The following is a 96,630-nucleotide window of genomic DNA, read 5'->3' as shown; positions in this document are numbered from 1 at the left end:
CCGGCCCCGCCGTGTCCCCTGCACCGGCCGGTCCCGGCAGGTTCCCCGCGCATGCCGGCCCCGCCGTGTCCCCTGCACCGGCCGGTCCCGGCAGGTTCCCCGCGCATGCCGGCCCCGCCGTGTCCCCTGCACCGGCCGGTCCCGGCAGGCCCCCCGCGTCACAAGCCCCCGCCCGCTCCCGCAGCTCGCCGACCCGGCCCGCGTCCCACAGATGTCGGTGCAGATCCAGCCGGAACCGCCGGTTGGGGCGTGGATGCGGATGGCGTACGGCGTCCGACGAGCGGGACCACAGGGCGAGGCTGATCCGCTGCCCGGAGTCCGCCCAGGCGGGCGCGGTCCGGGCCACGAGGTGCACAGCGCTGCCCTCGGCCTCGTAGCGGGCCAGTGTCAGGGTCAGTCCCGGCCGCAGCAGTCCGTCCGGAGCGATCCTCGGCATGTGCCAGCGCAGCAGGTCGGGGGCGAGCGCGCGGAGATCGGCCCGGACCCGGGACGCGAGCTCCCGGCCGTGAGCGCCCGCGACGGCACGGAGGTTGAGATCGACGTCGAAACCCGCGGCGGCGCACGCCCCCGCCCAGTCCCCGGCGAGGCGACGGGCGGTCGTGGTCTCGATCATGGTGGCCGGCACGGCGAACTCGCGCACGCGCGGCCAGAAGGAGGTACGGATGTCCTCGTGCGCGGTCGAAGTGAGCATCAGCACTCACCTTGCGCGGACGGGACCCCCAATCGTTCAGGAGTGTGAGTCGTCATCGTGGGGGAGCGTAAGGCCTCCCCGCGCTCATCCGCCACGTGTTTTCCCCCCGGGTTAGCCTGGGTCGTGATCGGATTCCCGCTCGGCGCCGCCACCACCCTGGCCCAACTCGCCCTTGACCCGCACCCGCGGCTGGCCGAACTCCGCGCGCACGAGCCGGTGTCCTGGCTGCCCGAACTGAACGGCTGGCTGGTGACCCGTCGCGATCTCGCGCTCGACGTGATGCGGGACGCCGACACCTTCACCGTCGACGACCCCCGTTTCTCGACCGCCCAGGTCGTCGGCCCGAGCATGCTCTCCCTGGACGGCGACGAACACACCCGCCACCGCGAGCCGTTCGCCGCGCCGTTCCGCCCGCGTGAAGTACGGGAGGGCTTCGCCGAGTTCATCGAGGGGGAGACCGACCGCCTCGTCACGCGCATCGAACCCGCGGGCACAGCCGAACTGCGCCGCGCCTTCGCCGGTCCGCTCGCCGTGGCGGTCGTGACCAAGGCACTCGGACTTGTGGGCGCCGGCACGGACACGGTGCTCTCCTGGTACGAGGCCATCGTGCGGACGGTTTCCGACATCACGGCGGGCCACATGGCGGGCCACATGGCGGGCGAGGCGGGCGAGGCGGCGTACGCACAGCTGCGGACCGCGGTGGAGACCACCGTCACCGCCGGTTCCGGCTCCTCGCTCCTCGTCTCCGCGGCAGACCGCCTGACGCTGCCGGAAGTCGCCTCCAACGCGGCGGTGTTGATGTTCGGCGGCATAGAGACCACCGAGGCGATGATCACCAACGCACTGCTGCATCTCCTCCGTCACCCCGCTCAACTCGCCGCCGTCCGGGCAGACCTCGCCCTCCTGGACGGCGCGATCGAGGAGTCCCTGCGCCTGGAACCCGGCGCGGCCGTCGTGGACCGCTACGCCACTCGCGACATCACCCTCGGCCCGGCCACGATCCGCAAGGGCGACCTCGTCAGCGTCTCCCTGGCGGGCGCCAACCGTGACCCGGCGGTCTTCCCCGACCCCGACCGCTTCGACGTCCGCCGCGCCAACACCCGCCTCCAACTGGCCTTCGCCCACGGCCCGCACCACTGCCTGGCCGCCCACCTGGCCCGCCTGGAGACCCGCATCGCCCTACGGCACCTCCTCGCCCGTCTCCCTGCCCTCCGCCTCGACCCGGAGCACCCCGCCGCCCCGCACGGCCTGGTCTTCCGCAAGCCGCCCACCCTGCACGTGCTCTGGGGCTGAGCCACCGCGGTGCCATCGCGGCCCACCCGTCCTCGGCGAGCGCGAGACAGCGGTCGGTCTCCGTGCGGTCTCCGCGCGCGGTGGCATGACGGCCATGTCGTCCAGGCCCGCACCGCGGCCGCGGCGACCGGATGCCCGAGCAGGTGCGGGACCGGACCGGGCGCCGCGGACGCCTCGACGGTGCTGGGCCGCAAGCCGTGACCGCGCCTCAGCCGGCCCGTGTCACCTCCAGGGACAGGTCGTTGTCGACGGTGTAGTACGGCCGCACGACGACACCCCCGAGCGCGGCGCCCGGGTACACGAAGACGTGCTTGCGGTCCGCCACGTCGTCCAGGAGACGGGCGAGCCGGATCGTCGGGGACCCGGCGGCGGGCCGTATGAACATGTCCCAGATGCCGATGTCCAGGGTCTCGTCGTCGACCGTGAAGGAGAAGCCGCGGCCGTCCTCACCGGCGAGCGGCATCAGCGTGCGTGTGATGCCGCCGCCCTTGCGCGGACGCAGCTCCACACAGGCCCCGTCCAGCAGCGAGGTGCCGTGCAGCCGGGCCGTGACCGTCAGTGCCCGGTCCATGACGTCGACGCGGTCGACCTCCGCGTGCGCGGACCGCAGCCAGGTCCGCACCGCGAGGTAGCCGTCCTTGGTGACATACGGAACCCGCACGGCCAGCGGCGCCGACCGCTCCCGCAGATGCCCGCCGACCAGGGCCCGCAGGTCGCGCGGACCGGGACGCAGGCGAGTGCGCTCGGCCCCCTGGAGCAGGTACACGTCCCACCGGCCCTCCGCGAGCTCGGGTTCCGCCCCCAGTACGGCACGCGCGCGCCCCTGGTCGGCGGCGTTGAGGTCGAGGACGTGCAAGGTCTCCTCGGACTGCCCCTTCTTCGGGCGGAGCCGCAGCAGCAACCGGCGGCCGTGGTCCTCCGGCACCTCGAAGGTGATCCGGCCCTCGGCGTCGACCGCGCATCCCGCGCGTGGTGTGGTCACGACCGCCCCTTCCGTACGATGCGCAGCGCACCGCTCGCCGCGGTCAGGGCGGAGTCGCGGGCGGCGAAGCCCCGGGCGGTCAGCGTCCCGCGCGGGCGTTCCCGTACGACGGGCCGCCCCGCCCTCCTCGCCGCAACGGCCTCCGCGAGGAGCCGCTCGGCCTGTTCGACGACGGGACCGGGAGCGAACCGCCGCGCGTTCTCCAGCGCCGCCCGGCTCATACGGCGGCGCAGCTCGTCGTCCCGTACCAGCTCCAGCAGGGCGGCGGCCAGCGCGTCCCGGTCCCCGACCGGCACCAGTCGGCCGTCGACGCCGTCCGCGATGATCTCGGCAGGGCCGTGGGGGCAGTCGGTGCTCACCACGGGCAGCCCGCAGCGCATCGCCTCGACGATGGTCATGCCGAACGGTTCGAAGTTGGCGGCGGCCGCCCCGATGGAGCCCTTGACCCACTCCGCTTCCATGGGGGCCGCGGCGCCCATCAGGAAGACGTTGTTCCACAGCCCGAGGTCGGCTATGAGCTGCCGCAGCCTGTCGTGTTCCTCCCCCTTGCCGTAGATGCGCAGCTGCCAGTCCCGGTGCTCGGCGGCGACCGCGGCGAAGGCCTCGACGAGAAGGTCGTACCGCTTCACCGGCACCAGACGTCCGGCCGCGACGATCACCTTGGCGGTACCGTCCGCGGCCGGCAGCACGGGATCCGGCACGCTGTTCGGCAGGGCCTCCACGCGGACACCGGGCAGCCGCATCCGGCGCCGGTAGGAGGCCGCATCCGCCTCGGTGACCGTGGTGAGCACGTCGAGCCTTCGGTAGGCCCGGCGCAGCGCGGTGCGCAGCCGGGGCGAATGGTTGTCCAGGGTGAGGTGCTCCTGCCCGACCCGGGCCACATGGGGTGGTGCCTGGCCGGCGAGATGCACGTTGAGCCCGGGCCGGGTGCCGATCACCGCGTCCGCGTCGGTCGTGGCGAGGGCCTCGGATATGCGTTGGTCGGTCAACTCGCTGTACTGGCCGTACCGGTATTCGGAGCGCGGGAACACCCGCGCCGGTCTCAGATGTAAGGGGTGCTCCTTCTCCTCTCTGAGATCGACCAGCGGGCGCAGTGAAACCCGGGGATCCAGGACGAAGTTGGGGAGCTCACGGTGCCGCAGCACGGAGATGATCTCCACCTCGTGCCGTTCGGCCAGGGCCTGGGCCAGATTGAACGTGGTGGTGATGGTGCCTCCGATCCCGTAGGCGTTGTGCAGCAGGAAAGAGATCTTCATGACGGGCTAGACCACGGGACATTGCCTTCGGTTGACGCTCGTTACCCATTCGTGGTGTCCCCGCCACCTCGACGTCATGCCGTGTACCGGTATGCGGGATATGGGGGCCGGCCGGGGCCTCGACGTGCCGATGGCCGCCGACCGGGCCCACCGTGAGAGCCCGCGGACGCCGTGACAGGCTGAGATCCCCGAACCGGTAGGACCGAGGAGCCCACGTGACGTACGACATCGCCGCCATCCGCTCCCACTTCCCGGCCCTGTCCGCCGGCATCGCCCACTTCGACGGCCCCGGCGGCACCCAGACCCCCGAGCCCGTCGTCCGGGCCATCGCCGACGCCCTCTCACGGCCCCTGTCGAACCGGGGGCAGGTGACCCTGGGGGAGCGCAACGCCGAGGCCCTCGTCACCGGGGCCCGCCGGGCCATGGCCGACCTTCTCGCGGCGAGCCCGTCGGGGATCGTCTTCGGCCGCAGCGCCACCCAGCTCGCCTACGAGTTCTCGCGCACCCTCGCCAAGGGCTGGTCGCCCGGCGACGAGGTGGTCGTCACCCGCCTCGACCACGACGCCAACATCCGGCCCTGGGTACAGGCCGCCGAACAGGCCGGGGCCACCGTCCGCTGGGCCGAATTCGACCCGGAGACAGGGGAGTTGACGGTCGACGCCATCCGGGCCGTACTGTCCCGGCGCACCCGGCTCGTCGCCGTCACCGCCGCCTCCAACCTGATCGGCACCCGCCCCGACATCCCCGCGATCGCCCGCGCGGCGCACGAATCCGGTGCGCTCGTCTACGTGGACGGCGTCCATCACGCCGCCCACACCCTCGTCGAACTGGACCGGCTCGGCGCGGACTTCTACGCCTGCTCCCCGTACAAGTTCCTCGGCCCGCACCACGGAGTCCTCGCCGCCCGCCCGGAGTTGCTGGAGACCCTGCGGCCCGACAAGCTCCTGCCCTCCACCGACGCGGTCCCGGAGCGCTTCGAACTGGGCACGCTGCCTTACGAGTTCCTCGCCGGCACGACAGCGGCGGTCGACTTCCTCGCGGAACACCTGGACTCCGAGGCCACCGGCACCCGACGCGAGCGCCTGACCGCCGGGTTCGCCGCGCTCGAAGCGCACGAACACGTCCTGCGCACCCGGATCGACAAGGGTCTCGCCGCCCTCGACGGCGTCACCGTCCATTCCAGGGCCGCCGACCGCACTCCGACCGTGCTGCTCACCTTCGAGAACCACAGCACGGTCGACGCCTACGCCTTCCTCGCGGAGCGCGGTGTCCAGGCTCCGTCGGGCTCCTTCTACGCCATCGAGGCCTCCCGTCACCTCGGCCTCGGCGACACCGGCGGCCTGCGGGTGGGCCTCGCCCCCTACAACGACGCGGAGGACGTGGACCGGCTCCTTACAGGACTGACAGACTTCCTGAAGAGGTGAAGGGAGAACCACCATGGCCACGTTCCCCACCGCACCGAACGTACGGACCACCCCGGAAGGCCTGCTGTGGGAGCCCAGCGAGCGCTGGGTGCGCGGCCGCAAGGCAGACGTCACCGTCGTCGACAGCCGGCACCCCGTCCTGGTCTGGGAGCCGGGCGTGCCCGTCCCGCTGTACGTCTTCCCGCGCGCCGACGTCCGCGAGGACCTGCTCCGGCCCGCCAAGAACCCGGCGACCGGCAGCCACACCGGATCGCAGATCTTCTACGACCTCGAAGTGAACGGCGAACTCGTCGAGAACGCCGCCTGGACCTTCCCGTCCGCCGACCTGGCCGACCACATCGCGTTCGCCTGGTTCCGGCGCTGGGGGACCGGCCTCGATCACTGGTACGAGGAGGCGGAAGAGATCTTCATCCACCCCCGTGACCCGCACAAACGCGTCGACGCCATGCCCAGCAGCCGTCATGTCCAGGTCGAGATCGACGGGACGCTCGTCGCCGACACCCGCCGACCCGTCCTGCTCTTCGAGACGAGCCTGCCCACGCGGTACTACATCCCCCGCGAGGACATCCGCCTCGACCTCCTCGAAGCCACCGACCACCACACCGGCTGCCCCTACAAGGGCACCGCCGAGTACTGGTCGACGGGCGACCACCCGAACCTCGTCTGGAGCTACCCGGACCCGCTCCCCGCCGTCGGGGCGGTCAAGGGGCTGCTCGCCTTCTACAACGAGGCCGTCGACATCACCGTCGACGGGGAACCCCAGGAGCGCCCGGTCACCCCCTTCACCGAGACGCTCAAATGACCGCGGGACGGGGTAGTCTCCCATACCCGCGCAGACCCTCGCGAACCGGCCGCGACACGTGACCTGACTCTCATGGTCAGCGGCAGTCTTTGCCGCGACCATGGGGGGCGTCACCGGCAGGTGGAAAGGAACGGGAATGCTCCGCAAGGTACTGGTCGCCAACCGTGGTGAGATCGCGATCCGCGCATTCCGCGCAGCATACGAGGTGGGCGCGAGGACGGTCGCCGTCTTCCCGCACGAGGACCGCAACTCACTGCACCGACTCAAAGCCGACGAGGCCTACGAGATCGGCGAACCGGGCCATCCCGTGCGTGCCTATCTCTCCGTCGACGAGATCATCCGCGCCGCCCGCCAGGCCGGTGCCGACGCCGTCTACCCCGGCTACGGCTTTCTCTCCGAGAACCCCGAGCTGGCCCGGGCCTGCGAGGAAGCGGGCATCACCTTCGTCGGCCCGAGCGCGGACATCCTCGAACTGACCGGCAACAAGGCCCGCGCGGTGGCCGCCGCCCGTGCCGCCGGCGTACCGGTGCTCGGCTCCTCGGCCCCCACCACCGACGTGGACGAGCTGGTCAGGGCCGCCGAAGACATCGGCTTCCCCATCTTCGTCAAGGCCGTCGCGGGCGGCGGCGGGCGCGGTATGCGCCGCGTCGAGGACCCCGCGCAGCTGCGCGAGTCCATCGAGGCGGCCGCGCGCGAGGCCGCCTCCGCCTTCGGCGACTCGACCGTCTTCCTGGAGAAGGCCGTCGTCGAGCCCCGCCACATCGAGGTGCAGATCCTCGCCGACGGACACGGCAACGTCATCCACCTCTACGAGCGCGACTGCTCGGTGCAGCGCCGCCACCAGAAGGTCATCGAGCTCGCCCCCGCACCCAACCTCGACCCCGACCTGCGGGACAGGATCTGCGCCGACGCCGTCCGCTTCGCCCGCGAGATCGGCTACCGCAACGCGGGCACCGTGGAGTTCCTCCTCGACCGCGAGGGCAACCACGTCTTCATCGAGATGAACCCGCGCATCCAGGTCGAGCACACGGTCACCGAGGAGGTCACCGACGTCGACCTCGTCCAGGCCCAGCTGCGCATCGCCGCCGGCGCCACCCTCGCTGACCTGGGCCTCTCCCAGGAGAGGGTGCAGCTGCACGGCGCCGCCCTCCAGTGCCGTATCACCACCGAGGACCCCGCCAACGGCTTCCGCCCCGACACCGGCCGCATCAGCGCCTACCGCTCGCCCGGCGGCTCCGGCATCCGCCTCGACGGCGGCACCACCCACGCCGGTACGGAGATCAGCGCCCACTTCGACTCGATGCTGGTCAAGCTCAGCTGCCGGGGCCGGGACTTCACCACCGCGGTCAACCGGGCCCGCCGTGCGGTCGCCGAGTTCCGCATCCGGGGTGTGGCCACCAACATCCCGTTCCTCCAGGCCGTCCTCGACGACCCGGACTTCCAGGCGGGCAACGTCACCACGTCGTTCATCGAGCAGCGCCCGCACCTGCTCACCGCCCGCCACTCGGCCGACCGCGGCACCAAGCTGCTGACCTACCTGGCCGACGTGACGGTGAACAAGCCGCACGGCGAGCGGCCCGAGCTGATCGACCCGGTCACCAAGCTGCCGCGCGTGGACACGGCGGGAGCGCCGCCCGCGGGCTCCAAGCAGAAGCTCACCGAGCTCGGCCCCGAGGGCTTCGCCCGCTGGCTGCGCGAGTCCCCGACCATCGGCGTCACCGACACCACCTTCCGCGACGCCCACCAGTCGCTGCTGGCCACCCGGGTCCGCACGAAGGACATGCTCGCCGTCGCCCCGGCCGTCGCCCGCACCCTCCCCGAGCTGCTCTCCCTGGAGTGCTGGGGCGGTGCCACCTACGACGTCGCCCTGCGCTTCCTGGCGGAGGACCCCTGGGAGCGTCTTGCAGCCCTGCGCGAGGCCGTCCCCAACATCTGCCTCCAGATGCTGCTGCGCGGCCGTAACACCGTCGGCTACACCCCGTACCCGACCGAGGTGACCGACGCCTTCGTACAGGAGGCCGCCGAAACCGGCATCGACATCTTCCGCATCTTCGACGCCCTCAACGACGTCAGCCAGATGCGCCCCGCCATCGACGCCGTACGCGCCACCGGCACCTCGATCGCCGAGGTGGCCCTCTGCTACACCTCGGACCTCTCCGACCCGAACGAGCGCCTCTACACCCTCGACTACTACCTGCGCCTCGCCGAGCAGATTGTGGACGCGGGCGCCCACGTCCTGGCCGTCAAGGACATGGCGGGCCTGCTGCGCGCACCCGCCGCCGCGAAGCTGGTGTCGGCCCTGCGCCGTGAGTTCGACCTGCCGGTGCACATCCACACCCACGACACCGGGGGCGGCCAGCTCGCCACGTACCTGGCCGCGATCCAGGCCGGTGCGGACGCCGTGGACGGGGCCGTCGCCTCCATGGCCGGTACGACCTCGCAGCCCTCCCTCTCGGCGATCGTCGCCGCGACCGACCACTCCGACCGGCCCACCGGCCTCGACCTGCGGGCCGTCGGCGACCTGGAGCCGTACTGGGAGAGTGTCCGACGCGTCTACGCACCCTTCGAGGCGGGCCTCGCCTCCCCGACCGGGCGTGTCTACGACCACGAGATCCCCGGCGGCCAGCTCTCCAACCTGCGCACCCAGGCCGTCGCTCTCGGCCTCGGCGACCGCTTCGAGGACATCGAGGCGATGTACGCGGCGGCCGACCGGATCCTCGGCCACCTGGTCAAGGTCACCCCGTCCTCCAAGGTCGTCGGTGACCTCGCCCTGCACCTCGTCGGCGCCGGTGTCATGCCGAAGGAGTTCGAGGAGACCCCGGACCGCTTCGACATCCCCGACTCGGTGATCGGCTTCCTGCGCGGCGAGCTCGGCACCCCGCCCGGCGGCTGGCCAGAGCCCTTCCGCACCAAGGCACTGCGGGGCCGCGCCGACGCCAAGCCCGTCCAGGAACTGAATGCCGAGGACCGCACAGGCCTGGAGAAGGACCGCCGCTCGACCCTCAACCGGCTCCTCTTCCCTGCCCCGACCCGCGAGTACGAGACCCACCGCCAGTCCTACGGCGACACCAGCCTCCTGGACAGCAAGGACTTCTTCTACGGCCTTCGTCCGGGGAAGGAGTACGCCGTCGACCTGGAGCCCGGTGTCCGTCTCCTCATCGCGCTTGAGGCGATCGGCGAGGCCGACGAGCGGGGCATGCGCACGGTGATGTCCACGCTCAACGGCCAGCTGCGGCCCATCCAGATCCGCGATGCCGCCGTCTCCTCGGACATCCCGACCACCGAGAAGGCCGACCGCTCCAACCCCGGCCATGTCGCCGCGCCGTTCGCAGGCGTGGTCACCCTAGCGGTCAGCGAGGGTGACGAGGTCGACGCCGGGGCGACCGTGGCCACCATCGAGGCCATGAAGATGGAGGCCTCGATCACCGCCGCGAAGGCCGGCCGGGTCTCCCGACTCGCCATCAACAAGATCCAGCAGGTGGAAGGCGGCGACCTGCTGGTCGAGATCGGCTGAGCCTGACCCGGAATGGTGATGCCCGCTTCCATATAGCTCATCACCATTGCGGACCGGTCCTCGCGGGCCAAGTCTGGACGCAGGTCCAGGGCGGCGAGGAGGACGGGCGATGACAACCGACAGCAGCACACCGGACGCCGAACGACAACGGCTGGCGGAGGCCGACGCGGGTACGGTGCCCTGGCGACGCTGGGGCCCGTACCTGAGCGAACGTCAGTGGGGCACCGTCCGGGAGGACTACAGCGAGAACGGCGACGCCTGGTCGTACTTCACCCACGACCAGGCACGCTCCCGCGCCTACCGCTGGGGCGAGGACGGCATCGCCGGCGTCAGTGACGACAAACAGCGGCTGTGTTTCGCGCTCGCCCTGTGGAACGGCCGCGACCCCATCCTCAAGGAGCGGATGTTCGGCCTGACCAACGCCGAGGGCAACCACGGCGAGGACGTCAAGGAGTACTGGTTCCACCTCGACAACACGCCCACCCACTCGTACATGAAGTACCTGTACAAGTACCCGCAGGGCGAGTTCCCCTACGGCGACCTCGTCGACACCAACCGGGCCCGTGGCCGCGAGGACTTCGAGTACGAGCTACTCGACACCGGGATCTTCGATGAGGACCGCTACTTCGACGTGTTCGTCGAGTACGCCAAGGCCGGCCCGGAAGACCTCCTCATCGAGATCACCGCGCACAACCGGGGCCCCGACGAGGCCGTACTGCACCTCCTGCCGACCCTGTGGTTCCGGCACACCTGGTCGTGGGCGGGCGGCACGACGGTCCCCGCGCTGCATGCGACGGAGGGGGCTGTGCGTGCCGACCACGAGGAACTCGGCGCTCGTTGGCTGTACCACCAGGGCATGGCGCTGTTCACCGACAACGAGACCAACAACGAGCGCATCTTCGGCAGTTCGAACAGCACGCCGTATGTGAAGGACGGCATCGACCGGTACGTCGTCCAGGGCTCGACGGAGGCCGTCAACCCAGCTCACACCGGCACCAAGGCTGCTCTCCACCACGTGCTGACAATCCCCGCCGGAGAGAGCGCCCGGATCCGGCTTCGCCTGACGGACAGTGAACTCGGCGATCCCTGGGGCGAGTTCGATGAGGTATTCAGCATCCGCCGCACCGAGGCCGACACCTTCTACGCGGCCATCACCCCGCCCGCCATAGAAGAGGAAGAGCGACGTCTCGTCCGCCAGGCCCTCGCCGGAATGCTCTGGAGCAAGCAGTACTACTACCTCGACGTCGAGCGCTGGCTCGCCGAACACGGTGTCGACCCGCTCTCCGCCGACCCCCGTATCCGCAACAGCGCCTGGTACCACATGGTCAACGACGAGATCATGTCGATGCCGGACACCTGGGAGTACCCCTGGTTCGCCGCTTGGGACCTCGCCTTCCACACCCTCCCCCTGGCCATGGTCGACGTCGGCTTCGCCAAATCCCAACTCGACCTGCTGCTGCACCGCCTGTACCTGCACCCCAACGGCCAGATCCCCGCGTACGAATGGAACTTCGGCGACGTCAACCCGCCCGTGCACGCCTGGGCGGTCCTCTTCGTGTACGAACTGGAGAAGCACCGCACCGGCCACGGTGACCGGGCCTTCCTGGAGAACGCCTTCCAGAAGCTGATGAAGAACTTCACCTGGTGGCTCAACCGCAAGGACGCCGACGGCAACAACGTCTTCCAGGGCGGTTTCCTCGGCCTCGACAACATCGGCGTCTTCGACCGCAGCGCGCCCCTGCCCACCGGCGGTCAGCTCGACCAGGCCGACGGCACCGCGTGGATGGCCCTCTACTGCCAGAACCTTCTCGACATCGCCATCGAACTCGCCGTCGACAACCCGGTCTACGTCGAACAGGCCCAGATGCTCTTCGAGCACTTCGCCTGGATCGCCGTCGCCATGAACCGCATCGGCAAGGACAACGCCAGCCTCTGGGACGAGGAGGACGGCTTCTTCTACGACGTCCTCCGCCTGCCCGACGGCACCGCGACCCGGTTGAAGGTGAGGTCCCTGGTCGGCTTGATACCGCTTGCGGCGACGAGCATCGTCGGCGGCCGTGCGGACCGCGCCTTCCCCGAACTGGTCGAAGGAGCAAGGGACTTCATCCGACGGCACCCGGCCGTGGAGGCCTTCGTCTCGCAGCACGCGGGCGCGGACCCGAACTCCGACGGCCGGTATCTCTTCGCGCTGTTCGGCGAGGAACGGCTGCGCCGCGTCCTGGCCCGCATGCTCGACGAGGACGAGTTCCTCGGCCCGCACGGCATCCGGTCCCTGTCGAGGCACCACGCGAAACACCCGTACACCTTCGATGTGCACGGCCAGACCTACGGCGTCGGCTATCTGCCCGCCGAGTCCGACTCCGGCATGTTCGGCGGGAACTCGAACTGGCGTGGCCCGGTGTGGTTCCCGATGAACATCCTGCTGATCCGCGCTCTGCTGAACCTCCACGGCTATCACGGCCCCGACTTCACCGTCGAGTGCCCGACCGGCTCGGGACGACAGCTCAACCTGTACGAGGTCGCCCGCGAGCTCTCCGAGCGTCTCACCGCCACCTTTCTGCCGGACACCGACGGCCACCGGCCGGTCCACGGCGGCCAGTCCGTGTTCGCCAAGGACCCGCACTGGAAGAACCTGATCCTCTTCTACGAGTACTTCCACGGCGACAACGGAGCCGGCCTGGGCGCCTCCCACCAGACCGGCTGGACAGGGCTGGTGGCGGCCACCACGACCCTGTTCCACGCGATCAGCGAGGAGGACTGGCACCGGGGCGGCCGGGAGTCGCTGCGGCCGACGGGAGAGAGGGAGGAACCGCTGTCATGACCGTGATCCACGAGATCAACACCCTCGTCTGGCTCGGTGAGTTGAGCCGCCGGTACGGCCGTCCCGTCACCCTCGGTGACGTGCCCGGCGAGGTCTGGGACTCCGTCGCGAGGCGCGGCATCGACACCGTCTGGCTGATGGGCGTGTGGGAACGCAGCCCGGCCGGACTGGAGATCGCCCTGCGTGAGGAAGGGCTCATGGCCTCCTTCCGCGAGGCCCTGCCCGACATCACCGAGGCCGACATTGCCGGATCGCCGTACTGCGTACGGAACTACGTCGTCGACGCCTCCCTCGGCGGACCGGAAGGGCTGGCCGCCGCCCGCGCCCAACTGGCCGCACGGGGAGTGCGGTTGATCCTCGACCACGTCCCCAACCACGTGGCCCCCGACCACCCCTGGCTCACCTCCGACCCCGACCGTCTCGTACGAGGCACCGCCGACGAACTGACCCGAGCACCGGCCGACTTCATCGAGGCCGGGGGACAGGTCTACGCCCGCGGTCGGGACCCCTACTTCCCGCCCTGGCCGGACGTGGTCCAGCTGAACGCCTTCAGTGACGCACTCCGCGAGGCGACCGTCGAGACCCTCGTGTCCATCGGCGACCAGGCCGACGGCGTGCGCTGCGACATGGCCATGCTGATGATGAACGACATCTTCGGGAAGACCTGGGGAGACCGCGCCGGAACGGCCCCCGCCGAGGACTTCTGGCCGTACGTCATCCCGCGCGTCCGGGCCCGCCACCCCGGCCTCCTCTTCATCGCCGAGGCCTACTGGGACCTCGAACACTCCCTCCAGCAACAAGGCTTCGACCACTGCTACGACAAGCGCCTCTACGACCGTCTCCTCCACGAGGACGCCGGCTCCGTCCGCGCCCACCTGAGCGCCGACCTCACCTACCAGCGTGGTCTCGTCCGCTTCCTGGAGAACCACGACGAGCCACGGGCTGCCGCGGTGATCCCGGGAGACCGGGAACGCGCCGCCGCCGTGACCGTCGCGACCCTGCCCGGTGCCACGCTCTGGCACGAGGGCCAGTTCGAGGGCCGTCGGGTCCGGCCACCCGTGTTCCTCAGGCGCGGGCCGCGGGAGCCCACCGACGAGCCCCTGCGCGAGTTCTACGGCCGTCTCCTTCCCGCAGCCGCCGAGGTGCGCCGGGGAGACTGGCGGCCGGTGACCGCGACGGGCTGGCCGGACAACGACACGCACCGCGACCTGCTCGCCTGGACCTGGACGCACGCCGACGCCCGCCACCTCGTCGTCGTGAACTACTCAAACCGCCCGGCCCAGGCCCGGCTGCCTCTGCCCTGGGACGACCTGCGCGGACGCGAGCACCGTCTGACCGACCTGCTGACGGCGCAGACGTTCGACCGTGACGGAGAGGAACTGGCCGACTCCGGACTGTTCGTGTCCCTGAACCCCTGGGGGTACCACATCCTCAAGTGGTGACGCGCACGGCACGGGCGTACGGTCGTACGGAGACCATGAGCACCGACCCGCAGGCGAGTTCTGCACCACGGACCACCACACCGCACTCCGGTGGCGGTGGGAACGTCATGGCCCTGCTGGTCATCGCGTCCTGCCAGCTGATGGTGGTGCTCGACATCACCATCGTGAACATCGCGCTGCCGGACATCCAGCGCTCCCTGGATTTCTCCACCACCAGCCTGGCCTGGGTGGTCAACGCGTACACCCTCACCTTCGGCGGCCTGCTGCTGCTCGGCGGCCGGGCCGGGGACATTCTCGGCAGACGGCGGGTGTTCATCTTCGGAGTACTGCTGTTCGTGCTCGCCTCCCTGCTCGGAGGGCTCGCGCAGAACGAAGGCCAACTCCTCGCAGCACGCGCCCTCCAGGGCGTCGGCGGCGCCATCGCCTCCCCGACCGCGCTCGCCCTGATCAGCACGACCTTCCGCGAAGGCCCCGAGCGGAACCGGGCGTTCGGCGTGTTCGCCGCGGTCTCGGCGGGCGGCGGCGCGATCGGCCTGCTGGCCGGCGGGGTCCTCGTCGAGTGGCTGAACTGGCGTTGGGTGCTCTTCGTCAACGTCCCGATCGGACTGCTCATCGCGCTGGCCACACCCCGCTGGATCAGGGAGTCCGAGCGCCATCCCGGCAACTTCGACATCACCGGCGCACTGACCGCCACCGCGGGCATGGTGCTCCTGGTGTACGGGTTCATACGGGCCGCCCAGGAGGGCTGGCGGGACGGGATCACGCTGGCCTCGTTCGCCGCCGCGGTCGTCCTCCTCGTGGTGTTCGTGCTGATCGAGAAGCGTTCCCGGCAGCCGATCACCCCACTGCACATGTTCGCCGACCGCAACCGTGCGGGCACCTACGGCATCATGCTCTGCCTCGCCGCCGCGATCTTCGGGATGTTCTTCTTCCTGACGCTCTTCACACAGAACGTGCTGGACTTCAGTCCACTGGCCACCGGGTTCGCGTTCCTGCCGGTCAGCGCGGTCATCGCGATCGGCGCCGGACTGGCCTCCCGCTTCCTGCCGACGTACGGGCCCAAGCCCTTCATGGTGCTGGGCGCGATCCTGGCCTCGGCCGGTCTCGGCTGGCTGACCCTGACCGACGTCCACTCCACCTACGCGGGCAGCGTCCTCGGACCGATGCTCGTCTTCAGCCTCGGCATGGGCATGGAGTTCGTGTCACTGACCCTGATGGCGCTCTCCAACGTGCCCAACGAGGAGACCGGCGCGGCCTCCGGGCTCCTCAACGCGACTCAGCAGGTGGGCGGTTCGCTCGGCCTGTCCATCCTGGTCACGATGTTCGGCACGGCGAGCACCAACGAGGCGGAGAAGCAGATCCCCCGCTTTCTCGCCGAGGCCACACCGGCCGAGCGCCGCGTCTTCGAGGGCACCGGTGAACTTCCGAGCCCCTGGTCGGACGAGGTCCTCACGGCGGGTGCCTCGGCCGCCTTCGTCATGGCCGCGATCTTCACCGTGCTCGCCGCGCTCATCGCCGTCGTGGTCATCCAGGTCCGCCCCTCCGACCTGGAACGCCTCAAGGGCGGGCCGCCGATGCCGTAGGGACGAGCCCGAGCCGCTGGGCGTGCAGCACTGTGCTGACGCGGTCGTGCGTGCCGAGCTTGCGGTAGATGTTCGCGATGTGCTTGTGGACCGTCCGCTCGGATATCCCGAGCCTGCGGCCGATGGACAGGGCGGTCAGGGCGTCGCCGAGCAGGAGCAGCACGGTCGTCTCCCGGGGCGTGAGTGCCACGTCGGCCGCCTCCTGTGAAGGGGTGTCGAGCCGCCGCAGGAGTTGTCGCTGCTGCTCGACGGCGGTCAGCAGTGGCTGCAGTTGCTCGGCGAGACGCAGCTCGTCGTCGGTGAAGTCCCGGCCGGAGCGGTAGACCATGCAGCCGGTGACCGGGGTGGTCGACCGCGGCAGCGGAATCCCCAGCACGTGGTCCACGTCCAGGAGGTCGTCGAGCAGTTGCGCGGTCCGGCTCTGCGACCAGGAACGACCGGCCACCCGGCGGGCGGTGACGGGCGCGCGGTCCGGTCCGCTCGCGTAGTGCGCGGCGAGGGGGTAGCCCGCGCGCAGCAGTCCCATGTCCTCGTCCCCGAGGGCGGTGAACTCCGCGGTGACACCGGGGGACAGCCCGAGCGTGCCCTCGCTCTCGTTCCAGTTGTCCAGCTTGTAGATCAGGGCGTCGCCGCCGCACAGGGCCGGCAGATCGGCCGCCAGCAGGGGCCACAGTTGCTCGGGGTCGCGTTCGTGGAGTGCGGCCACGGCGACCGACAGCACCCGCTCATACGCAGTTGTACCCATACCGGCGTAGTACCTCGCTGACCCACACTTCATCCGAGCAACATCGACGTTCTCGGACACAACTCCAGCACACCGGCGCTCCGGCAGCCGCAGCGGGGGAGAACAGGCACGGGTGGGGATGCCTGGGTCTCTCCTTTTTCGTGCGGGCCGCCGGCGCGGGGGACCGGCGGCCCGCACGGGAACCGGACCTACTGGTCCGGCGCCTCCAGACCCGGGCCGGTGGCGGGCTCGGGGTTGAACACCGGATGGAAGCTCTCCGGCGGCGCGAGATAGGTGGCGGGCAGTCCGCCGGTGTCGATCACGATCTGGTCCACCGCGATCGCGGGATCGACCATGAAGATCCTCAGCACATGCTCGCCCGCCTCGGCGACCGTCACCGTGGCGGTCAGCCTCTCGACGCCGTCCTCCACCTGCCGGGCCCAGGCATCCCCCCGGTTACCGGTCGCGACGGCCTGCCCGGACAGGACGGTCACCGGCCGGTCGTCGAGGCCGACGGCCACGCGCCGCTGTCCGCGCTCGTCCAGCGAGGGCAGCCGGAAGACGGTGACGGGGAAGGTCCCGGTGCTGCTGAAGCGCACCCGGTACCGCAACTCGGGCGCACGGGAGGCGAAGTCACCGGTGATCGGAGCCGCCGTGGACGGAACGGCCTCGACGGCTCCCGTACGACGTCCAAGGCCCCGCACGGTCCGCCAGCGGGAGCCGCCGCGTGTCACCCGCTGGTCGGCGTGCGTGGCGTCGATCGACACATAACCGTGGGCCTCGACGAATCCACGAGCCCTTCTGCGACCGTTGACCACCCGTAGCGGCACTTCGAAGCGCTGCCCGGCGCCGGTGAGGACGACCGTGGACTCCTGCGCCCCCTCGGGCGCACGCTCCCAGTCGATCTCCACCCACACCCGCCGCTGCTCGGTGAGCGAGCCGCCTGCCGTGCTCAGCACCACCCAGGGGTGACTGGCCTCGGCCGCCCAGTCCAGAGGCAGGAACCCGGTGTTGAAGACATCGACGAAGCGGCGGTCACGGGTGTACGAGGAGAAGGACAGCGGACGGGCCGCCCCGGTCTCGTTCCCCTCGGCCGCCACCCCGAGCCCGGAGGTCTCCTGCCGGGCCACCCGGGTGACGGCGGGGCGCCCCGGCGCCTTGGGGATCTGGGACGGGTACGGATTGACGATCCCGTCCCATTTCCCGCCCGCGACCTCGGTGTTGTAGCGGCTGGTGAGCGCGGCCTCCGCCGTGTGCGCGGCGAGCGCCAGGTCCGCGAAGCGGTTCGCGCCGATACCGCGGCCCTGCCGGACCGCGAGTGCGTTGCGGTCGGCCCAGTAGTACTTCAGGTTCATCAAGCAGGCGCCGTGCACCGGGTATTCGACCAACTCGTAGAAGGCGTCCCGGTAGGTCTCGGGGACTTCGGCGCTCACGGCCCGGACGCGGGCGAGCAGTTGGTCGTAGGCCGCCATCCGGCGCCCCGCCTCGTCGCCGTGGTGGACGACGGAGACGAGGCCCGCGGCGATGAACTCTGGTCGCAACTCCCCGGCGAGGCGGTAGTACTCCGTGCGGATCGCGGCGATCTCACGGGCGTGGCGCCGCCCGAACTGCTTCCCGGCCCACTCCGCGAGGAAGCCCTCGACCTCGTCGGCCTCCCAGCGGTCCACGTCCCAGGCCATGTCCATCGCGAACGACAGACCGGTCTCGATCGATTTGAGGTCACCCACATTGAAGATCCACATACGGTCGGTGCCGTGCTCGTACACCCGACGCAACTCCTGCCAGACCTTGGCCACCTGGGTGGTGTCCAGCCAGAGATAGCTCTTCGGGCGGCCCCAGTAGGAGAGGTGGTAGTAGATCCCGTTGCCGCCCGGCCGTGCGCGTTCCGTGACGTTCGGCAGCTGGCGCATGTTGCCGTGGTTGTCGTCCGGCCAGATGAGCGTGACGTCGTCGGGGACCTGGACGCCCGCGTTGTACAGGTCCAGGACCTCCTTGTACGGGATGAAGATCTGCGGCTCGGCCGCGGCACCGACCTCTTCGGTGAGGATCCGGCGCTGGTCGGCGATGATGTCGTTCATCACCACGACCTTCTCCGGGATCGTGGTCGCGTACTTCGTCTCCAGCGCGGTGTCGTGCAGACCGCGCATGCCGAGCGTCCAGCTGCTCTCGTACGCGGCGTTCTGTCTCGCCCGGGCTCTCCAGTAGTCGGAGATGACAGCGGGGTTGACCGTGTAGTCGTAGACCGGCGCGCTGCCGTCGGGGTTCGGATGCTCCGCGATCCACGGCTCCCACTCGTGGACGCCGTTGCGCAGCAGGGCCTCGGGGTGACTGGAGCCGACGACGATGCCGTAGCGGTCGGCGAGTTCGGGGTTCTCCCGGTACTTGTTGAAGAAGTCTGAGTACGGATGCATCGCCGGCCACAGGTAGTTGGCCTTGAGGCGGAGCAGCAGCTCGAAGACGCGCTGGTACGTCTCGGGGCCGATGTTCTTGTCGGTCTCCTGGGTACGGTTCGACCAAGTGGTCAGGTTCTGCTCGTCGTTGATGAAGATGCCGCGATACCGGACCGACGGCTCATGGCGCGTGAAGGGTCCGGCCGGGACCGTTACGGTGTCCCGGCGCTCCACGGGGACGTCGGCCCACCAGTACCAGGGCGAGACGCCGATGCGTTCCGAGGTGTCGTAGATCCCGTAGACCGTGCCGCGCCGGTCGCTGCCCGCGATGACAAGGGCACGGTCGACACCGGGGAGCGGGCGGTCGATCACCTGCGTCACGGACGCCTCCCAGCGGCCCTTCACCCGGGAGACGTCCAGGCGGCCCTGTGTGACGAGGCGGTCGATGACGGGGCTCGCGCCGAGGGTGCCCACCAGGACGAGCAGCGGCGCGCTCCGGGGGAGCGTGTGCAGCAGTTCGGGGCGGGTCCCGGAGACTCGTTCGACGTCCGCCTGGAGGTCGCCCGTGGCGCGGATGACGGCGGGGTCGTCCGCCGCGTCCACGAAGACGGCGACCGCCCTGCCGCCCGCCGCCAGCGGGAAGTCGGGGCCGCCCGACGAGGCCGCGTGGGCGCTTGCCGGGAGAAGGCCGGGGAGGAACGGGGCCGCTCCGACGGCGGCCATTCCCTGGAGAAAGGACTTGCGGGTCCACTGCCGATGCGGCACAGACGCTCCCCTGGTTGGCATGGTCAGGCCAGAAAGCGCTTTCTCGGGAACCCTAGGCGAGGTCTTCGCGGGGCGTCCAGGGGCGTGCGTGAAGGGAGTGCTGTGCCGTGGTCTCGGGGTGGGGCGGGTCAGACGGGCCGTATCGCGCCGCGGATGATCGACTCACCGGTCGGGTAGATCGACTCCTCGCGGATCGAGGCCCCCGGGCCCGGCGCGTGGATCATCATGCCGTTTCCGGTGCACAGGCCCACATGGCTGAAGTCGTCGTGGAAGAAGACCAGGTCGCCGGGTTGCATGGCGTACAGCGGAACCGCCGTGCCGGCGCTCGCCTGGCCGAGCGAGGTACGCGGGAGGGAGACACCGGCGACCTTCCAGGCGGCCTGGGTGAGACCGGAGTTGTCGTACGACCCCGGGCCCGCCGCGCCCCAGACACAGGGCTTGCCGATCTGGGAGCGGGCGAAGGCGAGCACCTGGATGACCTTCGAGTCGTAACCGGGGTCGGCGGTGGGGAGGGAGGGGGCCGGGTCCACGGGGGCCGCGCTCGGCAGGGGGGCCTGCCACTGCGGCTCGGGGGTTCGGGGGGCGGGGATGGCAGGGATGCTCTGGACGGCCTGGACGGCCTGGGGGACGTCCGGGACGGCCTGGGTGGTGTCGATCGGCGCGGGTGCGATCGCGGCGAGCGGGGCGCTGAGCTGCGGGGAGTACTCGGGGAAGCCGGTGGTGGGCTGTGCGGTGTAGCCGGGGAGCACCGTGCTGAACTGGCTGGTGGATTCGGGGAATCCGGTGCTGAATTGGCCGGTGTATTCGGGGAGCCCGGTGCTGAACTGGCCGGTGTATTCGGGGAGCCCGGTGCTGAATTGGCCGGTGTATTCGGGGAGCCCGGTGCTGAATTGGCCGGTGGATTGCGGGAATCCGGTGCTCGCCTCTGCCGTGTACTCGGGGAGACTCGTGCGGAGTTGTCCGGTGTACTGCGGGAGGCTGGTGTCGGCCTGCGTGGTGTAGTCGGGAAGGTCCGTGCCGAGTTCCCCGGTGTACTCGGGGAGGCTCGCGCGGAGTTGTCCCGTGTACTCCGGGAAGCTGGAGCCGACCTGGGTGGTGTACTCGGGGAAACCTGTGGCGAGTTGCCCGCTGGACTCCGGGAATCCCGTGCCCGGGGCGGCGGGCTGTGCGGTGTACTCCGGGTAGCCGGTGCCGAGTTGTGGGGTGCCCACGACGGCTATCTCGCCGGTGCCCGTGTCGTTCTGCGGGGCCGGTTCCAGGGCCGCCCACGCGGTCGGCTGGTCCGGCGTGGCGGCGGCCGGTTCCGGTGCGGCCGGCAGGGCGAGCATGGGCTTGGCGGTCAGTTCCGGCATGGCCCGTTCGGCCGGCTTCGGTTCGCGTGCCGTGGGAGCGTCCGCCGGACGTGGGCGCCGTGTCTCGGCGGGACGGGCCGGAACGCGGTCGGCCGGCAGGGTCGCCTCGACGAACGGGCCCAGTTTCGCGCGCCCCACGCCGTACCACTGCTTGGCGATGGTGTCGAGAGCGGGGTCGCTGTCCGCACTGCGGCCACCGCCGCTCGCCACACCGGGGGTACGGCCGCGGGTGCTCGACGCCCTCCGGGCCGCGCGGGTGGCGTTGTACGTGCCGGAGTCCGACTCGGCCCGGTCGTAGAGGTTGGTGACCCGCCGGCTCACCTCGTCGCGACTCGGTCCCTCGTCCGCGGCGGCGCTCCCGGACTGGGGGAGGAGGGCGGCGGAGGCCAACGCGGCCGTCGCGAGCGCGGAGTTGCGCTTGGCCGGGAGGCTCAACCCTCCATTGCGCGAAGTTCGATCCGGCGCCATGAAAGACATGCCCCTTCCGTCGTGCTGCTCGCCCGTCAACTTAGCCAACTTGTGAGGCTCACGTGAAGATTGAAGTGTGAAAAGTGTGAGATGTAACTGTGACCTTCGTCGCCTGCCGGATGGAGAGCCTGGTGAGCGTCAGCTCTTGCCCCGCTGCCGACGCCACGCCTCGTAGTGGTCGAGGACCGTCTCCTCGACAGGCCGATAGGTGATGCCCAGTTCGTTCACGCTGCGACTGTTGTCCACCCGGAAGCGGATGCCGAGGTGCTTGCGGATGTAGTCCTGGGTGAGACCGAAGGCGGGCCCCAGGATGCGCACGGGCCAGTGGGGGAGCGCGGTGCGCGGGATGCGCAGACCGCGCGGGTACCGGGTGCGGATGATGCGGGACATGTCATGGAACGACGTCATCGTCTCCGCGGCCAGGATGTAACGGCCCTTCGCGTCGGGCTTCTCCGCGGCCGCGATGTGCGCGTCGGCCACGTCACGGACGTCCACCGTGGTGAAGCTGAAGTCCGGGGCGCCGTAGAAGAAGTAGCCCTTGAACAGCTCCTCCAGCAGGAAGAGGCTGCCGGACTCGGAGGCGGGCGCGAGCGAAGGGCCCAGGACCAGGCCGGGGTTGACGGACACCATGCGCCAGCGGTCCTGCGCGGCCTCCGCGTCCCAGGCCGCGCGCTCGGCGACCGTCTTCGCGTAGTGGTACGGGTTGTTCTCCACCGTGCTGCTGGTGTTGAAGTACTTCTCCGACAGGATCTGCCCCTCCATGTCCCGCACGTCGGCGTAGTCGCCGAAGATCGCACCGACGGTGGAGGTGAACACCAGCCGCTCCACCGTCGGGGTCCGCTCGATGCTTGCCAGGACATTGCGGGTGCCGATCAGGGCCGGGTCGACCATGTCCCTCTGGCCGTCCTTGATCTTCTCCGGCATGAAGAAGGGCGAGGCGACGTGGAAGACGACACGGCGGCCCGCCATGGCTTCGTCGAAGGAGCCCTCCTTGAGCAGGTCCGCCTCGAACAGCATGAGCCTGCCGGGGAATTCGTCCTGCATGGCCCGCAGCGGCCCCACCTTCGCCGCGTTCGCGAGGCTGCGCACGGTGGCATGCACCTCGTAGCCCCGCTCCAGCAGCCGCCGTACCAGATGACTGCCGACGAAACCGCTGCCGCCGGTCACCAGGGCTCTGCCCGACTCCGCACCACCCATGCCGTCGCTCCTCCGCCCGGGGGTGACATTGAAGCACCGGTCCGGGCCGAGCGCCGCGGGCACACCCAACTGGTGACCGCCGGTGCCCTCAGCGGTCGCCGTTCAGGACGCGGTCCGCGTTCGCCGTCTGGGTGCGGATGCTGTTCTTCGCCCGTGCGAGTTCCCGGCTTTTCGAGCTCATCATCTGCCGCTGGTAGGCGGCGTCCACGGCGAACCAGACGCCGATCACGTTGGTGTCCCGCTTGCACGCCACATCGGCGCGCGCCAGCGCGATCTCCGTCCGGGTGGGTGTCGGGCCCGTGAACTGCGGGGCCTTTCCGGGGGCTTCGGTGGGTGCTGCGTAGGAGTAGCCGCGTTGGCGCATGCAGGCCGACCATGCGCGGAAGACCGACTTGACGCGGGCGTCGGCCTGGGACCGCTGGTAGCTGACTATGTTGATCTCGTTGACCAGTTGGTCGTTGCCCAAGCCCTGGGGATCGCCGGTGAGCCGTGCGGTCGCCTGGCCCTGGCAGCCCCCCTCCGGTATCGCCCGGCCGTGATAGCGAATCGGGGCCGGGGCGCCGTCGTCGGTACGTCCGGTCAGCACGGCCAGGGTGTCCGCGTCCGGCCGGCTGGAGGAGCCCTTGGCGGACTTCTGCCGGTTCCCGGAGGCGAGGTGGTATCCGTGGCGTGCCGCGTCGGCCGGATCCGTGATGCCGTAGCGGCGTGCGATGTTGGCCGCGTTCCTCATGCCGGGATCGGCGGCGGTACTGTCACCGGGCGTCCGGCCGGCGGGCCAGTCGATGCCGAACTGCCGCATGCACGGGGCCACCAGTGCTTGTCGGGCACGGAGGATGCCGGTCATCTGACGGTTGGTGAACAGATACGGCTCGATCGGCAGGACGAGCGTCCGCACATCGAGGATCACCGGTGTCTCGGCCACCGGAGGCGGTTCCTGGCCTGTGGTGCCCCCCTGATGTGTTGTAACGGATGCGGACTCCCGCGGCGAGGCGGCGCCCGCTCCGTCCGAACAACCGGTGAGCGCGACGAGACCGGCCAGGGCGCCGAGCGCCGCGATGGCCCGAACACCCCTGCAGCCGGAACCTGTTGACGGCGTGCGCATGTACGTCTCCCCTGTGCCGGGTGGCTGACGAGAGTGGGTCGGGCCGGTCGTGCCCGACGATGTGGTGCCGTCGCGGCGGGCCGGGAGAGAGTCTTCACGGCCCGCCGCCACGCACACCCGGTCAGCCCACGTAGGTCCAGTTCAGCGAGGCGTTGTCATTGCGCACCCCGACCTTCAGCTGGCGGGCCTCGCCGGGGTAGAAGGTGTCCACCGCGCCCTGGTAGTTCTCGTTGTACCAAATGTTCGCGGCGTTGTACCCGTCGTTGTTCCATGCCCGGTTGACGTTGTTCTTCACGCGCTGGCCCAGGCCGTCGACGCCGTTGGTGAAGGTGTATCCGGCGAAGTCCGGGACGGCGTAGTAGAACCTGCTCCAGGCACTGTTGGCGGCAGTGCTGTAGTACAGGTAGATGTAGCCGTCCCAGGTCGCGCCGGCCGGGGCCGCGGCGGGCGCGGCGGCCTTGCTGTGCTTGTCCGACTTGGCCGGGGCGGCCGCGGCCGTGCCGACACCGGTCAGCAGGAGTGCGGCGGTGGCCGACCCCGCCACAACGGCCGAAAGTGTACGGGTCCTCATGGTTCCCTCCCTGAAAGATCCTCTCCATGGGCCGGCTTGACGGCCGACCCGGACTCCGAGCTTTGGCCCAGGTCATGAGCATGTCGAGACGTTTCCCGTCGACCACCGACAACGGGAAACAGGGAAACACCCGCCTCTGATCGCCGCCGGGACCCCAACAGGCCCGGCTGTAGCGTGGACTTGGGGCGGCGGTGGGAGACGTGACCAACGGGGGGACACGGACCGCCGTGGGGAGGTGGCGTGGTTGAGAACCCGCACACGACCGGAGACACGGGGGACGGGCGAGCCGATGGACGAGGAACCGGTGGTACGCCGCCGGACTTTGCCTCCGAGCTGAGACGTCTCAGACGCCAAAGAGGACTGTCGCTCACCGCGCTCGCCCAGCGGGTGCACTACAGCAAGGGCTATCTGAGCAAGATCGAGAACGGTTCCAAACCGGCCACGCCGGATGTGGGACGACGCTGTGACGAGGCTCTGCTCGCGGGCGGCGCTCTCCTACGGCTGTTACGGGGGACCCCGACGGCCGAGCGAACCCGGCGGCCCGAGGAGCCGGATCGGGAATGCCCCTACCGAGGTCTGGCCGCCTTCACCACGCAGGACGCCCGCTGGTTCTTCGGTCGTGAGCGTACGACCGCCGCGCTGGTGGACCGGCTCTTCGAACGGGTGGGCAGCGGACCGCTGTTGCTCGTGGCGCCGTCCGGAGCGGGCAAGTCGTCACTGCTCAACGCCGGACTCGTCCCCGCGTTGCGGAACGGCGCGCTGCCGATGGCGGGGTCGCGCGAGTGGCCGGTCGTGGTCCTCACCCCGACGGCCCGCCCGCTCGAAGAACTGCTGTCCCGGACCTCCAAGGCGCTGGGCGAGGACCTGGGTGTCACGGCAGCGGAACTGCGCGAGGCCCCGTCCAAACTGACCGCCGCGGTCACACGGGCGAGGGGCCGTGCCCTGGCGGGGGACCGCTCAAGGCTCGGCCAGGACGACCGTGAACCGGTGGGGGACCGTGACCGGTCGGGGCGGGTCGACCGTGAGCGGGTGGGGGACCGTGACCGGTCGGGGCGGGTCGACCGTGAGCGGGTGGGGGACCGTGACCGGCCCGGGCGGGTCGACCGCGAGCCGGTGGGGGAGCGCACCTTTCCGGGGCGGGACGACCCTGAACCGGTGGGGGAGCGCACCTTTCCCGGGCAGGACGACCGCGAGCCAGCGGGGGAGCGTACCTTTCCCGGGCGGGATGACCGCGAACCGCCCCCGGCCCGCCTGGTGTTGTTGGTGGACCAGTTCGAGGAGGTCTTCACCCTCTGCTCGGACGAGGCCGAACGGCGCGCCTTCATCCGGGTGCTGTGCGCCCTGTCGACACCGGATCCGACGGAAGACGCCGAGTCCCGCGCAGCCCCGTCCGCGGTGGTCCTCGGCATGCGGGCCGACTTCACCGGCCGCTGCCTCGACCATCCCGAGCTCGCCGCGGTGTTCGCCGCGGGGCTGTTCGTGCTGCGGCCGATGACCGTACGGGAACTGCGCGAGTCGATCACCCGACCGGCCCGACAGGCCGGACTCGTGCTCGCACCAGGCCTGGTCCAACTGCTGTTGCGGGACGTGGGACTGCGCTCGGATCCGACCGCCGCACCGCACGGACCGCAGCCGGCGGACGGACCGGCCGACCGGGACGAGTCGGCGCCCGCGCCGCCCGGCGCCCTTCCTCTGCTCTCCCACGCGCTGATGGCCACTTGGCAGCGCGGGGACGGACGGACGCTGACCATCACGGACTACGAGCACAGCGGTGGTATCCAGGGCGCCGTCGCGAGGACGGCGGAGACCGGCTTCGCCCGCCTGTATCCCGCCGAACAGGCCATGATCCGCCAGGCCCTGGTCCGGCTCGTTCAGCTCGGTGACGGCAGCGAGGAGACCCGGCGCAGGCTGAACCGTGCGGTCCTGCTGGAGCAACTCCCCGACCCCACGGCAGCGGCCACGGCACTCGACGCCTTCGTACGGGCCCGGCTGATCACCGTGGACCGGGACACCGTCGAGATCACCCACGAGGCGCTGCTGCACGTCTGGCCCAGACTGCGTGGCTGGATCCACGCGGACCGGGCCGGACTGCTGATCCGGCAGCAACTCGCCGACGCGGCCGGCGAATGGGAGCGCGAAAGGCGCGACCCCTCCCTTCTCTACCGGGGGCCCCGGCTGTCCGCTGTCACCGAGTGGGCCCGGGATGTAGCGGACCGTGCCGAACTCGGGCCGCGGGAGGCGGAGTTCTTCGAGGCGAGCCGGGCCGAGGAGCTCCGGCGGCAGGAGTCCGATCGGCGTCAGGCGCGTCGGCAGCGCCGCCTTCTCGCCGTTCTCGCGGTCCTGTTGGGCCTGGCCGTCACCGCGGGCGGGCTCGCCTATCAGCAGCGTTCCGAGGCCTTGCGGCAGAGCCGTGTCACGCTGTCCCAGTCACTGGCCGTACGGTCGACCGCGATGGCGAGCGCGCAGCCGGAGGCCGCCCTGCTGCTCGCCGCCGAGGCCTACCGCACCGAACCGACCACGGAGGCCCGCGGTGCCCTGCTCAGCACCCAGGCGCAGTACTTCGCCGGCCGGCTGACCGGGCACTCGGGGCCGGTCAACGCCGTGGCCTTCGCGCCAGAGGACCAGCTGTTGGCGACCGGGAGCAGTGACGGCACGGTCAGGCTCTGGCGGACCGCCGGACGACGGCAGGACGCGGTCTTCGCCGTCGGCGGCAAAGTGCGCTCGGTGGCCTTCGGCCTCGACGGCCGCACGCTCGCCGCTGGTGTCTCGGGTGCGACGGGCGGCACCGTGCGGGTGTGGGACGTGGCCGCGCGACGGGTCGTCGCCACCCTCACCACCAACGCCCCGGTGCGAGCGGTCGCCTACACCCCGGACGGGCGGACGCTGGCGTCGGCGGGCTCCGACGGCACGATCACCCTGTGGCAGGCCACCGGTCGGCACCGGCCGATCGCCACCTTCGCCGGCCACGGGGACGGCGTCAACGCCCTGGCCTTCAGCCCCGACGGACGGACCCTGGCCTCGGGCGGCTCCGACCACACCGTGCGGCTGTGGGACGTGATCAGGCGCCGGTCCGTGGCCGTCCTCACCGGCCACACCGCCGAGGTCCTGGGCGTGGCGTTCGCTCCCGACGGTCGTACGGTCGCCTCGGGCGGCGCCGACCGCGTGGTGCGCCTGTGGGACACGGCGCGGCTTCGGTCCGCCGGCACCCTCACGGGCACCAGCGACGATGTGAACGCCGTCTCCTTCACCCCAGACTCCACCACGGTGATCGGCGCCGCCGGCGACGGCGCGGTACGCCTGTGGGACGTCCGCAGTCACCGGATCACCACCACCCTGTCGGGGCACACCGACTACGTTCTGGGGGTGGCGGTGGACCCCGGTGGCACGCTGCTGGCCACGGCGGGGTTCGACGAGTCCGTCGTGCTGTGGGACCTGAGCCGTTCGGCGCTGACGGCCCGCCCGTTCACGGAGGTCTGGCACGCCGCGTTCAGCCCGGACGGGCGGACCCTGGCCACCGCCGACGCGGATCACACGGTGCGGTTGTGGGACGTTGCCCGGCGTCGGTCGCTCGCGGTGCTGCGGGGGCACACGGGTGCGGTGTTCTCGGTGGCCTTCGCCCCGGACGGACGCACGCTGGCCTCGGCGGGCTCCGGCGGCGCTCTGCGGTTGTGGGACGTTGCCCGGCGTCGGTCGCTCGCGGTGCTGCGGGGGCACACGGGTGCGGTGTTCTCGGTGGCCTTCGCCCCCGACGGCCGGACGCTGGCGTCAGCCGGTCTGGACGGCACGGTCCGGTTGTGGGACGTGGCCGGGGGCAGGCTGCTGACCACCTTCACCGGACACACCGACTTCGTGAACGCGGTGGCGTTCAGCCGCGACGGCCGCGTCCTCGCGAGCGCGAGCGACGACCTGACCGTACGGCTGTGGGACGTTCCCCGGCGGCAGCCGCTCGCCACGCTCACCGGACACACCGGCGCGGTGCGCGCCGTGGCCTTCGCCCCGGACGGGCGGACGCTGGCCAGCAGCGGCAACGACGGCAGCGTGCGGCTGTGGGACTACGTCCGGCACCGGGCGCTGGTCACCCTCACCGGACACACCGGCTCGGCCCGTGGGCTCGCTTTCGCCCCGGACGGGCGGACCTTGGCCAGCAGCGGCAACGACCGCACCGTGCGGCTGTGGGACACCCGGAAGCAGGGTCTGCTGGCCACCCTCACCGGTCACACCAGCGCCGTGTGGGGCGTGGCGTTCGCCCCGGACGGGCGGACGCTGGCCAGCAGCGGCATCGACGGCAGCGTACGGCTGTGGAATCCCGACGTGCGCGCCCGCGAGGCCGATGTGTGCCGGCTGACCCGTGCATCCGACGGCCCCCGATGGCAACAGCTCATGGCGGACCTGCCCATGGCCCGCTGTCGGAAGAGCAGCTGAGCAGGACACTCGCGGCGCCCAGCGGGCCGGAAAGAGACAAGGCGCCCGGGTTCGCCGGGCGCCTTGTCTCATGGGGGTCCTGTCACCAACGGGGGAGCCTGAGTTTGTAGTCGGGCTGGAACCGCTGCATGTACCCGGTGTCGTCGCGGCTGCGTACCCCTGAGTCGACGTAGAGGCGGTGCAGCCGGTCCAGGGCCTCGTGGTCGAGTTCCACACCGAGGCCGGGCCCGGTCGGTACCTTGACCTCGCCGTCGCGGAACTCCAGCACACCCGGGCGGATCACGTCGTCGGCGTGGTTCCACGGGTAGTGCGTGTCGCAGGAGTGGTCGAGGTTCGGGATCGCCGCGGCCACATGGGTCATGGCGGCCAGGCTGATGCCCAGATGCGAGTTGGAGTGCATCGACAGGGCGAGCCCGAACGCCTCGCAGACCGCGGCCAGTTCACGGGTACGGCGCAGGCCGCCCCAGTAGTGGTGGTCGGTGAGCAGTACCTGGACGGCGTTCTGCTCGATCGCGGGCTTCAGATGCTCCCACGCGACCACGCACATGTTGGTGCCCAACGGCATCGGCGCGTCCTTCGCCACCTCCGCCATGCCCTCGATGCCCTTGGTCGGGTCCTCCAGGTACTCCAGGACTCCGTCGAGTTCACGGGCGACGTACTTCGACGTCCCCACCGTCCAGGCCGTGTTGGGGTCCAGGCGCAGCGGCTGGCCGGGGAAGGCCTCCGCGAGCGCCCTGATCGCGGCGATCTCCTCGTCGGGCGGGAAGACACCGCCCTTCAGCTTGAACGACCTGAACCCGTACCGCTGTTGCATCAGCCGGGCCTGCTCCACGATGCCGGCCGGGTCCAGGGCCTCGCCCCACTCGTCGCCCACGGCGGCGCGGCCGTCCAGGGCCGGGTGCTCGGCCCACTTGTAGAAGAGGTACGCGGCGAACGGCACCGAGTCCCGGACCGTGCCGCCCAGCAGGTCGCTGACCGGGCGGTCGAGCAGCTTGCCCTGCGCGTCGAGGCAGGCCACCTCCACGGCGGAGGTGGCCCAGCCGCGATCGTGGGAGCGGGACACGGCCGGCGCCAGGGCGGCGTCGATCGCGGCCGACACGGTGGTGGTGTCGAAGACGTCCATGCCGACGACCACCTCGGCGGCCGCTTCAAGTCGCTCCAGCCGGGCGACCCCGCCGGCGGACTCGCCGAGGCCCACCGTGCCGTCCTCCAGGACGAGTTGGAGGATGATCCGCAGGGCGAGGGGCTCGTGGACGCCGTTGGAGTTGAGCAGTGGCGGGTCGCGGAACGCGATCGGGGTGACGATCAGTTCCTTGATCCGAGTCGGGTCGCTCATGCGGCGACCACCTCCAGGCCGTGGTCGATGAGTTTCGAGAGGCGTGTGACATGCTCCGGCGTCGGGTCGATCAGGGGTGCCCGTACACCACCGACGTCCAGGCCACGCAGGGCCACTCCTGACTTGACGAGCGCCACGGCATACCCCGGGACCTCGTCGCGGAGCTGGACGAGGGGGCCGTAGAACTCGTCGAGGAGCGTGTCGACCAGCGGTCGGTCGCCCTCGGCGAGCGCCCGATGGAAGGCGAGGGCGATCTCCGGCGCGAAGGCGAACACGGCGGAGGAGTACAACGGGACGCCGATGCCCTGATAGCCGGGCGCGGTCATCTCCGCCGTCGGGAGGCCGTTGAAGAACTGGAAGTCCTCCGTGCCCGGCAGGGCCCGCACCGCGCGCACGATGCGGTGCATCCGCTCGATGTCCCCGAGGCCGTCCTTGAGGCCGACGACCTTGGGCAGTGCGGCGATCTCGGCGGCCGTGTCCGCGGTCAGGCGGGCGGTACCGCGCTGGTAGAACACGACGGGCAGGTCGCTCGCGGCGGTCACCTCCTCGACGTAGCGCACCAGGCCCTGCTGCGGGGCCGTCACCAGGTACGGCGGGAGCAGCAGGATTCCGTCGGCGCCGGCCCGCGCCACCCGGGCGGCCTGGTCGCGGGCGACCGGGGTGGGACCCCCGGCCGCGGCCAGGACGGGTACCCGGCCCGCGGTCGTCTCGACCGCGACCCGGGTGGCCCGCTCGATCTCGTCGGACGTCAGGGCGTGGAACTCGCCCGTGCCGCAGGCGACGAACACGCCTCCGGCACCGGCCGCGACGCCGTTCTCGATGTGCTGGGCGAGCCGTTCCTCGTCCAGCGAGCCGTCCGCGGCGAACGGCGTCACCGGGAAGAACAGCACTCCTTGGAACTTCATGTCTCCCTCAAACGTGGGGGTCGGGGTCAGCCCTTGGTGGCGTCGGCGGCGATGCCGGTGACCAGCGAGCGCTGGAGGAGCAGGTAGACGATCAGGCTGGGGATCAGGGCGATGACCGCACCGGCCAGGACGACACCGGAGCCGACCTCGGGGTCGGTGCGCAGGACGGAGAGGGCGGGTCGATCGGCTTGAGCAGCCCCTGGCTCTGGCAATTGCCCATCAGGGCCGTCGTTGATCACGACGTCCGGCAGGTCCTAGGTGGACGCCCTGCTCTGGAGCTGCTGGTCGAAGTTGATGGCGAACGCCCATGCGCACTCTCCGTTCATATCCGTGAACCCGCTTCACGAATCTAAATGATCGGCCAAGCTACGGATCGTTTCTTCCGTACGTCAAGACATGACGGGGAGATTTCATTGAGGCTGTGCACGAGCGCCTTCGGGAACGCTGGTGCGAAACAGTGTCGAAGGAGCAGGGAGGCCCAGGTGTACGACGACGGTGACGGACCGGGTGTGGCGGCGGCGCGGCTCACCGGCCGTACGGCGACCGCGGAGCGTCCGCTGTCCGGCGCGCTGGCCGAGGTCACCCTCGACGACGGCCGGGCGGTGATGGTCAAGCGTGCCGACACCCTTGAGGCGGCGAGAGCGGAGGCGGCGGGACTGCGCTGGCTGGCCGAGGCCGGGTCGGTCCGGGTGCCGACCGTGCACGGCCAGGACACCCACTGGCTGGTGACCGACCTGGTCCCACGGGGCCGCCCGAGCGGGAACGCGGCGGTCGAGCTGGGCCGCGGCCTGGCCGCGCTGCACGCCACCGGTGCGCCCGCGTTCGGTGCCGGGCCGCCCGGAGGTCCACGGGAGGCGTACATCGGTCGAGCGCCGATGCGGAACGTCGAGGGCGCCGACTGGGCGGAGTGGTACGCCGAGCACCGGGTGCTGCCGTATCTGCGGCTCGCGGTGGACGGCGGCACGATCGACGGGGGTGAGGCTCCCGTCATCGAGCGGCTCTGCGGGCGGCTGCCCGGCCTCGCGGGCCCCGCCGAACCGCCCTCGCGACTCCACGGAGACCTCTGGAACGGCAACATCCTCTGGGGCGCCGACGGTGACGCCTGGCTGATCGACCCGGCCGCGCACGGCGGCCATCGCGAGACCGACCTCGCGATGCTGCACCTCTTCGGCTGCCCGCACCTGGACGAGGTGCTGCGCGGCTACGAGCGCACGGCACCGCTCGCCGACGGCTGGGCCGACCGCATCGGCCTGCACCAGCTCTTCCCGCTGCTGGTGCACGCCGTGCTGTTCGGACGGGGGTACGCGGAACAGGCGCTCAGCACGGCGAAGGCGGCCCTGGAGCGGTGAGTGCACCGGTCCGGGGCCGCCTGGGCGCGTGACGTCGTGGGCGAGGAGAGCGAAGGGGCTGGAGCTTAGGAGGCCCGGTTTCGAAACCGGATAGAAGGAAGCCCCTTCATGGCCTCGCTGTCAGTGTCACGTCGTGGGCGAGGAGAGCGGAAAGGCTGGAGATCCGAGCCCCATGGGGGCTCATCGAATGGAGAAGGAAGCCCTTCCATGGCCTCGCCAGGACGAACGCTAGCAGTCACTCGGGGATCAGGTCGCGCAGATTTTCCGGGGTGATGACCACCGAGTCCGGGTGCAGCCCCTCGGGCCGCTCCAGACCGATGTAGGTCACGGGCCCGTCCGGGACCGACTCGGCGTCCCAAGTCGCCACGTCCGTACCGCTGTTCGCCATCAGCTCGGTCAGATACCCGACCGTGAGCTGCTCGCGCTCGACGATGCCGCGCAGCAGCGTGGCCACCGACACCTGGTTGCCCTCGACGCGGTTGTACGCCGGATGCCCCTTCAGATACAGGTGCAGCCACTTGGCGTGCCAACTCCCGTCCTCCGCACGCCGGAACGCCAGCGGCAGCGCCACCCGGCCGGGACCGCGCAGCTCCGACTTCATCCGCACGGTACGCGGTTCGAAGGGCCGCCCCTGCTGCTCCGCCTCGCGCAGCATGAACCCGAAGAACGACTCCTCGGCGTCCTCGAACTTCTCCCCGGAGTAGACGTTGACCTGCGGGACGATGTACGTGCCCCGCACCGCACCGAGCCGCAGGTTGATGAACTCCGAGGCCCCGTCGGGAGCGTTGGTGATGTCGCCGGAGTGCTCGCCCTCCACCTCGGTGAGATTGGTGTACGACAGCCACGACACCGTGTCGTACCGCGCGTCCAGCAGCAGCGCCGACAGGTCGTAGTCGGTGATGCGCTGCTTCTGCTTCCAGTACACGAAGAACCGCAGCAGCTCCCCTTCGACCGGCGAGACGGAGCCGCGGGGCAGCACACCGAGCCCGGCCGCGGTCGCCCGCCCGCTGAGCGGCAGCGCCACGTCGAGCATGTCCGGGTCGACCAACAGCCGCTCCGGGACCGGGAGTCGACGACCCACCTCCGCGTCCAGCGCGGCGATCAGCCGTTTGCGGTCCGCCTCCGGTACGACGGCACGCGTGTCGTCGGCGACATGCGCGCGGCCGGCCCGGTTGATGAACACCCGCTGCCTGCCCGTCTCTTCGGCCCGGTTGTGCAGGTACTCACGCACCGACAGCACGACCCGCCCGGAGACCTCCGGCGCGACCTCCTCTGCGGCGGCCACCACGGCGTCCCGCTCCTCCTGTGTGGCGGCGGAACGCAGCAGCCGGTCCAGCGCGCGGAAGAGCCTGCCGGGCGCGGACCTGAGCAGCTCCGCCGCCCCGGTCACGTCGTCCGCGCCGAGCAGCGCCTCGACCCGGGCGTCGAAGGTGTGCGCCTTCTTCTCGCCCCGGGCGACGGCGAACACCTCGGCGGCGTGCGGCCATTGCGGGTACTCATGCGGGTGGAGACGCTCGCCGAGCCGCTTGAACGCCTCACGGTGGGTGAGGACGTCGGCGAGCTTCGCCGGGGCCGCCGCGACGACCGAGTCGAGCCCCGCGAGCAGGGCCCGGCGTACCGGCCGCGACAGCGCCCGGAACCGTGTCCGCTCCTGAAGGGACACGTCCCCGCCCGACAACGCGCAGGCCAGCCGCAGCACATCGGTGACGGTGTCGAGGAGCAGGACCGAACCCGCCTTCAGCCGGGCCTCGTTGACCACCGCGCGGTTCTCCCGCACCGGGATCGTCTCCGGCTGGGGGCCGTCCGCGCAGTGCTCGGCGAGGACCTTGAGGTCGGCCAGGTGCTCCTCGCCGAGCGGCGTGGTGCTGCCGGCCAGCGCCAGGTAGAGGGCGGTTACCTCGTCGGCCGGCGTGCCGCCCAGGTGCAGGACGGTCAGCCGGTCGCCGAGCGCGGCGGTCAGCTCGTCATGGGCGGCGAGCATCTCGTCGTACGTGTGCCGGTAGTTGCCGTACGAAGGCAGCGTGAGCAGGTTGATCACGCCGTCGCGGAGCTGGGCGAGGACGCCCGGGCGGGCCTTGCGGTCCTCCAGCGCCTCGCGCACACAGCGCGTCCAGAACTCGAAGGTGTCCGGGACGTTCGCCGGGAAGTCCCTGAAGTAGACGTTGTGCTGCACATGGTCGCCGACCATCTCGCGCACGGTCTCCAGCGTGCGCACTGCGGTGTCAACGACCGTGCCCTCGGACAGCCCCGACAACCGCCTCAGCGCGTCCGCCGACAGCTTGAAGCCGACGGAGATCAGCGCGGCGTCGAACTGCCGCGCCGCGACGTCACCCTGCCCGACGGGGCCCGCGGGGGAGGGGAGGCGAAGGGTGTGCCGGATGACCAGGCGTTCCAGACGGTGGACCATGCCGGAATGGTCGCAGAGGTGTTCGACCCGGCGCACCGGAGTTTTCCGGCACGGGTCAGGACTACTGGCCCTGCTTCATCTCCTTGATGCGGGCCGACTCCTTGCGGACCTCCGCCTGTGTGGCGCGCTCCTTCTCCAGCCACTCGGGCTTGTCCTGCCGCAGCGCCTCGATCTGCTCGGTGGTCAGGGCCTCGGTGACTCCGCCGCGGGCGAGACCCGCGATGGAGACGCCCAGCCGGGCCGCGACGACCGGGCGGGGGTGCGGACCGTTCTGACGCAGGTCCTGCAGCCACTGGGGCGGGTTGGCCTGCAGTTCGTTCAGCTCGGCGCGCGAGACCACGCCCTCCTGGAACTCCGCGGGGGTGGCAGGGAGGTACACACCCAGCTTCTTCGCCGCGGTCGCGGGCTTCATCGTCTGGGCGGTCTGGTGCGACTTCATGGAGTCAAGACTATCGGCCGCGCACGAGACCTCCGACCACAGTGGGTAACCTTGCCGCGTGACAGACTCGCCAGAACCCCCCTCCTTCCGGCTCGCGTACGTCCCCGGGGTGACGCCCGCCAAGTGGGTGCGGATCTGGAACGAGCGTCTGCCGGACATCCCCCTGGAGCTGGTCCAGGTGTCCGCCGCCGAGGCCTCCGACGTGTTGCGTGACGGGGGCGCGGACGTGGGCTTCGTCCGGCTCCCGGTGGACCGTACGGTCTTCAGCGCGATCCCTCTCTACACCGAGACGACGGTCGTCGTGGTCCCCAAGGACCACGTGGTGACGGCGGCGGAGGAAGTGACCCTGGAGGACCTGGCCGACGAGGTCGTCCTGCACCCCCTCGACGACGTCATCGGCTGGGACCGGCCGCCCGGCGAACCGGCCTTCGAGCGCCCCGCCAGCACGGCGGACGCCGTCGAGCTCGTGGCGGCGAACATCGGCGTCCTGGTCGTCCCCCAGTCCCTGGCCCGCCTCCACCACCGCCGCGACCTCACCTACCGCCCGGTCACCGACGCCCCGGAATCCGGCGTGGCCCTCTCCTGGCGTGAGGACGCGACGACGGACATGGTCGAGGACTTCATCGGGATCGTCCGGGGACGGACGGTGAACAGCTCTCGGGGCCGCACCCAGCCGGAGCCCGAGCGCGGGCAACGGCCCGAGAAGGGCGGCGGCCGCAAGCCGGCGGGCGCCGGGAAGGGTGCGGCGCGGGGATCGTCCGGCGGGGCCAAGGGGTCCCGCGGCGGATCCGGCGGCTCCAAGGGCGCAGGTGTCCGACGGGGGAAGCCCAAGCGCAGGGGGTAGCTTCGCGATCGTCCGGGACGGACGGTGCGCCCCTCTCGGGGCCGCGCCCAGCCGGAGCCGGAGCGGGGGCTACGGCCCGAGAGGGGCGGCGGCGGGGATGGGCACGGCGTGGGGAACGTCCGGCGCGGTCAAGCGCAGGGGTAGCTTCACGGGAAGCCGCGCCACTACCTCAGTCGCTGGCGAACACCCCGTCGGCCCCGAAAGCCAGCCCCGCGAACCGTTGCCCCATCCGCCGATGCGTCGCGGCATCCGGGTGCAGGTCGTCCGGCAGCGGCAGCTCCTCCGCGTCGCCCTCGCCGTACAGCTCGCGGCCGTCCAGGTAGTGCAGGTTCGGGTCCTCGGCGGACCGCTGCCTCACGATCCGGGACAGCTCCTCGCGGATCACCTGAAGCGTCAGCTTCCCGCTTGTGCTCTCCGCCGGGTCGCCGAGTGTCCTGAACCGCAGCCTTCCCTCGCCGATCTCGCTGAAGTCGGGGAAGCAGGGCCCGGGAGTGTCCTCGTGGATGGGGCACAGGATCGGTGACACCACCAGCAGCGGCACATCCGGATGCCCTTCACGGACCGTGTCGAGGAAGCCGTGGACCGCAGGGCCGAACGCGCGCAGCCGCATCAGGTCGTGGTTGACGAGGTTGATGCCGATCTTGAGGCTGATCAGGTCGGCAGGTGTGTCCCGCATGGCCCGTGCGGTGAACGGATCGAGCAGCGCACCCCCGGCGAGCCCCAGGTTGATCAGCTCCACACCGCTCAGAGTCGCCGCGAACGCGGGCCAGATCGTCGTCGGGCTCGCCGCGTCGGAGCCGTGGCTGATGGAGCTCCCGTGATGCAGCCACACCCGGCGGTCACCGGAGGCCGCGGGCTCGACCGGCGCGTCGGTGCGCAGGGCGATCAGCTCGGTGGTCTCGTTGTGCGGCAGCCAGATCTCGACGTCCTTGGCCTCGCCGGACAGCCCGTCGAAACGGACGGTTCCGGGCGGCCCTGGCCGCACCTCGGATGTCCCCGCAGCCATGTCGATGGTGATGACACTGCCGCCGAACACACTGCCCTGCCCGGCCGGGCGCCCGTCCACGACCAGGTCGTACAGGCCGTCCGGCCGGGGCGGCGCACCCACGTAGGCACGCTTGGTCGGCAGTGTCTCCAGCTCCACCGCGGTGGCCCGGGTGCGGAAGACCAGCCGTACCCCGGAAGGCTGGGACTCGGCCATCGCCAACTGACTGTCGGTGTTCTGGGCGCGGGCCCGGGCGGGCAGCCGGTGCGGCAGCACCCCGTGCTCGGTGTGCTCCACGTCGAGGGCGCCGCGCAGCAGCTCGGCGGTGATGGCGGTGGTGATCCAGTCGGGCATGTCCTCAGCCTGTCGATCGAGCGGTGGGCCAGTTGCGCAGCAGTGTGTCGAGGGCGTCCAGGATCCGGTTCCAGGACTCCTCGGAGTCGGGGGAGCTGTGGCTGAACCCGCCTGCCCCCTCCAGGCTCGCGTAGCCGTGGAAGGTGCTGCCCAGCAGGCGTACGGCATGGGTCTGGTCCGGTTCGGGCAGGTCGTAGCCGCGCAGGATCGCCCGCATCATCTGCGCGTGCCGTACGCCCGCGCTGGCGGCCGCGGTCTCGGGGTCGAGCCTGAGCCGGGCCGCGGTGGCACGGCCGGGGTGTGTGTGGGCGTAGTCGCGGTAAGTGTTGGCGAAGGCGGTCAGGGCGTCCTTGCCGGCCCGTCCGGCCACCGCGTCCGCGGACAGATCGGCGAGCTCCTCCAGCGCGAACAGGGCGATACGGGTCCTGAGGTCCTGGGAGTTCTTCACGTGCGAGTACAGGCTCGCGACCTTGACGTCGAAGCGCCGGGCGAGCTCCGAGACGGTGACGTGCTCGAAGCCCACCTCGTCGGCCAGCTCCGCGCCCGCCCGAACCAGTCGTTCCGTGGTCAGCCCCACTCGTGCCATAACCGTCCTCCCGTATGCCAGAACCAATTATGCGTTTGCCTAAAGCTATTAGGCAAACTAGCGTGAGCTTATGGAACCGCTGACCGAACAAGAGATCCGTACCGCCTTCGTGAACTGCACCAAGGGCGAGGCCAAGCGGTTGTCCGTGCCCCGCGACCTGGCCGACCGGCCGTGGGAGGACCTGGACTACCTCGGCTGGCGCGACCCGCAGCCCCCGACCGCGCCTACCTCGTGACCGTTCTGGACGACCGCCCGACGGCCCTCGCGCTGCGCGCCTCCGCCGCCGGCTCCTCGCAGACCCGCAAGAGCATGTGCTCGATGTGCCTGACCACCCACACCGGCGGGGTCTCCCTGATGGTCGCGCGGAGGGCGGGCAAGGCCGGGCAGCAGGGCAACTCGGTCGGCGCCTACATGTGCGACGACCTCGCGTGCTCGCTGTATGTGCGGGGCAAGAGGGGCGCGGGCGCCGGTGCACGGCTGCACGAGACGCTCACCCTGGACGAGAAGATCCGGCGCACGGTGACGAACCTCGCCGCCTTCGTCGCCAAGGTGACGGGCGCCGTGTAAGGCGCCCGCGCCCTCGGGGAGTTCGCCCGATCTCAGGAGACGTACGTCGCCTGCTGTGCCGTGGCCACCACCGTCCGGCCGTCCGCCTGGCCGAGCAGCCCTGCCGCCACCCAGGAGCTCACCGTCGACCGCACCTTGGTGACGAGCGCGCTCTTCGTCGCGAAGGGCGCCCCCGCCCAGATCTCGTCGAGCAGCGAAGTGCCGCCGGACTTCACGGGGTTGACCACACCGGAGTCGAGCTTGCCGAAGACGACCTTGGGTTCCGAGCGCCGGAAGTAGGCGTGCGTCGGGTCCTCGGTCCCTTCGAAGAAGGGCGCGAACTCGGTGCCGTTCAGCGTGTGGTGGAGGGGCTTCCCGCTCACCGGGGTCAGCGTCGGCAGCAGATCGCCCGAGAGGGCCGCGTTGGCGTACAGCCCGAACGAGAGGTAACTGGTCGCCGAGTTGCGGGCGACCAGGTTCACCGGGCCGTAGAACAGGGTCTGCAACGTCGGGTCGTCCAAGGCCTTCTCGACCCGCAGCCGGAACGGTACGGAGACACGGACGACGTCTCCGGCCCGCCAGGTCCGCGACACCGTGAAGTACGACCCGGCGACCGGAGTCCCGCGCACCGTACTGCCGTTGACGGTCACCTTGAAGCCCGCGGTGGCCCACGACGGCACCCGCAGCTTCAGTCCGAAGGCCGCGGAGCGCCCGCCGAAGGTGAGCGTGGTGCCCTGCTCGCTCGGATAGCTCGTCGTCTGAGTGACCGTCACTCCCTTCTCGGCCCAGGTGAGTTGAGAGGGGCTGTAGAGATTGACGTACAGCGCGCTGCCATCGGCGGCCTTGAAGTACACCGAGTCCTGGTACTTGGTGGCGCTCTCCATGCCCGTGCCCTCGCAGCAGGTGGTGCCCTGCTTCGGCGTGTAGTCCCGGACATGACCGGGCGTCAGCCCGATGAAGTACGTGACGAGAGGCTTCTCCGCGTCGGCCTTGTCCTGCTTGGAACCGAGCACCTGGTTGTAGAGGGCCCGCTCGTAGTAGTCCATGTACTTCGGGGACTGCTCGTGGAAGAACAGTGTCCGGCTCAGCTTCAGCATGTTGTACGCGCAACACGTCTCCGCCGTCGCGTCGCCGATCGTGCCCGCGATCACCCCGGAGGCCTTCCAGAACTCCCCGGTGCTGGTGCCGCCGATGCCGTACATCCGGACCGGGACGACCATGCCCCAGAAGTTCTTCGCGGCGGAGAGGTACCGTGCCTCGCCCGTCGCGTCGTACAACCGCAGCAGACCGGTGAAGATCGGGATGTGCTGGTTGGCGTGCAGCCCGTTCAGCGTGTCGGTGTTCGCCGCGCACGCGTCGATCAGCTTGTCCAGGTCGAACAGGCGGGCCAGCGCGAGGTGTTCGGCCTTCCCGGTGTACGCGTGCAGGTCGACGATCGCCTCGACGATGCCGCCGAACTCCCCGCTGGAGAAGATGCCCCACATCCGCTGCAGCGTCGCCTCGGGGAGCACGGACAGCCGGGAGTACATCCAGTCGCCCATGCCCGACGCGAGATCCAGCGCCCGGGCGTCGTCCGTGGCCGCGTACGCGTCCAGCAGACCCCGGAGGATCTTGTGCGCGGTGTAGTAGGGCGCCCACACCCTGCTGTAGTCGCTGGAGGTCATCGACTCCAGCTGGATGAACTGCGTCTCCGGGTACGCGGCCAGGAACCCTGGGTGACTGGGGCCGCCCCAGGTCCGGCGCAGCGTCGCGGTGAGGCCGCGGCCGGAGGCGTCGGCGAAGGCGCCGCCGGTGGTCTCGGAGAAGTCGTACGACGCCAGGTCGCCGCGTCCGGCGGAGGTGCCGGAGGCAGAGTTGGACTGGAGGTCGGTGATCTCGGCGGAGGTCAGGGCCCGGGACCAGACGTTGAACTCGTCGTAGGCGCCCGCGAACACGGGATCGCCGGAGTAGTTGGAGCGGCCCAGCCAGTTGTTGCCGAGCGTGCCGAGTGCCGCCGGGTTGAGGTTCATCGCGGTGTTCGTCGCCACGGCCGTGCCGTTGACGTACAGCGTGCCGGTCGTGCCGGAGATCGTGACCGCCAGGTGGCTCCACTGGTTCAGCGGCAGCGCGGCGGTGCCGTTGAGACCCTGTTCGCCACCCGCCCCGCTGCTGGTGATGGCGAAGCGAGGGACGCCCGAGCTGTTGCGGGCGGCCAGGTACAGGTACGTGGTGGTGTCGTTGCCGAAGTCGAAGACCCGGCCCCAGTTGCCGTCGTGGGTGGGTCTGACCCACGCCGACAGGGTGATCGCCGAGGCGCCGCCGAGGACGGCCGACGGCAGGTCGACGTACTGGTAGGAGCCGCGCACGTTCTCCTGGGCGGTGCCGAACTTCCCGGCCGCGGAGAGGATCTTCGGGTCGGTGCGCAGGGCCGCGCGCACCTCGGTCAGGGCGCCGACCATGGTCGCGATCCTGTCGGCGAACACCTGCTCGCCGGTGCCCGCGTACGCCTGCGACAGCATGGTCAGGAAGTGCCCGGTGTAGTGGCCGCGCAGATTGCCGTTGGCCTCCCCGTCCAGCCCCTCCCAGCCGCCGGGGGCGACCGCGCCGCCCGTGGGCAGACCGGCGTTGGCACGGAAGACCTGGAGCAGCCGGTTCACGTCGTAGCCGCGGGCATGGTCGAGCATGAGCTTGCGCTTGTCGGCGAACAGGCCTGAACCGAGGGCGACTTCACCGAGGGCGAAGGGCTGGGCGGTCCACACGGACGGTGCCTGCGAAACGGCGGCGACGGCCCTGCCGGTCGCCGCGTAGGTGATCGCGGGGGCCGCGGCCGCGAGGGCGGCGGCCTGGAGAAGGGATCGTCTGGAGAGGGGCGGTGCCATGTGTGCTCCTCCATCGGGGCGGGTGTTCGGTATGACGAACACCGTTCGGATCATCGGCCAGACGATAGGCAGGAGGCTGATGAGGGTCAATGGGCCTGGAGCGGTCAGTTCCGGTCGGATGTCCCGGACATCGAGGAGCCGCGATCCGGTCGGAGGCACCGCACTTGCCGGACGGGCGGTCGCGCACGAGCCCGTTCCGGCGCCCCCGGTGGCAGAATCGGCCCCGTGGATTGGGGGATCCTCGAGCGCGAGCCCGAGCTGGCGCGAATGGCCTCGGCCGCGCGGGAGGCGGCGGACGGGGCCGGATCCGTCGTGCTCGTCAACGGCGAGGCCGGCATCGGCAAGTCGAGCCTGGTGAAAGCCCTGCCGGAGCACCTTCCGGACGGCACCCGGGTGCTGGTCGGCGAATGCGACGACCTCGCCACCCGGCGCCCCCTCGGCCCCTTCCGCGATCTGATCGGCAGCGTGGACGGTGAACTCGCCGACGCCTTGACGGAGGGCGGAGACCGCCACCGCGTCCACGAGGCACTGCTCGAAGAACTACGCGGAGCGGTCCTGGTCGTCGAGGACGTCCACTGGGCCGACGAGGCCTCCCTGGACGCCCTGCGCTTCCTGGTTCGGAGGGTGGAGCGGCTGCCCGCCCTGCTCGTCCTGACCTACCGCGACGACGAGTTGAGCCGCGAACACCCCCTGCGTCACCTCCTCGGCCAGGTGTCCCGGGCATCCCGGGTGCACCGGCTGCCACTGGCCCGGCTGTCCCTGGACGCCGTACGCACCCTCAGCGCGGGCCGGGTCGACCCCGCCCAGGTGTACGCGGTCACGGGCGGCAACCCCTTCTTCGTCGCCGAGATCGTCGCGGCCGGGGGCACCGGCAAGGTGCCCCCGACCGTCGTCGACGCGGTGCTGGCCCGGCTCCGGGGGTTGTCCGGCGCCACCGTGGACGCCCTGGAGCAACTCGCCGTGATCCCCTCCGCCGTTGAACGCCCGCTGGTCGACGCACTGTTCACCGACGGGGTGACCGTCCTTGCCGCCGCCGAACAGGGCGGTCTGCTCACCGTCACCCCGGAACGGGTGGCGTTCCGGCATGAGTTGATCCGTCGGGCCGTCGCCGACTCCCTGCCAGCCACCCGCCGTATCGGCCTCGACCGGGCGGTTCTCGCGGCCCTCGTCGCCCGCCCGGGATCCGACGCCGCCCGTATCGTCCACCACGCGGCCCAGGCCGGAGACCGGGACGCCGTCGCCCGCTACGGCCCCGACGCGGCGCGCGACGCCTCCTCGGCCGGTGCCCACCGCGAGGCCGCCGCCCAACTCCGGCTCGTGCTGCGCGAACGGCACCGCTACGCCCCCGCCGAACTCGCCGATCTGCTCGAACGCTACGCCGTGGAGACCTACACCATCGCCGACTCGGCCGCCGCCGTCGCCGCGCAACGGGAGGCCGTCGCCCTGCGCCGCGCCCTCGGCGACACCCTCGCCCTCGGCGCCGACCTGCGCTGGCTGTCCCGCATCCACTGGTGGGCCGGCAACGCCGACCAGGCACAGGAGGCCGCCCGGGAGGCGGTGGCGGTCCTTGAACACGCGGGCGACGACCGGCTGTTGGCCCTCGCCGTCAGCAACACCGCCCAGCTGCGCATGCTGTCCGAGCGCTACGCCGAAGCCGTCGAACACGGCGAGCGTGCCATCGCCCTCGCCCGCAAGGCCGACGACCCCGCGATCCTCGCGCACGCCCTCAACAACGTCGGCACCGCCCGCTGGCGCTCCGGAGACCCCGGCGGCCGGGCCCAGTTGGAGGAGAGCCTCGATGTCGCGCTCGCCGCCGGCGAGGTCGAGCACGCCTGCCGCTCCTACGCCAACATCATCTGGACCCTGCTCGACAACCTCCAGTACGACGAGGCCGACGCGTTCCTGCCGCCGGCGATGGAACTGGCCGACCGCGCCGAGCACTTGGGCTTCCTGAACTACCTGCACGTCGAACTCGCCATGCGCAGGCTCGCCGCCGCCGACTGGGGAGACGCGGAGAAGCACGCCGAGTACGGCATGCACGACTTCGTCCCGGCCCGCTGTCCCGCCCTGACCGTCCTCGCCCGGGTCCGTGCCCGCTGCGGCCGCCCCGGCGTCGACGAACTCCTCACCGAGGCCTGGGACATCGCCGTAGGGACGAAGGAACTCCAGCGCATGGGACCGGTGGCGGTGGCACGGGCGGAGGCGGCCTGGCTGTGCGGAGACGTGAAGGGCGTGATCGAGGCCGCGGAGCCGGTCCACGCCCAGGCGAGCCGGCTGCCCGGCGCCCCGCACCGGCCCGAACTCGGCTACTGGCTCACCAAGGCGGGCCACCCCGTCCCACCCGACGACTCGGACCATCCGTACGCGTTGCAGGCGCGCGGGCAGTGGGCCCGGGCCGCCGCGCTCTGGCAGGCCGCGGGATGCCCCTACGAACAAGCCGCCGCGCTCGCCGAGAGCCCGGACCCCGCCGACAAACTGGCGGCCCTCGCCGCCTTCGACGCACTGGGCGCCGAGCCGGCCGCCCGGCTGCTGCGCGTCGAGCTACGGCGGCTCGGAGTGCGCCGCATCCCGCGCGGCCCCCTCGCGGCGACCCGCGAGAACCCCGCCGGGCTCACCGAACGCCAGCTCCAGGTCATCCGGTTGCTGGCCGAAGGGCTGACCAACGCGGAGATCGCCGCCCGGCTCGTCGTGTCGGTCCGCACGATCGACAACCATGTGCGGGCCGTACTCGACAAGGTCGACGCGCCGGGCCGACGACAGGCGGCCGTACGCGCGGCGGAGCTGGGACTGCTGCCCGACGGCTCGCAAACGTAGGTATCCCGGGGCGCCGAGCTGGGTGACCGTCACGGATGTCCGCTTCCGTGCGACGCGAGTAGAACGGGCGAATCGACCCGATTCGAAAACGGGGGACTGTATGTCCAGCACACCAGCCCACGCCGCCCGCCGGGAACTGACGGCGTTCACCGGAGAGTTGATCGGCCCCGAGGACACCGGCTACCAGGAGGCCCGTACCGTCTACAACGCGATGATCGACAAACGCCCCGCCCTCGTCGCCCGCTGTGCCGACGCGGACGCGGTGGCCCGCACGATCGGCTTCGCCCGCGCCCACAGCCTGCCGCTCGCGGTGCGGGGCGGCGGCCACCACGGCGCCGGGCTCGGCACCGTCGACGGGGGAGTGGTCGCCGACCTGTCACCCCTGAAGGACGTCCAGGTCGACCCCGAGGCCCGTACCGTGCGGGTCGGCGGCGGCTGCGTCTGGGGCGAGGTGGACCGCGCCACCAACGCGCACGGCCTGGCCACGCCCAGCGGCATCGTCTCCACGACCGGCGTCGGCGGCATCACCACCGGCGGCGGGCTCGGTCATCTGACCCGCAGGTGCGGGCTGACCATCGACAACCTGCTGGAGGCCGACGTCGTCCTCGCCGACGGCCGCAAGGTGCGGGCGAGCGCCGACGAGAACAGCGACCTGTTCTGGGCGATCCGGGGCGGCGGCGGCAACTTCGGTGTCGTGACCTCGTTCGTCTTCCGGCTGCACGAGATCAGCACGGTGATCGCCGGCCCGACCTTCTGGCCCGTCGAGGTGAGCGCCGAAGTGCTCTCCGCCTACCGGGACTTCATCCTGGACGCGCCCCGCGAGCTCGGCGGGTTCTTCCTGTACGGCACCGTCCCGCCGGCTCCGCCGTTCCCCGAGGAGATCCAGCTCCGCAAGACGGCGGGCGTGGTGTGGTGCTGGACGGGCGACGACACCGAGGCCGCCGCGCGTGCGATGGCCCCGCTGCTCGACGCTCTGCCGGAGCCGCTGCTGCACGCCCCCATGGCCATGCAGCACCCCGACCTCCAGTCCATGTTCGACGGGCTCTACCCGCCCGGCCACCAGTGGTACTGGCGGGCCGACTTCGTCGAGACCATCCCGGACGACGCGGTCCAGCTGCACGCCAAGTACGGCGCTGAGGTGCCGACCATGCAGTCGACCGTGCACCTCTACCCGATCGACGGCGCCGCCCACGACGTGGGCCAGGACGAGACCCCCTGGGCCTACCGCCACGCCAACTGGGCCTCCGTCTTCGCGGGCGTCGACCCGGACCCGGCCAACGCCGAGCTGATCAAGCGGTGGACCGTCGACTACTTCGACGCGCTGCACCCGTACTCGGCGGGCGGCGCCTACGTCAACATGATGATGGACGAGGGCCAGGAACGCGTCCGCGCCAGCTACCGCGGCAACTACGAGCGCCTCGCCCGCATCAAGGCGGACCGGGACCCGGAGAACGTGTTCCGGCTGAACCAGAACATCCAGCCGGCCCCGAAGCCCTCGTACGGGGCGCGGCCGTAGGGCGGGCTGGGGCCGGGGGACGGGTGCGAGTCGTGCCAGGCCGGCCCGGATCGTGTCGGGCCGGGGTCGGCTCCGAAGTCCGTCGGGCTGAGCTGTAGGTCGACTGCGGCCCGACACGGTTCACGACCCACCTCCCATGACCGGCCTCGGACGGTGACCGGTCCGAGGCCGTGCGCGGTCCGGGACCGGGCTCAGGGCGACATGCCCGGCTGCGGCGCAGAGCCCGCAGCCGCGCCCTGGGCGAACCGGCTCCCGGCCCGCACGGCTCGTGGACCGTGGCCTTCAGGCGGATCGGGCTGCGTTCCGCTGCCCGAGGAGCGCGGACACCGTGGCGCGCGGCAGCCGCGTGGCTCGGACCGCGTGGCCCTGCGGGGCGGACACCACCCGGTGCGCGCCCACCAACAGGACGAGTGCGTGGGAGAGTTCGGCGGTGAGGTTGATGCTCGGAAAGTAGACCGAGGCGTATCGCTGGGCGCGCAGCCGGGATGTCCGCCATCCGGACGGGTCGGCGTCCTCGGGCCGGCGTCGGGCTCCGGCCCGCCCACCGGGCGAGGCGACCGGTCTCCGGGCTGTGCTCTTCGAAGGGGTGGCCTGCGGGCTCTGGCGGAGCCGGCGGCACCGCTGCGCACGCCGTCCGGATCGCCGTTGGTGGGCGCCTGTCCCCGTGCCGCCGTGTCCGTGACGGCCCGGTGAATTTGACCGAGGATGGTCTAGACCGCTGGTGATCGACTGCTACCGTCGCCCCGAACGGCACACGACCGAGAGGGGACGACCGGTGGCAGACGGCGGCGAGCGGCGGCGACGGGCCTACATCGGGTCGTTCACGGCGGCCGGAGGCCCCGGCATCGTGACGGCGGCCGTGACCCCGGACACGGGTGCGCTGAAGGTGCTGGGTGCCCTGAACGGCGTACCCGATCCGTCGTATCTGGCCCTGTCGGCCCGCGGGGACATGGTGTACGCGGTCAGTGAGACGGCCGAGGGCGCGGTGGCCGCGTACCGGGTGACCGGCGACAGGCCCTCGCCGACCGGCCCGCCGGTGCCGGTGGACGGGAACGGGCCCACCCACCTCGCCGTGCACGCCGGACACGTCCTGACCGCCAACTACGGCTCCGGCAGCGTCACCGCCACGCCCCTGCGCGCCGACGGCTCCCTCGCCGACGCCCCCTCCGGCGTGCTCCGGCACGCCGGAGGGGGCCCGCACCCGTCCCGTCAGCAGGGCCCGCACGCCCACCAGGTGCAGCCCGACCCGAGCGGGCGGTGGATCGTCAGCGTCGACCTCGGCACGGACTCGGTACGGGTGTGCACCCTGACCGACGGCACGCTCGACGTGCACCGGGAGATCGCCCTGCGCCCCGGTTCCGGCCCGCGCCACCTGGCCTTCCACCCCGACGGCACCCGTGCCTACGTTCTCAATGAGCTCACCCCGACCGTCACAACATGCCGCTGGGACGCCGAGCAGGGCTCCCTGAAGCCCCTGAGCGAGGCCCATGTGCTCGCGGGCGCTCCCTCGGGCGACGCGTACCCGTCAGGCGTCGTCACGTCCCCCGACGGCCGCTTCGTATGGACCGCCACCCGCGGCGAGGACGTCCTGTCCACGTTCGCCGTCGAGGGCGACGCCCTGAGACTGGTCGGCACGGTGTTCTGCGGCGGCGAGTGGCCCAGGGCGCTCGCCCAGGCCGGCGGATTCCTGTACGTCGCGAACGAACGCTCCGGCGAGGTGAACTGGTTCGCCGTGGACCCGGACACGGGCCTGCCCCGCTACGAGGGCTCGATCGAGGTACCGGCCGCGTCCTGCGTGATCTTCGACTGAACCAAGTACCCCGACATGCCGAAGGGCCCGCTCCCATGCCTGGAGCGGGCCCTTTCGGCGTCGCGGGTCGCGCGGTCAGCGCACCGGAGCGCCCTGCGTCTGCTGCGGGGCGATGCCCAGCGCGGTCGTGTACTTGGCGAGGGCGAGCTTGCCGATCGCCGGGTAGGGGCCGAGCGGCTCGGCGGCGGAGCAGCCGGCCTCCTTCGCCGCCTCCTCGATGACGGCCGGATCGATCTCGGGCCCTATCAGGTACGGCGCGAGCGCCAGCTGCTGCGAACCGGAGGTCCGCAGCTGGTCGGCGATGGACGCGATCGAGCCGTCCTGGTCGAGCGCCGCCGCCATCACCGGCACGGCGAGGCGCGCGGCAAGCAGCATGCCGGTGATCCCGGCCGCCTGCACGGCCTCCTCGCCGCCCACGGCGGCCAGGACGATGCCGTCCGCGGCCGTCGCCACGGTGAACAGCCGGGCGCGGTCGGCGCGGGCCAGCCCGGCCTCCGACAGCCGTACGTGCAGCGCCTCGGCGAGCAGCGGGTGCGGGCCCAGCACATCGGTGAGGTCGGCCGCGATCCGGCTGTCCATCACGGCCTGGCGGATCCGGCGCAGCAGCGCGCTGTCCGGACCGGCGAGCAGCGGCACCACGACGGCCACCGGGCCCTCGGGCTCCCTGACATCCATCCCGGCGGCCCTGGCCTGCTCGTAACGCGCGGTACGCTCCTCGGCGGCATGCGTCAGTACGGCCTGGAGCGTGGGGAACTCCGAGTCGTCCCCGTCGAGGTACCCGATCCGGGCGTCGAGGCCGGGCAGCTCGGAGCGGGCGATGCTCACGACCTCCTCGGCGAGGCTGCGCGTAGCGGCACCGGGCGTACCCGGGACCGCGAGGACGAGCGCGGGCGCGCCCTCGGGAGCCGCCAGGGGCTCGGGTCGGCGGTGCCGCCCGGGCTGGCGAGGTCGCGGCATTCGTACTGGCAGGCCGGACGCGGGCCCAGTGGGGGAGCTCATGGCGACGCATGTTACTGGCTTCCGGGGCTCCCCTGTTCGGGGAGGGTGCAGGTGAGCGGTATCCGTCCGGATTTGTCTGATGAGTTACGTCCGCTTCAGCCCCTCTTTGGGGTCACCACGTACAGCATCGATTCGTCACTCGGCAGGGTGAGCGAACCTCCCGCCAGTTCTGAGGCGATCTGTATCGATCCCTCCAACGGCCCGCCCGCCGCCGCGACCTGCCGAGCGTGCGGCAGCCGTCGGCCCAGCTCCTCCTCCAGCGGTACGACGAGGGCGGCACCCAACCTGAACAGGCCACCGGTGAGACTGACATGCGTCTCACCCCCCGCCGGGCAGACCGCGGCCGCCGACTCGGCCATGTGCCGGGCCGCCTCGCGCAGGATGCCGTCGGCGACCGGATCGCCGTCGGCGCAGGCCGCCACGTGCGGCGCGAACGAGGCGAGGACGGCGGGCCGGTCCGTGCGCGGGTACAGCCTGCCGGGCAGCTCACGCGCCGGTCCGAACGCCTCCTCGGCCAGGGCCAGCAGCGCAGTCGAGCCCCCGGGCCGGCCGTCGTGGGCCCGCAACGCGGCCTCCAGCCCGGCCCGCCCGATCCACGCGCCGCTCCCGCAGTCGCCCAGCAGATGACCCCAGCCGTCCGCACGGCGCCAGTGCTTCAGGTCGGTGCCGATCGCGATCAGGCCGGTCCCGGCGGCGACCACCGCGCCGGGCCGCGACCCGAGAGCACCGGTGTACGCGGTCACCGCGTCCGCGACGAGCGCGACGGTCCGGACCCCGAACTCCCGTGCCAGCGCGCCGGGAAGTTCGGCCCGCAGGGCATCGCCAAGCGTCGCGAGGCCGGCCGCCCCGATGACGGCGGTACCGAGCCCGGTCACTCCCGCCTCCGGGATCAACGCCCGGACCATGGGCACCAGTTGCTCCATGAGGTGCCCCGGTTCGATCCCGCGCGGCCCGGTCCGCACCGGCACCCGCGACTCCCGCGGAGCCGTGCAACCCCGCCCCGGGGCGCCGACGACCACCCGTAGTCCGGAGCCGCCGGAGTCGACGGCGAGGAACCCTTCCTCCGTCCCACCGGTCACGGGAGACGCCGGTCCATCGACGTGGGGGAGGGGTGGGTGAGCACTGGACGGAACAAGCTCTCCTCCTTCCCGGTCGCCCGATCAGCGTGATCTGCTCGACCGGCTCGAAGACCTCGATGAGGAGGAAGAGTAGCGCCCGGGGCCTGGCCCCTGCGTGAGCCTTCCCCACGTACGCAGGGTGTCAGTGGGTGCCAGTAGAGTGACGCGTCGTGGCACCACGACCCTTGCATGAACTTGTTGAAGCAGGCTGGGCGAAGGCTCTTGAGCCTGTGGCCGAACGCATCGCCGCGATGGGGGACTTCCTGCGGGCCGAGATAGCGGCGGGCCGGACCTATCTCCCCTCCGGGGCGAACGTCCTGAGGGCCTTCCAGCAGCCCTTCGACGACGTACGGGTCCTGATCGTGGGTCAGGACCCCTATCCCACGCCGGGCATGGCCATCGGGCTGAGTTTCGCGGTGGCGCCCGAGGTGCGGTCGCTGCCGGGCAGCCTGGAGAACATCTTCCGCGAGATGCACTCCGACCTGGGGCTGCCCCGGCCGTCGAACGGCGATCTGACCCCGTGGACCCAGCAGGGTGTGCTGCTGCTCAACAGGGCGCTCACCACGGCTCCGCGCAAGCCCGGCGCACACCGCGGTCAGGGCTGGGAGGAGGTCACCGAGCAGGCCATCCGGGCGCTGGCGGCCCGCGGTACCCCGCTGGTGTCGATCCTGTGGGGGCGGGACGCACGCAATCTGCGGCCGCTGCTCGGGGACCTGCCGTCGATCGAGTCCGCTCATCCCTCCCCGATGTCGGCGGACCGGGGCTTCTTCGGCTCGCGGCCCTTCAGCCGGGCCAACGACCTGCTCGTGCGGCAGGGCGCGCAGCCGGTGGAGTGGCGACTGCCGTAGCGGATGGTCATGCAGGCCGGTGTCCTGAGCAGCCGACTTCACCCAGAGTCCCGAGTGGTGGGCACCGGCACCCACCTCACCAGCCTGGCACTCCGGCCCGCGGGACCGCTCGACTCCGGACCGCCGAGCTGTTCGGCTCGCTCGGCGATGTTGCGGCGGGCCCGCGGGCGGGATGGCGACGCCGTTGCCTGTCACCGTGAGGTGGACCTGGCCTGCGTTCGGAGAGTACGGCGATCACATGGTCGTCGGTCTCGCGAACGTACGTCGGTGTCGAGCAGCTGCTGGATGGCCACGTCGGCGACGACGTCCTCGTCACCTCGACCACAACATCGCGCCCATCCGGCGCGGGAAGCGATGAATTCGGCTGCGGATCGCAGTCTCAGTACCGTAGCCAACCCGATGGGAGTGAGATGGACAAGCTGAATGAGGTGGCCGACGGTGTCTGGGTCCGACAGAGCGAGTGGGTCTGGAGCAATTCCGTCGTGGTGCGCGGGGAGGACGGGTTGGTCCTGATCGATCCCGGCATCAACGGCTCCGAGTTGGACCAGCTCGCCGATGCCGTGGACCAGCTCGGTATCCCGGTGGTCGCCGGGTTCTGTACCCATCCGCACTGGGACCACCTGCTCTGGCACCCCCGGTTCGGCGAGGTACCGCGCTACGCCACCCCCGCCGCCGCGCACGTGGCCGGTGAAGCACGGGAGCGGGCGCAGGCGATGGCGGCGGAGAGCGCGTCGGGCGTCCCTCTGGAGGTGGTCGGGCTCGTCACCCCGCTGCCCGCGGACGGCGGAACCGTGCCCGGCGAGATCATCGAGCATCAGGCGCACGCTGTCGGCCACGCCGCGATCCTCCTCGCGGACCGTGGCGTCCTGCTCGCCGGCGACATGCTCTCCGACATCCTGATCCCGCTCTTCGACGTTCGCCAGGACGATCAGGTGGGCGCCTACGAGAGGGCACTCGAGCGGCTGGACGAGGCCGCCAGGCACGTCGATGTCGTGGTCCCGGGCCACGGCGCCGTCGCCGAGGGTCCCCAGGTGGCGGCGCGTCTCGCCGCCGATCGTGCCTACATCGACGCGCTCCGGCGAGGAGAGGAGCCCGTCGACGCGCGTCTGGGGCCGCATGCGGACTGGCTCTTCGGAATCCACCGGTCGAACCTGGAGCAGGCGCGAGGGCGGTAGGACCTTCTGATGGCGCGGGGCGGCCGTGGGTACCCCTCACGGCCCCCGCACCAGAGCTCAGTTGAATTGCTCCGGATCCTGCCGTGGCCGCGTCCCGGCCGGGCCGGCCAGGCCGAGTCGGTCGAGGAACTGCTGGAGTGTGAAGGCCGCCATGCCGAGGGCGACGGCGTTGCCCGAAACCTGGGAGGGCTCGACGGTGAGGGCCGACAGGGAGCCGGGCATGACATGCCGGGGGAGCTCCTCGCGCACGGCGGGCACGAGCCATTCGGCCAGGGCCTCGGACGCCCAGCCGGTGAGGGCCACATGCGGGACGTTGAGAAGGTTGACCAGGTCCCCGAGCGCCGCGGCGAGGTAACGCGAGGTTCGCAGGGCCAGCGCGGACAGCGCCGGATCCTCCGCGGCGAGGCCGTCGGCGACCGCCACCACGAAGTCGCGCTGACGGGACTGCCGTAGCGTGGGGTGCTCCGGAGCGATCTCGGCGAGGGTGGTGCGCAGACCGGGGGCGCCGATGTACGCCTCGACGCAGCCCCGCCGGCCGCAACGGCACTGCCTGCCGTCCAACTGGAGCAGCGTGTGGCCCCATTCACCGGCGTTGTTGGTGGTGCCACGGATCAGGGACCCGTCGATGGCGATACCGGCGCCGACACCGGTGCCGAGGTTGACGACGGCCATGCTGTCCACGACGCTCCCCACGCCGAACCACATCTCGGACAGGACGACCGCCTTGAGGGGGTTGTCGACGTACACCGGGACCGGGAGGATTTCCTCCAGCATCTTCTCGACGGGGACGTCGTGCCAGTCCCAGTTGGGTGCGAAGACCGAGGCGCCCGCGTCGGGATGCACATGTCCTGGCATGCTGACCCCGACGCCGATGATGCGCTCACGGTCGAGGTCGCCGGCCCCGACCGCGGCCTCGACGGCACGAACGATCCCGTCGATGACGTAGGCGGGGTCGTTCTCCTCCTCGTCCAGCGCGACCTCGCCGTGGCCGAGCACGCCGAGCGCGAGGTCGTACAGCGTGGCGTCGACGTAGGTCTCGGCCACGTCGACGCCGACGATGCGGCCGCGTTCGGGGTCGATGGTGAGCCGCTCCTGCGGGCGTCCCCCGGTGTTGCGCTCCACGTCCGAGATCCGCAGGACGCCTTCGGACAGGAACTCGGTGACCAGGGTCGCCACGGTCGCCGGACTGAGCTCCGTGTGCCGGGCGAGTTCCTGGCGGGTGGACGGCCCGAGTTCGAACAAAGCGTGCAGAACCTTGAAGCGGTTCTCGCTGCGAAGATCACGGGCCGTGCGCCGCGCCACCATGCTCCTTCAGTTGTCAGAAGACTCCAGCCACAGCTTATCGAGACCTGGATCGCCCGATCCTGCTGCGCCCCTCACCAGTAAGGTCAGACCGGACCAGCCGGGCGGGATCCAGAGTATGTTCGATTCTCCGCCGGAGAACGCCGGTCGGTCGCCGATCCAGACCCGGCCCACGCACTCCCCGGCGGACCATCCGGTCACCCGGATCTGCGATCCCTCCAGCCGCACCAGACGGCCGTGCTCGGAAGCAGGCAGGTCGAAGTCCAGCCACACCTCTTCCCCCGGCTCCAGGGCCAGCGGCAGCCGGACGACCTGCCCTTGTGAGGCATCGGCCGCGGTGGCGAACCCGGTCAGCAGATCGTCGTCCTGGGCGGCGCACGACCAGTCCGTCACCGGCTCCAGGTCGAGCAACTCGGCCCGCAGGCCCCCGCCGCTCGGGTGGTGGGGCAGCGTGACAGAGACCTGGTGTCTCCCGGCGGGCAACAGCACCCAGGGATCCTCGGCATGGACGGTCCGCGGCTCGCCGCCGTCCACGCTCACCCGCAGCGGCTCGACCACACCCCGCAGACACAACGCCGACGCGCCGGCCGACCCGATCTCGCGCGTGTAGGTGACGGGCACGCCGACACGGGTGCTGCTCCACCCGCCGAGCTTCCGCAGAGGTGCTGGTCGACCCGTCCAGTGACCGTCCACCGACCACAGGGCGGACACGTCCGTCAGCTCCCGGACCGCCCACAGCGCGCCAAGTCCCCGCAGCGCGCCCAGGCGCAGGGCCGGGAGTCGCGCGTCGTCGAAGTTGGCGTGCCCCCAGATCTCCACGACGGCCTCGACGTCCACGCGGCCGGTCGCCTCACGGACGTCGATCCGCTCGGCCGCACCGAACCCGGCGATCGTCGGATGCGTCCGCCCACCGATCGACAGGTCGACGATGTCCGCCGCACCGACGAGCAGCAGCTCGTCGACACCGGTCAGATCGGCCGTGGTCCGGTAGCTCCCACGCCCGCGGTACACCCCCAACGCCTCCAGCGGCGGCGGCAGTTCGTGGCTCCCCTCCGGCTTCTCGGGCGCCGCCGTCACCCGCCGCCGCACCTCACGTACGGCAACGGGCGGCGTCGCGTTCCGTGCGGACGGCGCGTCGGTCAGGTGCACCGCGCCGTCACGGTCCGTCGCCCGCAGACGTACGGCGTCCTCCGGCGCCAGCGCGACGAGGGCCAGCCCGTCCACCGTCGCCCGCCCGGGCACGCCGGCCACCGGCGCCGGGATCTCGACCAGGGTTTCCGCCAGGACGACGGTGACCGGCACCTCGGAGGAGAACGTCAGCACGCCGTCGGACGCCGCGACGAGATCCGCCGACGCGAGGGTGAGCGTCCCGTCGTGGCCCCATGGCCGGAGGGGTACGTCCACCAGCATCAGCGGACACGAGTCGGGGGCGACGGCGACGGGCACACCGTTCACGACGGCGGTGCCGGAGGTGCTGCCCATATGGGGTACGGCGATCAACTGGCCGCCCCCGTCGAGGTCCAGGGCGGACGGCGACGAACTGGTCGGGAAGTCCGCCGTCACCGGGACCCGGGGCAACGCCGAAACGGCCAGGGCGAGTTGGGGGCCCAGGGTGTCGACGACCCGGGCCAGCAGCTGCCCCTGGGCGTACTCGGGGCGTTCGGCGCCGGTGGAGGAGACGTAGCCGCCGAAGTCGTAGCCGTGACTCATGAAGTTGCCGGGGTCACCCCAGTTCCCCGTGGACGGCGTGTACCCGAAGTTCCAGCCGGATGACTGGAGATAGGGCGCGATCAACGATGCGCCGCTCGCCAGAAGCCGCCGCAGGGTGCGGTGGCGCCGGTTGGTCTCGGTGATCAGCAGAGGCAGGTCGCGTTCCGCCAACGCCGCGGTGTAGCGCCGGACTTCGGGCTCGATGTCCGGGGAGTCGTCGTCCGGGTAGAAGTTGCACGCCGGTACGACACCGGGGACGTTGCCGGTGGCTCCTTCGATGTCGCCCTGCCCGGAGCAGGCGATCAGCGGCACGGTGATGCCGTGGCGGATCGCCTGGTCGCGCAGGGCGGTGAGATATCCGGTGCGGTCGTCGCAGTCGAAGAAGTCCAGCTCGTTCTCCAACTGCACCATCAGAACAGGGCCGTCGGCCGGGTGCTGGCGCTCGGCGAGCAGCGGTAGCACCTGGTCGAACCAGGCGGTGACCTGGGCGAGGTAGCGCGGCTCGTGCTGCCGTACGCGCAGGTCGGGGTCGAGGCCCAGCCAGGCCGGCAGCGCGCCGCCGTCCCACTCGGAGCAGATGTAGGGACCCGGCCGTGCGATGACGTACAGCCCGGCCTCCCGCGCGAGGTCCAGGAAGGCCGCCACGTCGCGCCGGCCCTCGAAGTCCCAGCGTCCGGGCGCCGTTTCGTGGAAGTTCCACGGCAGATAGACGTCCACGCAGGTGTAGCCGGAGTTCCGGACCTGTTCGAGCCGGGCGCGCCACTGCTCCCTCGGCAGGCGGAAGTAGAACAAGGAGGCGCACAGCACGACCCGGGGGCCGCCCTCGGTGCGGATGCCCCGGGCGTCGAGGGCGACGCCGGTGCCGACTGTCGTGGGGTGACTCACTTGACTCCCGCGCTTCCGCCGCTGATGTCCATCTCGTACAGGTACCGCTGGCCCAGGTAGTAGACGGCGATCATCGGCAGCGTGAGGAGGATCGAGCCGACCATCACCAGGTTCCACGGCGGCGGCTGGCCGGCCACGGCGGTGGTGGTGATGTACTGCACGCCCAGGGCGAGGGGCATCTTCGACTCGTCGTTGAGGTAGATCAACGGCCCCATGAAGTCACCCCAGTTGTACGTGAGGGTGAAGATGCCGATCGCGATCAGCACGGGCCACAGCATCGGGAGCATGATGCGCCGGTAGATGCCGAAGAACCCGAGCCCGTCCACCATGGCCGCCTCGTCGAGCTCACTGGGCAGGCGGGAGACGAACTGCCTGACCAGGAAGACGTTGAAGGCGTTGGAGAAGAAGTTCGGCACGATCAGCGGCAGATAGGTGTTCACCCAGCCCAGGTCCTTGAACAGGATGAACTGCGGGATCATCGTGATCTGCGTCGGGATCATCATCGTGGCGATGACGATCAGGAACATCACGTTCTTGCCGGGAGCCCGCAGCCGCGCGAAGGCGTACCCGACCAGGCCGCTCGACACCATCTGGCCGATGACCGAACCCAGCGAGATGATCAGCGAGTTGACCAGGAACCGGCCCATCGGCAGATCGCTGCCGAACACCCGGGTGAAGTTACGCCACTCGAACTCGTGCGGGAAGATCGAGAACGTGTTGGTGGTGACCGTATGGTCGCTCGACAAGGAGATCGACACGGCGAACACCAGCGGGATCGAGAGGACCGCCGACACCACGATCAGGGTCGCGTAGGTGAACGGCGTCGCCCTGAAGACCCTCAGGACGCGAGGCGGTCCCTCCGGGTGCTCCTCGTCCTCGGGAAGCGGCTCGCCCTGCTGCGGTGCGACGGTGGGCGCGAGGGTCGCCATCACTTCACCTCGGTCTCGTAGAACACCCAGCGGCGGGTGGTGCGGAAGGCCACCAGGGTGAACACCAGGATCACGGCGAACAGCAGCCATGAGATCGCCGAGGCGTAGCCCATGTGGTAGTAGGAGAAGGCCTGGTCGAAGAGGTACGGCACCGTGGTCTGGCTGGCGTTGTAGGTGCCGGGCTGGAAGGCCTTCGGGGTGAGGATGTACACCTGCGAGAAGATCTGGAACGCCGCGATCAGCCCCATCACCAGGTTGAAGAAGATGACCGGGGTCAGCTGCGGCACCGTGATGCTCCAGAACTGTCGCACCGGTCCCGCGCCGTCGATCTCGGCCGCCTCGTACAGCTCCCGCGGAATGCCCTTCATGGCGGCGAGCAGCAGGACGGTCGCGCTGCCGGCGCCCCACAGCGACAGCAGGATCAGCGCGTACTTCACCCAGCTCGGGTCCAGCAGCCACTGCGGCCCCTTGATCCCGATCCACCCCAGTGCGTCGTTGAGCGGACCCGACGGGGCGAGCACCACCCGGAAAGCCATCGAGGCGGCCACCAGGGGGACCAGGGTGGGCAGATAGATCAGCGTGCGGAACAACTTGCGGGCGCGGACCTGCTTGTTGAGCAGGTTGGCCAGCCACAGCCCGACCAGCAGGCCGAACGGGACCGAAATGGCCGCGTAGTGAAGGGTGTTGCCCAGGGCCTTCCAGAACACGGGGTCCTTGGTCAGCAGCTTGACGTAGTTGTCCAGGCCGACCCACTTGGGCGGGGTGAAGGAGTCCCAGTCCGTCATCGAGAAGTAGATCGACGAGATCATCGGCCCGAGCAGGAAGGCGAGGAAGCCGATCACCCAGGGTGAGACGAACAGGTAGAACGAGAGCGCCTCACGGCGCCGCAGCTTCGTCATGGCCATCGTGGGTCATCCCGCGGACTTGACGACGGATTCCAGGCTCTTCTGGAGCGCGGTGAGAACCTTCTTGGCGCTCTTCTCCTTGCCGAGCCAGAAGTCGGCGGTGGTGGTGTCGATCGCCGCCTGCATCTCGTTCCACTCGGGGATGAACGGCGCCTTGAAGAGGAACTCGCTGGACTCGGCGAACACCTCCATGCTCAGCGGGGTCTTCATCCAGGCCGGCTTGAGGAACGCCTCGCTCTTCTGCACCTCCAGGTTGGCCGGTACATCCTCGGCGGTGGCGATGATCTGCTGCTGGGCCTCGGGAGAGGTGAGGAAGTCGATCGCCTTGAAGGCGTTCGTCGGGTTCTTCGCGGTGCGGGAGATGGCGAGACCGCTTCCGAAGGACGACACGGCCTGCTGCTTGCCGCGCCACATCGGGGCGATGTCCCACTCGAACGTGGACTTCGCCTGGCCGGCGATGGCCCAGAACCCGGTGGTGCTCACCGCGACCGTGCCGGCCGCGAAGGCCTGGTCGCCGCCGACGTCCGTGCCCATGTCGGCGTACTCGGCCTTCGACGGTGTCACGCCGTGCTTGAAGAGCAGGTCGCCCGCCCACTGCAGCGCCTCGACGACCTCGTCACTGTCCGCCGTCGGCTTCCCGTCGGCGTCGATGATCGCGCCGCCGTTCTGGTACGCCAGGCTCCACCACACGGGCCACCAGCCCGCGCCGCCGTATCCCCAGGTCTTGCCCTTCTCTGTGAGCTCCTTGAACGCGTCGAGGGTGTCGTCCCAAGTCCACTGCGCCGTGGGGGCCTTGATGCCCTTCTTCTCGAACAGCGTCTTGTTGTAGTACATGATCATCGCGCCGGAGCGGTCCGGTATCGCGTAGACCTTGTCCTCGTACGAGTACAGCGAACCGATCGTCCCGAACCGCTGCGTCAGGTCCAGCCCCGCGCTCTTGGCCAGGTCGTCGAGCGGCCGGAGCTGGTTCTTGCTGGAGTAGACGTTGACGTTCTCCGCGACCTGCATGATGTCCGGGCCGCTGCCGCCCGCGATCATCGTCTGTACCTTCTGCGCGTACGAGTCCGACGGGATCAGCTGGAGCTTCACCTTCAGCTCGGGGTACTTCTTCACCAGCAGGTCGATGCGCTTCTGGTAGGCCGCCCGGTCGGTCTCGCCGCCCCACACCGTCATCACCAGCGGGTCATCCCCCGACCCACTGCCGGAGCCGCACGCCGTCAGCGTGATCACCCCCGCCGCGACTCCCAGACCCAGAAAACCCCGACGAGAAAACCGCGCTCGGTCAAGCGTCATGGCATTGCCCTTCCTTGAGACATGCACACGCCCTGAGGTCGCCCGGGTGATCAGGCCGAGCTTCGAATGGCGGTTAAACTAACCGTCGTTTTAAGTCGGGTACAAGACCTTGTTTCCCGCGGGTTTCGAGGGGCGGCCGGGGCGGGTGGGGTCGCAAAAGCAGGCATCGCGACGGTTGTTGCAGGTGGGGGACGGGGGCGATCGAACGCCGGATGGCCACTTCTTGTCCATCTCTTCACACCTGCCTGACGCGTTAAAGGACCCGGTCCCGGAAAGCATCGGACCCTCCCCACGACCTTCGGGGAGGGTCCGACTTCTCTCTGTACTTGATCAACCGGGGTTGTTCGGGCCCGGCGACAACGAGACCCGGATCACGCGATCACCGCCGCCCGCACGCACAGCACGTCCGGCAGATGCGAGGTCAACTGCCGCCAGCTGTCGCCGTCGTCGGCCGAGGCGTACACCTCGCCGTTGCGGTTGCCGAAGTAGACGCCCGCCGGGTCCGCGTCGTCCGTGCACATCGCGTCCCGCAGCACCGTGCCGTAGTGGTCCTCCTGGGGCAGCCCCGCGGTGAGCGGCTCCCAGTTCTTGCCCGCGTCCGCCGTACGGAAGACCCGGCAGCGGTGGTCGGCCGGGACCCGGTCCGCGTCGGCGTTGATCGGGAAGACGTACGCCGTCTCGCCCCGGTGCGGATGCGCGACCGCCGCGAATCCGAAGGTGGACGGAAGACCCTCGCCGATGTCCGTCCACTGCGCCCCGGCGTCGTCGCTTCTGTACACACCCCAGTGGTTCTGGAGATACAGCCGGTCCGGATCCGCCGCGTCCCGGGCGACCTTGTGCACGCACTGGCCGAACTCCGGGTTCGGATCGGGCAGGAACACCGCGGAGACACCGGAGTTGGACGGCTCCCAGCTCGCGCCGCCGTCCTTGGTGCGGAACACCCCGGCCGTGGAGACGGCCACCGTCACCGCGCGCGGATCCCGCTTGTCGGTCAGGACGGTGTGCAGGCCCTCACCGCCGCCGCCCGGCACCCACTTCGAACGGGTCGGGTGCTCCCACAGGGGCCGGACGAGCTCGAAGCTCTCCCCACGGTCCTCGGAGCGGTACAGCGCGGCCGGTTCCGTGCCCGCGTACACCACGTCCGGTTCGGCGGCCGCGGGGTGCAGCTGCCAGACCCGCTCCAGGGAGGCCCCGGTGTCCTTGGGGAACTTCACGGCCGGCTGGGCGGGCTCCGCCCAGGTGCGGCCCAGGTCGTCGGAGTGGAACACGGACGGTCCCCAGTGCGCGCTGTCGCCGCCGGCCAACAGCCGCGGGCGCTCGCCCCGGGTGTCGATCGCGACCGAGTACACGGCCTGCGCGTTGAAGTACGGGCTCTCGTCGAACTCCCAGGTGCCGCCTCGCTCACGCCCGATGAAAAGGCCTTTGCGCGTCCCCACGGCAAGCAGCTTCTCAGCCATGTCGATCACCTCCGCTGTGCTGTGACCTCTTTGTCCCAGCCACCGGCCAGTCTGCACCCCAGCACTGACAGTCACCTCTGGGAAGGGCTTCGTCGCAGGTCAGGGCGGGGATGTTAACGGGCCGCGCCGATTCGGGGGCGTCTTTCCGCAAGATGCCCGCGGCGGCGGTCGGGCGATGGGACCGTCGTGACGGAGAACTCGCCGTGAGCCGTGAGCATCGAGGAGGGCTCTCCCGTATGGGAGGTCGGTCCGGCATGTTTGTGCGCCCGTCGCTCATGAGGAGGATGCCTTCGATGGCGTTCCGTGGTCCCAAGGTCTGGCTGTGGCGGTGGCGGCGCAATCCGCTCAGACGCCGCGCCGACACCGTCGAGGCGTGGGTCGTGCTCGGTGCCTGGCTGCTCACCGTGTTAGCCGGTGTGCTTGGGGGACTGGCGGTCAGCCGGTCCGTCGAGCACCAGCTGGCCCTTGAGCGCGTCGAATGGCGGCCCGTCGTGGCCCGGCTCACCGAACAGGCGCCCGGCACGGCCGACCCGGGCACGGCGAGCGGTGAACGGGTATGGGGCAAGGTCGTCTGGACCGGCGCCGACGGCTCGTCCCACACGGGCCAGGTCCGTGTGGACCCCGGCAGCACCCAGGGCACCCCGGTCACCGTCTGGACGGACTCCGAGGGCCGCCTGATGACCCAGCCCGCCACCGAGGGCCAGGCCCGGATCCGCGCCGCGATGATCGGCATCCTGGTCGGCGTCAGCTCCGCCGCCGTCCCCTTCGTCGGCGGCCGAGTCCTCCGCGGCCGCATGGAACGCCGCCGCCTCGACCAGTGGGACACGGACTGGGCGCACTTCGGGCCGCTGTGGGGCGGGAGGAGGGCGGACGGGAGGTAGCGGGGAACGAGCGGGGGCGGGGCGGACGGGAGGTAGCGGGCGGGGGCGGGGCGGATCGGGCCCAGGCCGGCCGTGACGTGTCGCCCGGCCTGCTCCCCTCGCCAGGGAGCCCTCGTCGGCCGCGCCCTTCCCGAACCAGCGGGATTGTCCCCGTCGGCCGCGTCCTCCTGCTCCCCGTCCCGGCGCTCCGCCCGCGCCGACCGCTGTCGCCCGGCGCTCCGCCCGCGCCGACCGCTGTCGCCTGGCGCTCCGCCCCGCGCCCTACCTGCCGTCCAGCACCTCCCCGCACGCCCGGACCAACCGCTCGTCGTCCAACACGTCATGGCTGCCGTGCCCACCGGACGGCGAGGCGAGATGCCGTCGTCGAGTGGCCAGTTCCTCCCGGAGAAGATCGTGGAGCGGCGCTCCGGCCGGCCCGAGGGCGGCGAGACAGGCGGTGACGGTCCGGCGTGTGTGCGGATTCTCCGTCCAGGCGGCCCGCAGAACCGGTGCGGCGAGTTCTCCGTCCTCGGCGATCCGCCACACCGCACCCGCGGCGGCCACGCGCTCCCACTGGTCCTGCGCCCGAAGCATCCGCCGAAGGCCCGGCAGAGCCGGACCCGCTGCCGGGCCGAGCCGCGCCAGCGCTGCCGCGGCAGCCCGCCGGCGAGGCCGCCCCTCCGTCAACTCACCCGTCAACACAGGCAGTACCGCCGACACATCCCCCTCCACGGACCACAACGCCCCCGCCGCGTCCGCCGCGTGCTCCGTCTCCAGCAGCTCCCGCAGCACTGGTATGACCTCCGGGGCCGCCGCACCTCCGAACGCGTCCACAGCCCGGACGGCCGACTCCACCACCGCGTCCCGCAGCCGCAGCCCCACAGGCATGCCCCGCACCAGCCGCAGCACCTCCGGTACGGCCTCCGCGTCACCCAGCGCGGTGAGCGCCGACAACAGCGGTACGGCCCGCTCGAACATCCTGGGGGAGTCCAGCGGGACCTCGCCCAGCCGACGGCGCAGCACGGGCGCGAGCGGGGCCGCGGCGGGGCCCAGATGACCGACCACATGCCCCAGGTCGTCGGGTACGACCGACCCCGCCAGCACGTCCGCCAGAACCGGCGTCGCCCGGGAATCCCCGCTCCTGGCAAGGGCCTTGAGCGGACCGCCCAGGGTCGGCGCCCCGCGCTCCCACCGCCGGACCCACAGATCGGGTCGGGTGGTCACCAGGGCGGCCAGGTCGTCGGCGGCCGGCGCGGCCAGGCCGAACAGGCCCTCCAGGACGGACACCGCTGCATCGCGCAACCTGCTCTCTTCGGCGCCCAGTTGAGCACCGATAAGAGCGACCGTCTCGGCCCGTTCGCCGCGCCACTCGTGGAAGAGCCCCGCCGACATCCACGCGGCATTGCACCGGTCGACGGCGTCCGGGCTCGTCAACTGCCCATTGAGCAGTGCCGTCCGCTCGTCGAGACGGTCACCGAGTCCGCGATGCAGAGTCCGCAGCAGTTGTGAGCCCTCCTCGTCCGAGGGGCGCAGTCGCCGCAGCCGCCCCACGAGCGTGTCGGCGTGCGGGCAGTCCACGCCGTTCCGTCTGGTGGGCCGGTTTCCGGACCGCTCCCTGAGCAGTCCGACGGCGACCGGCACCAGATCGGGCGGCAGCCGGTCGGGGGCACAGTCGGCGAGTTGGCCGAGGGCGGCCAGCCGCAGGGCGGGAGCGTAGGGCGGCGAACTCTGGACCGTCAGCAACTCCAAAGCCTCGGCCGCGTGTCCGGGATGCCGCCGTACGAAAAGACCCAGGCCCTCGGTGAGGGCGAGCAGCACCCGGTCGTCCCGCTCCAGCGTCAAGCGCTCCCTCAACAGGCCCAGCACGCGGGCCGGTTCGTCGAGGAACCGTACGAGCGCCTCCGGCGCCGCCCGGCGGACGGAGGGGTCGGCGTCCCCCGCCAGCCGGACGAACACCTCGGCGCCGGCGCGGACCCCGACCCGGGCAAGGAGACCGGCCTCGACGCCGGCCTCGCGGTCCTCGTACGCGGACCCGATGCTGACGACGAGTTCGACGATGCCGGCCCGGTCCGCCACGTCCCCGCTTGCCACCAGCGCGAGCAGAAACGGAACGCAGGCCAGTGTCGAGTCGTATACGTCTCCCTGGTGGTGCACGGCGCCGTACATCCCGTCGAGGGCCGTCTCCCGCTCGGCCGGGTCCACGGAGGCGAGCCCCCGCAGCAGTCCGGGCACGTCCTCCGCACTGCCGTACGCATGCCGCAGCGAGGCCCAGTCGACCTCGTCGATCCCCGTGAACACGTTGTCCTCCCCAGGCGAAGTACCAACTGATCGGAGTCTGCACCACGGGACTGACAACGAAGCGGAATCGGGACGTGACAGTGAGCGATCCGGACAGGGAGGTGGTCCGGTTTTCGCCAAGTGGGCCTGAAACGGAGTCAGTCGTCGCCGGGCAGCGCCCTACCGAGGACCGTGTCCACGTCCACTGCGTCGGGCAGGGTGCCGAAGGCGTGCCCCCAGTCGCCGCCGAGCCGGGTCGCGCAGAAGGCGTCGGCGACCGCAGAAGGGGCGTGCCGGACGAGCAGGGAGGCCTGGAGCGTCAGGGCCATGTGCTCCACCAGCCGGCGGGCACTCGCCTCGGACGCTGTGGCCAGCAGGTCCTTGAGCCGGGCCACGGAAGTGTCCAGACGGACGTCCGCCCCCTGGGCCAGGGCGAGTTCACCGAACAGGGCCTGGGCGCTGTCGGGCTCACGGCGCAACGCCCGCAGGACGTCGAGGGCGTTGACGTTCCCCGATCCCTCCCAGATCGACAGCAGGGGCGCCTCCCGGTAGTGCCGGGGCATGCCCGAGTCCTCGACATAGCCGTTGCCGCCGAGGCATTCCAAAGCCTCCGCGGTGAAGGCCGGACCCCGTTTGGGCACCCAGTACTTGCCGACCGCGGTCGCGATACGGCGGAACGCCCGCTCACCGGCGTCCCCGCGCACCGCCCGGTCGGCCGCACCCGCGAGACGCAGTGTGAGCGTGGTGGCGGCCTCGGACTCCAACGCCAGATCGGCCAGGACGTTGCGCATCAGCGGCTGGTCGACCAGCCGGGCGCCGAACGCGCTGCGATGCCGGGCGTGATGCCCCGCCTCGACGAGCGTCCTGCGCATCAGGGTCGCCGACATCATCACGCAGTCCAGCCGCGTGCAGTTGACCATCTCGATGATCGTCTTGATGCCCTGTCCCTCGGGGCCGACCAGCCAGGCGACGGTCCCGTCGAACTCGGGCTCGGAGGAGGCGTTCGACCGGTTGCCGAGCTTGTCCTTGAGGCGCTGGACGCGGAAGGTGTTGCGGCTGCCGTCCGGCAGGATCCGCGGGACCAGGAAGCACGACAGCCCGCCGGGTGCCTGCGCCAGCACCAGGAACACGTCGCACATCGGCGCCGACGTGAACCACTTGTGCCCGCGCAGCGTGTACAGGCCGGACTCGGCGGTCGGCGTGGCCGTCGTCGTGTTCGTCCGGACGTCGGACCCGCCCTGCTTCTCGGTCATCCCCATGCCCGCGAGCAGACCGCGCTTCTCGGTCGGCACCCGGAGCTCCGGCTCGTACTCGCGGCCGGTCAGCAGGGGCTCGTAGACCTTCGCCAGGTCCGGCTGCCTGCGCAGCGCCGGGATCGCCGCGTACGTCATCGACGTGGGGCAGCCGTGGCCCGCGTCAGTGTGCCCCCACACCAACCCGCCCGCCGTACGGGCGACATGGGCACCTGGTCGGTCCTCCGCCCAGGGCGTGCCGGCCAGTCCCTCGGCTACGGCGGTCCGCATCAGGTGGTGCCAGCTCGGGTGGAAGTCGACCTCGTCCACGCGGTTGCCGTAGCGGTCGTGCGTACACAGCACAGGCTCGTGCCGATTGGCCTGATCCGCCCACTCCTGGGCCTCGGCGCTTCCGGCCCGCAGGCCGAGTCGCCGGAGGCCCTCCTCGGCCCAGCCGGCGCCCTCGCGGTGCAGCCCTTCCAGCAGGACGGGGTCGTCGGAGGCGTCGTACGGAGCCAGCAGGGGCGGCTGATTCGTGACGGTGTGGGTGGTGGACCGTGCGGGCGCGGGTAGGGAGGCCATGACCTTCATGTTGCACTGATACTGCGGCTGTAGCAATAGTGCAACAAGGAGGGGACCGTACAGTACGTGACCATGCGGAGGAACGTGTCGGTGCAGCCCGAAGAGGTCGACCTGCGACCGCTGTCCGCCCGGTCCGTCGTACTGAGCCTGCTTCTGGGCGCGCATCCGCCGGAGATGCCCGTCAAGGACCTGGTCCGCGCGGTGGAGCCGTTCGGGGTCGGCGGATCCACGCTGCGGGCCGCGCTCAGCCGGATGGCGACCGCCGGCGACCTGCGCCGCGCCGACTCCGTCTACGGCCTCAGCGACCGCCTGCTGGCGCGTCAGCGGCGTCAGGACGACGCCGTGCACCCCCGCACGCGCGCGTGGAGCGGCGACTGGGAGATGGTCGTGATCACCGCGACGGGCCGCGGCCCGGCCGAACGCGCCGAGCTGCGCGCGCGGTTGACCGCACTGCGGTTCGCCGAACTCCGTGAGGGTGTCTGGCTGCGCCCCGCCAACCTCCTCCGGCCGCTCCCGGAGGACATCGAGACGGTCGCTCAGGGCTACTCCGCCCGCCCCGACCGCCCCGGACCAGAGCTCGCCGCCGCCCTGTGGCCGCTCGACGGCTGGGCGGCCCGGGCCCGGGCGCTGCTCGCCCATGTCGCCCGCGCGGACCGGCCCGCGGACCGGCTCACCGGCTTCGCGGCGGTCGTACGGCATCTCCTGACCGATCCGGTGCTGCCACCCGAACTCCTGGCGCCCGACTGGCCGGGCGCGGAGCTGCGCGCCGCCTACGCCGACTATCAGCGGGAGCTGGCGGCCACGGTGCCCCAGCACCATCCCAGGTCATGACACGGCGGCCGTGCGAAGCGCCGTGCGGGGACGCTTCGTACGGCCGCCTTCACCTGCCCAGGGGCTACTTGTAGGTGATGTCGGACGTCGCGTACTTGCAGTACGTGCTGTCCGGTCCCGAACCGTTCGTGGTCGGCTCGGCGCCCGTGTTGTTCCCGATGTACTTCTGGCAGGGGATGATCTTCTTGCTGGAGTCGCCGACGATCGTGATCTTCTTCAGGGTCGCGCTGTCGCCGTAGTTGGTGTTGATGCCGACGAGCTTGCTGCCCGAGTAGGTCGCCTCGATGGTGTTGAGGTTGATCGTCCGCTTGTACTGCGTCGAGCAGTTGCCGCAGGACCTCACGAAGGTGCCGAAGCTCTGTACGGCGAAGTTCGAGACGTTGAGCGTCCCGGCGCCGTTGAACTGGAACACCTTGTCGCTGGCCGACTTCGCGCCACCGCCGGAGACGGTGTACACGTTCGACGACGAGGAGCCGCGGAAGGTCGCGGCATCCTCGCCGACGTCCTCCCACCAGACGTTCTGCAACGTGCAGCTGCCGGCGCAGTGGATGCCGTCGGCGGCGGGAGCGCCGATGATGACGTTCTTCAGGACGGTCCCGGCGGCCAGGTCCAGGATCGGCCCCTGGTCCTCGTCCTGGCTGCCGCTGCCCAGGTCGCCGGTGCCGTAGAGGCGGATCATCCCGTAGTCCTTGGTGCCGGACAGCGAGATGGTGGAGGAGACCGCCTGGCTGCCGGTGGCGGTGGGCCAGGTGGCCGCGGTGGCCGTCGGCGCATTCACCGTCATGATCATGCCAACCGAGAGGCCGAGTGCGGCCGCGGCACCGGTCAGCGCGCGGGTACGCGCGCGTGGACGTGGCGAAGAAGTCATGTCCCGGTTCCTTCTTCCGTGATGGGGGGACTGGGTGGGGGAGGGGGTGATCAGATCTTTCCGGCGCCCGAGCCGCCCGTCACCGAGGCGACGACGGAGGAGGCGGGCTCGGCGGTGTAGCCGTACGGAGCGGTGGTGAAGGTGCCCACCTGCGAGACCTCGGTGGCGGCTCCGCCGAGATCGTTGCCGCGCAGGTTGACGTACCCGTCGACGTCACTGCTCCGGTTTGTGGTGACAGCGACGCCGGTACTGCGGAAGACGTTGTTCTCCACGAGCATCTGGGCGCCCATGCGGGAGTGCACGGCGGTCTCGGCGCCGACGACGTAGTTGTCGTAGAAGTGCCCGGTGCCGAAGCGCAGACTGGGGATGCGTGAGTTGACGTTGTCGAACCAGTTGTGGTGGTACGTCACCTTCAGATGGCCGGTGTCCTCGCTCGCGTTGTTGTCGCTGTGGCCGACGAGCGAGCCCTTGAAGTGGTCCTTGAAGGTGTTCCAGGACACCGTGACGTTGTCGGAGGCGTGGTTGATGTCCAGCAGGCCGTCGTAGTAGTCCTTGTCGTGATCGCGGTCGGCCGAGAAGGAGTTGTGGTCGATCCACACCTTCGTCGAGGCCTGCACCTCGATGCCGTCGGCGGGTGCGAGCGGCTTGCTGATGTCGAGGTTGCGGACGACGACGTTCGTGACCTTCTTCAGGCGCAGCCCGCCGCCGGTGAACCCGGACGCCGAACCGACGCCCAGCACCGTGGTGTTGGAGCCGACGTCGACCGTGCCGCTCAGCGGGATCAGGCCGCTCACCTTCACGACCTTCGCCGTGCTGCCGGTGACCGCCGTCCTGAAGGCGGCCAGTGTCGAGACGGTGACCGCCGAAGCGCTGCCGCCGCCGGTGGTTCCGGCGCCGAAACCGATGGGGGTGGTCTCGGCGGCCCCGGCCTGCTGCGGGACGGCCAGGGCGGCCGCCGTCGCGAGCCCGGCCGCACCGGCGGCCAGAGCGGATCTTTGCGCGTGTGTACGTGGGGGGCGAGTACGCATGCGGGTGCGTCCCTTCCAGGGTGCCGGGTGGGGCATGTTTCTGAACATTGTCTGTAAACATGAACGCCGCATGGGTGATTCAGCGGATGCGTCGACCCTTGTTCCTTCGGTCGGTCACGTCGCTGAACGGAACGTAGGGGGTAAGCGCTTTCTAGTCAACGCTTTGCGCAGGAGGTGTTCGGCCACCCCTGGTGGCGGGTGTCCGCGAATTCTTTCGACGTGTGGGAGCGCTTCCATGGAAGCCATGTCCATGCCACGATGCTCGCCGGACGCTTCCCTTCCGAGAGATTTCCGAGAACTTCCGAGAGGGGCGAGTCGGTGGCGACTCCACGTATGCGTACGTTCGTCGGCGGACTGGTGCTCGCTCTGCTGGCCGCGGTGCTCTCCGGAACGGCCGTCGCCACGGAGCGGGAGAACAGGCTGTCGGCCATCTTCACCTGGTCCTCGACCGGCCCACTGATCAGCCCCGAGCCCGACACCGACCATCCGATCGTCTCGGTGAAGGACCCCACGGTCTTCCGGTACAGGAACCGCTGGCAGGTGTACATGACGACCGCGAACACCGCGGGCGCCTGGAGTCTCGCCCACACGAGCTTCACCGACTGGTCGCAGGCGGCCGACGCACCCCTGACCTTCCTGGACGCCAACCCGAACATCGGCAACCGGTACGCGGCCGCGCCCCAGGTCTTCTACTTCGCGCCCCAAAAGCTCTGGTACATGGTCTACCAGACCGGTCCGCCGTCGTACTCCACGACCAAGGACCCCGCAGATCCGGGCAGTTGGAGCGCGCCGCACACCTTCTTCGACAGCGAGCCCCCGGTCCTCACGGAGAACAAGGGCTCGGGCTTCTGGCTGGACTTCTGGACGATCTGTGACCGGACCGACTGCTACCTCTTCTTCTCCGACGACAACGGCCACCAGTACCGCTCCCGGACCACCCTCGCGGAGTTCCCGAACGGCTTCCGCGACACCGAGATCGTGCTCGCCGAGCCCAACCGCTTCGACCTGTTCGAGGCGAGCAACGTCTACCGCCTCGGCCACAGCGGCAGGTACCTGATGCTCGTGGAGGCCCTGGCGACCGGCTCCGACTGGCGGCGCTACTTCCGAGCCTGGACCGCCGACAGTCTGGGCGGAACATGGGCGCCGCTGGCCGACACCGAGGCGAACGCCTTCATCCGCTCGAACAACGTGACGTTCCAGGACGGTGCGCCCGCCTGGACGAAGGACTTCTCGCACGGCGAGATGATCCGCGACGGCGTCGACCAGACCCTCACGATCGACCCCTGCCGGCTGCGTTACGTGTACCAGGGCCTCGATCCCGCGGCCACCGGCAGCTACTCCCAACTCCCCTGGCGACTCGCGCTGTTGACCCAGACCCATTCCTCCTGCTGAACGAAAGGGGCAAGGTCGTGCCCACCACCCCCCGCAACACGCCGAGAAGGCCGCTGAGCTCGGTGCTGATCGCCCTGCTGTCGTTACTGGCGGCGGCGTTCCTCACCGCCCCCTCGGCCGTGGCCCGCACCGAGGCGGTCCCCACCGCGACCCTCACCGAGGTGACCGGATTCGGCACCAACCCCAGCAACCTGCAGATGTACCTGTATGTGCCGGACAACGTCACCGCGCACCCAGCGGTCGTGGTGGCCGTGCACTACTGCACCGGCTCGGGACCGGCCATGTACAACGGCACCGAATGGGCCCAACTGGCCGACACCTACGGCTTCGTGGTGATCTATCCGTCGGTCACCCGGTCCAGCAAGTGCTTCGACGTGTCCTCACCCCAGGCCCTCAAACGCGGTGGCGGCAGCGACCCCGTCGGCATCAAGTCGATGATCGACTGGACGGTCAACGCCTACTCCGCCGACACCGGCAGGATCTACGCCACCGGCATCTCGTCCGGCGCGATGATGACGAACGTCCTGCTCGGCGACTACCCGGACGTGTTCGCGGCGGGCGCGGCCTTCTCGGGTGTCCCCTTCGGCTGCTTCGCGACGACGGACGGCTCGGAGTGGAACAGTGCCTGCTCGGGCGGCACGATCACACACACCCCGCAGGAGTGGGGCGACCTGGTCCGCGCCGCCTACCCCGGCTACACCGGCGCCCGACCGCGGATGCAGGTGTGGCACGGCACCGAGGACGACGTGCTGCGCTACCCCAACTTCGGGGAGGAGATCAAGCAGTGGACCAACGTCCTCGGCGTGAGCCAGACCCCGGCCGCCACGGACTCGCCCGTCTCCGGCTGGACCCGCACCCGCTACGGCGCCACCGGTGACCGGGCCCCGGTCGAGGCGATCAGTCTCCAGGGCGTCGGCCACAACCTCTACAGCTGGGGCATGGCCTCCCGTGCCCTCACCTTCTTCGGCCTCGACGGCTCGGGCCCGGCCCCCCAACCCCAGCCGGGCGCCTGCAAGGTGACGGCCACGACGAACGCCTGGAACACCGGCCTGACGGCATCGGTCACCCTCACCAACACCGGCACCACCGCGATCAACGGCTGGCAACTCGCCTTCACCCTCCCCGCCGGCCAGACGATCACCAACGGCTGGGGCGCCACGTACACCCCGCCCTCCGGCGCGGTGACGGCGACGAACGCGACGTACAACGCGACGATCGCCCCGAACGCGAGCGTCTCCATCGGCTATCAGGCGAACCACGGCGGGAACAGCGCCGCGCCGGGCGGCTTCTCGCTCAACGGGACGGCCTGTACGACGAGTTGAGTGCTCACCGGCCATCAGGGCCCTCCGGCGGGGTGCCGCGGCGCAGTGCGCGGGCGTCCCGCCGGACGGCGTGCCAGGAGCGCAACAGGCCGCGCACCTGGTCGAGCAGTCCGGTGAGGGCGTACAGGAAAACGGACAGCACGCTTGCCGCGCCCAGGATGTCCAGGACGATCCGCGAATCCATGCTCGGGGGCCTCCTCCGAGAGGGAGGGTGATCGAACCGAGCGCGAGCCGCGGGCAGGATGGCAGGTGTCTCAGGCCGACCACCCTGAACCGACGGTGATCAACTGAGGCCCTGCCGGCGTGCAGGCCGCGTGTGAAGTTGTCGCGATTGACGCGCCGCCGATCATTCCGGCGGACGCGCCCGAAAGGGACGCCGGACCCGTTCCCGTCGCAGTCGGCGAGACCGACTGTGCGCAGGGGAGCCTACCTGCCGAGCCCCTGCGCCGAAGGTCCTTTGCGGAAACGGGAGTTCAGACCGACCGGTGGTACTGGTCCGGAACGTGCACGTCCGCGCCGAGCTCCCGTGCCGCGTGCCGTGCCCACGACGGGTCGCGCAGCAGTTCGCGGCCCAGGAGTACGGCGTCCGCCTCGCCGTTGGAGAGGATCTTCTCGGCCTGCTCGGCGTCTGTGATGAGGCCCACCGCGGCGACCGGGAGGTCGGTCTCGTTCTTGACGCGGGCGGCGAAGGGGACCTGGTAGCCGGGGCCGACCGGGATGCGGACGCCCGACACGTTGCCGCCGGTGGAGACGTCGAGGAGGTCGATGCCGTGGGCCCGGAGGTCGCGGGCGAAGCGGACAGTGTCGGCCGGGGTCCAGCCGCCCTCCTCCAGCCAGTCGGTCGCCGAGACACGGAAGAACAGCGGCTTGTCCTCGGGCCACACCGCGCGTACGGCGTCGACGACCTCCAGCGCGAAGCGGGTGCGGTTCTCGTACGAGCCGCCGTACTCGTCGGTCCTCCGATTCGAGTGCGGGGAGAGGAAGTTGTTGATCAGATAGCCGTGCGCGCCGTGGATCTCGGCGACTTCGAAGCCGGCGGCGAGGGCGCGACGGGCGGCGTCCGCGAACTCACCCACCACCTGGGCGATCTGATCGACCGTCAACTCCGTCGGCACCGGGTGCTTCGCGTCGTACGCCAGCGCGCTCGGGCCCAGTGGTTGCCATCCCAGCGCGTCCGGGCCGAGCGGCGCGCCGCCCTTCCACGGCTGGTCGGTGGATGCCTTGCGGCCCCCGTGGGCCAGCTGGATTCCCGGGACCGTGCCCTGCGAGACCAGGAAGCGGGTGATGCGGCGGAACGCCTCGACCTGGGTGTCGTTCCAGATGCCGAGGTCGTAGGGGGAGATACGGCCCTCGGGGCCGACCGCGGTGGCCTCGACGATGATCAGGCCCGTGCCGCCGGCCGCGCGGGCCGCGTAGTGCGCGAAGTGCCAGTCGTTCGGTGCGCCTGTGTCCGGACCCTCCGCCGCCGCCGAGTACTGGCACATCGGCGGCATCCACACCCGGTTCGGAATCGTCAGGTCACGCAGGGCGTAGGGCTCGAAGAGTGAGCTCACGGCGGGCTCCATTCGTCGTGGGGACCGGTGGTGGTCGACTCGTACGATAGGCATCGTAGTACGTCGAGTGTCAAACTACGAGAGGTCTCGTACTATGGGAGTCCGCTGAAGGATTCCCTGGAAGAAGTGAGCCGCCGTGACCTCTCCCGCCGTCAGCAGCCGCGACCTTCCGCATCCGGCACGTGAGGAGATCCGGCTGGAGGGCGTTCTGCACGCCCTCTCCGACCCGATGCGCCTGCGGATCGTGCGAGAGCTCGCCGCGGCCAGCGACGAGCTCTCCTGTTCGCACTTCGATCTGCCCGTCACCAAGTCGACGACCACCCACCACTTCCGGGTGCTGCGCGAAAGCGGAGTGCTCCGGCAGATCTATCAGGGCACGGCCAAGATGAACGGCCTGCGCAGGGACGACCTAGACGACCTCTTCCCGGGGCTTCTCGATGCCCTCCTCGACGCCGCCGCCCGCCAGACCGTCCGCCTCGGGCGCGAGTGAACCGGCCTTGGCCGGAAGGTGGTTGAAGAGCAGGTTCAGCACGATCGCCGTCAGACAGCCCGCGCTGATGCCGCTGTTCATCACCGTCTGGAACCAGTCGGGGAACTTCGCGTAGATCGTCGGGACCCCGACCGGCAGCACGCCCATGGCCACCGAGACGGCCACCACCGTCAGGTTGTTGTTGCCCTTGAAGTCCACCTGGGTGAGGGTCCGCAGACCGCTCGCCGCGACCGTCCCGAACATCACCAGACCCGCCCCGCCGAGCACCGGCGCCGGTATGGCCGCGACGACCGCGCCCAGCTTGGGCAGCAGCCCCAGCAGGACCAGGATGCCGCCGGCCACGGCGACGACCCAGCGGCTGCGCACCCGGGTCATGCCGACGAGGCCGACGTTCTGGGCGTACGCCGTGTACGGGAAGGTGTTGAAGACGCCGCCGAGCACGGTCGACAGGCCGTCCGCGCGCAGACCGTCCGACAGGGAGCGGGGTTCGACCTTCCGGTCCGTCATCTCGCCCACCGCGATCAGGTCACCGGTCGTCTCGGTCATCGTCACCAGCGCCACGACCAGCATCGGGACGATCGCCGAGAACTCGAAGGTGGGCGCCCCGAAGTGGAACGGCGTGCTGATCCCGACCCAGTCCGCGTCCCCGACCCCGCCGAAGTCCGTGAACCCGAAGGGGACGGCCACCGCCAGGCCCACAACGATGCCGATCAGTACGGCGATCCGGCTCAGGAAGGCGGGCGCGAAGCGTTGCACGCCGAGCACCACCGCCAGCACGAACACGGCCAGCGCGATGTTCTTGGGTGCGCCGAAGTCCGCGGAACCGGCGCCGCCCGCCACCCAGTTGCCCGCGACCGGCAGCAACGAGATGCCGATGATCAGGATCACCGTACCCGTGACCAGGGGCGGGAAGAAGCGGAGCAGTCTCCCGAAGACCGGTGCGAGCAGCATGATCGCCAGGCCCGCCACGATCACCGAGCCGTAGATCGCGGGGAGTCCGCCGCCCGTCGTGCCGATCAGGACCATCGGCGACACGGCGGCGAAGGTACAGCCCTGCATGATCGGAAGCCGTACGCCGAAGCGCCAGAAGCCGATGCACTGGATGAGCGTGGCGATGCCGCACACCAGGAGGTCGGCGGTGATCAGATACGCCAGGTCCGCGGGCGACAGTTTCATCGCGCCGCCGACGATCAGGGGGACGGCCACGGCGCCGGCGTACATCGCGAGGACGTGCTGGAGGCCGAAGGCGGCGAGTTGTCTTACCGGGGGGACTTCGTCCACGGGGTGCACAGGGGAGGTCTGGGGCATGTCTGAGACCGTAGGCTCCTTGAACAGTTTGTTGATTTCGGGTGGGTTGCCGGTTCGTTGCCTGGTGCGGGTCGTGTGTGGTTGCTCGCGCGGTTCCCCGCGCCCCTAATCGGCACTGCTGTGCGCGGCGTTCATCAGGGACTGCCAGTCAGGGAGTTTCACCACACCACGGCCCAGCGACGCGCCGAGTTCCACCTCTGCCTGCTCGATGGCACACCATCCTGCCCATTCCACCGGCTCGATGCCCGCTGCCCGCAGTGCCGTCAACGGGTCGCCGGGCAGATCTTTGTGTACGAGGGCGGAGGCGTCCTGCAACAGCGACGTCGCCGTCTCCTTCGCGCATGGCCGGTTCGTGCCGATGACGCCCGTCGGGCCGCGTTTGATCCAGCCGGCCACATACTCGCCCGGCGCCACCTTGCCCTCACGCAACACCCGGCCGGCGAGATGAGGGACTGTGCCCGTCGCGGGGTCGAACGGCAGGCCCTCCAGGGGCACTCCGAGGTAGCCCACCGAGCGCAGCACCAACTGGGCCTCGATCTCCTCGAATTCACCGGTGCCGGTCACGCCGCCGTGTCCGTCCGGTGCCGTGCGCTCGAAGCGGACCGCGCCCACCCGGCCGCCGTCGGCGAGCAGTTCGACGGGACGGAGGAAGAACCGCAACGAGATCCTGCGGGGCGACGGTCGTGCCTCGGCGCCCGCCCAGCCCCGCAGCACCTCCACGTTCCGGCGCTGCGGCGCGGGCAGGGGAGAGGGGTCGAGGTATGCCGGGTCCAGCGCCAGCTCATCGGCGCTCACCATCACTTCGGTCTCCGGGAGCGAGCCCAGCTCGCGCAGCTCCTTGGTGGTGAAGCGGGCCTGGGAGGGGCCGCGGCGGCCCACCATGTGGACGTTCGTCACCCGGCTGGCCGCCAGCGCGGTGAGCGCCGGCTGAGGCATGTCGGTGGGGCTGAGTTCCGTCACCCCGCGCACCAGCATCCGCGCCACATCGACCGCGACGTTCCCCACGCCGATGACCACCGCCGACCGTGCGCCGGCCACGAAACCGTCGGCCGTCGTGTCGGGGTGCGCGCTGTACCAGGACACGAACTCGGTCGCCGACCAGCTGCCCGGCAGATCCTCGCCCGGGATGCCCAGATGCCGGTCGGTCGCGGCGCCCACGCAGTACACCACGGCGTGGTACAGCTCGCGCAGCCGCGCGGCCGGTATCCCGCCGGGGCCGATCCCGACCCCGCCGAGGAACCGTACCCGCTCGTGCTCCAGAACCGTCCGCAGGTTGTTCTGGAGCGACTTGATCTTCTCGTGGTCCGGTGCCACGCCGTACCGGACCAGGCCGTACGGGCACGGCAGCCGGTCCAGGACGTCTACGAGCACGTCAGGATCCTGCTGGACGAGGCTCTGGGCGGTGTAGCACCCGCTCGGCCCGGAGCCGATGACGGCGACACGCATACCTTCAGGATCGCACCATCGCCGCTGCGCTGACAGGGTGCGGCGCGCCGGGAGAATGCGTGTCCGTTCGTATGGAATGTGTTCATGCGGTTACGTTGCGTGTGTGCTAGAAGCATCGTTTCTTAATCTTTCTGATCGTTGTCCGACGGACGGCACCGTGTCCGTATGGCCCGCGTGGGAAGTGCGGGAGGGCGAGTACGCGACCTCGTGGTTCCACGTCCGGCTGGCCTTCGGTGATGGGGCCCGGGTGGACATGCTCGCCGTGGTGGCCGAGGAGGGCGTCTCCCTGGAGGACGTACGGGCGATGCCCGCGCTGTCCCTCGACGACCTGGGCGCGCTCGCGGACTGGATTGAGGGGCCGCTCTCCGAGGCCTGCGGCATGGCGCCCGAGTCGGAGACCGAAGCCGAGGGAACCGGAGCGCGCCGTGCCCGTCCGGCCTGGCCCCGGGGCACCGAGGGGCGCCGGCTGATCGCCCAGGAGTACCGGGCGGCCCAGGAGAATGGCGTCGACCCGGTCCTCGCGGTGATGTGCGCGACCGGGCACAGCCGCCGCAAGTCGCTACGGCTCATCTCACAGGCGCGCGACGCGGGATTCCTGACGCCTCGTCACGCGCGGCGCTGAACAAGCGGGTTCGCGTACAGGGCGCTGCGCGTGGAGACCGCTGCGCGTCGAGAACCGCTTCGCGGGACAGGCCCGTTCAGAGCATGTCCCGCATCCGGTCGATCTCGCTCGTCTGCTGGGCCACCACGTCGTCGGCCATCTCCTCGATCCGGACGTTGTTGCCCTGTCCCTTCACGTCCGTCGCCATGGTGATCGCGCCCTCGTGGTGGGTGATCATCAAAGTGAGGAAGAGCTGGTCGAACGCCGTCCCTTTCGCCGCGCGCAACTTCTTCAACTGGGCCTCGGTCGCCATCCCGGGCATCGTGGTGTGCTCGTGGGCGTCGCTCTTCTCGGACTGGCCGTAGTCCTTCAACCAGGCCTTCATCGCATCGATCTCGGGCCCCTGGGCGGCCGAGATCCGTCCGGCGAGCGCCTTGAGCCTCGCCGACTCGGCGCGTTCCGGGGCCAGTTCGGTCAACTCCAGGGCCTGGGTGTGGTGCTCGATCATCATCCGCGCATACGAGACGTCAGCCGCGTTGGGGGTGTCGTCGTCGGCCCGCTGCTCCTTCGCGTCCTGCGCGGACAGGGTGCGGTTCGCCTCACCGGGCTTGCCCGGCACCAGTACCGAAGGCCCGGTCGCGGAGGCCGACTTCGGGTCCGCGTCGGAGTCGCAGCCCCCGAGGGTCAGGGCTGCCAATGCGGCCACGGCGGCCGTCGCGTAGGGGGCGTGGCGGAAAAGCACAGTGGTCACCCGGGGTCCCTTCATTACGAGTTCGTTGCCCTCTGTTGATCTGTGCATGGTGAAGACGATACTGCGGGGGTGCCTGAAGCGTTCCACATGAACCGCACAGGGAGGAAACAGTGATCCTGTTGAGAAACCCCCGAACCCGGTACAGACGCCTGGGAGTTGCCGCAACCGCCGCGGGTCTCCTGGCCGCTCTGCTGACCGCCGGGCCGGCCGCGGCGACCCCCGACCCCGGGGACCGTCCGGCCGCGAGCGAGGAGGTGTCCAAGAGCACCGAGGCCGAGGTGCGGGCCGCGATCGCCGACGGTGAGATACCCGGCCAGGACGAGATCGTCCACTCCGACAACATCGAACACCTCGTCAACATCCCCAAGGACGCGCTGCCCGGCACCAATTCGGACCTGGCCTTCCAGGGCGGATACGCCTTCTCCGGCAACTACGACGGCTTCCGCATCTTCGACATCAGCAACCCGAAGGCGCCGAAGACGATCGCCCAGGTGCTGTGCCCGGGCTCGCAGAACGACATCTCGGTCTCCGGGAACCTGTTGTTCCTGTCCACCGACTCCTCGCGCAGCGACAGCAGTTGCAGCAGCACCACCCAGCCCGCGACCGAGAAGTCGTCGTGGGAGGGCATGAAGGTCTTCGACATCAGCGACAAGCGCAATCCGAAGTACGTCGCCGCCGTGGAGACAGCCTGCGGCTCGCACACCCACACGCTGGTGCCCGAGCGCAGGAACGTCTACCTCTACGTCTCCTCGTACTCGCCGAGCGCCACCTACCCCGACTGCCAGCCACCGCACGACGGCATCTCGGTGATCAAGGTGCCGCGCAACGCCCCTGAGAAGGCGGCGGTCGTCAGCTTCCCGGTGCTCTTCCCCGGCGAGGGACCCGACGGCGGCGGCAATCCCGGTTCGCCCACCAACCCGGGCGTCTCCAAGACCACCGGCTGCCACGACATCACGGTGCTCCCGGACAAGGACCTGGCGGCGGGCGCCTGCATGGGCGACGGCATCCTGTTCTCCATCAAGGACCCGGAGAACCCGAAGGTCATCGACCGGGTGCAGGACAACGTGAACTTCGCGTTCTGGCACTCGGCGACCTTCAACCAGAAGGCGAACAAGGTCGTCTTCACCGACGAGTTGGGCGGCGGCGGCGCGGCCACCTGCAACGCGGAGATCGGTCCGAACCGCGGCGCCGACGGTATCTACGACATCGTCGGCAAGGGTGACAAACGCAAGCTCGTCTTCCGCAGCTACTTCAAGATCCCCCGCCACCAGGCGGCCGTCGAGGTGTGCGTCGCCCACAACGGCTCGCTGATCCCGGTCAAGGGCAGGGACATCATGGTGCAGGCCTGGTATCAGGGCGGTGTCTCCGTCTGGGACTTCACCGACTCGGCCCGCCCGAAGGAGATCGGCTACTTCGAGCGCGGCCCGGTGACCACCGAACGCCTCACGACCGCCGGCTCCTGGTCGGCGTACTACTACAACGGCTACATCTACTCCAACGACATCGCCAAGGGCTTCGACGTCCTGAAGCTCAGCGACCGGCGCACGGATCCGGCCAGGAAGGTGCGACTGAACGAGCTCAACGTCCAGACGCAGCCGGACTACTTCGACTGACCCCCGGGCTCGCCGCCCGTGTCGAAGAAACGTGACAGATCGGTGTCGCACGTCCCGTCGGGTGCCTCGGTGCCCGGCGGGACGCCCTGCTCCCAGTCGAGCCGATAGCGCGTGAACAGCTCGGCGCGCAGAGGCGTGAGCGACATCGGGACGTTCGGCACGACCATCGCGTAGACGGCACCCATGAGTTGCGAGCGCAGCATCGGGTAGTCGGTCTCGACCGTCTGCGAACCGTGCCGTTTCATGGTGTCCCGCAGCAGCTCGGCGAGGCGCTGCTGCTCCGGGCACTCCACGAACCCGTCGGTGTCGAGCAGGCCGGCCATGTGCTGGCGCATGAGTACGGTCCGGTCCCGGGCCAGGCCCAGGACGGCGTCGATCGCCCGCGCCATCCGCTCCCGGCCGTCCTCGGTGCGCGGCTCGCGGTCCAGCGCCTCCTCCAGCGTGCGGTGCATGAGCCGGTGCACGGCGGACTGCACCAGTCGGCGCTTGCCGGGGAAGTAGTACGACACCAGACCGCGCGCCGAACCGGCCCGGTCCGCGATGTCGCCGAGGGTCGTGGCCTCGTAACCGCGCTCGGAGACCAGTTCGAGGGCCGCCTGCAGGAGCCGCTCCCGGGAACGACGGCGCAACTCTTCATTGACCGAGGCGCTGCGCGGGGACATGCTGGAACTCCTGCGTTGACTGGCTATCAGCCAACTATACTCAGTGCGTCCGGACCGGCCCGTGAAAGGCCTGGTCGGGGCTGCCGCCTGCTCTGGGCGACGCGGGGGATCGTCCAGGGTGGGCGAGCATACGCCCCTGTGGTGTCCTCAGGCGACCATCCTGGCAGGGTGACCCCCCGGTTTTCGGACACCCTTTCCGATGTCGATTCCGGGTGTCTCTGCCCCTGTCTCCGCGCCTGTCTCAGCCGACCAGGTCGAGGACCGGCCGCAGCCCGTCCGGCCGCTGCGCCACCGGCAGATGGTCCACGAAGTGCACCCCGCAGCCCAGGGCCGCCGCACCCCCGTCCGCCCGCCGGTCGTCACCGACCATCAGGACGCCCCCGGGCTCGACGCCGAGCGCCGTGCAGGCGGTCTCGAACAGCCGCGGGTCCGGCTTCTGGATGCCGTGTTCGTACGACAGCACATACGCGTCGACGTACGGGGCGAGACCGTGCGCGCGGAAGACGGGCCGCAGATCCCAGCCGATGTTGCTGACCACGCCCACTCCGATCCCACGCTCGCGCAGGGTGCGCAGCACCTCGGCGGCGTCGGGATACGGCTGCCAGGCGACCGGCGACATGTGCCGGTCGTACAACGCGTCGTGCAGGGCGGGATCCGGCAGTGAAACCAGCCGCGAGAGCCCGGTGTAGGCGGCCCGGTGCAACTCGGCACTCTCGTCGCGCACGTCCCACACCCCGGCGACCTCGTCCGGCATCGGCACCCCGGGCGCCGCCCCGCCGGGCAGGGCACCCACGCTCTCCAGTTCCCGCGCCGCCCGCGTCAACTCGGCCTCGGCGAGCGTGAGTCCGGCCTCGTCGAGCACGGCCCTCAGCCAGGCCACGGTGGACTCGATCCGGAAGAGGGTTCCCGAGAAGTCGAACAGGACGGCAGTCATACGATGATCGTACGGGCTCGCGTTCCACTCGACCGGGAGCTCACACCCGCAGAACACGCAGAAGAAGTCCTCCTCGCGCCCAATCGACCGCTCTCCGCAACCTTCGCAGCAACGGAACACCACCTCGTGGGTGAACCGGCCGGAGTGCTCGACGCCCACGCGATCGAGCTCGCGCTCGACCGCCTGCCACGAGCCGAGGTGCGCGAGCCGCAGCAGCGCGCCGAGGGCGACGACGAAAGCGAAGGATCCGCGGTCCTGGTTGCCTGGGCCCACATAGCTGTAGACCCGGCGGGCAGGCGTTTCACGGTCGGTACCGCTGGTGGATCATCACCGCCAGGGTTACCAGCATCGCGCCCAGCAGCCAGCCGCCGAGGACGTCGGAGGGCCAGTGGACGCCGAGCCAGATGCGGGTCAGACCCACGCCGATCACGGAGATGACGCTGATCGTCAGCGCGGTGAGCCACAGAGCGCGGCCGACGCCGTAGTGGCGGAGGAGCCACAGGAGGAGGCCGCAGACCACCGTGGCCGTCAAGGCGTGGCCCGACGGGTAGGCGGCGAAGTGGGCGGTGTCGACGGGGTCGGGCCAGACGGGGCGTGCCCGTCCGACCGCGGCCTTCAGGAGCTGCTGGACCAGTGTGCCCAGCGCACATGTGGCCACCAGCCATATGGCCGTCCAGCGGGCGTTGCGCCGCCACACCAGCCAGAGGGCTGCGACCGCGGCCAGGATGCGCATCGTCCAGGGGTCCCAGACCCAGTCCGCCAGGATCCGGAAGACGTGGGTGAGCCCCGGTTCGTCGACCGCCCAGCGGTGGGTGGTGTCGGCGATGTCGCCGTCGACGATGAGCAGCGGGTGCCACTCGGCCACGACCAGGACGAGCAGCAGCACCGAGCACAGGGCCAGGGAGCCGGTCGCGCGAGCCGCGGTCCGGTGCTCCGGCGGACGGGGCGGGGAGTCGACGGACGGGGTGTGCATGGTGCGATCCTCGCCGACCGGTGCGGCTGGAGGCCAATCCCGGGGCGGGATCTCTCGGCGCGGGAGACCCGCCGTCGCCGTCAGCCGCACTCGGCGCGTCGGCGTCAGGCGGTCCGGTGGGGTCGGCAGGCGGTGCACCCGCTGCGGGACATGGCCCTGCGGGGTGGGGCAGGGGCCGAACACGCCCCGGTCCTCGCTGACTTCGACCAGCACGACGAGTCGGCTCCCGGACACCTCACCGGGCAGCACCGGGGCGTGGAGCAGGAGTTCGCTCCGTCGCAGCCGCCGCCTGCCCTCCCCTCGGCCTGTGAGCGCGTACCGCTCGTGGGTGCGGTCCGCGTGGACGCGGTGACGCCAAGGTTGCGTACGCCGCTCGCCTCAGAGCGTCAGCAGCATGGCCACCATCGCGATACCCATCGACAGACGGCACGCGCGCGCGAGTTCGGGCCGGTCACCCCAGCCGACGGTTCCGCCACCGGCGGTCACCGGTATCAGGCGGACGCCGGACAGCAGGACGTATCCCGTGAAGTAGAGGAGCAGTACGCCCGTCACGACGGGGACTCCCGCACCGCCGTGGTGTCCGGGGGAGGCCGCCATCGCCACCGCCATGTAGACCATGGCCGAGGCCCCCACCAGATGGTGCAGATGATGGGTGCTCGTGCGCGCCGTCCACAACGCGCGCAGCGCGGCCCCGCCGAACACGGCCGTATAGACGGGCCAGGCCCACGACGGTGGTGTGAACACGGCTGCCGGTACGGCCATCGCGGCCATCCCGAAGCCCATGAGCGCCTCGCCGCCCGCGGACCGGCGCTGCTCCTCGACACCGCTGCGCATCCGCAGCAGGCAGTACGCCCCGGTCGCCGCGCAGAGCGCCACCAGCAGCCAGCCGGGCGAAGCCGGTCCGTGCACGCCCACCTCCCCGCTCGACGTCGGTCAAGGAATGCCCGGGCCACGCGGCGCGCAATCGAGCGCAAGGGGGTATGCGGGGAGCGTGCGAGGGAGCACAGCAGGTCAGGGACGTCGCCAGATATCGTTTACAGGTAAAATACCTGCTAAGGTTGTGCCTCATGAGCACTCGTCTTCCGCTGGCCGGCGTGCTGCGCCTCGGCAGGCCCTCCGACATCTGGTTCAAGCCGGCCCTGAGCGTGGTCGTCGCGGTCGCCCCACTCAACCTGATCCTGCTGGTCCTCGGCCGACTCGACCTGGCGATGTACACGATGGCCGGGTCCCTGTGCGCGCTGTACGCCCACAACCGGCCCTACGCCGCCCGGGCCCGCGCCCTGGCCCAGGTCGTGCTCGGCATGGTCGCCGGCCTCGGTGTCGCGCTGGTCGCCGCATCGCTCACCGGCAGTGCCGTCGTGCTGGTGACCGTCGGCGCGCTGGTGGCCGCCGTGCAGAAGACGTTGTGTGACGCGACCCGGGTCGGCCCGCCGGGCCACGTCGTCCTCACCTTCGTCAGCTCCGCCGCCCTGTTCGCCCCGCAGACCCTCGGCCAGGTTCCCGGCCATCTGGGGCTGGCCCTCGCGGCGGGTGCGTGGGCGTGGCTGGTCGGTATGGCGCCGGGGCTGGTGCGACCCCATGGTCCGGAGCGGCGGGCCACCGCTCAGGCGCTGAACGCGACCGCCGCGTATCTGGAAGACCCCTCCTCCCGTGCGAGCGGAACCGCCTACGCCGCCGTCCAGGCGGCCTGGCAGACCCTCCTCTCAGCCGGCGGCCGCTCCGGGGCCCGGCGCGGCCTCGAACGCCTCGTCGTCCGTGCCGAGGTCGCCCTCGCCGCCCCCAGCGACGCGGACCCGCACCGCCTGCGCGTCTGGGCCCGTGAACTGCGCGGCACGGGCCCGGTGCCGCAGGCGGTGGACGACGACGAACTCCTCGGCGTGGACATGGAACCGGCCGCTTCCACCCGCCCGTGGTGGCGCGCACTCGGCCCGCTCGCCCCGCTCGCCATGCGCACCGCCCTGGGCTGCGCCCTCACCGGCTACGCCTCCCTCGCGCTCGGCGTCGGCCGCCCGTACTGGGCCCTGGTCACCGCGGCCTCCCTTTACCAGGCCAACGTCACCCTCACCTGGAGCCGGGGCGTCCAGCGTGTCGTCGGCAACCTCGTCGGTGTCCTGGTGTTCGCCGCCGTGGTCCCGCTCGCCCATGTCGGACCCGTGGCCCTCGTGCTGTGCTGCCTCGCCTTCAACTTCGGCGCCGAGGCGCTGATCGGCCGCAACTACTGGCTCGGCAGCATCTGTGTGACCCCGATGGCACTGCTCATCACCGAGTTCGCCGGCTACCAGGAGCCGGGACGGCTGATCACCGAGCGGGTCGTGGACACCCTCGTCGGCGCACTGGTCGGCTTCGTCGCCGCCGTCGCCGTCACCAACCGTCGCGCGGGCGACCGCGTCGAGCAGACACTGGAAGCGGTGGAAGGCGCCCGGGAGCGCACCGCCCGCCTCCTGGCGGAGCCGTACCCGGCGCCCGGAGCGCTGGACTCCGCCCGCCGCGCCCTCGCCACCGCCCTGGTCGATCTGCGGGCCACCGTCGAGGCCGCGTCCGGCGAATGGTGGCAGCGCGCGCTGCCCCAGGAGAGGGTCGTGCGCGCCGAGCGGGCCGGACATCGTACGCTCGCGGCGACGATCGGGCACCACAGAGCGGAGGGCGTACGTCCATGACGGCACCGAACGGACGACCGGCGGGCGCGACGAGGAACGACACCGTCGCCGCGGTCGTCCGGCAGTGGCAGACCGTCCACCCCGGCCTCGACACCGGCCCCATGGAGATCATCGGCCGGGTCAACCGCTGCGCCGCCCTCCTCCAGCAGGCCGAGGACGCCCCGCTGCGCCGGGCCGGACTGAGCCGCCCCGAGTTCGACCTGCTCGGCGCTCTGCGCCGCACCGGGCACGAGCTGACCCCCGGCGACCTGGCGCGTGAGACCTTCTCCTCCGGTGCCGCCGTCACCAAGCGCCTCAAGCAGCTGACCGAGCGGGGCCTGGTCGAACGCCGGGGTGACACCCGCGACCGCCGCGTCGCCCACGTCCGGCTCACCCACGCCGGCCGCGATCTGGTCGACGGCATCCTGCCCGAGCAACTGGCCTACGAGACCTCCGTGTTGTCCGTCCTGCCCCCCGAGGCGCAGGACGAACTGGCCGCCCGCCTCGGAGACCTGCTCGGCCAGCTGGAGGGCAGCCTCGGAGCGCTGCGCGCCTGACGGCCCCGACCTGCGGTTTCGGAAGTTCCGGCCCCCACTGCCTGTTGACGCGGTCCACGCGCGCTTCCTACGTTCGTCCAGGTCGGTGCGGATCATCGACTGTCGTACGGAATGTCGAACGAAGGATGGATGCCGTGGCAGCCGAAGGCCCCGCCCGCGAGAAGCTCACCATCGACCTCGGCACCGAGACCGGCCCCTTCCACGGTGGAGCCAGCGGCACGCTCTACGGCCTTTACGGCGACGGTGTGCCCAGCCGCACGGTGGTCGAGGGCATGTACCCGCGCACGGTGACGACCAAGGCCCAGGACGGCACCCAGCACCCCGGCGGCGACGCGCTGGAGATCCTGTCGCCGTTCGTCGCGGCCGGCGGCAGGGACGTCTACGTCTACCTGCCCGACTACTACCGCGGGTTTCCCTACGAGTGGCCCGGTGCCACCGGCGAGGAACGGCTCGCCGGACATCTGGACGTGATCCGCCGCCAGGTCGAACACGCCCTGACCCTGGGGGAGTTGAAGGCACACATCGTGTACGTGCCGTTCAACGAACCCGAGGGGAACATGTTCGGCGAGGGGGAGTGGAGCTACGACCAGGTCTGCTGGCGGACCGACCCGGACCACTACTTCGGCGCCTGGGAGGCCGCGTACCACCTCATCAAGGAGCTCGACCCGGAGGCGCGCGTCGCGGGACCCAACACCTGCATCCTGTACCCCGAGGTCAGGGACTTCCTGGAGTTCGCCAAGGCGCACGACGTACTGCCCGACATCGTCACCTGGCACGAGCTGTCCTCGCCCGCGGAGGTCCGCACCGACATAGCCAGGTACCGGGACCTGGAACGGGAGTTGGGCATCAACCCGCTGCCCGTCAACATCAACGAGTACGCGCACAACTACCACGTCTCCGTACCGGGCCGGATGATCCAGTGGATCGCCGCGATCGAGGAGTCGAAGGTCGACGCCGACCTCGCGTACTGGAACATCGCCGGCAACCTCAACGACTCGGCGGTGGAGGTGAACAGGGCGAACGGCCAGTGGTGGCTGTACAACGCCTACGGACAGCTGACCGGGAACACCGTCCGGGTCGTAGCCCCGCACCCCGACGTGCAGTACACCCTCCAGGGCGTCGCCACCCTCGACCGGGAGAAGCGGCAGGCGCGGGCGCTGTTCGGGGGAGCGGGCGGCGCGGCGGACGTGGTCTTCGAGGGCGTGGACGCTGAGGTGTTCGGCGCCGTGGCCCACGTACGGCTCGTGGAGATCCCCTGGACCGGCCAAGTCGGCGCCGGTGAACAGCCGTTGCGGCTCCGGGACGAGGAACTTCCGGTCTCCGAGGGGAAGGTGACGATCTGTCTGACCGGCCTCGACGCGATGTCCGCGTACCAGGTGACCCTGTCGCCCGGCGGCAACGGGGCCGTCTCCGTGCCGCCCGCGGTGCGTTGGAGACGGACGTACGAGGCCGAGGACGACACCTACACGGGCGGCGGCTACTCGAAGAACGGGCCCGAGGGGTCCCCGTCCGCCGTCGACCGGTTCGCCACTTCCGGCGGCTACCATGTGGGCGGACTGCGCACCGGTTCCGACGGCGTGCTCGCCTTCGACGTCGAGGTCCCGCAGGACGGGACGTACGACATCGTGGTGTTCGCGGGCGCGCACAATCTCGCCGATCTCGTGCGCGAACAGGGCCCCACCAACGTCTTCCTGCGCGTCGACGGCGAGCAGCCGCGCGAACTGCGGCTGCCGCTCGGCTACAAGCCGGCGGTGTGGGGGCACACCGACACCCGGGTCCGGCTGACCAACGGCCGGCACCGGATCACCCTCGCCGCACAGGACCCCGAGCTCGGTGTCACCAAGGGCGACGCGTTCATCGACAAGCTGGACCTCGTGCTGCGCGGCGAGGACGAAACGGCTTTGTACGACGCCGAGTTCGCGCACCTCGGCGGCGGCGCCCGGGTCAGCCACGCCCACCGAGGCGCATCCGGTCCCGGGGTCGCCGTACTCCCGCGGGGAGGCACCGTCACCTTCTGGGTGCACGCGGCCGACGACGGCGAGGCCTCCGTGACCGTCGACCTGCTCGGGCCCGGAGAGGGCGTGTTGGGCGTCAACGGCGAGGAGGTCGGGCGAGTCGAGCGCGGCGCCGTACCGCTCTTCCTGGCCGGAGGCGTCAACAGGATCACGGTCACCGGGACTTCGGACCGGCTCATTGTCGACCGCCTGCGCATCGCCCCCTCGCGCGGCCTGCTGCCCACGACCACGTACGCCGCCGAGGAGGGCGTCCTGACCGGTACGGCGAGGGTGACCGGGTACTCGTACGCCACCGGCGGGAAAGCGGTCGACGGAGTCGGCGCCGGACCCTCGAACGCGCTCACCCTGACGGTCACGGCGGACCGCGCCGGACGCCACGCGCTGACGATCCGTTACTCGAACGGCGAGCAGCCCGCCTCCACCCACTACAACCCGGACCCGGTCTGCCGGCACGCCGATATCTCCGTCAACGGCGCCCCTCCGCACCGCGTCCTGTTCCCCACCACCTTCCACTTCAACAACTTCTGGTCCCTGTCCGTGCCCGTCACCCTGCGCCCGGGCCTCAACACCCTCACCTTCACCGCCGACGAACTCCCGGACTTCGCGGGCGACACGAGGAACGAGTACGGCCAGCGTTCCGCGTACGCGCCGGTCATCGATCAGGTCACCGTGACGCCGTTCACGGAGGGGGAGGATCCTTCCTGAGGTCTTCGGCCTCGCCTGACCGGGTCGCCTCCGCACCGAGGCTTCCGCCCCTGCGGCCCCCCGCCCCGCCGTCACCGCGAGCTTGCCCAACTGCCGCCAGTCCAGACGGGATTGGGCCTCCGGCACCCCCGGCCGTTTCCTCGGTACGCGTACCCGGAGCGCCCCGGGCGCGATACGGCAGTGCACCGGGGTGTGCATGAGCAGGGCCTCGCCGTCGACGCCGACCTCGATCTCCGGATGGTCGGCGTCGACGACCACCTCCCTCGCGGACAGGACCACGAGGCCCTCCGGATCGGGGTTGAGCAGCAGGCCGCGGCCTGAGCCGCACTGTCCACCTTGACGCCGAGGATGCCGAGCAGCCCGGAGTACAGCCGTTCGCGGCGGCCGAGGCCCACGGGGTCGTCGGTGCGGTAGGCGTTGTTGCTCACCAGCACGGCCTGCGGGGCGCGTACCGCCCGCTCCACACGGCCACGGCCAACAGCACCAGGGACACGACGAGCGCCCATCCCAGGGTGACCGCGAACAGGACGACGACGCCGGTGCGGGTGACGACCGCGAGCACTGCCGCAAGCCGGCGCACCGGGCCACGCCGGGTCAGCGTCCACCACACCGCCGCCGTCACGGCCGCGCCCGCGAGCCCGGCCGCCAGCGGCAACACGCCGCGGAGGCCGCCGTATCCGAGGGGGAACAGCACGGCGAGAGCGGCCGTCGTCAACGCCGTGCCGACCGTCCACCGCTGCCCGTGCCAGGGCGGGGCGTTGCGCCGCGCTCAGATCCCGGGTCGGTACCGGATCGGATGGTCCGCGGGGATCTCGACCAGCACGATCGGCGTGCCGTCAGGGTCCGCGACCCACATCTCGATCAGTCCCCACGGCTCCTTCACCGGCGGCCGCACGATCTCGACGCCCTTGCCGAGCAGTTCCTCGTGCGCCGAGGCGATGTCCGGAACCTGCAGCCACAGCCGTACGTCGGCGCCCGGGGGAGTCTCGGACCGTCCGGACAGCTCCAGGAAGCCGCCGCCGAGGAAGTAGACGGTGCCGCGCTCCGGCCCCGTACCGAACTCGCGGTACACGGCGAGGCCCAGCCGGTCACCGTAGAAGACCCGGGAACGCTCCGGATCGGTGGGCCGCAGCAGAACGCGGCCGCTCAGTACGTGCACCATGCGGGCGAGCCTATCCGGGGCGTTACCCTCGTCCGTGCCCGAGTCGTGCCCCTGAAGTGGAGATGCGCCCCATGGAGACCAGTACCGGACTCACCTTCCGTGACGCCACCGACGCCGATGTGGACATACTCGTCGCGCTGATCGAGTCCGCGTACCGAGGGGACGACAGCCGGGCCGGTTGGACCACCGAGGCGGACATCCTGGAAGGTCAGCGGACCGATCCCGAGGGTGTGCTCGCGGTCATCACGTCGTCCGACAGCCGGGTCTTGACGGTGGAGCGGGACGGGCGGGTCGTCGCCTGCTGCCAGCTCGAACACCGGGGCACCCACGCGTACTTCGGGATGTTCGCGGTCAGCCCCGCGCTCCAGGGCGGCGGCCTCGGCAAGGTGATCATCGCGGAGGCGGAGCGGCTGGCGGCCGAGACCTGGGGCGTCACCGAGATGCACATGACCGTGATCTCCGTACGCGACGACCTCATCGCCTGGTACGAGCGGCGCGGCTACCGCCGTACGGGAAAGATGACGCCCTTCCCGTACGGCGACGAGCGCTTCGGCATTCCGCAGCGCGACGACCTGCAGTTCGAGCTGCTGGTCAAGCCGCTGGTGTGACGTTCCTGCCGCGATGCCGTCGGCTCACCCGGCTCACCCGGCTCACCCGGCTCACGCGGCTCACTCGGCTCACGCGGTGAAGCGGCCGGTGCGCTTGATCTCGGGGTAGTCGGTCGTCGCGCCGTCCAGTTCCAGTGCGCGCACCAGCCGCAGGTGGTCCTGCGTGTTCACCACCCAGCCGATGATCTTCAGGTCCGCCTTACGGGCCGCCTCCACGATCTCCAGGGTCAGCCGGCGGATGTTGAGGCACACGGTCCCGGCACCGGCCTCGACGGCGCGCTCCACGATCTCGGGGCCGAACCGGCTGCCGATCAGCGCGGTCCGCACGCCGGGCACCAGTCGCCCGATCTCGGCGATCGCCTCGTCGTGGAACGAGGAGACCTCCACCCGGGAGACCAGATCCCGCCGCAGCATGACCTCGGCCAGGGCCCGGGCCGCCGCGATGTCCTTGATCTCGGCCTGGAGCGGCGACCGTACGGCGTCCAGGACCTCCTCGAACACCGGCACCTGCTCCCCACGGCCCGCGTCCAGGGCGCGGAGTTCGGCGAGGGTCTTCTCGGCGATCGGGCCGGTTCCGTCGGTCGTGCGGTCCACGTCGGTGTCGTGCATGACGACGAGCGCGCCGTCCTTGCTCAGATGCAGATCGAGTTCGATGACGTCGAGGCCGGCCTGCTGGGCGGCGACGAAGGAACGGAGGGTGTTCTCGGGTTCGGTACCCATGACTCCGCGATGACCGATGGTAAGGAAGTTCAAGGTTCAACTCGCTTCCGTCGACGGCGGCTCGGTGCAGAGCCGCAGCCTAACGGCTACACCGTGTGATGGACCCGCACGTACACGAGGGATCGCGGTGGCGTACGGGACGGATGCTCTCCCCTACCCGGAAACGCGGCGTTCATGGCACTCGACAGGAAAAAATCCGGTGACCATTGGGTTGTGCAGGATAACTTCCCGAGTCTCCCCTTGCTGGGAGGAAGCCCGTATGTATACGGTCTTCATACGCGAGGTTCTCCCGTGGAGGATGGGACATGACGGAAATTCTTGTGCAGGCGGCTTCGGGGGACCGGGTTCCTCCCGTGACCAGGGTGGTGGAGCACCCGGCATGGCCCGTGCTCAAGGATGCCGTGGAGCGGATCCGGCCATGGCAGTCCAAGGACGGGTCGATCGACTTCGAGACGGAGGGTGCCCCGTCACGCGAGGACGCCGAGGCCGTCGTACGGCAGGTCGTGGGAGCCGTGGAGGAGCTGTCGCCGCTGCTGCCGCACGACGCCGACTACCACGCTGCCCTAGTGAAGGACATCCGGCGCTGGGCCGAGGGCGGCTTCGAGGTGCCCGACTTCCTCGACTCCCTGCTGGCCTTCCAGCCCGCCGCGAACCGCGCGGACGGCCTGCAGCACCTGGTCGTCTTCCCGATGTACACGCAGAACGGCAACCCCGATCGCAATCTCGAAGCGGTCGTGCTGCGCATGGTCTGGCCCGACTGGCTGGCCGAACTGGAGCGCACCCGCTACGACAACCCGCTGTTCTGCGGCATCAAGTTCGAGGACTTCACGGCCGGTTACGACACCAACTCCGCCGTCCTCTTCCCGGAGACCATCGCCGTACGCGAGGCGCCGGAGCGTTTCTCCTGGGGCGGTATCTTCTGCGACCGCGAGGCCGCCCGGTTCCGCCGGGTCACCGACGCCGCCGTGGACATCCTGGGCCTGGAGCTGCCCGAGGACATCGCCGCGATGGTGCACGACCAGACGCGCTGCGAGGAGGCCTTCGTCCTGTGGGACATGGTCCACGACCGCACCCACAGCCACGGCGACCTGCCCTTCGACCCGTTCATGATCAAGCAGCGCCAGCCGTTCTGGATGTACGGCCTCGAAGAACTGCGCTGCGACCTCACCGCCTTCAGGGAAGCCGTGAAGCTGGAGGCCGACGGCGTCCCGCAGGCCCGTGACGTGCAGTACGCGGTGCTGTTCGACCGCATGTTCCGCTTCCCGGTCACCGGTGAGCGCGTCCGTAACTACGACGGGCTCGGCGGCCAGCTCCTCTTCGCCTATCTGCACAAGCACGATGTCGTCCGCTGGACCGACAACAAGCTGTTCATCGACTGGCAGCGCGCCCCGCAGGTCACCAACCAGCTGTGCGCCGACATCGAGCAGCTCTACCACGACGGCATCGACCGCCCCAAGCTCGTCCACTGGTTCGCCGGGTACGAGCTGGTCTCGACCTACCTCGCCCCGCACCCGGGCTCCAGGTGGGCCAAGGGCCCGGACGCCCTCGACCTGTCCCAGCCGCCCCGGAAACTCGTCGATGACGTGCTTCCTGACGAGTTTCCGCTGAGCATGTTCTATGAGGCACTCTCCAAGAAACTCAAGAACGTGATCGCCTCGACCCGGGGCATCACGGCGGAGAGCGCCGAGCGGGCCGCCGCGTGAGCGATCGCGGCGCCGGGAACACTGCACAGGCCGCCCAGGCGGCTGCTCAGGAGGCGAAGAACATGGTGGGGAACGGAGCTCTCAGCGGTGCGGTGATCGCGGTGGCCGGCGCGGGCGGCCCTGCGGGGCGCGCGACGCTGCTGCGACTGGCCGAGGCGGGCGCGACCGTCGTCGGCGCCGACAACGACCCGGAGCGTCTCGCGGAGGCCGTGGACGCGGCACGCTACGCCTCGGGCGGTGCCACGGTCACCGGCGAGCCGGTCGACCTGCTGGACCTGGACTCCACCCGCGACTGGGCAGCGCACATCGAGAAGGACTTCGGCCGTGTCGACGGCCTGGTCCACCTCGTGGGCGGCTGGCGCGGCAGCGAGACCTTCGTGAAGTCGAGACTGGACGACTGGGACTTCCTGGAACTGCTGCTCATCCGCACCGTCCAGCACACCTCCCTCGCCTTCTACGAGAGCCTGCAGCGCAGCGAGCGCGGCCGCTACCTCCTCATCAGCGCGGCGACCGCGACCAAGCCGAGCGCGGGCAACGCCTCCTACGCCGCCGCCAAGGCCGCCGCCGAGGCCTGGACGCTCGCCCTGGCCGACGCTTTCCGCAAGGCCGGGGGCCCCGACGGGCCGACCTCCGCGGCTGCGATCCTGGTGGTGAAGGCGCTGGTGCACGAGGCGATGCGCGCCGAGCGGCCCAACGCGAAGTTCGCGGGCTTCACGGACGTCAAGGAACTGGCCGAGGCCATCGCCGGTGTCTGGGACAAGCCCGCCGCCGAAGTGAACGGAAACCGTCTGTGGCTCACCGAGAAGCCGTGAACCCCCCGAAGACCGACGCTCGTCGCCATCACGACCCGCAGGTCCGCGGCTTCGCCAGCGACAACTACGCCGGGGCCCACCCGGAGGTGCTCGCCGCCCTGGCCCTGGCCAACGGCGGGCACCAGGTCGCCTACGGCGAGGACGACTACACTGAGCACCTCCAGGGCGTCATCCGCAGCCACTTCGGCGCCACGGCCGAGGCGTTCCCGGTCTTCAACGGCACCGGCGCCAACGTCGTCGCGCTCCAGGCGGTCACCGATCGCTGGGGCGCGGTGATCTGCGCCGAGAGCGCGCACATCAACGTCGACGAGGGCGGCGCCCCCGAGCGCATGGGCGGCCTGAAGCTGCTCACCGTGCCGACGCCGGACGGCAAGCTCACACCCGAGCTGATCGACAGGCAGGCGTACGGCTGGGACGACGAGCACCGGGCGATGCCACAGGTCGTCTCGATCACCCAGAGCACGGAGCTCGGCACTCTCTACACGCCCGACGAGATCCGCGCGATCTGCGACCACGCCCACGCGCACGGCATGAAGGTTCACCTGGACGGCTCCCGCATAGCCAACGCGGCCGCTTCCCTCGACGTCCCGATGCGGACGTTCACCAACGCCGTCGGCGTCGACATCCTCTCGCTGGGCGGGACGAAGAACGGCGCACTGTTCGGTGAGGCGGTCGTGGTGATCAATCAGGACGCGGTCTCCCACATGAAGCATCTGCGCAAGCTGTCCATGCAGCTCGCCTCCAAGATGCGTTTCGTGTCGGTGCAGTTGGAGGCCCTGCTCGCCAAGGACCTGTGGCTGCGCAACGCCCGCCACTCCAACGAGATGGCCCATCGCCTGGCCGAGGGCGTCCGCGCCGTCCACGGCGTCGAGATCCTTTATCCCGTCCAGGCCAACGGGGTCTTCGCCCGGCTCCCGCACGACGTGAGCGAGCGGCTCCAGAAGCGCTTCCGCTTCTACTTCTGGGACGAGGCCGCGGGCGTCGTCCGCTGGATGTGCGCCTTCGACACCACCGAGGACGATGTGGACGCGTTCGTGGCGGCGCTCAAGGAGGAGATGGCGCGCTGACGCGTGATGCATAGATATGCGATCACCTGAAAAGTAATTGACTATCGGGTGATCGCGTTCCTATGCTCTGCGGTCATGGAGCTGATCCAGAACACCCCTGACCTTTCCGCGTATCTGGCCGCCGACGAGGTGATCGACCATCACCATCCGCTGGTGCGCGAAACGGCCGCACGTCTCGCCAGGGAGGCCGAAGACTCGTATGCCTATGCGCGGCTGGCGTTCGAGTTCGTCCGCGACACCATCCCGCACTCGCAGGACTCGGGCGATCCGCGCGTCACCTGGCGGGCGTCCGACGTCCTGGAACAGGGCACCGGCATCTGCTACGCCAAGGCCCACGCACTCGCCGCCCTGCTGCGCGCCGAGGACATCCCGACCGCGCTCTGCTACCAGCAACTCGACGTGGTGCACGGCCTGATCGCCGTACGGTTCAACGGCGCCTGGCACCGCCAGGATCCCCGGGGCAACAAGCCCGGCGTGGACGCCCGGTTCTCCCTCGACGGAGAACAACTGGCCTTCATACCTGACCCGGAGTCAAACGAGATGGACTGCCCGGTCCTGTACGCCGAGCCGCACCCGGCCGTCCTGAGCGTCCTCAAGGCCGCCCCGGACCGGCCGTACCTCTGGAAAACGCTCCCCACCGCACTCTGAGACGCTGAGACGCAGGCTGCGACCAGCCCCCACGGACATGCGGCCGAGCAACTACCGTGCGTCGGCCTCACGCACCGCTTCGGGCGTAGGTGCCGTCCCTCCGAGATGCGCCGGCATCCACCATGTGTCGTCCGGCCCCTTCGGCCGCACCGGATACGCCCGCTGGGCGGCTTCCAGCAACTCGTTGACCCGCTCCCGCACCTGGCGCGTGATCGCTCCCGCGTACTTGTCGCGGGAAGCCTCGATCGCCTCGCCGACCCGGATCGTGATCGGGATGTGGCTGCGCTTGAAGTTGCGCGGGTGGCCCTTGGTCCAGATCCGCTGAGTGCCCCAGACCGCCATCGGGATCAGGGGGACGCCCGCCTCCTGCGCCAGCCGCGCCGCGCCCGACTTGAAGCTCTTCAGCGTGAAGGACTGCGAGATCGTCGCCTCCGGGAAGACCCCGACGATCTCACCCGACCGCAGGGACTCCAGGGCGTGGGCGTAGGCCGCCTCGCCCTGCTCGCGGTCGACCGGGATGTGCTTCATCCCGCGCATCAGCGGACCGGAGACCTTGTGGCGGAACACGGACTCCTTCGCCATGAAGCGCACCAGACGCTTCTGTGGGAGCGCCGCCAGGCCGCTGAAGACGAAGTCCAGGTAGCTGATGTGGTTGCTCACCAGCACGGCGCCGCCCGAGCGCGGGATGTTTTCCGAACCCCTGCAGTCGATCTTGAGGTCCCAGGCCTTGAACAGGGCCTGGGCGGCTCCGACGACGGGACGGTAGACAAGCTCTGCCATGGGCGGGGTGAGCCCTTCCTGCTCTGCCGGGGAAGGGAGTCCCGGCATTAAGTTACGCAGCCGTAGGTTTACGGCATGTCGCAGATCGTGCCCCAAGAACGGACGGGGAGCCAGTCCTGGTGCCCTATGCAGGCGAGATTCTCGTCACGTCCACCGTGTGATCCACCTTGGGCTTTTAAGCCGGCTTTACTACGTGCGTACCGTCACCCGCCGCACGAGCAGGTACATCTCGCATCCCAGGCAGTACCCGAACGTGGCGTTGAGAAAGGCCGCCGCCAGCGCCGCACCGGTGGCGGCGAGTCCCAGCCACTGCGGCCCGATCCCGTATCTCACGAGCCCGAGGCCTGCGATGGCGAGTCCCACGGACTGCGCGAAGCGCGGCGGCTCCGGTGCCTCGAACTCGGTCGGCGGCCCGATCCGCGGCCGTGCGGCCATCCGGAACAGCCATCCGTACGGCGAGCGGCCCACCCCACCCGCCGCGCCCAGCGCGAACGCCAGCGTCTGCCAGGCCAGCAGCCAGAAGCTGTCCGTGATCAGAACGGCCGCCAGGACGACGGTCGTCACGGCCGCACCAAAGCGCGGCCCTCGTGCATCAATGTCCATGAATCAAGCATTCCGCAGCGGAAAGACCGGTGGGACCCGGGAATCTTTGCAGTCTCGTGAACGCTGGTGCGGGTGATGACCGGACTTGTGGTGTGCGTGGCGGTGCTCGCGGTGGCGAGCGCCTATGGAGTGCTGCAGCGGCGGCGGAGCGGGAGAGTACGGGTGCGCGGGCGCGACGACGGCAAGAGGCTCGGCGCGGCCGAGTTGGGCGAGCGACTCGGCGAACGCGCCACGCTCGTCCAGTTCTCCAGCGCCTTCTGCGCACCCTGCCGGGCGACCCGGCGGGTGCTGGGCGAGGTCGCCGGCATGGTCCCGGGGGTGGCCCACGTCGAGATCGACGCCGAGAAGAACCTCGACCTGGTCCGCGCACTCGACATCCTCAAGACGCCGACCGTGCTGGTCCTCGACGCCGACGGCCGGGTCGTACGGCGGGCCACCGGCCAGCCCCGCAAGGCGGACGTCATCGCCGCGATCGGGGAGGCGGTTTGACGCCGCGTGCGCCCACGGTGAGGCATCTCCCATATGCCGGAACGTACTTGACTGCGCACCGCACGTATCGTCAGCCTGGCCGTATGCCTACGGAACTCCTTCTGTTCGGGCGGGTCCATGTCGACCTCGCCCGTACCGCGAGCGCGCGCTGTCCGGCCTGTTGAGCAGCCACGGTCCAGCTCGACACTCCTCGCAGAAGGAACTCCGCATGACGGCCACGCCCGACCTCGGCACTCCTCGGCTCGCCTCTCCCGATCTCCTGCGCTCCGTCTTCCGGCGGCACGCGGCAGGCGTCGCCGTGATCACCGCGGGCGGCGACACCGGCCCGGTCGGCTTCACGGCCACCTCCCTCGCCTCGGTCTCCGCCGACCCGCCGATGCTCTCCTTCGGTATCGGTACGGGTGCCTCCAGCTGGCCCGCGATATCCCGGGCCGAGCACGTGGGCGTGCACATACTCGGCGAGCACCAGGAGGAGCTGGCCGCCATCTTCGCCCGTAGCGGCGCCGACCGGTTCGGCGCCTCCACCGCCTGGCGTGAGGGCCCCGAAGGTGTCCCGGTCCTCGACGACGTCCTCGCCTGGTTGGTGTGCCGGGTCGTCGGCCGAGTGCCCGCGGGTGATCACCGCATCGTGCTGGCCGAGGTGCAGCTCGGCGACCCCGCGGGCGCCGGCCGACCGCTGCTCTATCACCAGGGCCGGTTCAACGGCCTGCGCGACTGATTGGATCGTCGGCTCCTCCGCCGGTGTGCGAGGCTGTCGAGTTCCGATTACGCTGCGTTGCAAAGGTCACAGTTCAAAGCGCTTGCTTAGCGGGCAGGAACTGGGTGTACTGGCGAGTAATATTGCGGTCGGAGCGCAGCCCGCCCCGACCGGGATCGGCCGCTTGGGGCGCCTATGCTGCCTGCAAGAGGCAGCCGAAAATGACGATGCAGTAGGAGAGCCGGCGTGAGCTTGAGGATCGTTGTCACTGTGAAGTACGTGCCCGACGCCACTGGCGACCGGCACTTCGCCGATGACCTGACCGTCGACCGGGACGACGTGGACGGTCTGCTCTCCGAGCTCGACGAGTACGCGGTCGAGCAGGCGCTGCAGATCTCGGAGAACTCCGACGACGACGTCGAGGTCACCGTCCTGACCATCGGCCCGGAGGACGCCAAGGACGCGCTGCGCAAGGCGCTGTCCATGGGTGCCGACAAGGCCATCCACGTCGAGGACGACGACCTGCACGGCACCGA

The 96,630-nt window shown here is 70.6% G+C and carries 76 protein-coding genes and 2 pseudogenes; 35 read left to right on the top strand and 43 right to left on the bottom strand.

The features are described 5' to 3' along the window. A pseudogene (locus ACI2L1_RS33845) lies at window positions 1–691 on the bottom strand (hypothetical protein); the annotation flags it as partial. A gap of 123 nt (window positions 692–814) precedes the next feature. On the opposite strand from ACI2L1_RS33845, the gene ACI2L1_RS33840 reads away from it, so the two are divergent. Continuing rightward, on the top strand, window positions 815–1,984 hold the full coding sequence (locus tag ACI2L1_RS33840; protein ID WP_404743240.1) for a cytochrome P450: 1,170 nt from the start codon (window positions 815–817) through the stop codon (window positions 1,982–1,984). Window positions 1,985–2,192: 208 nt separating this feature from the next. On the opposite strand, the gene ACI2L1_RS33835 is transcribed toward ACI2L1_RS33840, so the two are convergent. Together ACI2L1_RS33835 and ACI2L1_RS33830 are read right to left on the bottom strand one after the other, a co-directional pair. Continuing rightward, window positions 2,193–2,966 carry a hypothetical protein gene (locus tag ACI2L1_RS33835; protein ID WP_404743239.1) on the bottom strand — a complete coding sequence of 258 codons (774 nt, stop codon included), beginning with the start codon at window positions 2,964–2,966 and terminating at the stop codon, window positions 2,193–2,195. Continuing rightward, on the bottom strand, window positions 2,963–4,222 hold the full coding sequence (locus ACI2L1_RS33830) for a glycosyltransferase family 4 protein (protein WP_404743238.1): 1,260 nt from the start codon (window positions 4,220–4,222) through the stop codon (window positions 2,963–2,965). Before ACI2L1_RS33830 ends, ACI2L1_RS33835 begins: the two co-directional genes overlap by 4 nt. Window positions 4,223–4,437: 215 nt before the next feature. On the opposite strand from ACI2L1_RS33830, the gene ACI2L1_RS33825 reads away from it, so the two are divergent. The 6 genes from ACI2L1_RS33825 (at window position 4,438) to ACI2L1_RS33800 (ending at window position 15,808) form a co-directional block, all read left to right on the top strand. Further along, a complete protein-coding gene (locus tag ACI2L1_RS33825; protein WP_404743237.1) occupies window positions 4,438–5,646 on the top strand; it encodes a cysteine desulfurase-like protein in 1,209 nt (402 codons plus the stop codon). A 13-nt stretch (window positions 5,647–5,659) separates the two neighbouring features. Next, a complete protein-coding gene (locus tag ACI2L1_RS33820) occupies window positions 5,660–6,448 on the top strand; it encodes a DUF427 domain-containing protein (RefSeq protein ID WP_404743236.1) in 789 nt (262 codons plus the stop codon). A 136-nt stretch (window positions 6,449–6,584) separates the two neighbouring features. Then, a complete protein-coding gene (locus tag ACI2L1_RS33815) occupies window positions 6,585–9,962 on the top strand; it encodes a pyruvate carboxylase (protein ID WP_404743235.1) in 3,378 nt (1,125 codons plus the stop codon). Between the two features lie 109 nt (window positions 9,963–10,071). Beyond that, complete coding sequence (locus tag ACI2L1_RS33810; protein WP_404743234.1) at window positions 10,072–12,783, top strand: MGH1-like glycoside hydrolase domain-containing protein; 2,712 nt, start codon at window positions 10,072–10,074, stop codon at window positions 12,781–12,783. Further along, entirely contained in the window at window positions 12,780–14,225 is a 1,446-nt protein-coding gene (locus ACI2L1_RS33805) for an alpha-amylase (RefSeq protein WP_404743233.1), read from the top strand. Before ACI2L1_RS33810 ends, ACI2L1_RS33805 begins: the two co-directional genes overlap by 4 nt. Window positions 14,226–14,332: 107 nt before the next feature. Continuing rightward, window positions 14,333–15,808 carry an MFS transporter gene (locus ACI2L1_RS33800; RefSeq protein ID WP_404743243.1) on the top strand — a complete coding sequence of 492 codons (1,476 nt, stop codon included), beginning with the start codon at window positions 14,333–14,335 and terminating at the stop codon, window positions 15,806–15,808. Here the strand turns inward: ACI2L1_RS33800 and ACI2L1_RS33795 are convergent. From ACI2L1_RS33795 to ACI2L1_RS33770, 6 genes are all read right to left on the bottom strand, one after another. Next, the gene (locus ACI2L1_RS33795; RefSeq protein ID WP_404743232.1) at window positions 15,783–16,553 is read right to left on the bottom strand and encodes a response regulator transcription factor; all 771 of its coding nucleotides are present in this window, start codon (window positions 16,551–16,553) and stop codon (window positions 15,783–15,785) included. The genes ACI2L1_RS33800 and ACI2L1_RS33795 overlap by 26 nt on opposite strands. A 188-nt stretch (window positions 16,554–16,741) precedes the next feature. Next, a complete protein-coding gene (locus tag ACI2L1_RS33790) occupies window positions 16,742–19,645 on the bottom strand; it encodes a glycosyl hydrolase 115 family protein (RefSeq protein ID WP_404743242.1) in 2,904 nt (967 codons plus the stop codon). A 170-nt stretch (window positions 19,646–19,815) separates the two neighbouring features. Next, window positions 19,816–21,474 (bottom strand): NlpC/P60 family protein, encoded by a 1,659-nt coding sequence (locus ACI2L1_RS33785; protein WP_404743231.1) that lies wholly within the window; start codon window positions 21,472–21,474, stop codon window positions 19,816–19,818. 171 nt (window positions 21,475–21,645) lie between these two features. Then, a complete protein-coding gene (locus tag ACI2L1_RS33780) occupies window positions 21,646–22,704 on the bottom strand; it encodes an NAD-dependent epimerase/dehydratase family protein (RefSeq protein WP_404743230.1) in 1,059 nt (352 codons plus the stop codon). An 88-nt stretch (window positions 22,705–22,792) separates the two neighbouring features. Continuing rightward, window positions 22,793–23,626, bottom strand: coding sequence for a hypothetical protein (locus ACI2L1_RS33775; RefSeq protein ID WP_404743229.1), 834 nt, complete (start codon window positions 23,624–23,626; stop codon window positions 22,793–22,795). Window positions 23,627–23,927: 301 nt separating this feature from the next. Then, complete coding sequence (locus ACI2L1_RS33770; protein WP_404743228.1) at window positions 23,928–24,377, bottom strand: hypothetical protein; 450 nt, start codon at window positions 24,375–24,377, stop codon at window positions 23,928–23,930. Window positions 24,378–24,617: 240 nt separating this feature from the next. On the opposite strand from ACI2L1_RS33770, the gene ACI2L1_RS33765 reads away from it, so the two are divergent. Beyond that, a complete protein-coding gene (locus ACI2L1_RS33765) occupies window positions 24,618–28,799 on the top strand; it encodes a helix-turn-helix domain-containing protein (RefSeq protein ID WP_404743227.1) in 4,182 nt (1,393 codons plus the stop codon). Between the two features lie 82 nt (window positions 28,800–28,881). Here ACI2L1_RS33765 and ACI2L1_RS33760 read toward each other — a convergent pair whose 3' ends face one another. Genes ACI2L1_RS33760 through ACI2L1_RS33750 form a run of 3 tightly spaced genes read right to left on the bottom strand, consistent with a single transcriptional unit; the run spans window position 28,882 to window position 31,252 of the window. Beyond that, the gene (locus ACI2L1_RS33760) at window positions 28,882–30,135 is read right to left on the bottom strand and encodes a glucarate dehydratase family protein (protein WP_404743226.1); all 1,254 of its coding nucleotides are present in this window, start codon (window positions 30,133–30,135) and stop codon (window positions 28,882–28,884) included. Beyond that, the gene (locus tag ACI2L1_RS33755) at window positions 30,132–31,040 is read right to left on the bottom strand and encodes a 5-dehydro-4-deoxyglucarate dehydratase (protein WP_404743225.1); all 909 of its coding nucleotides are present in this window, start codon (window positions 31,038–31,040) and stop codon (window positions 30,132–30,134) included. The genes ACI2L1_RS33760 and ACI2L1_RS33755 overlap by 4 nt, the downstream gene beginning before the upstream one ends. A 26-nt stretch (window positions 31,041–31,066) precedes the next feature. Continuing rightward, the gene (locus tag ACI2L1_RS33750) at window positions 31,067–31,252 is read right to left on the bottom strand and encodes a hypothetical protein (RefSeq protein WP_404743224.1); all 186 of its coding nucleotides are present in this window, start codon (window positions 31,250–31,252) and stop codon (window positions 31,067–31,069) included. A 270-nt stretch (window positions 31,253–31,522) separates the two neighbouring features. Between ACI2L1_RS33750 and ACI2L1_RS33745 the strand changes: the two genes are divergently transcribed. After that, window positions 31,523–32,389 (top strand): fructosamine kinase family protein, encoded by an 867-nt coding sequence (locus ACI2L1_RS33745; RefSeq protein WP_404743223.1) that lies wholly within the window; start codon window positions 31,523–31,525, stop codon window positions 32,387–32,389. A gap of 235 nt (window positions 32,390–32,624) precedes the next feature. On the opposite strand, the gene ACI2L1_RS33740 is transcribed toward ACI2L1_RS33745, so the two are convergent. Next, the gene (locus tag ACI2L1_RS33740) at window positions 32,625–34,796 is read right to left on the bottom strand and encodes a hypothetical protein (RefSeq protein WP_404743222.1); all 2,172 of its coding nucleotides are present in this window, start codon (window positions 34,794–34,796) and stop codon (window positions 32,625–32,627) included. Between the two features lie 61 nt (window positions 34,797–34,857). Then, window positions 34,858–35,235: a DUF5997 family protein gene (locus ACI2L1_RS33735; protein WP_404743221.1), complete on the bottom strand. Its 378-nt coding sequence runs from the start codon at window positions 35,233–35,235 to the stop codon at window positions 34,858–34,860. A gap of 58 nt (window positions 35,236–35,293) precedes the next feature. Between ACI2L1_RS33735 and ACI2L1_RS33730 the strand changes: the two genes are divergently transcribed. Further along, on the top strand, window positions 35,294–36,079 hold the full coding sequence (locus tag ACI2L1_RS33730) for a LysR substrate-binding domain-containing protein (protein ID WP_404743220.1): 786 nt from the start codon (window positions 35,294–35,296) through the stop codon (window positions 36,077–36,079). Between the two features lie 169 nt (window positions 36,080–36,248). On the opposite strand, the gene ACI2L1_RS33725 is transcribed toward ACI2L1_RS33730, so the two are convergent. Next, on the bottom strand, window positions 36,249–37,418 hold the full coding sequence (locus ACI2L1_RS33725) for a GDSL-type esterase/lipase family protein (RefSeq protein ID WP_404743219.1): 1,170 nt from the start codon (window positions 37,416–37,418) through the stop codon (window positions 36,249–36,251). Between the two features lie 4 nt (window positions 37,419–37,422). Beyond that, complete coding sequence (locus ACI2L1_RS33720; RefSeq protein ID WP_404743218.1) at window positions 37,423–38,004, bottom strand: TetR/AcrR family transcriptional regulator; 582 nt, start codon at window positions 38,002–38,004, stop codon at window positions 37,423–37,425. 70 nt (window positions 38,005–38,074) lie between these two features. Between ACI2L1_RS33720 and ACI2L1_RS33715 the strand changes: the two are divergent. Further along, window positions 38,075–38,571 (top strand): annotated as a pseudogene (locus tag ACI2L1_RS33715) (FBP domain-containing protein). Between the two features lie 32 nt (window positions 38,572–38,603). Here the strand turns inward: ACI2L1_RS33715 and ACI2L1_RS33710 are convergent. Beyond that, entirely contained in the window at window positions 38,604–41,408 is a 2,805-nt protein-coding gene (locus ACI2L1_RS33710; RefSeq protein ID WP_404743217.1) for a beta-L-arabinofuranosidase domain-containing protein, read from the bottom strand. Window positions 41,409–41,633: 225 nt separating this feature from the next. Here ACI2L1_RS33710 and ACI2L1_RS33705 point away from each other — a divergent pair, with 225 nt between their 5' ends. The 3 genes from ACI2L1_RS33705 to ACI2L1_RS33695 all read left to right on the top strand — a co-directional run bounded on the left by ACI2L1_RS33705 (window position 41,634) and on the right by ACI2L1_RS33695 (window position 47,548). Beyond that, a complete protein-coding gene (locus tag ACI2L1_RS33705; RefSeq protein WP_404743216.1) occupies window positions 41,634–44,222 on the top strand; it encodes an ATP-binding protein in 2,589 nt (862 codons plus the stop codon). A gap of 100 nt (window positions 44,223–44,322) precedes the next feature. Then, on the top strand, window positions 44,323–45,738 hold the full coding sequence (locus tag ACI2L1_RS33700) for an FAD-binding oxidoreductase (protein ID WP_404743215.1): 1,416 nt from the start codon (window positions 44,323–44,325) through the stop codon (window positions 45,736–45,738). A gap of 775 nt (window positions 45,739–46,513) precedes the next feature. After that, entirely contained in the window at window positions 46,514–47,548 is a 1,035-nt protein-coding gene (locus tag ACI2L1_RS33695; protein ID WP_404743214.1) for a lactonase family protein, read from the top strand. 75 nt (window positions 47,549–47,623) lie between these two features. Here the strand turns inward: ACI2L1_RS33695 and ACI2L1_RS33690 are convergent, their stop codons facing one another. Both ACI2L1_RS33690 and ACI2L1_RS33685 read right to left on the bottom strand, forming a co-directional pair. Further along, a complete protein-coding gene (locus tag ACI2L1_RS33690) occupies window positions 47,624–48,547 on the bottom strand; it encodes a sirohydrochlorin chelatase (RefSeq protein WP_404743213.1) in 924 nt (307 codons plus the stop codon). Window positions 48,548–48,642: 95 nt separating this feature from the next. Next, the gene (locus ACI2L1_RS33685) at window positions 48,643–49,626 is read right to left on the bottom strand and encodes an N-acetylglucosamine kinase (RefSeq protein ID WP_404743212.1); all 984 of its coding nucleotides are present in this window, start codon (window positions 49,624–49,626) and stop codon (window positions 48,643–48,645) included. Window positions 49,627–49,835: 209 nt separating this feature from the next. Here ACI2L1_RS33685 and ACI2L1_RS33680 point away from each other — a divergent pair, with 209 nt between their 5' ends. Together ACI2L1_RS33680 and ACI2L1_RS33675 are read left to right on the top strand one after the other, a co-directional pair. Further along, window positions 49,836–50,513, top strand: coding sequence for a uracil-DNA glycosylase (locus ACI2L1_RS33680; protein ID WP_404743211.1), 678 nt, complete (start codon window positions 49,836–49,838; stop codon window positions 50,511–50,513). A 410-nt stretch (window positions 50,514–50,923) separates the two neighbouring features. After that, window positions 50,924–51,688, top strand: coding sequence for an MBL fold metallo-hydrolase (locus tag ACI2L1_RS33675; protein ID WP_404743210.1), 765 nt, complete (start codon window positions 50,924–50,926; stop codon window positions 51,686–51,688). 57 nt (window positions 51,689–51,745) lie between these two features. Here the strand turns inward: ACI2L1_RS33675 and ACI2L1_RS33670 are convergent, their stop codons facing one another. The 6 genes from ACI2L1_RS33670 to ACI2L1_RS33645 form a co-directional block, all read right to left on the bottom strand. Continuing rightward, a complete protein-coding gene (locus ACI2L1_RS33670; protein ID WP_404743209.1) occupies window positions 51,746–52,993 on the bottom strand; it encodes an ROK family protein in 1,248 nt (415 codons plus the stop codon). 6 nt (window positions 52,994–52,999) lie between these two features. Next, window positions 53,000–55,585: a beta-galactosidase gene (locus ACI2L1_RS33665; RefSeq protein ID WP_404743208.1), complete on the bottom strand. Its 2,586-nt coding sequence runs from the start codon at window positions 55,583–55,585 to the stop codon at window positions 53,000–53,002. Next, entirely contained in the window at window positions 55,582–56,514 is a 933-nt protein-coding gene (locus ACI2L1_RS33660; protein ID WP_404743207.1) for a carbohydrate ABC transporter permease, read from the bottom strand. The genes ACI2L1_RS33665 and ACI2L1_RS33660 overlap by 4 nt, the downstream gene beginning before the upstream one ends. Further along, a complete protein-coding gene (locus ACI2L1_RS33655; protein WP_404743206.1) occupies window positions 56,514–57,419 on the bottom strand; it encodes a carbohydrate ABC transporter permease in 906 nt (301 codons plus the stop codon). The genes ACI2L1_RS33660 and ACI2L1_RS33655 overlap by 1 nt, the downstream gene beginning before the upstream one ends. A gap of 6 nt (window positions 57,420–57,425) precedes the next feature. Then, window positions 57,426–58,712, bottom strand: coding sequence for an ABC transporter substrate-binding protein (locus ACI2L1_RS33650; protein WP_404743205.1), 1,287 nt, complete (start codon window positions 58,710–58,712; stop codon window positions 57,426–57,428). A gap of 371 nt (window positions 58,713–59,083) precedes the next feature. Then, a complete protein-coding gene (locus ACI2L1_RS33645; RefSeq protein WP_404743204.1) occupies window positions 59,084–60,169 on the bottom strand; it encodes a WD40/YVTN/BNR-like repeat-containing protein in 1,086 nt (361 codons plus the stop codon). Between the two features lie 293 nt (window positions 60,170–60,462). On the opposite strand from ACI2L1_RS33645, the gene ACI2L1_RS33640 reads away from it, so the two are divergent. Then, on the top strand, window positions 60,463–61,050 hold the full coding sequence (locus ACI2L1_RS33640; protein WP_404743203.1) for a hypothetical protein: 588 nt from the start codon (window positions 60,463–60,465) through the stop codon (window positions 61,048–61,050). A gap of 261 nt (window positions 61,051–61,311) precedes the next feature. On the opposite strand, the gene ACI2L1_RS33635 is transcribed toward ACI2L1_RS33640, so the two are convergent. Together ACI2L1_RS33635 and ACI2L1_RS33630 are read right to left on the bottom strand one after the other, a co-directional pair. Next, window positions 61,312–63,327 carry a HEAT repeat domain-containing protein gene (locus ACI2L1_RS33635; RefSeq protein WP_404743202.1) on the bottom strand — a complete coding sequence of 672 codons (2,016 nt, stop codon included), beginning with the start codon at window positions 63,325–63,327 and terminating at the stop codon, window positions 61,312–61,314. Between the two features lie 137 nt (window positions 63,328–63,464). Beyond that, the gene (locus ACI2L1_RS33630; RefSeq protein ID WP_404743201.1) at window positions 63,465–65,120 is read right to left on the bottom strand and encodes an acyl-CoA dehydrogenase family protein; all 1,656 of its coding nucleotides are present in this window, start codon (window positions 65,118–65,120) and stop codon (window positions 63,465–63,467) included. Window positions 65,121–65,192: 72 nt separating this feature from the next. Between ACI2L1_RS33630 and ACI2L1_RS33625 the strand changes: the two genes are divergently transcribed. After that, entirely contained in the window at window positions 65,193–65,951 is a 759-nt protein-coding gene (locus ACI2L1_RS33625) for a PaaX family transcriptional regulator C-terminal domain-containing protein (RefSeq protein WP_404743200.1), read from the top strand. A 64-nt stretch (window positions 65,952–66,015) separates the two neighbouring features. Here ACI2L1_RS33625 and ACI2L1_RS33620 read toward each other — a convergent pair whose 3' ends face one another. Together ACI2L1_RS33620 and ACI2L1_RS33615 are read right to left on the bottom strand one after the other, a co-directional pair. Continuing rightward, window positions 66,016–66,819 (bottom strand): pectate lyase, encoded by an 804-nt coding sequence (locus ACI2L1_RS33620; protein WP_404743199.1) that lies wholly within the window; start codon window positions 66,817–66,819, stop codon window positions 66,016–66,018. 50 nt (window positions 66,820–66,869) lie between these two features. After that, complete coding sequence (locus ACI2L1_RS33615; RefSeq protein ID WP_404743198.1) at window positions 66,870–67,847, bottom strand: polysaccharide lyase family 1 protein; 978 nt, start codon at window positions 67,845–67,847, stop codon at window positions 66,870–66,872. A 318-nt stretch (window positions 67,848–68,165) separates the two neighbouring features. Here ACI2L1_RS33615 and ACI2L1_RS33610 point away from each other — a divergent pair, with 318 nt between their 5' ends. Together ACI2L1_RS33610 and ACI2L1_RS33605 are read left to right on the top strand one after the other, a co-directional pair. Continuing rightward, window positions 68,166–69,239, top strand: a complete 1,074-nt coding sequence (locus ACI2L1_RS33610; RefSeq protein ID WP_404743197.1) for a non-reducing end alpha-L-arabinofuranosidase family hydrolase — start codon at window positions 68,166–68,168, stop codon at window positions 69,237–69,239. 17 nt (window positions 69,240–69,256) lie between these two features. Then, window positions 69,257–70,561, top strand: coding sequence for a PHB depolymerase family esterase (locus ACI2L1_RS33605; RefSeq protein WP_404743196.1), 1,305 nt, complete (start codon window positions 69,257–69,259; stop codon window positions 70,559–70,561). A gap of 4 nt (window positions 70,562–70,565) precedes the next feature. On the opposite strand, the gene ACI2L1_RS33600 is transcribed toward ACI2L1_RS33605, so the two are convergent. Together ACI2L1_RS33600 and ACI2L1_RS33595 are read right to left on the bottom strand one after the other, a co-directional pair. Further along, on the bottom strand, window positions 70,566–70,745 hold the full coding sequence (locus ACI2L1_RS33600; RefSeq protein ID WP_404743195.1) for a hypothetical protein: 180 nt from the start codon (window positions 70,743–70,745) through the stop codon (window positions 70,566–70,568). Window positions 70,746–71,034: 289 nt separating this feature from the next. Continuing rightward, a complete protein-coding gene (locus ACI2L1_RS33595; RefSeq protein ID WP_404743194.1) occupies window positions 71,035–72,114 on the bottom strand; it encodes an NADH:flavin oxidoreductase/NADH oxidase in 1,080 nt (359 codons plus the stop codon). Between the two features lie 136 nt (window positions 72,115–72,250). Between ACI2L1_RS33595 and ACI2L1_RS33590 the strand changes: the two genes are divergently transcribed. Then, window positions 72,251–72,604 (top strand): ArsR/SmtB family transcription factor, encoded by a 354-nt coding sequence (locus ACI2L1_RS33590; RefSeq protein WP_404743193.1) that lies wholly within the window; start codon window positions 72,251–72,253, stop codon window positions 72,602–72,604. On the opposite strand, the gene ACI2L1_RS33585 is transcribed toward ACI2L1_RS33590, so the two are convergent. Both ACI2L1_RS33585 and ACI2L1_RS33580 read right to left on the bottom strand, forming a co-directional pair. Continuing rightward, entirely contained in the window at window positions 72,524–73,912 is a 1,389-nt protein-coding gene (locus ACI2L1_RS33585; RefSeq protein ID WP_404743192.1) for a nucleobase:cation symporter-2 family protein, read from the bottom strand. The genes ACI2L1_RS33590 and ACI2L1_RS33585 overlap by 81 nt on opposite strands. A 105-nt stretch (window positions 73,913–74,017) precedes the next feature. Continuing rightward, the gene (locus ACI2L1_RS33580) at window positions 74,018–75,358 is read right to left on the bottom strand and encodes an FAD-dependent oxidoreductase (RefSeq protein ID WP_404743191.1); all 1,341 of its coding nucleotides are present in this window, start codon (window positions 75,356–75,358) and stop codon (window positions 74,018–74,020) included. 157 nt (window positions 75,359–75,515) lie between these two features. Here ACI2L1_RS33580 and ACI2L1_RS33575 point away from each other — a divergent pair, with 157 nt between their 5' ends. Further along, window positions 75,516–75,980 carry a DUF6214 family protein gene (locus tag ACI2L1_RS33575; protein WP_404743190.1) on the top strand — a complete coding sequence of 155 codons (465 nt, stop codon included), beginning with the start codon at window positions 75,516–75,518 and terminating at the stop codon, window positions 75,978–75,980. 76 nt (window positions 75,981–76,056) lie between these two features. On the opposite strand, the gene ACI2L1_RS33570 is transcribed toward ACI2L1_RS33575, so the two are convergent. Next, complete coding sequence (locus tag ACI2L1_RS33570; RefSeq protein WP_404743241.1) at window positions 76,057–76,725, bottom strand: DUF305 domain-containing protein; 669 nt, start codon at window positions 76,723–76,725, stop codon at window positions 76,057–76,059. 95 nt (window positions 76,726–76,820) lie between these two features. Here ACI2L1_RS33570 and ACI2L1_RS33565 point away from each other — a divergent pair, with 95 nt between their 5' ends. Further along, the gene (locus ACI2L1_RS33565; RefSeq protein WP_404743189.1) at window positions 76,821–78,323 is read left to right on the top strand and encodes an LVIVD repeat-containing protein; all 1,503 of its coding nucleotides are present in this window, start codon (window positions 76,821–76,823) and stop codon (window positions 78,321–78,323) included. Here ACI2L1_RS33565 and ACI2L1_RS33560 read toward each other — a convergent pair. The 4 genes from ACI2L1_RS33560 to ACI2L1_RS33545 all read right to left on the bottom strand — a co-directional run bounded on the left by ACI2L1_RS33560 (window position 78,311) and on the right by ACI2L1_RS33545 (window position 81,801). After that, on the bottom strand, window positions 78,311–78,985 hold the full coding sequence (locus ACI2L1_RS33560) for a TetR/AcrR family transcriptional regulator (RefSeq protein WP_404743188.1): 675 nt from the start codon (window positions 78,983–78,985) through the stop codon (window positions 78,311–78,313). The two genes, ACI2L1_RS33565 and ACI2L1_RS33560, sit on opposite strands and share 13 nt — an antisense overlap. A 241-nt stretch (window positions 78,986–79,226) precedes the next feature. Next, on the bottom strand, window positions 79,227–79,919 hold the full coding sequence (locus ACI2L1_RS33555; RefSeq protein WP_404743187.1) for an HAD family hydrolase: 693 nt from the start codon (window positions 79,917–79,919) through the stop codon (window positions 79,227–79,229). 301 nt (window positions 79,920–80,220) lie between these two features. Beyond that, window positions 80,221–80,892, bottom strand: a complete 672-nt coding sequence (locus ACI2L1_RS33550; RefSeq protein ID WP_404743186.1) for a phosphatase PAP2 family protein — start codon at window positions 80,890–80,892, stop codon at window positions 80,221–80,223. 378 nt (window positions 80,893–81,270) lie between these two features. Continuing rightward, window positions 81,271–81,801 (bottom strand): DUF5134 domain-containing protein, encoded by a 531-nt coding sequence (locus ACI2L1_RS33545; RefSeq protein WP_404743185.1) that lies wholly within the window; start codon window positions 81,799–81,801, stop codon window positions 81,271–81,273. A gap of 158 nt (window positions 81,802–81,959) precedes the next feature. Here ACI2L1_RS33545 and ACI2L1_RS33540 point away from each other — a divergent pair, with 158 nt between their 5' ends. The 4 genes from ACI2L1_RS33540 (at window position 81,960) to ACI2L1_RS33525 (ending at window position 87,126) form a co-directional block, all read left to right on the top strand. Continuing rightward, entirely contained in the window at window positions 81,960–83,549 is a 1,590-nt protein-coding gene (locus ACI2L1_RS33540; protein ID WP_404743184.1) for an FUSC family protein, read from the top strand. Next, window positions 83,546–84,085 (top strand): MarR family winged helix-turn-helix transcriptional regulator, encoded by a 540-nt coding sequence (locus tag ACI2L1_RS33535; protein WP_404743183.1) that lies wholly within the window; start codon window positions 83,546–83,548, stop codon window positions 84,083–84,085. Before ACI2L1_RS33540 ends, ACI2L1_RS33535 begins: the two co-directional genes overlap by 4 nt. Before the next feature lie 125 nt (window positions 84,086–84,210). Continuing rightward, window positions 84,211–86,805 carry a cellulosome protein gene (locus ACI2L1_RS33530; RefSeq protein WP_404743182.1) on the top strand — a complete coding sequence of 865 codons (2,595 nt, stop codon included), beginning with the start codon at window positions 84,211–84,213 and terminating at the stop codon, window positions 86,803–86,805. Window positions 86,806–86,997: 192 nt separating this feature from the next. Next, complete coding sequence (locus ACI2L1_RS33525) at window positions 86,998–87,126, top strand: hypothetical protein (protein ID WP_404743181.1); 129 nt, start codon at window positions 86,998–87,000, stop codon at window positions 87,124–87,126. A gap of 103 nt (window positions 87,127–87,229) precedes the next feature. Here ACI2L1_RS33525 and ACI2L1_RS33520 read toward each other — a convergent pair whose 3' ends face one another. Then, window positions 87,230–87,520 (bottom strand): hypothetical protein, encoded by a 291-nt coding sequence (locus ACI2L1_RS33520; RefSeq protein WP_404743180.1) that lies wholly within the window; start codon window positions 87,518–87,520, stop codon window positions 87,230–87,232. A 54-nt stretch (window positions 87,521–87,574) separates the two neighbouring features. Continuing rightward, window positions 87,575–87,967, bottom strand: a complete 393-nt coding sequence (locus tag ACI2L1_RS33515) for a VOC family protein (protein WP_404743179.1) — start codon at window positions 87,965–87,967, stop codon at window positions 87,575–87,577. A gap of 71 nt (window positions 87,968–88,038) precedes the next feature. Between ACI2L1_RS33515 and ACI2L1_RS33510 the strand changes: the two genes are divergently transcribed. Then, the gene (locus ACI2L1_RS33510) at window positions 88,039–88,575 is read left to right on the top strand and encodes a GNAT family N-acetyltransferase (protein ID WP_404743178.1); all 537 of its coding nucleotides are present in this window, start codon (window positions 88,039–88,041) and stop codon (window positions 88,573–88,575) included. Between the two features lie 69 nt (window positions 88,576–88,644). Here ACI2L1_RS33510 and ACI2L1_RS33505 read toward each other — a convergent pair whose 3' ends face one another. Next, window positions 88,645–89,328 carry a glycerophosphodiester phosphodiesterase gene (locus ACI2L1_RS33505; protein ID WP_404743177.1) on the bottom strand — a complete coding sequence of 228 codons (684 nt, stop codon included), beginning with the start codon at window positions 89,326–89,328 and terminating at the stop codon, window positions 88,645–88,647. Between the two features lie 272 nt (window positions 89,329–89,600). Here ACI2L1_RS33505 and ACI2L1_RS33500 point away from each other — a divergent pair, with 272 nt between their 5' ends. The 4 genes from ACI2L1_RS33500 to ACI2L1_RS33485 all read left to right on the top strand — a co-directional run bounded on the left by ACI2L1_RS33500 (window position 89,601) and on the right by ACI2L1_RS33485 (window position 93,525). After that, a complete protein-coding gene (locus ACI2L1_RS33500) occupies window positions 89,601–90,998 on the top strand; it encodes a DUF6421 family protein (RefSeq protein ID WP_404743176.1) in 1,398 nt (465 codons plus the stop codon). Window positions 90,999–91,060: 62 nt separating this feature from the next. Next, complete coding sequence (locus tag ACI2L1_RS33495; protein WP_404743175.1) at window positions 91,061–91,810, top strand: SDR family NAD(P)-dependent oxidoreductase; 750 nt, start codon at window positions 91,061–91,063, stop codon at window positions 91,808–91,810. Beyond that, window positions 91,807–92,877, top strand: a complete 1,071-nt coding sequence (locus tag ACI2L1_RS33490) for a threonine aldolase family protein (RefSeq protein ID WP_404743174.1) — start codon at window positions 91,807–91,809, stop codon at window positions 92,875–92,877. The genes ACI2L1_RS33495 and ACI2L1_RS33490 overlap by 4 nt, the downstream gene beginning before the upstream one ends. Before the next feature lie 75 nt (window positions 92,878–92,952). Next, a complete protein-coding gene (locus ACI2L1_RS33485) occupies window positions 92,953–93,525 on the top strand; it encodes a transglutaminase domain-containing protein (protein WP_404743173.1) in 573 nt (190 codons plus the stop codon). Window positions 93,526–93,576: 51 nt separating this feature from the next. On the opposite strand, the gene ACI2L1_RS33480 is transcribed toward ACI2L1_RS33485, so the two are convergent. Beyond that, entirely contained in the window at window positions 93,577–94,305 is a 729-nt protein-coding gene (locus ACI2L1_RS33480; protein WP_404743172.1) for a lysophospholipid acyltransferase family protein, read from the bottom strand. 189 nt (window positions 94,306–94,494) lie between these two features. Next, the gene (locus tag ACI2L1_RS33475) at window positions 94,495–94,908 is read right to left on the bottom strand and encodes a DUF4395 domain-containing protein (RefSeq protein ID WP_404743171.1); all 414 of its coding nucleotides are present in this window, start codon (window positions 94,906–94,908) and stop codon (window positions 94,495–94,497) included. 75 nt (window positions 94,909–94,983) lie between these two features. On the opposite strand from ACI2L1_RS33475, the gene ACI2L1_RS33470 reads away from it, so the two are divergent. The 3 genes from ACI2L1_RS33470 to ACI2L1_RS33460 all read left to right on the top strand — a co-directional run. Next, on the top strand, window positions 94,984–95,397 hold the full coding sequence (locus ACI2L1_RS33470) for a TlpA family protein disulfide reductase (RefSeq protein WP_404743170.1): 414 nt from the start codon (window positions 94,984–94,986) through the stop codon (window positions 95,395–95,397). Between the two features lie 208 nt (window positions 95,398–95,605). Next, window positions 95,606–96,115 (top strand): flavin reductase family protein, encoded by a 510-nt coding sequence (locus tag ACI2L1_RS33465; RefSeq protein ID WP_404743169.1) that lies wholly within the window; start codon window positions 95,606–95,608, stop codon window positions 96,113–96,115. Between the two features lie 225 nt (window positions 96,116–96,340). Next, the coding region (locus ACI2L1_RS33460) for an electron transfer flavoprotein subunit beta/FixA family protein (RefSeq protein ID WP_404743168.1) at window positions 96,341–96,630 on the top strand (290 nt) is incomplete at its 3' end.

It is taken from the genome of Streptomyces sp. NPDC019531, assembly GCF_044903305.1.
Taxonomy (GTDB): domain Bacteria; phylum Actinomycetota; class Actinomycetes; order Streptomycetales; family Streptomycetaceae; genus Streptomyces.
Note: the sequence above shows the minus strand (reverse complement) of the source record. Positions and strands in the feature narration are given on the sequence as shown.

Bases quoted from the DNA above. Each gene is read 5' to 3' on its own strand.
- ACI2L1_RS33740 (WP_404743222.1), bottom strand. From the start codon at position 34,796: ATGGTCCACCGTCTGGAACGCCTGGTCATCCGGCACACCCTTCGCCTC.
- ACI2L1_RS33780 (WP_404743230.1), bottom strand. From the start codon at position 22,704: ATGGGTGGTGCGGAGTCGGGCAGAGCCCTGGTGACCGGCGGCAGCGGT.
- ACI2L1_RS33760 (WP_404743226.1), bottom strand. From the start codon at position 30,135: ATGAGCGACCCGACTCGGATCAAGGAACTGATCGTCACCCCGATCGCG.
- ACI2L1_RS33585 (WP_404743192.1), bottom strand. From the start codon at position 73,912: ATGCCCCAGACCTCCCCTGTGCACCCCGTGGACGAAGTCCCCCCGGTA.
- ACI2L1_RS33620 (WP_404743199.1), bottom strand. From the start codon at position 66,819: ATGACTTCTTCGCCACGTCCACGCGCGCGTACCCGCGCGCTGACCGGT.
- ACI2L1_RS33770 (WP_404743228.1), bottom strand. From the start codon at position 24,377: ATGAGGACCCGTACACTTTCGGCCGTTGTGGCGGGGTCGGCCACCGCC.
- ACI2L1_RS33755 (WP_404743225.1), bottom strand. From the start codon at position 31,040: ATGAAGTTCCAAGGAGTGCTGTTCTTCCCGGTGACGCCGTTCGCCGCG.
- ACI2L1_RS33640 (WP_404743203.1), top strand. From the start codon at position 60,463: ATGGCGTTCCGTGGTCCCAAGGTCTGGCTGTGGCGGTGGCGGCGCAAT.
- ACI2L1_RS33710 (WP_404743217.1), bottom strand. From the start codon at position 41,408: ATGGCACCGCCCCTCTCCAGACGATCCCTTCTCCAGGCCGCCGCCCTC.
- ACI2L1_RS33495 (WP_404743175.1), top strand. From the start codon at position 91,061: ATGGTGGGGAACGGAGCTCTCAGCGGTGCGGTGATCGCGGTGGCCGGC.
- ACI2L1_RS33700 (WP_404743215.1), top strand. From the start codon at position 44,323: ATGTCCAGCACACCAGCCCACGCCGCCCGCCGGGAACTGACGGCGTTC.
- ACI2L1_RS33580 (WP_404743191.1), bottom strand. From the start codon at position 75,358: ATGCGTGTCGCCGTCATCGGCTCCGGGCCGAGCGGGTGCTACACCGCC.
- ACI2L1_RS33510 (WP_404743178.1), top strand. From the start codon at position 88,039: ATGGAGACCAGTACCGGACTCACCTTCCGTGACGCCACCGACGCCGAT.
- ACI2L1_RS33670 (WP_404743209.1), bottom strand. From the start codon at position 52,993: ATGGTGGCGCGGCGCACGGCCCGTGATCTTCGCAGCGAGAACCGCTTC.
- ACI2L1_RS33795 (WP_404743232.1), bottom strand. From the start codon at position 16,553: ATGGGTACAACTGCGTATGAGCGGGTGCTGTCGGTCGCCGTGGCCGCA.
- ACI2L1_RS33720 (WP_404743218.1), bottom strand. From the start codon at position 38,004: ATGGCACGAGTGGGGCTGACCACGGAACGACTGGTTCGGGCGGGCGCG.
- ACI2L1_RS33690 (WP_404743213.1), bottom strand. From the start codon at position 48,547: ATGAGCTCCCCCACTGGGCCCGCGTCCGGCCTGCCAGTACGAATGCCG.
- ACI2L1_RS33815 (WP_404743235.1), top strand. From the start codon at position 6,585: ATGCTCCGCAAGGTACTGGTCGCCAACCGTGGTGAGATCGCGATCCGC.
- ACI2L1_RS33475 (WP_404743171.1), bottom strand. From the start codon at position 94,908: ATGGACATTGATGCACGAGGGCCGCGCTTTGGTGCGGCCGTGACGACC.
- ACI2L1_RS33500 (WP_404743176.1), top strand. From the start codon at position 89,601: ATGACGGAAATTCTTGTGCAGGCGGCTTCGGGGGACCGGGTTCCTCCC.
- ACI2L1_RS33550 (WP_404743186.1), bottom strand. From the start codon at position 80,892: ATGCACACCCCGTCCGTCGACTCCCCGCCCCGTCCGCCGGAGCACCGG.
- ACI2L1_RS33630 (WP_404743201.1), bottom strand. From the start codon at position 65,120: ATGGCCTCCCTACCCGCGCCCGCACGGTCCACCACCCACACCGTCACG.
- ACI2L1_RS33480 (WP_404743172.1), bottom strand. From the start codon at position 94,305: ATGGCAGAGCTTGTCTACCGTCCCGTCGTCGGAGCCGCCCAGGCCCTG.
- ACI2L1_RS33530 (WP_404743182.1), top strand. From the start codon at position 84,211: ATGGATGCCGTGGCAGCCGAAGGCCCCGCCCGCGAGAAGCTCACCATC.
- ACI2L1_RS33535 (WP_404743183.1), top strand. From the start codon at position 83,546: ATGACGGCACCGAACGGACGACCGGCGGGCGCGACGAGGAACGACACC.
- ACI2L1_RS33725 (WP_404743219.1), bottom strand. From the start codon at position 37,418: ATGCCCGACTGGATCACCACCGCCATCACCGCCGAGCTGCTGCGCGGC.
- ACI2L1_RS33655 (WP_404743206.1), bottom strand. From the start codon at position 57,419: ATGGCCATGACGAAGCTGCGGCGCCGTGAGGCGCTCTCGTTCTACCTG.
- ACI2L1_RS33465 (WP_404743169.1), top strand. From the start codon at position 95,606: ATGACGGCCACGCCCGACCTCGGCACTCCTCGGCTCGCCTCTCCCGAT.
- ACI2L1_RS33800 (WP_404743243.1), top strand. From the start codon at position 14,333: ATGGCCCTGCTGGTCATCGCGTCCTGCCAGCTGATGGTGGTGCTCGAC.
- ACI2L1_RS33735 (WP_404743221.1), bottom strand. From the start codon at position 35,235: ATGAAGTCGCACCAGACCGCCCAGACGATGAAGCCCGCGACCGCGGCG.
- ACI2L1_RS33540 (WP_404743184.1), top strand. From the start codon at position 81,960: ATGAGCACTCGTCTTCCGCTGGCCGGCGTGCTGCGCCTCGGCAGGCCC.
- ACI2L1_RS33470 (WP_404743170.1), top strand. From the start codon at position 94,984: ATGACCGGACTTGTGGTGTGCGTGGCGGTGCTCGCGGTGGCGAGCGCC.
- ACI2L1_RS33600 (WP_404743195.1), bottom strand. From the start codon at position 70,745: ATGGATTCGCGGATCGTCCTGGACATCCTGGGCGCGGCAAGCGTGCTG.
- ACI2L1_RS33650 (WP_404743205.1), bottom strand. From the start codon at position 58,712: ATGACGCTTGACCGAGCGCGGTTTTCTCGTCGGGGTTTTCTGGGTCTG.
- ACI2L1_RS33625 (WP_404743200.1), top strand. From the start codon at position 65,193: ATGCGGAGGAACGTGTCGGTGCAGCCCGAAGAGGTCGACCTGCGACCG.
- ACI2L1_RS33675 (WP_404743210.1), top strand. From the start codon at position 50,924: ATGGACAAGCTGAATGAGGTGGCCGACGGTGTCTGGGTCCGACAGAGC.
- ACI2L1_RS33560 (WP_404743188.1), bottom strand. From the start codon at position 78,985: ATGTCCCCGCGCAGCGCCTCGGTCAATGAAGAGTTGCGCCGTCGTTCC.
- ACI2L1_RS33485 (WP_404743173.1), top strand. From the start codon at position 92,953: ATGGAGCTGATCCAGAACACCCCTGACCTTTCCGCGTATCTGGCCGCC.
- ACI2L1_RS33810 (WP_404743234.1), top strand. From the start codon at position 10,072: ATGACAACCGACAGCAGCACACCGGACGCCGAACGACAACGGCTGGCG.
- ACI2L1_RS33790 (WP_404743242.1), bottom strand. From the start codon at position 19,645: ATGGCCGCCGTCGGAGCGGCCCCGTTCCTCCCCGGCCTTCTCCCGGCA.
- ACI2L1_RS33805 (WP_404743233.1), top strand. From the start codon at position 12,780: ATGACCGTGATCCACGAGATCAACACCCTCGTCTGGCTCGGTGAGTTG.
- ACI2L1_RS33570 (WP_404743241.1), bottom strand. From the start codon at position 76,725: ATGAAGGGACCCCGGGTGACCACTGTGCTTTTCCGCCACGCCCCCTAC.
- ACI2L1_RS33515 (WP_404743179.1), bottom strand. From the start codon at position 87,967: ATGGTGCACGTACTGAGCGGCCGCGTTCTGCTGCGGCCCACCGATCCG.
- ACI2L1_RS33555 (WP_404743187.1), bottom strand. From the start codon at position 79,919: ATGACTGCCGTCCTGTTCGACTTCTCGGGAACCCTCTTCCGGATCGAG.
- ACI2L1_RS33820 (WP_404743236.1), top strand. From the start codon at position 5,660: ATGGCCACGTTCCCCACCGCACCGAACGTACGGACCACCCCGGAAGGC.
- ACI2L1_RS33645 (WP_404743204.1), bottom strand. From the start codon at position 60,169: ATGGCTGAGAAGCTGCTTGCCGTGGGGACGCGCAAAGGCCTTTTCATC.
- ACI2L1_RS33660 (WP_404743207.1), bottom strand. From the start codon at position 56,514: ATGGCGACCCTCGCGCCCACCGTCGCACCGCAGCAGGGCGAGCCGCTT.
- ACI2L1_RS33830 (WP_404743238.1), bottom strand. From the start codon at position 4,222: ATGAAGATCTCTTTCCTGCTGCACAACGCCTACGGGATCGGAGGCACC.
- ACI2L1_RS33615 (WP_404743198.1), bottom strand. From the start codon at position 67,847: ATGCGTACTCGCCCCCCACGTACACACGCGCAAAGATCCGCTCTGGCC.